Origin of the sequence: Caballeronia sp. LZ043 (assembly GCF_031451075.1) — a bacterium.
Classification (GTDB): domain Bacteria; phylum Pseudomonadota; class Gammaproteobacteria; order Burkholderiales; family Burkholderiaceae; genus Caballeronia.
On sequence record NZ_JARUXT010000001.1, the window covers coordinates 1,685,535 to 1,800,877 of the forward strand.

Sequence of the window (115,343 nt, forward strand, 5' to 3'; positions counted from 1 at the left end):
TCCCGAGCCCGCGGCCAGCACCTGGCCGAGAATGACTTCGCTCACCTGATCCGGCTTCACGCCTGCGCGTTCGAGCACGGCCTTGATGACCGTTGCGCCGAGTTCCGGCGCCGCGATCTTCGCGAGCGAGCCGCCGAATTTGCCCACCGCCGTACGCGCGGCCGATACGATCACTACGTCAGTCATTTCAGTTTCCTTTGGCATCGATTGTTAATGCATTGGCCCGGGCATGATCCGCGCGCCCATGAGCGCCACGGCGCGCCACTCAGAACTCACACTCAGGCATCGCGCTCCAGCACGTAGCGGCCCGGGGCGGCCTCGATCACCGGGTACGCCTTCGAACCCTGCGCCGCCGCCGGCTTGACCTGCTCGCCCGCGTTCGCCGCGAGCCAGGCGGACCACGTGGGCCACCAGCTGCCGGGATGCTCCGCCGCGGCGTCGAACCAGGCGTCCGCGGATTCGGGCAGCGCACCGGTGTCGCCGTCGACCATCCAGAAGCTGCGCTTGTTCTTCGACGGCGGATTGATCACGCCCGCAATATGTCCCGACGCGCCCAGCACGAAGGTCCGCGGACCGCTGAGAATGGGCGTCGAAGCATACGCCGACTTCCACGGCACGATGTGATCCTCGCGCGAGCCGTAGATGAACGTGGGCAACGCGAGCCGCGAGAGATCGATCTTCTCGCCGCATACCGTCAACGCATTCGGTTCCTTCAGCGCGTTTTCGAGATACGTGTTGCGCAGGTACCAGACGCACATCGGCCCGGGCAGGTTGGTCGAGTCGCTGTTCCAGAACAGCAGGTCGAACGCCTGGGGCGTGCGTCCTTTGAGATAGTTATCGACGACGTAGTTCCACACCAGATCGTTCGGGCGCAGATACGAGAACGTGTTGGCGAACTCGACGCCGCGCATCAGCCCCGCCGGCGCGCCGTTCTTGCCGCCGATCGCCTGCTCGCGCAAACGCACGTGCGACTCGTCGACGAACACATCCAGCACGCCCGTGTCGGAGAAGTCGAGCATCGAGGTGAGCAGCGTCATCGAGGCTGCAGGCTCCTCGCCACGGGCCGAGGCCACCGCGAGCGCGGTGGCGAGAATGGTCCCGCCGATGCAGAAGCCGAGCGTATTGATCTGTTCCTCGCCGGTGATCGCCTGCACGACGCCGATGGTCTCGAGCACGCCCTGTTCGACATAGTCGTCCCAGGTCTTGTGCGCGATCGACTGGTCCGCGTTGCGCCACGACAGGATGAACACCTGATGGCCTTCATCGAGCGCATAGCGCACGAGCGAGCTTTCGGGCGAGAGATCGAGGATGTAGAACTTGTTGATGCACGGCGGCACGATCAGCAGCGGCCGCGCATAGACCTTCGGGGCGCGCGGCTTGTACTGGATCAGCTGTACGAGTTCGTTCTCGTACACGACCGAGCCTTCGGTCGACGCAATGTTCTTGCCGACCGCGAAACCCGATTCGTCCGATTGCGAGATCTTGCCGCGCTGCATGTCGGCGAGCAGGTTCAGCATGCCCTGGCGCAGGCTCTCGCCCTTGCTCTCGATGAGCGTCTTCTGCGCATCGGGATTCAGCGCGAAATAGTTGCTCGGCGATGCTGCCGCGGCCCATTGCTGCACGGTGAAACGAATTCGCTCGCGGGTCTTCGGGTCGCTCTGCACGGCATCCGCGAGTTCCTGCAGATAGCGCGCGTTCAGCAGGTACCACGCGGCGGTGAACGCATACGCGGGCGTGGTCTGCCACGAGGTATCCGTGAAGCGGCGGTCCTTCAGCGCGCCCGGGTCGATGTGCTGTTCGCCTGCCTGCCGGAGCAGTTCGGACGCATCGCGCGAATAGTTGCTTTGCAGCTGCTGGAGACGCTCGGGTGGAATCGCCGCGGTGGGGATCTTCGGCAGTGTCGGCAAGCCCTGCATCGCGGCGCCGAAGCCCGGCATGCTGCTCGCCAGCTTGGCGAACTCGGCCATGCCGTTCATCTTCGTAAAGTCGGGCATCTGCGGCATCGCGCCCGGCGCCGGAAATGCGCCCTGGAACGCGGCCGGAAAACCTTGTGGGAAGCCACCGGGGAACGCATTGGGAAATGCATTCGGGAATGCATTGGCGAAGGCGCCGAACGCCGCGAACGGCAAGGCCTCCGCAGCGGCTCCCGCCCCGGCCGCATCAGGTGCGGCATTCGTCTGCTGAGTCAGCTTCGCCCACTGCGCGGGATCGGCAACGGTGCGCCAGGCGTTCAGCCATTGATCGAACGCCTGCTGTACGCCAGTCGATTCGGCCGATGCTTGAGCCGAAGTGCTGTCGGCGGTACGGGAGCGGGAAGATGAGGAAGATGTTTTGGAAGCCATACCCGCCATTGACCTGTGAGTCTCGCAAGACTGGATTGCTGATGCAGGCATCGCCGGGCTTTCCTCGACCAGCGCGCAAGTGTTGATGCGCCCTATGCGCGCCGCAAGAAACCGCCTTGCTACGCCGTGCCCGATTGATTGAATTCCGGGAACATTCTTGCTCCAGGCTATCGGGCATGTCAATGCTTCGTCCCGATTTTGCCGCAGTGCGATAAATTTTTAATTATCGTTTTCCCCCATCCGAAATATTGTATTCACAAGGGGTTTCGTCACGCCCGGGAAACGTTCGCGTGGCAGGCTGGGAGACAGGTCTGGCGGGAGTAACAGGCCTCAGTCGTTCAGCCAGATCATCGCCGCCATGCGTCCCGTCACCCGATCCCGCCGATACGAATAAAAGCGCCTCTGCTCCGTCACCGTGCAATGCGTGCCGCCGTCGATGCGCGCGTCATCGACGCCCAGTTCCGCGAGCCGCAGCCGCGCCAGTGCATAGATGTCCGCGAAGTACTTGGCCGGCGCACCGCCCGTGGGCCGGAAGGCGGCCGTGGTGGCGTCGCGCCGGGCGGCCGGCGCCGCGCTGGCGAACGCCTCGAGCACGTCCTCGCCCACCTCGAACGCCGACGGTCCGATCGCCGGCCCGAGATACGCATGCAGCCCGGCAGGCGACACGCCCGCGAGCGTCGCCACGCGTTCAGCCGTCCGTTCGATGACGCCGCCCGCCAGACCACGCCAGCCCGCATGCGCCGCGCCGACCGCGCAGCCCGCGTCGTCGCAGAACAGCACCGGCAGGCAGTCCGCCGTCATCACGACGCACACGACGCCCGCGCGATCCGTCACGCTCGCATCCGCGCGCGAGCGTTCGCCGAACACGAGGCGGTCGACCACCGCATGCGCGTCCTCGACCTGCGCGCCGTGGATCTGCTCGAGCCATGCGGCGTGCCGCGAAGGCGTCAGCGCCAGCGCGCGGCGCCGGTTCTCCGCGACGGCCTCGGGCGCGTCGCCCGTCGAGAAGCCCAGGTTGAGGCCGCCCGCGCCGGAGCCGTCGTCGAACGGCGCGGCGCTCACACCGCCCGCGCGCGTCGTGACGAACGCGCGCACGCGCGGCGACACCTTCCATTGCGGCCACAGACAAGCGCCGTGATCCAGTGCGGCAACGTGATGCTTCATGCTTCGTCGTCCTCGTAATCGTCGTCGTCCCAGTCTTCGTCGTCTTCGCCGATGACATAGACTTGCGCGAACTCCGGATCCTCGTCGGAGTCGATCTCCTCGTCCTCCCCGAAGCCGAGCGCGGCGGAGAGCGTCTCCATGTCCTCGGGCACCTCGGCGCGCCAGTGCACCGGCTTGCCGGTCGCCGGATGAATCAGGCCGAGGCGCCACGCATGCAGCGCCTGACGGGCGAAGCCGTCCGGCAGCGGCGTGACGGAACGCTTGCCGCGCACGTGCCCGTACAGCGGATCGCCCAGCAGCGGATGACCCGCAGCCGCGCAATGCACGCGGATCTGATGCGTGCGGCCGGTTTCGAGATCGCAATGGATCGCGCTCACCGGCTGGTTGTGCCACAGGGTTCGCTGGATGGTCTTGAAGTGCGTGCGCGCCGGCTTGCCCGCGGCGCTCTGCACGACCGCCATGCGCTTGCGTTCGCGCGGGTCGCGGCCGATCGGCGCGTCGATCGTGCCTTCGTCGCGCATGTTGCCCCACACGAAGGCCACGTATCGGCGCTTCACCGTGCGCGCCTGCAACTGACGCACGAGGTCGGTCTGCGCTTCGAGCGTGCGCGCGACCACCATCAGTCCCGAGGTTTCCTTGTCCAGCCGATGCACGATGCCCGCGCGCGGCAAGCCGGCCGCCGCCGCGCCATAGCGATGCAGCAGACCGTTCAGCAGCGTGCCGCTCCAGTTGCCCGCAGCCGGGTGCACGACCATGCCGGCGGGCTTGTTGATGACCACGAGCGACTCGTCTTCGTAGACGACATCGAGCGGCACCGGTTCGGGCGTGAACGCGAGTTGTTCGGGCAGGAGGTCCGGCACGAGCGTGATGGTCGCGCCGAGCGGCACGGGCTGGCGCACTTTCGCACCGGCGCCGTCGACCTGCACGCGCCCTTCTTCGATCCACCCCTGCAGCCGGCCGCGCGAGAATTCCGGAAAGAGTTTCGCGAGCACCTTGTCGAGGCGGTCGCCGGCGAGTTCGTCGGGCACGTGCGCGACGCGCGGCGGTTCTGCGTCCGCGCCCGTCGTGCCTGTCGTGCCCGTTGCGCGGGGTGCGTCAGGGTTTGCATCGGGCCGCGCTGCGTCGTCGCCGGTGGCGCTTGGGCTATAATCTTTGAGTCGGTCTTTGGTACGACGGGTACTTGAGCGGGTCATTTGAACAAGATTCGGCAGGACTTGCCGTAGAAAACCGCGCATGGAAACGCGCGTAAGGATCCACGCAAACGCCGCACGCGAAAACCGCGAGACATTGCGCGAGCGGCGGCGCCGGACACACAGCTGGACACAGCGAGAATCAGCCAGGAACACCAAGCACTGATGCGAGCCTTCAACACCATTCATCAATCGATGCGTCAAACGATCAAGTATCTTGCGCTGGCCGCCAGCGTCGCGATCGTCGCAGCCTGTCACGGCCTGCCGGAGAAGACCGACGAAACCGCGCTGTGGAACAACAACAAATTATATACGGAGGCCCAGGACGCGCTTTCCGGCAGCGACTGGGGCAAGTGCGCGAAGTACTTCGAGGCGCTCGAAGGCCGTGACCCGTTCGGCCACTTCGCGCAGCAGGCGCAGATCAACGTCGCGTACTGCAACTGGAAGGACGGCGAAACCGCCAACGCCGACCAAGCCATCGACCGCTTCATCAAGCTGCATCCGGATCATCCCGATATCTCGTACGCCTACTACCTGAAGGGCATGATCCACTTCAACGACGACCTGGGCCTGTTCGGCCGCTTCTCGGGTCAGGACATGAGCGAGCGCGATCCGAAGTCGCTGCGCGAGTCCTATGACGCGTTCAAGGTGGTCGTCGACAAGTACCCGCAAAGCAAGTACGCGCCGGACGCCGCGCAGCGCATGCGCTATATCGTCAACGCGCTGGCGTCGCACGAGGTGCATGCGGCGGACTATTACTATCGGCGCGGCGCGTACGTCGCGGCCATCAACCGCGCGCAGCTCGCCATTCGCGAGTACAAGAACGCACCGGCCACCGAAGACGCGCTGCACATCATGATGCTGTCCTACGGCAAGCTCGATCAGCCGCAACTCGCCGACGACACCAAGCGCGTGCTCGCCGCTACGTTCCCGGACAGCCCGTACGTGACCGGCAAGCGTCGTCAGGGCACGGACGACAAGCCGTGGTACCAGATCTGGTAAGCGGCGCATGAAAGCAGGACATCGGTCCTGCACGCTTCCCGGAAACGGCGCGCGATCGATGATCGCGCGCCGTTTTGTTTATGCGCCGGCCGCTGGCTAACTTACGAAGTTCCACATGAGGCGGCCACTGCGCGAACGCAGCCAGACGTCATAGCGGGAGACGAAGTCCTTGTAACTGGCGGGACAGGTTTCGGACAACCGCAGCAGCCAGACGGCATACGAGAAGTTATCTGCGTTGGCTATCTTGTCCACGGGCGGCAGACGCGCGAGGTCGGCGACGTCCATGCCGATTGGTCCAGGGACCATCGCTGCGTACTTCTGGTCCGTCGACGTATGCGCCATCGCATGACGCCACTCGTGCGTGAAGACCTGCGACATCCGTGACTTCAGGCTCGACGGCGGAACAGATTCGGCCAGCGTCTTGATGCCCTCGTCATAAACGGTGAGCTGGACGTCCTCCGGCGCATCATCCACCTGTGCGATCCCCCCGGCCGCGCGCGCACGCGTATGCGTCGTCATGACCGTCGAGGGACTGGTCGCGCCGTCCGCCTTGGTCAGTACGCTCCTGAAGTCGAGGTGGGAATAGTTCAATCGTGCCGGGTACTGTTGCGTGCGCTCGACCAGCTTGAGGAAGTTCTGCCTGTCCGCGGTCCGCGTGCGGCCCCAGAAGATCTGCAGCACCTTGTCGACCCTCGCCAGATCGCTCGCTGTGGTGCTCTTCACCATTCTCCGGGCCACCGCGAGACTCGCTTCGGCGCAGTCCGCGCCGTCGAACAGCAGCACTCGCAGTTCGCGAGCCCTTGCAATCGGCATCCCGTGGACGCGGTCAAGCGGAATCGACGCTCCCCGATAGCGCCTCCACAGGTTTCTGAAGCCGGTGCCGTGCCGTCCGCCCGAAGCGAACACCAGTGACCAGCGGGAATCGACCCATTGCACGGGCGCACCGTACGACACCAGATTGCCCGCGGTCGGATTCGCGAGCCGGTAACTGCCGTAGTTCGCATCCCAGTCGACCTGATAGACCGCTTCGACGTCCTGGAAAGCGGCAGCGGCATGGTGATAGCGGTTGAAAAGACTCTCGGCGATTCGCGTTGCCATTCTGGGAACGACTTCACGCGTGACCGCTGAAAAATCGAAGTGATCGTTCCGTTGAAGCGCTTCTTCCAATTCTTCCGGACATGCTTCTTCCGTTTCGCTTTCCTCGGTCTCTTCGGTGTCGAAAGTCGCGTCGTGCAACGCTCTCTCCCAGGCCGGATCTACCGGGCCATGGGTCGAGGAATTCGTTGCAGAAGGATGAGCCTGATTGCCGCGAGGACGGCGCAATCTCAGTTCGCTTTCCGAAGCAAATGGCATTGACCGACTCTCCCGGGAATCTGATCCCGCAGACAATGCCTTGGCCAACGAGGTCTGGCAGGAACAGAAAATCGGTCGTCTAAACGGCGAATCGAAGGATCGGAAATGCGTGTTCCGCAAAACAAACGCAGCAAGAAATGGAGATCTTCAGAGGCAGCATTCTCCGGCGTGAGTGCAATGACGGGATAGCTGCCGTTCAAAACACTACTCGGCCAGCTCCGTCTTCCACTTTGCCGCATCGCTGAAAAATTCACGCACCACGTCCAGTTCACGCGTGCGCTTGAACGGCGGCAGGCTTTGCCAGATGCGCCGGCCATACGGTTTCTCGACGAGACGCGTATCGCAGATCATCAGCACGCCGCGATCGGTCTCCGCGCGAATCAGCCGCCCCGCGCCCTGCTTGAGCGTGATGACCGCCTGCGGCAGCTGATGCACCGCGAACGGACTCAAACCCTTCTTCGAGAGCGCGTCCAGCCGGGCCGCGAGCACGGGATCGTCGGGCGGCGCGAACGGCAGCTTGTCGATGACCACCAGCGACAGCGCATCGCCGCGCACGTCCACGCCTTCCCAGAAGCTCTGGCTGCCGACCAGGATCGCATTGCCGTAGGCGCGGAAGCGGTCGAGCAACTCGGTCCGGCTGGCATCGCCCTGTACGAGCAGCGGATTGTCCCAGCCACGGCGCTCGATCACCTCGCGCAGCCGCGTGGCAATGCGGTCGACCGCGCGCAGCGTCGTACACAGCACGAACGCGCCGCCGCCCGCCGCCTCGATCACCGGCAGCGCGGCTTCGAACACGGCATCGGTGAACTGCGGCGACGACGGCTGCGGCAGATTGCGCGGCACGTACAACAAGCCTTGCGACGGATAGTCGAACGGGCTCGGCAGGGTCATCGAGCGGCGCGAGTTGAGGCCCATCTGCGCCGCGTAATGCGTGAAGTCGCCGCGCACCGAGAGCGTCGCCGACGTGAAGATCCACGCGCGCGGCACGCCCGCGCGCTGCTTGGCGAAAATCGGCGCGACCGACAACGGCGTCTCGTGCAGCTGCACCGTGTGCGAGAACACTTCGATCCAGCGCACCATCTCGTTCGGCTCTTCCTTCGCGGCTGCGACGGCGGTCTGTTCGTCCGCGACGACCGCGCGTTCGAGCGAGGTCGGCGGCGTGGTCCAGCCGGCCAGCAGGTCCTGCAGTTCGCGCGCGCGGCGCACCAGCGCCTGCAGCGATTCGGCGCGCTCCGCATGCGACGACAATGCCGCCGCCAACGCCGCAAGATGCGTTTCGAGCGTGTCGAGCGCCTCGAACAGCGGATGACCGTCGGGCAACTGGCCGAGCGACAGGCGCACCGAATCTTCCTTGAACACCAGCCGCAAGTCGCGCGCTGCGCGTTCGAGCGCGGCGCCGAGCTTGGTCCAGTCGGCGGCGTCGCGGGCGTGCGAGAGACCTTCGGCGACCGTATCGCGGGCGAGTTCGAGCAGCTGCGTGGTGGACAGCGTGTCGCCGAAGAACAGCGTGGCCGTTTCCGGCAACTGATGCGCCTCGTCGAAGATGATGGTGTTGGCCATCGGCAGGAGTTCGGCCATGCCGGTGTCGCGCAGCATCACGTCCGCGAAGAACAGATGATGATTCACCACGACGATGTCCGCCTGCTGCGCTTCCTTGCGCGCCTGCATGACGAAGCATTCCTTGTAGTGCGGACAATCCTGGCCGAGACAGTTGTCGCGCGTGGAGGTGACCATCGGCCAGACCGGCGAATTCTCCGGCACGCTCGCGAGTTCGGCCTTGTCGCCGGTGCGCGTGATCTTCGCGAACCGCACGATCTCCTGCAAATGCGACGTGTCCTGACGCGTTGGCAGACGGCCGTTGTCGGCCGTGCGCTCGAGATAGTAGTGACACAGGTAGTTTGCGCGGCCCTTCAGCATTGCCACCGACACCGGCACCGCCAGCGCGTCGCGCACGGTGGGGATATCGCGCTGGAACAGCTGGTCCTGCAGATGTTTCGTGCCGGTCGAGACGATCACCTTGCCGCCCCACAGCATGGCCGGCACGAGATACGCATAGGTCTTGCCCGTGCCCGTCCCGGCTTCGACGATCAGCGTGTTCTCGCCGCCGTCGATGGCCGTCTTCGCCGTTGCGATGCCCAGGTCTTCCGCCGGGGGCGCGTCGGGGTCATGCGGCTTGTCCGACGGTCCGAGCTTGCGCGCGGGGCGGCGCTGCGCCTCGAACATCGCGGGCTCGGGCATCGCGCGGCCGGAGGCCTCCATGGCGGCGGCGACCGAGCGCGCCATTTCGATCTGCGAGGCACGCGGCCGATAACCGTCGATGGCGCGCGCAAGCAGTCCCTGCGCCGCGAAGATGGCGTCGAGTTCGACGGCGCGCTTGTCCGTGAGCGCGTGCGGCGCGGGGACGTCGTCGCGAGAGGGTGTGGGTGCGTTCAAGGCGTGCTCAATCCTGCGGGGTTCCGGCGGCGGGTGCGGGGGGCGCCGCCGCCGGCATGCATGGGCATGCGCCGCCGGCGGCGCGCGGCGTCAGTGCGCGTCCGGGTCCAGCTGCAATTGCAGCAGGAGAATGGTGTCCTTCACCTTGAGCTTGCGCTTCTTCAAGCGTCTCAACTCGAGGTCTTCGATGCCCGACATCTTGTCGATCAGGATGTCCAGGCTGTGATGCTCTTCCTGCAACTGCGCGATGCGATCGCGCAGCAATGCGGCATCCATGGTGGGTTGTCGGGGTGCGTTCAAGCGCTGCTGCATGCTCGCCTCCTTTCATCCGCTCTTGCATCCGCTTCTTGATCTGCTTCGCGCGTGCCCGCAACGCGGACACGCATGCGCTACTTGCCCTGCTGCTGCTGTTGTTGCTGCTGTTGTTGCTGGCGCTGCTGGTCTTCAGCGGCCTGCTGCGCCTTTTCCTGCTGCTTCCTTGCTGCTTCCTTCTGACGCGCCTCGACTTCGGCGCGATGCTGCGCGGCTTCCTGCTGCTTCTGTTCGTAACGCTGCGCCTTCAGATCCCGGTCCTGCGCGTCCTGCACGCCGCGTGCGCGCGCATCGTCGAGTTGCTTCTGGTAGTCCGCCTGCTTGCGATCGTACGCCGCCTGATTGGCCGCGCGCTGCGGCGCCTCGGCCTGGCGCTGGGCGGCTGCCAGCGCGTTCTGGCGCTGCTTCTCATCGAACGATTGCTGGCTCGCACGTTCGTTGGCCGCGCGCTGCGGCGCTTGAGCGTCGTACTGCGCCTGCTTGATCGCGGTCTGCTGGTCGCGCTGGCGGGCGCGCTCGGTGCGCTGTTCGTCGTCTAGCGCGAGCTGGTCCTGACGGATCTCCTGGCGCGTCTCGCGCATCTCGTTGCGCGCATTGTCGAGGCAATGGTTGACGAAGAAATTGCTGTAGCAGTCGTGCCGCTTCACGCCAAAGCGATAGTCGTTTTCCTCGGTGCGCTTGTTCAACGCTTGCTGCCGTTGCGTGAATTGGGCCTTGAGCACGGCGTCGGGGTCTTGCGTGTCGCTGGAATTGCTGGAGGATGAGTCGTCGAGTGGACGGGTGCTGACGGCGGTATCGGGAGAAATGGGCTTCGGCGTCTGCGCACGCGCATGATCCGGCACGAAGGCGGCAAACAGCATGACTGCCGTGGCGAACCTGACCACCGTCATGGTCGAGGCAGTCGACGCGGCGCGTGCGCCTTCAGCTGCGCCGGCGTGGCCTGCAGCCGAGCCGGAATGGGCGGCGCGAAAAAAGCGTAATGTGGGCAAAGGAATGAACGGCAACGTGATCAGGAATCAGATGCGAAGCGGCTTGGGCGATGCCCAAATTCTATCACCGCGCGCCGGAGGGCTCTGCCATTTATGGCAAAATGCCCCGCTCCAGCAACCCGGTCCGAACCGGCTCGTCACGCGGTCACGTGCCCGCCGCGCCTCGCTCACAGCAGGCTCGTGCGTGCGGCGCGATGCCTGCCGGCGAGCCCGAGAACAGCGCAGACACATGACGGAAACCGTAGCACTCAAGATCGTACAGCGCATCGCCACCGAACTCACCGTGCAGCCGCGCCAGGTCGCCGCCGCCGTGCAGCTTCTCGACGAAGGCTCGACTGTCCCGTTCATCGCCCGGTATCGCAAGGAAGTCACCGGCAATCTCGACGATACGCAACTGCGCACGCTCGAAGAGCGCCTGATCTACCTGCGCGAACTCGAAGAGCGCCGCGCCACGATCCTGTCGAGCATCGACGAGCAAGGCAAGCTCAGCGACGAATTGCGCGGCGCCATCGAAGGCGCGGACAGCAAGCAGGTGCTCGAAGATCTCTACCTGCCCTACAAGCCGAAGCGCCGCACGCGCGCGCAGATCGCCCGCGAAGCCGGTCTCGAACCGCTCGCACAGGCGCTGCTCGCTGATCCGACACTCGACCCGCAAGCCGAAGCCGCAAAATTCGTCGATGCCGAAAAAGGCGTCGCCGACACCAAGGCCGCCCTCGACGGCGCACGCGACATTCTCTCGGAACAGTTCGGCGAGACGGCCGGCATCCTCGGCAAGCTGCGCGACCATCTGTTCAATCAGGGGCTCGTGATGTCGAGCGTGGTCGACGGCAAGCAGAACGAGGAAGGCGAGAAGTTCCGCGATTACTACGACTACAGCGAGACGGTCCGCACCGTGCCCTCGCACCGCGCGCTCGCGCTGTTTCGCGGCCGCAATGCGGGCGTGCTGAGCGTCAAGCTCGGCCTCGGCGAGGAGCTCGACGCGCAGGTTCCGCATCCTTGCGAGGCGATGATCGCGCAGCAGGTGGGCATCGCCAACCGCGGCCGCTCCGCCGACAAATGGCTGTCGGACGTCTGCCGCTGGTGCTGGCGCGTGAAGGTGCAGCCGCACATCGAAACCGAGCTGCTCACGCAACTGCGCGAGCAGGCCGAGCACGAAGCCATCCGCGTGTTTGCGCGCAACCTGAAGGATCTGCTGCTGGCCGCGCCGGCGGGCCCGAAGGCCGTGATCGGACTCGATCCGGGCCTGCGCACGGGCGTGAAGGTCGCGGTCGTCGATCGCACCGGCAAGCTGCTCGCAACAGACACCATTTATCCGCACGAGCCGCGCCGCGACTGGGATGGCTCGCTCGCGAAACTCGCCCGCATCGCGCAAGCGACGCAGGCCGAACTGGTGTCGATCGGCAACGGCACGGCCTCGCGCGAAACCGACAAGCTCGCGAGCGAACTGATCGCGAAGCATCCGGAATTCAAGTTGCAGAAGATCGTGGTGTCGGAAGCGGGGGCGTCGGTGTATTCGGCGTCGGAACTCGCGGCAAAGGAATTCCCGGAACTCGATGTCTCGCTGCGCGGCGCCGTGTCCATCGCGCGCCGTCTGCAGGATCCGCTCGCGGAACTCGTCAAGATCGAGCCGAAGGCGATCGGCGTCGGCCAGTATCAGCACGACGTCAATCAGCGTGAACTGGCGCGCTCGCTCGATGCCGTCGTCGAGGACTGCGTGAATGCCGTCGGCGTCGATGCCAACACGGCGTCCATCGCGCTGCTCGCCCGCGTGTCGGGACTCAATGCAACGCTCGCGCGCAATATCGTCGAGTTTCGCGACGCCAACGGGCCGTTCCCTTCGCGCGAGCATCTGAAGAAGGTGCCGCGCCTCGGCGACAAGACCTTCGAACAGGCCGCGGGCTTCCTGCGCATCAACAATGGCGACAACCCGCTGGACCGGTCGTCGGTGCACCCGGAAGCGTATCCGGTCGTCGAACGCATGCTCGCCAGGATCAAGAAGCAGCTCGGCGACGTGCTCGGCAAGCGCGAGGCGCTGACCGGGCTGTCGCCGGCCGAGTTCGTCGATGAGCGCTTCGGCCTGCCCACCGTGCGCGACATCCTCGCGGAACTCGAGAAGCCCGGCCGCGATCCGCGCCCCGAGTTCAAGACGGCGACCTTCAAGGACGGCATCGAGAAAATCTCCGATCTCGTGCCGGGCATGATCCTCGAAGGCGTCGTGACGAACGTGGCCGCGTTTGGCGCGTTCGTCGATATCGGCGTGCATCAGGATGGCCTCGTGCACGTGTCGTCGATGTCCACGAAGTTCATCAAGGATCCGCACGAGGTCGTGAAGGCCGGTCAGGTCGTCAAGGTGAAGGTGCTGGAGACGGATGTGAAACGCCAGCGCATTTCACTGACGATGCGTCTCGATGATGATTTCCCGTCTGCGTCCGCCGGCAGCGGTTCGGGTGCGCAGTCGCGCGGCGGACAGGATCGTCAGGACCGACGCTCGGGCCAGCGTCCGCAGCAGCGTCGCGAGCCGGAGGCGGCAGGCGCGATGGCCGCGGCGTTCGCGAAGCTGAAGCGCTGAGGGCTTCGGCGCCAAACGAAAACCCCACGTTCGCACGTGGGGTTTTTGCTTTCTTACGCGAAAAGAATCCGCGTCAAATTTCGATTTTGGTACCCAACTCCACCACCCGGTTCGCCGGAATGCTGAAGAAATCCGTAGGCTTCGCGGCGTTCTGATGCATCCACGCGAACACCCGCTCGCGCCACACCGACATGCCCGGCAGTTCCGTCGGCACCACGGTTTCGCGCGCCATGAAAAACGACGTGTCCATCAGCTCGAAAATCATCGCATGCGTGCGCGTGATCTGTTCGAGCACCGCCTTCACATCGGGCGTTTCGTTGAAGCCATAGGCCGCCTTCACGAGAAACAGTCCGCCGCCGATGTCCTTCACTTCGAGCCGGTGCGCGTCGTCCACATAGGGAATGTCGCGCGTCTGGAAGTTCATGAAGAGCGTGCGCTCGTGCAGCACCTTGTTGTGCTTCAGATTGTGCAGCAGGCTCACAGGCACCAGCGAGTCGCTGCCGGTGAGATAGATGGCCGTGCCCGACACGCGATGCGGCGGATGCGCAAGCAGCCCCTGGAGGAAAGGCATCAGCGGGATACCGTCGGCGGCCGTGCGGTCCTTGACGATCATGCGGCCCTTGTACCAGGTCATCAGCAGGAAGAACAGCGCGCCGCCGATGCACAGCGGCAGCCAGCCGCCCTGCTCGATCTTCAGCAGGCTCGCGCCGAAGAATCCGATGTCGATGGCGAGGAACACCGCGATCATCGCACCGACGAGCCAGCGGCTCCAGCCCCACAGGTTCACCATCACGACCGACACGAGGATGGTGGTGGTCAGCATGGTCGCGGTGACGGCGAGGCCGTAGGCCGCCGCCAGGTTCTCCGAGCTCTTGAAGCCGACCACGATGCACAGGATGATGAACAGCAGCATCCAGTTCACGAGCGGGATATAGATCTGCCCGATCGCCAGTTCGGACGTATGCAGGATCTTCATGCGCGGCACGTAGCCCAGCTGGATGGCCTGGCTCGTCAGCGAATACGCGCCCGAGATGACCGCCTGCGAAGCGATCACGGTGGCAACAGTGGAGAGGATCACGAGCGGCAGCAGCGCCCAGTCGGGTGCGAGCAGGAAGAACGGGCTTTCGATGGCCTTCGGGTCGTGCATCAGCAACGCGCCCTGGCCGAAGTAGTTGAGCAGCAGCGACGGCATCACCAGCATGTACCAGCCGCAGCGGATCGGCTTGGCGCCGAAGTGGCCCATGTCGGCATACAGCGCTTCCGCGCCGGTCAGCACGAGCACGACCGAGCCGAGGACGATATAGGCCTGCAGCACGTGCTGCGCCATGAAGGAGAACGCGTAATAGGGATTCAGCGCGGCGATGATGCGCGGTTCCTTTACGATATGCGCCGCGCCGAGCACGGCGAGCGTGACGAACCACACAAGCATGATCGGGCCGAACAGCCTGCCGACCACCGCCGTGCCGTGCCGCTGGATCCAGAACAGCGCGATCAGGATGGCGATGGTGATGGGCAGCACATAGGGCGACAGCTTGGGCGCGGCGATCTCGAGGCCTTCGACCGCGGAGATCACCGACATGGCCGGCGTGATGACGGCGTCGCCATAGAACATGCACGCGCCGAAGATGCCGAGCATCATCAGCACGCCCGAGATCTTGCCGGATTCCTTCACGCTGCGCAGCGCGAGCGTGGTCATGGCGAACACGCCGCCTTCGCCGTTGTTGTCGGCGCGCATGACGAACAGCACGTATTTGACGGCCACCACCATGATGATGGCCCAGAACAGCAGGGAGATGACGCCGAGAATGGAGGCCTCGGACAAGCCGATGCCATGCGACGGGCTGAACGCCTCTTTCAGTGAATACAGCGGGCTGGTGCCGATGTCGCCGAAGACGATGCCAATGGCCGCGACCGTAAGCGAGGGCAATGACTGTTTATGCTCGTGCGCGTGAGTCGTTGTGGTCATAAAAGCGGGATATCCGTCCAGGGCGGAAAAAACGAACGCCATTCTATCGAACGCGGCATGCCGGAACATCTTGGCTGACCGCGCTGGGCGCGCCGGCGCAGACGCGAGTGAGAGTTTAGCATCGTGCCCCGTGCGCGTTGGCGCGGGCGCGCGTGACCTTTCGTGACGCCTGCGGCCCAGCGCGCATGCCAAAACGCCGTTGCATCCCGGCATCGAGCCCGGACGAACGGCGTTGTTTCATGCATGCGCGGCAATCAGGCACTGAATGCAGCGCGGAGCGTCATTCGCGCCCGTTCTGCAGGCCGCGCTTGATCCACGCACCCAGATTGTGCGGACGCACCGTGTCCCACTCCTCGAACGGCTGATGAATCCACGGGTTCGTTTCGAGAAACTGCACGTGATAGTCGGGCTTCACCTTCGAGCACGCCTTGTACCACAGCACCGCCGAGCGCACCGCCGTGATGTCCGGATAGCGCTCCTTAAGATGCTCCTGCACGCGCGCCAGCGTGACGCCCGAATCGACCAGGTCGTCGACCAGCAGCACATTGCCGGAGAGGTCGCCGCGCGTCATCGTGATGTATTGCGCGATGTCGAGCGCGCCCTGCTCCGTGCCGGCGGCTTCGCGATACGAACTCGTCGCGAGAATGGCGAGCGGCAGGTCATAGATGCGCGAGAGCTGGTCGCCGACGCGCAAGCCGCCGCGCGCGAGGCACAGGATCTTGTCGAACTTCCAGCCCGACTCGTGCACCTTCAGCGCGAGCAGTTCGATCAGCCGGTGGTATTCGTCCCAGCCGACCCAGAGGTTCTTGTCGTCGTTGCGCGGATCCGTCATCGCGATCATGGTGAGGCTCTTCAAATTCAAGTGTTATATGCAAAATGTGGCCGCAGAGGCGGCCACATTCTTTACAGCGTCCGTTCAGGGAAGCCTAAGCTCGCGTGGAGCTCAGACCTTGAACGGGTGACGCAGCAGGATGGTTTCGTCGCGGTCCGGACCGGTCGAGACCATGTCGATCGGCACACCCGCCACTTCCTGCACGCGCGTCAGGTACTTGCGCGCGTTTTCCGGCAGGCTGTCCCATTGCGTGATGCCGATCGTGCTTTCCTCCCAGCCGCCGAAGGTTTCGTACACCGGCTCGCAACGCGCCACTTCCGACGCGCCGCGCGGCAGGATGTCGACCTGCTTGCCGTCGAGCGTATAGCCCGTGCAGAGCTTCACTTCGTCGAGTCCGTCCAGCACGTCGAGCTTGGTGATGCACAGGCCCGAAATGCCGTTGATCTGGATGGAGCGGCGCAACGCGGCCGCGTCCAGCCAGCCGGTGCGGCGCGGACGGCCCGTGACGGAGCCGAATTCCTTGCCGACGGTGGCGAGCGTCAGACCGACCTGTTCCTGGCGCGCGGCGTTGTCGGCATCGTACAGTTCGCTCGGGAACGGGCCCGAACCGACGCGCGTGCAATACGCCTTCGTGATGCCCAGGATGTAGTTCAGGCGCTGCGGCCCGATGCCCGCGCCCGCCGTGGCCGCGCCCGCAACGCAGTTGCTCGACGTGACATACGGATAAGTGCCGTGGTCGATGTCGAGCAGCGTGCCTTGCGCGCCTTCGAACAACAGGTTGCGGCCGGCGTGGTTCTCGTCGTAGAGACGGCGGGAGACGTCGGTGACCATCGGCGCGAGACGGTCGGCGTAGCCGAGCATGGTCTCGAGGGTTTCCTGGAAGTCGACGGCCTTCGCGCCGAGATACTGCGTCAGCACGAAGTTGTGGAAGTCGAGTGCTTCACGCAGGCGCTCTTCGAACACGGTGCGGTCGAACAGGTCCTGCACGCGCAGGCCGCGGCGCGCGACCTTGTCTTCGTAGGCCGGGCCGATGCCGCGACCGGTCGTGCCGATCTTGCCGGCGCCGCGCTTGGCTTCGCGCGCCTGGTCGATGGCGACGTGATACGGGAGGACGAGCGTGGCGGCTTCGGAAATGAACAGACGCTTCGACACGTCGATGCCGGCGACTTCCAGTTCGTCGATTTCCTTGAACAGCGCTTCCGGCGACAACACGACGCCATTGCCGATGTAGCAGGCCGTGCCCGCGCGCATGATGCCCGAAGGAATGAGGCGCAAGATGGTTTTCTTGCCGCCGATGATGAGCGTGTGGCCGGCGTTATGACCGCCCTGGAAACGGACGACGCCCTGGGCGTGGTCCGTCAGCCAGTCGACGATCTTGCCCTTGCCCTCATCACCCCACTGGGTGCCCACCACGACGACGTTGCGCCCCGGGTTCACATTCACTGCACTGGCAGACATGTTGATTCGTTAGCTGGTTAAAAACGCATTTTACCTATGTTCGCGAAAGGTTCCGAGTTTTTCGGGATGCGATTCGCGATTCCTTCACGCACGCGCCATTGGAATGTGCTACCAAAAACCCTTGCCGATCAAGCGATTGTATTCGTCGCCGGTTCCGGACAAACGTTCAGGACCGCGCTTCCACCGTCCACGCGCCGTCGCGCTCGACCAGCACGCGATCGAAGGCGAATTCGTCCAGATCGTGTTCATGGCCGGGCAGCGCCTGGATCACCACCTCGCCCGCGTCGCGCAGCGCGGCAATGGCTACGCGCAGCGGTTCGTCGTGCTTCCACGGCGCCAGGATCGCACTGCCGCGGGCATCGACGGGAGAAATGCGCGCCACTTCCCGCAGGTCGAGCGAGAAACCCGTCGCGGGCCGCGCACGGCCATACGCGAGACCCACGTCGTCGTACCGGCCGCCGCGCGCGACCGCGTTCGGCACGCCATCCACGTACGCCGAGAACATCACGCCGCTGTGGTACGCGTAGCCGCGCAGGTCGGCGAGATCGATCATCAGTTCCGCGCCTTCCACCTGGCTCGCGAGGAACGCGAGGTCGTCGAGGGCGCGGGAGATCACCGGCAGGTTCGGCAGGCGGCCCCGCGCAATCTGCAGCACCGACGCATCGCCGTACAGCGAAGGCAGCGCCCGCAAAGCGTCGCGCGGCACCGGGCCGAGATGCGCGGTGAGCTCGTTCAGGCGCGGCACGTCCTTGGCGGCCAGCGCGTCATAGAGCGCCTCGCCGAGCGATACCGCTGCCGGCTCCAGTTCGAGCAGCGCCGCCAGCACGCCCGCGTGGCACAGGTCCAGCCGCACCTTGCGCAGTCCGGCCAGATGCAGCGAATCGAGCATCAGTTGCTGGATTTCGAGATCCGCTTCCAGTCCGGCGTGGCCGTAGATCTCCGCGCCGATCTGGATCTGCTCGCGGGTCGCGTGCAGGCCGCGCGGACGCGTGTGCAGCACGACGCCCGCATAGCAGAGACGCGTGACGCCCTGCCGGTTCAGCAGATGCGCGTCGATGCGCGACACCTGCGGCGTGATGTCGGCGCGCAGGCCGAGCGTGCGCCCGGACAATTGATCGACGAGCTTGAAGGTGCGCAGATTCAGGTCGCTGCCGCCGCTCGTCAGCAGCGATTCGAGGTATTCGAGCATCGGCGGCATGACGAGCTCGTAACCGTACGAGCGGAACCGGTCGAGCAGGCGGCGGCGCAGCTCTTCGATCTTGCGGGCTTCCGACGGCAGGACGTCGGCAATATTCTCGGGAAGCAACCAGGTGGACATCGATACGTTTCCTACGGGACGCAAGGTATTGCGCTCAGTGCGCGGGCTTGCGGACAACAACGGTCAGGGACGGAAGATCAAGGACAAGACAGGTCAAAAGCCGGCGTGGCGCCGCGTGCTTCACGTGGCGATCAGCAGCAGGATGAGCCCGAGCACCATCGCGATCAGCCCGCCGATGCGGATGTGGTTCACCGGCCGCTCCGCGATGCGGCGAAACGTGTCGCGCCAGGCGGTCGGAAACACGAAGGGAAACATGCCTTCGATGATGAGCATCAGCGCAACAGCGAGCAGTAACGTCTCGGCCATGTCCAGGAAATCGAAGATGCAGCGCGACCGCGGATAACCGGTCGCGCCGCGCGGGCAGGATCAGCGCTTCGCCGTGGCGGGCGCGGACGTGTCCGGAAGGCCGCCGGTCGGGCTCTTCATGAAGCGGAAGAAGTCGCTGTTCGGATCGACGATCATCACGTCGCCCGGCTTGAACGTCTTCTTATACGCTTCGAGGCTCTGATAGAACTGGTAGAACTGCGGATCGCGCCCGTAGGCGTCGGCCGCTATGCCCGCCGCCTTGCTGTCTCCTTCGCCCTTGATCGACTGCGCCTGGCTATAGGCATCGGCGAGAATCTGCTGCTGTTCGCGCTCCGCGTCCGCCTTGATCTTGTCAGCATCCGCCGTGCCCTTCGCACGCTCGTTCGCCGCCGCCTGCTGGCGCGCCGCGATCATGCGCTTGTAGACCGAATCCGCCACCGCCGACGGAAAGTCGATGCGCGTCATCTGCAGATCCACGAGCTGCACGCCGAACGCCGCAGCCGCGGCTTCCACGCTCTTCTGGGCATCGCTGGCCAGGGTTTGCTGGTTGCCCAGCGCGTCGGTGAGCGAGCGCTTCGCGAAGCCGCTCGCGAGCGCCGTGCGCGCCAGCGCCGTGATGCGCTCCTGCGCCGTCTGCGTGTTCTTCTCGTTGCTTTCGAACAGCTTGAGCGGATCGGCGACACGGTACTTGATCACCGTGTTGACCATCACTTCGTTCTTGTCGGCGGTGGTGAAGCGGTCGGCGCCGGATTCGTCGATGGTGAGCGTGCGCGTGTCGATCAGCGTGAGCGTCTGGAACGGCGGCGGCAGCTTGAAGTGCAGGCCCGGGCCCGCGACGCGCGGATTGCCTTCGCCATGCGCGGCCACGACGCCGGCATGCCGTTCGTCGACGGTAAAGATCATCGACGAGCCGATGAACAGCACGATGACGACCGCGACCACGAGCGCAATGATTCGGTTCATGTTCGCGCTCCTTACTGCAGGTCTTCGGAACGGCTGCGCGAGCGGAACGCATCGCGCGAGCGCAGCGGGTCGCTCGCGCTTGCGCTTGCGCCGCTGGCCGCACTGGCCACGCTCCCGGGCGCGGCAGCGGCCGGCGCCGATGCGGGCGATGGGCTCTGCGCGCGCGCCTGCTGTCCATCGGCGGCAGCGTTGGCCGCAGCCGGGGCGCTGGCGCCGTCGGCCGCGTCCTTCGCCTGCTGGCGATTCGCTTCAACGAGCTTGTCGAGCGGCAGATACACCACGTTGTTGCCTGCCTTGCTGTCTACGAAAACCTTCGTGGTGCGCGAATAGATCTGCTGCATCGTGTCCAGGTACATGCGTTGGCGGATGACCGCGGGCGCCTTCGAATATTCGGCGTAGACCTCCTTGAAGCGCTCGGCGTCGCCCTGGGCCTGCGTGACTTCGCGATTGCTGTAGGCGGTGGCTTCGTCGACCATCTTCGCCGCGTCGGCCTTCGCGCGCGGCAGGAGTTGATCGGCGTAGGCTTGCGCGGTGTCGCGCGCGCGTTCGTTGTCCTGGCGCACGCGCGACGCTTCCTCGAACGCCGACTGCACCTGCTGCGGCACCTGCACGCTCTGCACCGCGACGCCGGTGACCTGCAGGCCGGTGCGGTAGGCGTCGAGCGAACGCTGGATGGCGTCCATCAGCCGCGTGCGCAAGGCCTCGCGATCCTTGTAGAGCATGTCGTCGGTGCTGAGGCCGCCGGCAATCTCGCGGATCGCCGCCTGTGCGGCCTGCACGACGCTCTGGTCGGGATCGAGATTGCGGTAGAGGAAGTCGGTGGCCGAGCGGATCTGGTACTGCACGGCAAAGCGCACGTCGACGATGTCCGCGTCGCGGGTCAGCAGCGAGGCATCGCGCACGTTGCCCTGCGACAGCGCGGTGCCGCGGCCCACTTCCACCGAGCGGATCTGCGAGGTATCGACGATTTCGTTCGACTGGAACGGATACGGCAGGCGCCAGTGAATGCCCTGCTGAACCGTCTGGCGATACTGGCCGAACTGCGACACGACGCCGACATGACCGTCCTGCACGACGAACACGCCGCTGCCGAGATAGATGGCGATCAGCACGCCGATGACGATACCCAGCCCGATCTTGCTGCCGCGGCCGTTATCGCGCGGCGCGCCGCCGTTGCCGGGCTTGCGGCCGAACAGGCCGGCCAGGCGCCGGTTGAAGTCGCGCCACATTTCGTCGAGGTCGGGCGGACCGTCGTCCTTGCCGTTCGGACGCTTGCCGTCCTGCGGACGCTTCGTGTCGTTCTTCACGCCATTGCCGTCGCCCCGCCCCCAGCGCGGATCGTTGATCGAAAAGACGGCAGGGTTGGCTTGCCGGTTAGTCCGCTCGTTGTAGTCGTTCACTCAGTGATTCACCATTAGACAGCCGGGTCGATTCCGGGCCGGTTCCATTCCGATGCGGATCACTGTCCGTGTTCGGGAACCGTGTGGTCGTCACGTTGATCGGCAGGCCGCTGGTCGCCGGGCTGCGCGTTCGTGTCGTGTGTGGCGTTTGACCCGGACTGCGTGGATTGCGTTGCTTCGGACTTTGCTGCGGACCTGGCTTCAGACGCCGCCTTGAAGTTCGCACCGGATTCCGCTTCGGATTCTTCCTGCGCGTCCGGGAATTCCGCGAGCACACTGGGAAGGCCCGCTTCCGTTTCCCCGGTCTCCGCGGCGGCAATTTCCGCGATTGCGGCGCGCAGTGCATCGAGTCCCTGACCCGTGCGCGCACTCAAGAAAACGCGCGAAATATTACCATACTCGTCCCTTTCGACCGCCTCGCCGCGGGCCGCAAGCTCCGGCACGGCGTCGATCTTGTTGAAGACGAGAATCTGGCGGATTTCGTCCGCGCCGATGCCGCGCAGCACTTCGTTGACCTGGTCGATCTGATCGAGCCGCACCGCGCTCGAGGCATCGACGACATGCAGCAGCAAGTCTGCGTGAATGGTTTCCTCGAGCGTCGCGCGGAACGCCGCGACCAGTTGGTGAGGCAACTCGCGGATGAAGCCGACCGTGTCCGACACGACCACGTGCCCCGCTTCCTCGCCGAGATACACGCGGCGCGACGTGGTGTCGAGCGTGGCGAAGAGCTGGTCGGCGGCGTAGGCCTGGGCCTTCGTGAGCGCGTTGAAGAGCGTGGACTTGCCCGCGTTGGTATAGCCGACGAGCGACACCGACATGGTCCGGTTGCGCACGCGCTGGCGACGCTGCGTGCCGTGCTGGCGACGCAGTTTCTCGAGCCGCGCCTTGAGCGCCTTGATGCGCTCGCCGATCAGGCGGCGGTCGGTTTCGAGCTGGGTTTCGCCGGGGCCGCGCAGGCCGATACCGCCTTTCTGGCGCTCGAGGTGAGTCCAGGCGCGAATCAGGCGCGTGGACAAATACTGGAGTTGCGCGAGTTCGACCTGCAGCTTGCCTTCATGGCTGCGGGCGCGTTGCGCGAAGATATCGAGAATGAGGCTGGTACGGTCCACCACGCGGCGGTTCAGCGCGACTTCGAGATTGCGTTGCTGCGCGGGCGCGAGGGCGTGATTGAGAATGACGAGTTCGACGTCGTTCGCTTCGCACTGCAGACGCAGTTCCTCGACCTTGCCGCTGCCGATGAACATCTTGGCATCGGGACTCGAACGGCGGCCGGTGAGCGTGACGGCGGGATGAGCGCCCGCACTTTGTGCGAGCAGGCTGAGTTCTTCAAGACTGGCTTCGAAATCGATTTTGCCGAAGTCGATGCCGACAAGCGCTGCGTTGATCAAATTGATATGTTTAATTTTTGAAGCGACCGGCGAGTTGCTTAATATTGCTATTCAAATGGCATTAAGCGCCGGTCGCAACATGGTTTAGGACGTTTCGGCGTCCGGGTGGAAATTCACCGGGCGGGCCGGCACGACCGTGGAAATGGCGTGCTTGTAGACCATCTGGGTGACCGTATTTCGGAGCAACACGACATACTGGTCGAAGGATTCGATGTTGCCTTGGAGCTTGATGCCGTTCACCAGATAGATGGAAACCGGCACATGCTCTTTACGCAGTGCGTTCAAAAACGGGTCTTGTAACAATTGCCCTTTGTTGCTCATAGCAAACTCCGTATATTTTTTTGCAGGTTGGAAGTATTGTGGACGAAGAAAAAGAGATCCGCCGACAATCGCTACACTATAGCTGATTTTCACTGATTGACGTTTCGGCGCCAGTCGGCCAAAAGGCCAGCAGCGCACCGCGCAGCGGGCCTTTCAACGGGGTTCGCGGCGGCCCCAACAGCAGCCTGGAAGCCCCTTCGCCGACGCCGGAACGCCGGACTTTCACGCGGTTCTCACTCCTTGTCCGCGTAAGGGTTTCGACTTGATCGAAACTCTATGCGAAGTGGAGTGCCCACCAGCCCGAAAGTTTCCCGGAAGCGCCCTTCCAGATAACGTTTATAGGTATCCGTGATCGCGTCGAGCGCGTTGCCGTGCACGACGATGATCGGCGGATTCTGTCCGCCCTGATGCGCATAGCGCAGCTTAGGACGGACCGGGCCGCGCCGGCGCGGTTGCTGGAATTCCACTGCGTCGATAAGGGCGCGCGTGAGCTTCGGTGTCGGCAGCTTCGCCATTGCCGCGGCATAGGCTTCGTCGACCGATTTCAGCAGCCCGCCGATGCCGGTTTTCTCCAGCGCCGAAACGTAATGGAATTTAGCAAAGTCCAGAAACTTGAGCTTGCGCGTCAGGTCGGCCTTGGTGCGCTCGCGCACATGTGAATCCAGCCCGTCCCACTTGTTCACGCCCACCACCAGCGCGCGGCCCTGCTCCACCACGAAGCCCGCGATGTGCGCGTCCTGCTCGGAGATATCCTGCTGCGCATCGAGCAGCAGGATCACGACGTTCGCATCCGAGATGGATTGCAAGGTCTTCACGACCGAGAACTTCTCGATGGCCTCGAACACCTTGCCGCGCCGGCGCAGGCCTGCCGTGTCGATCAGCGTGTACTTGCGGCCCTGGCGCTCGAAATCGACGTAGATCGAATCGCGCGTCGTGCCGGGCATGTCGAAGGCAATGACGCGCTCCTCGCCGATCAGCGTATTCACGAGCGTCGACTTGCCGACGTTCGGACGCCCGACGATCGCAATCTTGACGCCGTGCTGCGCCTTCTCCGCTTCGGTTTCTTCCGGCTGGTCGGCATAGGCGATGTCGAGCGCGTCGTTGATCATCTCGGTCACGCCGTCGCCGTGCGCCGCCGAAATCGCGCGCGGGTCGCCGAGGCCCAGTTCGTAGAAATCAGCCGCGACCGCCGAGTACTTCATGCCCTCGGCCTTGTTCACGACCAGGAAGAGCGGCCGGCCGGTCTTGCGCAGATAATCGGCGATGGCCTTGTCCTGCGGCGCGAGCCCGTTGCGCCCGTCGACGATGAACACCACGATGTCCGCTTCCTCGACCGCCTGGCGCGTCTGGCGCGCCATCTCGTGCAGGATGCCGTCCTTCGCGACGGGCTCGAAGCCGCCGGTATCGACCACGAGGTACGGGCGCTCGCCGCCCACGCGGCCCTCGCCGTAGTGGCGGTCGCGCGTCAGGCCCGGCAGGTCGGCGACGAGTGCGTCGCGCGAGCGCGTGAGCCGGTTGAAGAGAGTCGATTTCCCCACATTGGGGCGCCCGACGAGGGCAATCACGGGTTTCATCTGATGTTGTTCAAGGTTGAACGCTAGGCGGACACGGTACGCGCGGCAAAAAGATGTCGTGCGTGCTTCTGTGCCCCTGCGTTGCTACGCCGCGCAGTGGCTGCGCCTGTCGAAAATTAGCATGGTTTCGGCTTGCCGCACGCACGTCGCGCCGGCCGTTCCGAACTCCGGCGTTCATAAATGCCGGTCGCCTCCCGGGAGGCTTTCTCCGTCGCTGCTGGACGCGCGGCGGGTGCGCGCGCCTCGTTGCAGTCGTCCCGCTCTTGCGTGCGGGTTGTATCGCGGTGCGCGCATGGCGCACCGCTTGTTTCTCGTGCGGCCCGTCGTGGCGGGCCTGCCGCGCCGCGTGAGCGGCGCGCGTACAGCGTGTTGGCCGGAACGAAGTCTCGCGCTTAGTTGCTCGGACGGAAACCGTAGATGTCGCCGTCGTGCGTCTGCACCACGAGCGTTTCGCCGGCCAGCACGGGCGCCGCGGTGATCGCGCTGCCGTCGGTCGACGCGCGGCCGATCATCGTGCCATCGTCCGTGTTCAGGAAGTGCACGAAGCCCTTGTAGTCCCCCACCACGACCGCGCGGCCCAGGATGTACGGCACGCTGACGCTGCGGTTCCTAAGGACGTCGGACTTCCACAGTTGCGAGCCGTCCGACGCGCGGAAGGCGTTGACCACCGACCAGTCGTCGCCCGCCGCGACCACCTGCTCGCTCTGCGCGAGGCCGCTGTCGCTCGAGAAGTTCTTCTCCCACACCGGCTGGCCCGAGTTGGCATCGAAACAGCCGATACGGCCCTGGAAGGTCACCGCGCAGGTTTGCGCACCGACCAGTCCCGGCGCGCCGGTCACGTCGTTGATGCGCTCGACTTCGGTCACGCCCTTCGGGTAGGACACGGGCGCCTGCCAGTAGGCGTCGCCCGTCTGCAGGTTGATGGCCGCGAAGGTGCCGCCCGGAAAGCCCGCCAGCACCGCCTGGTTGCCCGCGAAGGTCATGCCGGCCGCGACGCGCAGGTTGAGCGGCACGGCGCGCAGCTGGAAGACCCACTTCTGCTCGCCGGTTTGCGCGTTGAAGGCGATCACCTTGCCGTCGATCGTGCGCACGATCACGAGATCATTGCCGACCAGCGGCGGCGACACGATTTCGCCCGGCGCCGTGGCGGTCCACAGCTGCTTGCCGTCGGGACCGAGCACGTCGACCTGGCCTTTCAGGCCGCCGACCGCCGTCAGGTTGCCGTCGCTGCCCACACCCGCCGACAAGTCGTCCTTGAGCTTGATGCGCCAGACGTCCTGACCGGTCTTCGCATCGATCTTCGCGACCGAACCGTTGGCGCCCGCCGCGTACACGTAGTCGCCCACCGCGACCGGCGAGAACAGATAGCGGCCCGCCTTGCCGACGCTCGCCTTCCACGCCTGGTTGACGGTCAGCACCGGCTTGAAGTCCGCGAGCGGCACCGGTTCGCGGCGTTCATCCTTGGTCGACGAACAAGCGGTCAACAAGACAGTCATCGCGCAGGCGAGCGGTACGGCGTAGCGTTTCAAAAGAGTCATCAGTGGACGCAATGTGGAAAGTTGAACGGGTTGGTCGGTGTGCGCGCCGCGCCGCGCGTGCGGCGTTCGGACGCGGCGGCCTGCACACGCGGCCGATGCTTGAGGAACGAACCGGCGCGAACCTTAGCCGCCCAGCGCATCGAGCTTGAACTGGACCAGCTGACGCGCGGACGTGTCGTTCGCGGGCAGCGCGTCGAGCGCGACCTTGTAGGACGCGCGCGCATCGTCGCGCTTGCCCTGGGCCGCCAGCAGGTCGCCGCGGCGATCCGCGATGACGCCCTTGAACGCGTCGAGCGGAGCGTCCGCGAGCAGCTTCAGGCCGGCGTCGTAGTTCTTCTCGTCGAGCAGCACGAGCGCCAGGCGCAGCTTCGCGATCTGCTTGTACTCGTCGTCCTTCGCGTGGTCGATGACCCATTGCAGCTGGGTCTTCGCGCCGGCCGCATTGCCCGCCGCGTACAGCGACTTCGCCGCCGCGAGCGCGCCCATTTGCGCGTAGGCCGTGCCGCCGAACTTGTCTTCCATGTCCGACGCCATCCGTGCGACCAGCGCCTGGTCGGGGCCGTTCACGGCCTGCTGCAGATGGTCGTACAGCACGGAGGCCTCGGCTGCCTGGCGGCGCTGCCAGAAATTCCAGCCGTTGTAGCCGGCGGCCACGATGAGCACCGCAAGCACGATCCAGGTCGTGGCGTTACCCCATTTGGCCCACCAGGCTTTTACGCTTTCAATCGATTCTTGTTCGTCGTGATAGCTCATCGTCCAGCTGATCCTTACTGCGTTTCATGACCCGCAACGAGTGCCGCGCGCGATGCCGGCGCGGCGCGCCCCGGCGGATGCGTACGGCTGACTGACTCCAAACTTTGCCTAAAATTTAGGCAGCGTCGTCATCGGCGGTTGCAACCATCGCATTGATTAGGTATTCGGTCAAGTCTTCGGCCGGCACGTTGACCTGCGCGTTCTTTTGACCGTCGGCGCTCTCCGCGCCCGAGCGGCGCAGCGGCTTCACGCCGATCAGACCCTGCGCCAGTTCGTCCTCGCCGAGCACCACGGCAAACGCCGCGCCGCTCGCATCGGCCTTCTTCATCTGCGACTTGAAGCTCGCGGACGCGCCGTCCGGGCTGCAGTGAAGGATCACGTCGAGGCCCGTGTCGCGCAGACGTTCGGCGACGATGAACGCCTGCTCCGCCGCCTGTTCGCCCTGATGCACGACGTACACGTCCGTGCCGTCGTCTTCCGGCACGAGCTGCTCTTCCTTCAGCAATTCGAGGATGCGCTCGACGCCCATTGCCCAGCCGCACGCGGCCGTCGGCTTGCCGCCGAGCTGCTCGATCAGCGGGTCATAGCGGCCGCCGCCCGCGACGGTGCCCTGTGCGCCAAGCTTGTCGGTGACCCATTCGAACACGGTCAGGTTGTAGTAATCGAGACCGCGCACGAGACGCGGATTGACCGTGAACGGAATGTTGTTCGCCTTGAGCAGACGCTGCACGCCGTCGAAATGCTTGCGCGATTCCTCGCCGAGGAAATCGACGAGCTTCGGCGCGTTCTGCGCAATCTCCTGCAACGCCGGATTCTTCGTGTCGAGCACGCGCAGCGGGTTCGTGTAGAGACGGCGCTTCGCTTCCTCGTCGAGGACGTCGACGTGCTGTTCGAGATAGGCGATCAGTTCCTTGCGATGCGCCGCGCGCTCGTCCGCCTGGCCGAGCGAGTTGAGCTCGAGGCGGATGCCGGTCAGCCCGAGGTCGTCCCACAGGCGCTGGCACATCATGATGATTTCGGCGTCCGTGTCCGGACCCGCGAAGCCGAGCGCTTCCACGCCGACCTGATGGAACTGCCGATAACGCCCGCGCTGCGGACGCTCGTGACGGAACATCGGGCCGATGTACCACAGGCGCTTCGGGCCGTCGTACAGCAGGTTGTGCTCGATGGACGCGCGCACGACCGCGGCGGTGTTTTCCGGGCGCATCGTCAGATGCTCGCCGTTGAGGGCGTCGGTGAAGCTGTACATCTCCTTCTCGACGATGTCCGTCACCTCGCCGATACCGCGCGTGAACAACTGCGTATGCTCGATGATCGGCGTGCGGATGTTCTGATAGCCGTATGCGCGCAGCATCGACTTGACGGTGGTTTCGAAGAAATCCCACAGCGCGGCATCCTGCGGGAGGATGTCGTTCATGCCCTTCACGCCCGTCAGTTTCTCGAGCCGCTTCTTCTGTTCAGTCATCTGTCTTTAGAGTGATGCCGTGGACGTCTCTTCGCGCGCGCCGGCCTTCTGGCCATACGTGCGCTCGACGTAGTCGCTGACGATTTGCTGGAATTCCTCGGCGATGCGCTCGCCGCGCAGCGTCTTCACCTTCACGCCGTCGACGAAGACGGGCGCCGCCGGATTCTCGCCCGAGCCCGGCAGGCTGATGCCGATGTTCGCGTGCTTCGATTCGCCCGGCCCGTTGACGATGCAGCCCATCACCGCGACGTGCATCTTCTCGACGCCGGCGTATTTCTCGCGCCAGTCGGGCATCGAGCGGCGCAGGTAGTTCTGGATCTGCGACGCGAGTTCCTGGAACAGCGTGCTGGTGGTGCGTCCGCAGCCGGGGCAGGCGATGACCATCGGCGTGAAGGAACGCAGGCCCATGGTCTGGAGGATTTCCTGGCCGACGACGACTTCGCCCGTGCGCGCGCCGCCCGGCTCGGGCGTCAGCGAAATGCGGATGGTGTCGCCGATGCCTTCCTGCAGCAGCACCGACAGCGCCGCCGTCGACGCGACGATGCCCTTCGAGCCCATGCCCGCCTCGGTCAGCCCGAGGTGCAGCGCGAAGCTGCAGCGCTGCGCGAGTTCACGATACACGGCGATCAGGTCCTGCACGCCGCTCACCTTGCACGACAGGATGATCTTGTCGCGGCCGAGGCCCAGTTCGACGGCGCGTTCCGCCGAGCCGATGGCCGACTGGATCAGCGCTTCGTACATCACGCTCTGGAGTTCCCAGGGCGTGGTGCGCGCGGCGTTCTCGTCCATCATGCGCGCGAGCAGGTCCTGGTCGAGGCTGCCCCAGTTCACGCCGATGCGCACCGGCTTGTCGTACTGGATCGCGGCTTCGATCATCTGTGCGAACTGCGTGTCGCGCTTGGCGCCCTGGCCGACGTTGCCCGGATTGATCCGGTATTTCGACAACGCTTCCGCGCACGCGGGATGATCGCGCAGCAGCAGATGGCCGTTGTAATGAAAGTCGCCGACGAGCGGCACGCTGACGCCCATCCGGTCCAGCTGGTCGCGCACGTGGGGCACGGCCGCGGCGGCTTCGGGCGTATTGACCGTGATGCGGACCAGCTCCGAACCCGCCTGCGCGAGTTCCTTGATCTGGATCGCGGTGCCGATGGCGTCGGCGGTGTCGGTATTGGTCATCGACTGCACGCGCACCGGCGAATCGCCGCCGATGGTGACCAGTTGGCCGCCCCAGCGCACGTCGACCGCGTGCGACGCGCGGCGCCGCAACGGACCGCCGAACACGGGTTCGGCCGAACAGATCTTGCTGCTGATCAGGGATTGAGCTTCGGATTGCATCGCATGACCCTTTGGAAACCTTGCCGCCCGTTGCGGCATCCGGTTACGTCTGTGGAACCTTGAACGGGCGGCGCGGCTTGCGTCGCGACACCCCTCTGTTTCATTTGTTGCTTGCGCTTGTTGCCTGCTTTTGTTGCGTGTGCGTGCTCAGGGCAATGAAAGACGCGCGACGTTGCCGCGTGCGGCGCTGTAGCGCTTGGCGTCGACGGGCTCGTCGTCCACCGACAGCGACTCCACGCCCTTCACGTTGCCGACGGTCACCTTGAACGGCGGCTCGCCCTGCACCCGCTGCGTGTTGCCGGCGCGCACGAGTCCGGAGTACAGCTCCTTCCCGTCCTTGCCGCGCACGCTGAACCAGCTGTCTTCCTTGACCTTCAGTTCGACCGCGCCCGAGCCGCTGCCGGCCACCGCCGGTGCGGAACTGGCCACGGCCGCCACGGGAGCTGCCGTCTTCGGCGCCGACGCAGCCTGATTGGCCTGGCCCTGCACCGCCGACAGCGCCGACGACGACGCCGGCAACGCGTTCGTGCCGAGCGGACGCGGCATCGGCTGCTCGCCGGGCGCGGCGGCGACTTCCGGCAGCGAGGCTTCGCCCGTGTTGGCGGCGGCGGCTTCGTCCGGCGTGGCTGCCGACGACGATGCCGCATGGTCCGCCGAATCCGCGCCCGCCGAGGCGCCGACGCCCGTGGCCGACTTGAGGCGCGCGAGCCAGTTGCTCGACTCGCCGCCGGTATGCCAGGTGACCAGCGCGGCGAGCACGACGAGGACGGCCAGGATGCCCCACATCCAGGAGCGCTTGCGGCCTGTCGAATTGCCGAGCGGCACCGAAACGCGGCCGCGCGGCATGTCCGCGCCCGCCGAGACCGGCACTTTCAGATTTTGCCCGACCACGCCGGCGTCGCGCCGGAAAGCCTGTGTGAACGGCGCGGGATCGGCGCCGAGGATTTTCGCGTAGCTGCGCACGATGCCCGCCGCGAAGGTGCGGTCGGGCAAGTGGCTGATGTCGCCGGCTTCGAGCGCGAGCAGTTTCGGTGTCGAGACCTTGAGGCGCGCGGACACGTCGTCGATCGACCAGCCCTTCGCCTGCCTGAGCTGCGCGAGACGCGCGCCGACTGCCGGAATGGAGTCCAGCGCCCCCGCCTGGCCCGCATTCGATGCCGCGCCTTCCGCTCCGGGTTGTCCGTCGCGCGGATCATTGCGCTGCACGTCGGACGAACTGCCGGAATGGCTGCTGAAAGGCGTCGGATGTTGCGGCTCACTCATGCCAAATTCCTCGCATCGATTCTTTTATATAGCGCCGCGGTGATGTGCGTTTCGAAATACGTGAACGATACAACCCGGGCGTCATGGCAGACCGCTTTATAACAAAATGTTCGGCTTCGCGTGGTCCGGCGTCCGGTTTCGGCGCGCCGGCTTCGCGCCGCATCGGACACATCAGACAGCCCGTACCTCGATGACCTTGCCCTGCGCCCGGCCCGTGCGCTCCGCCAGCCGCGTCCGGTCCTGCACCGCGCCCGCGAGCTGGCCGCATGCCGCGTCGATGTCGTCGCCGCGCGTCTTGCGCACCGTCGTCACCACGCCGGCATCCATCAGGACCTGCGCGAAGCGCTTGATCTGCTCGTTCTTCGAACGCGTCAGACCCGACTCCGGGAATGGATTGAAGGGGATCAGGTTGAACTTGCACGGCACGTCGCGCGTGACGGCGAGCAGTTCACGGGCATGCGCTTCGGTGTCGTTGACGCCGTCGAGCATGCAGTATTCGAACGTGATGAAATCGCGCGGCGCCACCTTCAGATAACGCTGGCACGCGGCCATCAATTCGCGCAGCGGGTACTTCTTGTTCAGCGGGACCAGCATGTCGCGCAGCGGATCGTTCGGCGCATGCAGCGACACCGCGAGCGCCACCGGCAGGTCGGCCGCGAGCCGGTCCATCATCGGCACGACGCCCGAGGTGGACAGCGTCACGCGACGGCGCGACAGGCCGTAGGCGTTGTCGTCGAGCATCAGGCGCATGGCCGGCACGACGGCGTCGTAGTTCAGCATCGGCTCGCCCATACCCATCATCACGACGTTCGTGACGACGCGCTCGCCCTTGCCCGGGCCGCCCACGTCACGGCCGAGCGACTTGCGCAGCGCGAATTCCGCCATGCGCAGCTGGCCGATGATTTCGCCGGTGGTGAGATTGCGGGAAAAGCCCTGCTTGCCGGTGGAACAGAAACGGCAGTTGACCGCGCAGCCCGCCTGCGACGACACGCACAGCGTGCCGCGCGTTTCTTCGGGAATGAACACGGTTTCGACCGCGTTGCCATTGCCGACGTCGATCAGCCACTTGCGGGTGCCGTCGGCGGAAACGTGGTCTTGAATGATGTCGGGCATCGCCATGTTGGCGCGGCCCTTGAGTTTTTCGCGCAGCGATTTGGCCAGGTCCGTCATGCCGTCGAAGTCGTCGGCACCGTATTGATGGATCCAGCGCTGCAATTGCTTGGCGCGAAACGGCTTCTCGCCCAGGCTGTCGCAGTAGGCGACGAGTCCGGCGGCGTCGAGATCGAGAAGGTTGACGGTGTTGCTCGTCATGTCGAGATATGCCATTTCAGATTGCGAAGCCCGGGCGGCTTCTTCGAAGTTTGGCCCGGGACCGTTCGCGCCAGTTCCTGCGGTATTACGACTTCAGTGCGTCGCGGCGCGATGCCGCGCCCCTTGACCGGCGCGGCGACGTACGCAGCGATTAACGCGAGTAGACGTTCACTTCCGGGAAGAAGAAGGCGATTTCCTGACGCGCGGTTTCAGCGGCGTCCGAACCGTGCACGGCGTTCGCGTCGATGCTGTCGGCGAAGTCAGCGCGGATCGTGCCCTTGTCGGCCTTCTTCGGGTCCGTTGCGCCCATCAGGTCGCGGTTCTTGGCGATGGCGTTTTCGCCTTCGAGCGCCTGGATCATGACCGGGCCCGAAACCATGAACTCGACCAGATCCTTGAAGAACGGACGTGCAGCGTGCACGGCGTAGAACTTTTCCGCGTCGGCGCGCGACAGATGAACCATGCGCGACGCAATGATCTTGAGGCCCGCGTTTTCGAAACGGCTGTAGATCTGGCCGATAACGTTCTTTGCCACTGCGTCCGGCTTGATAATCGACAGGGTGCGCTCGATCGCCATGAAAAACTCCAAAAAATGAACGGTTTACGAATTAAAACGAATCGACAATTGTAGCACGAAGCAAGGTATGATTGCGATTGAAACCTTACGGCGCCGTAAGCATCAAACCCCGGACGGCCTGAACGGCGGCATTGCCCCGCCTTGGCCATCCGGGCTATTGAAATCGTTGCGCTGCGGGGCCATATTGGAGCGAAGCGCCGCATTGCAACAGGGGCATGGCAACCTCTGCCCCACGCCCGCAGCGCCGCGTCCTAATGCAGGTTTAAGTCCGCGCACCTTATCATTGGTGTGTGACGGATGTGGCGGGAAACCGAATCACAGACAATTGGAGCAAGGAGAAACCATGAACGAATCCCCCTACGGCTTCGGCCGCAACGGCAGCATCACTTCGGTTGAGACGCGCAACCGGGTGCTGCGCAACACGTACTGGCTGCTCGCGCTCTCCATGGTGCCGACCGTGCTGGGCGCCTGGGTCGGCGTCGCAACGGGCTTCTCGCTGTTCGCGGCGTCCAGCCCGGCCATGAGCTTCATCGCGTTCCTGGCCATCGCTTTCGGTTTCATGTTCGCCATCGAGAAGACGAAGAACAGCGGCGTGGGCGTCGCGGTGCTGCTCGGGTTCACGTTCTTCATGGGTCTGATGCTCTCGCGCCTGCTGAGCTTCATCCTCGGTTTCTCGAACGGCCCCCAGCTGATCATGATGGCCTTCGGCGGCACCGGCGTGATCTTCGCCGCCATGGCGACCATCGCCACGGTCAGCAAGCGCGACTTCTCGGGCCTCGGCAAATTCCTGTTCATGGGCGTGATCGTCATCCTGCTGGCGGCCTTCGCGAACGTGTTCCTGCAATTGCCCGCGCTGATGATGACCATCTCGGTGCTCGCCATCGTGATCTTCTCGGCGTACATGCTGTTCGACGTGCAGCGCGTGGTGAACGGCGGCGAGACCAACTACATCAGCGCCACGCTCGCGATCTATCTCGATCTGTACAACGTGTTCACGAACCTGCTGGCGCTGCTCGGCATCTTCGGCGGCAACCGCAACTGATCGGCTAGCGGCGATACAAGGAAAAACGGCCTGCGATTCAAATTCGCAGGCCGTTTTTTTACGTCTGAGCGAATCGCTCAATCAGTCCCGCTCGAACAACGCGATCGATTCGACGTGCGACGTATGCGGGAACATGTTCACCACCCCGGCGCCCTTCATCCGGTAGCCGCCTTCGTGCACGAGCAGGCCGGCATCGCGCGCGAGTGTCGCCGGATTGCACGACACATAAACAATGCGCTTGGGCAACGGCCCGTCGCCGCTCTGCGCGATGTCCGCGAGCGCCTTCGACACCGCCAGGGCACCTTCACGCGGCGGATCGATCAGGAATTTGTCGAAGTGGCCGAGCGCGCGCAGGTCCTCGGCGGTGACTTCGAACAGGTTGCGGCACGCGAACGAAGTATGGCCGTCGACGCCATTCGCCTTCGCGTTCTCGAGCGCGCGCGTGGTCAGCGCCTCGCTGCCTTCGATGCCCACCACTTCCCGCGACACCCGCGCCAGCGGCAGCGTGAAATTGCCGATGCCGCAGAACAGGTCGAGCACCCGGTCCGAGCGCTCCGGCGCCAGCAGCGACAGCGCCCGCGCCACCAGCACGCGATTGATCTGGTGATTCACCTGCGTGAAGTCGGTCGGCTTGAACGGCATGCGGATCGCGAACTCCGGCAGCGTGTACGCCAGTTCCTGATCGAGCGGATAGAACGGCACCACCGTGTCCGGGCCTTTGGGCTGGAGCCACCACTGGACGCCGTGCTCGTCGGCGAAGGTGCGCAGCAGCACTTCGTCGGCCTCGGTCAGCGGCTCGAGAATGCGCAGCACCAGCGCCGTGACATCCGTGCCCACCGCCAGCTCGATCTGCGGCATGCGATCGCGGATCGACAGCGACGCCACCAGGTGACGCAGCGGCACGAGCATCGCGGAGACGTGCGGCGGCAGCACTTCGCAGCTCGTCATGTCGGCGACATAGCTGCTCTTGCGTTCATGGAAACCGACCAGCACGCCGCCCTTCTTCTCGACGTGCCGCACGGTCAGGCGCGCGCGATAGCGATAACCCCACGACGGTCCGTGGATCGGCCGGAACATGGTTTCCGCGCGCAGTTTCGACAGGTGTTCGAGATTGTCCTCGAGGACGCGCTGCTTGACGGCGATCTGCGCGCGCACATCGAGATGCTGCATCGAGCAGCCGCCGCAGATGCCGAAGAACGTGCATTTCGGCCGCGTGCGGATCACGCTTTCGCGCAACACCTTGATCACCTGCGCCTGCTCGAAGCTGGGCTTCTTGCGGTAGCTCGAATAGCTCACCCGTTCGCCCGGCAGCGCGCCTTCGACAAAGATCACCTTGCCCGGCTCGCCGTCCTCGGTCACGGTGCGGCCGACGCCGCGCGCTTCCGCGTCGAGCGAAACGATCTCGATCTCGGGCGCGACGAAGTTCGGATCGGGGGTGACGGATTTCGCCGGCGCGGCGCGGCGGCGATGCGAAGTTTTTCGAGCGGTTTCAGACACCTGCGTACTTCCTGACTGAACGAGTGAGCAAAGGCGGGATTGTAGACGAACGCCGCGCGCTCACTTCGCAAACGCCGCCAGATATTCCTGCCAGTGCGGCGACGTCTCCTTCGCGAGCGCGGCTTTCACGAGGCCGATTTCGTCCGCATACTCGTCCGCCGTCAGGCCGCCGCGCATCAGCTGGAAGCGGCAGTACATCAGGTAGGTATTGACGACGTCGGTCTCGCAGTAGTTGCGGATGTCCTCGATCTGCCCGTCACAGTACGCATCCCACACCTTGCCGCCGTCCATGCCAAGCTTGCCGGGGAAACCACACAGCTTCGCGAGCGCGTCGAGCGGCGCGTTGGCGCGCGCCTGATACATCGCGAGCACGTCCATCAGGTCGGTGTGCCGTGCGTGATAGCGGCTGATGTAGTTGTTGAACTTGAATTCCCGGTCGTCCTGGCCCAGGTCCCAGTAACGCGGCGCCGCGATGCCATGCACCAGCGCCCGGTAATGGAGCACCGGCAGGTCGAAACCGCCGCCGTTCCACGACACGAGCTGCGGCGTGTACTTCTCGATCACGCGATAGAACGACTGGATCAGCGCGGCCTCGCCGTCGTCGGTCGTGCCGAGCGAGCGCACGCGAAAGCCGTGGTCGTCGCGAAACACGCAGGAGATGGCGGCCACGCGCTGCAGATGATGCGGCAGGAAGTCGTTGCCGACGCGCTCGCGACGCGCTTCGAACGCATGTTCGGCGACTTCGCGGTCGGACAGGTCGTCGGGCAGGTCTTCGAGGCGGCGAATGCCGTCGACATCGGGGATCGTCTCGATGTCGAATACGAGAATCGGTGTCATTGAATCCTGGAACGCGGCGCCCCTTGGACGCCGCCTTGAGCGTTAAAGCACGGCGTCCTTGCGAACGCCGTTGGAAGCGAAAAAGCGCTTGAGCCGCACGAGCGCCTCTTGCTGGATCTGGCGCACGCGTTCGCGCGTCAGGCCCATTTCGTCGGCGAGCTCTTCGAGCGTCGCGGGCTCGATATGGTTGAGCCCGAAGCGCCTTTCTATCACATGACGATGCTTGTCGGACAGCCGCGACAGCCATAGCCGCGTCAGCGATTCGAGTTCGCGGTGCTGCACTTCGGCATCCGGCGACTGGCTCTGGTCGTCCGACAGCAAGTCCAGCAGGCTGCTGCCCGGATCGAGGTCGAGCGGTGCGTCGAGCGACGCGGTGTGTTCGTTGAGCGCGAGGATATCGGTGACTTCCTCGGGCGTCTTGCCGGTGAGGTAGGCGATGTCGTCGATGCTCGCGTCGCGGCGTTCCGGCGCGACCGCATCGTTCGAATTGGCCGAATTCCTCTCCAGATGACGTTTCGCGCGCAGCACCTGGTTCAGTTCGCGGATCACGTGCACCGGCAGACGCACCGTGCGCGCCTGATTCATGATCGCGCGTTCGATACTCTGGCGGATCCACCAGGTGGCATAGGTCGAAAAGCGAAAACCGCGTGTCGGGTCGAATTTCTCGATGGCGTGCATCAAACCCAGATTGCCTTCCTCGATCAGATCGAGCAGCGGCACGCCGCGATTCAGATAACCCTTTGCAATACTCACGACGAGCCGCAAGTTGCGCTCGATCATGACTTGCCGCGCGTCGAATTCACCGGCCTTGGCGAGACGCGAATAGCGCTGCTCTTCTTCCACGGTGAGCAGCGGCTTCACGCTGATGCGATTCAGATAATGCTGAATGGTGTCGGCCGTGAGTTCGGCCTGCATCAGCGAGCGGAAGTCGTCGGGGTCGGGCGCGGAATCGTTTGCGCCCTCGGCCGCTTCTTCGCCGCGCTTGCCGCGGCTCGAGCCTTCTTCCTCGGAATCGGATTCTGAGTCGACTTCGACGTCGACATTGTCGGCGTCGTCGTCAGTATTCGAAGCACCGTCTTCCACCGACACTTGCAAAGGTCGGCTGATCGTCTCAGTCTCGGCTTGCGGCAGGCGGCGCTTCGTTTTTGGCATGATGATTTCGCTCTATTGCGGCGGCAAATACTTCAGTGGGTCAACAGGTTTACCCTGCCGGCGAACTTCGAAATGCAACATCACGCGATCCGAATCGCTGTTCCCCATCTCAGCGATTTTCTGCCCTTTAGTGACCGCGTCTCCCTCTTTTACCATCAAAGCGCGGTTATGTGCATACGCGGTGAGAAAAGTTGCATCGTGCTTGATGATAATGAGGTTGCCGTAGCCGCGCAGCCCATTTCCGGAATACACCACCCGGCCATCCGCCGACGCATTGACCGGATCGCCCGCCGCGCCGCCGATGTTCAAGCCCTTGTTGCTCGCCTCGCTGAACGTGTTGAGGATCGGGCCCCGCGCCGGCCAGATGAAGGCCGGCTGACCCGCCGGCGCCGTCGCGCCCGCATCGGCGCCCGGAACGCCCGGCGTCGAGCCTGCCAGCGCACCTGCGGCCGTACCTGCTGCCGTTCCCGCTGCCGCTCCCGGCGCCGCGCCCATGCCCGAATTCGGACCGTAGTACGGCGGCTGCGCCGTGGCACCCGGCTGGGGCGTCGTGGCATAGCTGTTGGCGCCGTTGAGCGGCTGGGCCTGCACGCCGCCGCCGGTGATCGGCGCGGTCGCTACACCCGGCGTCGCGGCGGCGAGATTCGCGCCCGGCGGCGCCACGCGTACCAGCTGGCCGACTTCGATCTGGTTCGGGTTGGTCAGGTTGTTCCACGTCGCGATGTCGTGATAATTCTGACCGTTTTCGAGTGCGATCCGATATAGGGTGTCGCCCGGCTTCACACGGTAGAAGCCCGGCGGCGGCGGACCGTTGTCCGGCGTCTGCGCCGCCGTCGTGCTGAGGGGCGCGCCCGTTTTGTCGACGACCGGCGCCATGTCCATGCGTGTCGAACACGCCGCCAGCACGGACAACGCCAGCACGCATACGCCGCGCTGCGCCGCGCTCACGCGTTGGTCTGCCGTTCCTTCTCGCAAAGCACGCAAGATACTCATCGGTGTCAAATCACTCCGGATTTTAAGGGTACAAAGAAAACGCGATCGAGCTGCTCTTCTCGCCATTGTGTGGCCGAGACGCGGGTGACGAGCGTCAGCACCTGCGACTGCGCGGCCTGCGATCCGACCGGCGCGACGAGCCTGCCGCCCACCGCCAGTTGATCGAGCAAGGCCTGGGGCACATCGAGGCCCGCGCAGGCGATCACGATGGCGTCGAACGGCGCGGCGGCGGCGAGTCCCAGCCGGCCGTCGCCGTAATGCAGCCGGATGTTCGGCACGCGCAGCGGCCGCAGATTGAGCTTGGCACGCTCGGACAGCGGACGCACGCGCTCGATCGAATACACCTCCGCCGCCACCTGCGACAGCACCGCCGCCTGATAGCCGCAGCCCGTGCCGATTTCCAGCACCTTGCTCAGGCTGCGTCCGGTCGCGACGAGTTCGATCATGCGCGCGACGACCGACGGCTTCGAAATAGTCTGGTGATGACCGATGGGCAGCGCGGCGTCTTCATACGCCTGCGCGGCAAGGCCGGGATCGACGAACATGTGGCGCGGCACCACGGCCATCGCGTTGAGCACGCGCGGGTCGGTCACGCCGTTCGCGCGCAGCCGTTCGACCATGCGCGCCCGCACCCGTTCCGACGTGAGCGTCTGCGTGCTGGCCAGCGCGACGTTGGGCGCGCCTTTCTTCGTGCCCGGCGACGCGGCGTTCAGGTCGCGGCCGGATGCGCGCGGCGCGTGTGCTCCATGTGCCGCGTGGGCCGCGTGGTGCGTGTGTGCCGCCGGATGCGTCTTCGCCGCGCTCCGCCCCGCGCCCGTTGCAGACGGCGCACCGCCACGCGCGGGAAACACCGACGTGGCCGGCTTCGCGGACGCTGCTGCCGTCGCGGGGTTTTTCATCGTCGCGTTCGCGGTGCGCGCGGGCGCCGGCTTCGGCTGTGCGGCGGGCTTGAGCGTGGCCGGCTTGGGCGTGGCGGCGGGTTTCGCACGCGCATCGGCGGCGCGGCTCGCGGGCTTGCGCGGCTCGCGAACCAGATCCGCGAGCGCCAGCGGAAAGCGCTTGGCGCGCTCGTCGCTCATGTGCGGCCGCTCCCGGCACGCGCCCATTCGCGCGTCTCGGCCAGGAGTTTCGTATGCGTGAGATCGAGTTGCAGCGGCGTGATGGACACGAAGCCATTCGCCACCGCGTGGAAATCGGTGCCTTCACTGGCGTCGAGCGCGTCGCCCGACGGACCGATCCAGTAGATCGGATTGCCGCGCGGATCTTCCTGGCGGATGACCGGCTGCGACGGATGGCGCTTGCCGAGCCGAGTGACCTTCCATTCGCCGAGCTGATCGTACGGCAGGCTCGGGATGTTCACGTTGAGCAGTGGATGGCCAGGCATCGGATGCTCGAGAAAATGCGCGACAATCTCCGCCGCCACGCGCGCCGCGTCTTCGAGATGCAGCCAGTCGCGGCCGACCAGCGAGAACGCAATGGCCGGAATGCCGAACATGAAGCCTTCGGTGGCGGCCGCGACCGTGCCGGAATACAGCGTGTCCTCGCCGACGTTCTGCCCGTTGTTGATGCCCGACACCACCAGGTCCGGCTGCTGCTCGAGCATGCCGGTCAGCGCGATATGCACCGAATCAGTGGGCGTGCCGTTGACGAAATTGAAACCGTTGGGCGCCTGATGGATGCTCAGGGGCCGCGACAGCGTCAGCGAGTTGGACGAGCCGCTGCAGTTCTGCTCCGGCGCCATCACGGTGACTTCGCCGAGCGGCTGCAACACGTCGTGCAGAACGTTGATGCCGCGCGCCAGATAACCGTCGTCGTTGCTGAGTAGGATTCGCATCCGGCGATTGTAACCGAGGAACCTTGGCGCGACGACGCCCTCCGGACTCGCTCCGGGCGCCGTCCCTGCCCTACACTGAAGCCTCTTCAACGAGGAGATGCCATGCGCGCCGTACGCTGCAACGAACACGGATTGCCCGCCACGCTCGCCATCGAGACGCTGCCTGACCTGCATCCGGAAGCAGGCGAACTCGTCATCGACGTGAAAGCCGCCAGCGTGAACTTCCCCGACGTGCTCATCATCCAGAACAAGTACCAGTTCAAGCCGCCGCTGCCCTTTACGCCGGGCGCCGAGTTTGCGGGCGTCGTGCGTGCAGTGGGCGCCGGTGTCGCCGGCTTCGCGCCGGGCATGCGGGTGGCCGCCTACACGGCGCATGGCGCGTTCGCCGAACAGGCGCGCGTCAACGCGGCGGACGTGATCGCGCTTCCCGACAATCTCGATTTTTCCGCCGCCGCCGCGTTCATGCTTGCCTACGGCACGTCATATCACGCGCTGGTCGATCGCGGCGCATTGCAGCCCGGCGACACGCTGCTCGTCCTCGGCGCGGCGGGCGGCGTCGGGCTCGCGGCGATCCAGATCGGCAAGCTGGTCGGCGCGCGGGTGATCGCGGCGGCGTCGAGCGTCGAGAAACTCGCGTTCTGCCGAGAGCACGGCGCCGACGAGGTCATCGACTATGCGCACGAAGACTTGCGTGAACGCATCAAGACACTCACCGGCGGCAACGGTCCGGATGTGATCTTCGACCCCGTCGGCGGCGCGTATGCCGAACCGGCGTTTCGCAGCATCGGCTGGCGCGGGCGTTATCTCGTCGTGGGCTTCGCCAACGGCGAGATTCCGAAGCTGCCGCTCAACCTTGCATTGCTGAAGGGCGCGAGCGTGGTCGGCGTGTTCTGGGGCCATCACATGAAGCATGAGCACGCACTCGCCGAACAAGAGTTCGCCGCATTGATCGAGTGGATCAAGACCGGCAAGCTGCGTCCGGTCATCACGAAGCGCTACACGCTCGACCAGACGCCGCAGGCGCTCGACGACATGATGAACCGTCGCGTGACGGGGAAGATCGTGATCGAGATGTGAGCGTGGTGGAACGAAGACGCTAAGCGTCCGGGAGGATGCGCGCGTGGGCGCGGTCGACGTCACGCCGCATGTAAAGCGGGTAATCGGCGGGACGCAGATGAGCGCCCTGCAGATCGCTGAAGGCCGACATCACGCGATGCACCGTCAGCAACTGTTTCCACAAGCGTTCCTTCAGGGCCGCGAACGGTACCACCGAGGGCGGCAGCACCACCGCGCCCGGTCCCCAGCCGGGCCGCCAGGAGCGCGCGAGGCCGCGCCGCATGAACAACGTGAGCGTCGGCACGCCGATGGCCGACGCAAGATGCCCGAGTCCGGAATCGTTGCCGATGAACCAGCCCGATTCGGCGATCCACGTGGCGACATCGCCCAGGCGCGTGAGCGCGTTGAGTTCGTGGCCTTCGCGCGGAAGGTCGTCCCAGCCGGCAAGCTCGGCGGGCGCGACCAAGAAGCTCGGCAGCAACTGACGGCGAGAGAGCGCGCGTGACAACGCCAGGAATTTGTGACGCGTCCACATCTTTTCTGGATGACTGCCGGTGGGATGGATGACCACGCGATGCGCGACCCGTCCGCGCACGACGCCGGGCGGCACGACGAGCCCGTTGGAGCGCGTGACGTCGCGCAGCTGCAGCACGTTGACGCCGATATCGACGACGCGGTCCACCATGTGCTTCGAGCCGCCGTACTCGGGCAGCTCGGACAGGCACAGTGTGCGTCCGGTGCGGCTCAACGCGGAACCGTAGCTGGTAGGCCGCAGCTCGATGACCGTATCGAATGCGCCGAGATGCACAGCGGGACAGGCCTCGGCCTGCGTCCCTGCCCGTCCGACCTTTACATGAGGCAGCCAGTCCGCGAGTTGCTCTGCGACCCAGCCGAACACCACCGGACGATAGCCATTGCGGACGAGATTATTGACGAGAACGAGCCCGATCAGGCTGTCTCCGATCGGCTGTGGCAAGGCCACGGCAACCGTGATGTCGGCTGGCAATCTCATGCTGGACGGGCGCAAACACGTGAGTGAACGCCGCGCCAGCGGATGACACGCTGCGCTCAGGAATGCGGCAGGCGTGGGTCGCTTCATGGCGCGGTAAGTGAGCCGAACCTTGCAGCGATGCGCCGGACGTATGCAGCCTCGCCGCCGATTCAGTCTCCCTCAACGACCATAACCGAATTGCGCCAGGCAAACTGACATGTTTTGTCGCGCCCGTCGGCAGATAGGGCGACCGCGGCAACATCGCGGCCGCTATCTGACCATCCCAATGTGACACGCGGCATCACGGCCTAGAGTTTTTCCGTGTCGCCGCTCTTGGGCTGCCACTTCATGAGGCGCCGCTCGGCCAGCGCGACGAGGCCGTCAAGCACGAGCGCGAACGCCGTCAGCACGAGGATGCCGGCGAACACCGTGTTGATGTCGAAGGTGCCTTCAGCCTGCAGGATCAGATAGCCGACGCCGCGCGCCGAGCCGAGATACTCGCCGACCACCGAGCCGACGAACGCCAGCCCCACCGAGGTATGCAGGCTGGAGAACACCCAGCTCGTCGCGCTCGGCAGATAGACGTGCCGCAACAGCTGCTTGCGGTTCGCGCCGAGCATGCGGGCGTTGGCGAGCACGACCGGGCTCACTTCCTTCACGCCCTGATAGACGTTGAAGAAGACGATGAAGAACACCAGCGTGACGCCGAGCGCCACTTTCGACCAGATGCCCAGGCCGAACCACACCGCGAAGATGGGCGCGAGAATCACGCGCGGCATCGAGTTGGCGGCCTTGATGTAGGGATCGAGGAGCGCGCTGGTCAGCGGCGCGAGCGCGAGCCACAAGCCGACGCCGAGACCGGACACCGTGCCGATCACGAACGCCAGCACGGTCTCGATCAGCGTCACCCACAGGTGCACGTAGATTTCGCCGCTGGTGAACCACTCCCAGATGCGCACCAGCACCTTCTGCGGCTCGCCGAAGAAGAACGCGGCCTTGGAGGCGTCGTCGAAATAGAAAGGCGGCAGGAGCGTCGGGCTCGTCAGCACGTACCAGAGCACGAAGCAGGCAAGCAGCAACAGCCACTGCCACACGATGAGATTCCCGCGATTCGGGCGCAGCTTGTTCCACATGGTCGTTTGGTCTTATTCGGCGGCGGCGGGCTTCAGCTGCTGCTGGTAGCCCTTCAACACTTCCTCGCGCAGCACGCCCCAGATCTGCGCGTGCAGTTCGACGAAGCGCGGATGCGAGCGGATCTCGGCGACATCGCGCGGACGCGGCAGGTCGATCCTGAACTCGCCGATCGGATGCGTCCCCGGCCCCGCCGCCAGCACGACGACGCGGTCCGACATCGAGATCGCTTCGTCGAGATCGTGCGTGATGAACAGCACGGCCTTGCGCTTGGCGGCCCACAGGTCGAGCAACTCGTTCTCCATCAGCTGGCGCGTCTGGATGTCCAGCGCGGAGAACGGTTCGTCCATCAGGATGATGTCGGGATCGAGGATCAGCGTCTGCGCCATCGCGACGCGCTTGCGCATGCCGCCCGACAGCTGATGCGGATAACGGTCGCCGAAACCGCCCAAGCCGACGCGCTTGAGCCATTCCTCGCCGCGCGCGTCGGCGTCGCGCTTCGACATGCCGCGGAACACGAGGCCCGCCGTCACGTTGTCGAGCGCGGAGCGCCACGGCATCAGGCCGTCGGCCTGGAACATGTAGCCCGCGCGCCGGTTGATGCCGTCGAGCGGCTCGCCGAACACCTTCACGGCGCCCGTCGAAGGCGCGAGCAGTCCCGCCGACACGTTCAGCAAGGTCGACTTGCCGCAGCCGGTCGGCCCGACGACGGAAACGAATTCGCCCGGCGCGATCGCGAGGCTGGTATCGCGGACCGCGGTATAGCGGTCCTTGCGGTTCGCGCGCGACACGAACGTGCAGGTGACGTCGGCCAGTTCGAGCGCGGGTGTGGAAGACGAGGACATCGGTCAGGCCTTGACGTTGGCAAGCGCCTTCTTGACGAAGTCGTTGGTCCAGGTCTTCGAGAGATCGATCGGCTTGCCCTTCACGGTTTCGTCGAAGGCCTGCAGGGTCTTGAGCGAGGTCGCGGGGCCGTCGGCGGGCATCAGCCCGTCCGGCGAAAGCGCTTCCTTCACGTGCTGCCACGAATCGAGATAGAGCGCACGATCGCCGAGCAGATAGCTTTCCGGCACCGTCGCGATCAGGTCCTTGCCCGATGCGCTCTGCAGCCACTTGAGCGCGCGCACCATCGCGTTGGTCAGGGCCTGCGTGGTGTTCGGATTCTTCGTGATGAAGCTCTGCGACGCATACAGGCAGCCGGCCGGCATGTTGCCGCCGAACACCTTGACCGTGTCCGCGAGCGTGCGCGTGTCCGAGACGATGCGGATCTCGCCCGCGCGTTCGAGCTTGGTCATGACCGGATCGAGGTTGGCGATGGCGTCGATCTGCCCCGACTCCAGCGCGGCGATCGCGCCCGCGCCCGCGCCGACGCCGATGAACGCGACGTCGCTGGCCTTGAGGCCGGCCTGCGCGAGCACGAAGCTCGCCATGATCGAGGTGGACGAACCCGGCGCCGTCACGCCGATCTTCTTGCCCTTCAGGTCCGCGACCGATTTGTAGTTCGGCATCGTCTTCTTCGAGACGGCGAGCACGATCTGCGGCGCGCGTCCTTGCAGCACGAATTCGCGGAAATACTGGTTCTTGGCCTGCAGCAACAGCGTGTGTTCGAACGCGCCGGACACGACGTCCGCGCTGCCGCCGACCGCCGCCTGCAATGCCTTCGCGCCGCCGGCGAAGTCGGAGATTTCGACTTCGAGCCCTTCGTCCTTGAAGTAGTTGCGACGCTCGGCGATGGTGAGCGGCAGGTAGTAGAACAGGTTCTTGCCGCCGACGGCGATCGACACCTTGCTCTGTTCGGGTTTGGCCTGGGCGAAGGCGAGCGGCATGTTCGAGAGTGCGCCACCCGCGAGCATCGCGCCGCTCGCGAGGAAGGTTCTGCGTTTCATCGTTCTAGTCTCCTGGACTTTGTTGTTGTCTCTCGCGTGCGAGAACGCGTTGAGGCCGGGTTCAGATCACCTTGGCCGCGCGCAGCCGCGCAATATCGTCGGCATGATACCCGAGCGTATGCAGGACTTCATCCGTATGTTCGCCGAGCTGCGGTCCGAGCCAGCGGGTTTCGCCCGGCGTCTCGGAGAGCTTCGGCGTGACGTTCGGCAGCGTGATCTCGCGGCCGTCCTGCCACGGAAAGCGTTGCAGCATCTGGCGCGCAATGTACTGCGGATCGGTGAACATGTCGGCGACGCTGTAGATGCGGCCCGCCGGCACCTCGGCCGCGTTGAGCACGGCGAGCGCCTCGTCGATGCTGCGCGTCGAGAGCCATGCGGCAATCGCCGCGTCGATTTCCTGCGTGCGCGGCACGCGGCCGTCGTTCGAGGCGAGCGTCGGGTCGTCGGCGAGATCGGCGCGCTCGATGGCGTTCATCAGGCGCTTGAAGATCGGGTCGCTGTTGCCGCCGATCACGATGCTGCCGTCGCGGCACGGATACGTATTCGACGGCACGATGCCCGGCAGCGACGCGCCGGTGCGCTCGCGCACCATGCCGTACACGCCGTATTCCGGCACCACGCTTTCCATCATGTTGAAGACGGCCTCGTACAGCGCGACATCGACGACCTGTCCCTTGCCGCCGTTCACCTGCTTGTGATGCAGCGCCATCAGCGCGCCGATCACGCCGTGCAGCGCCGCGATCGAATCGCCGATCGAAATGCCGATGCGCGGCGGCGGCAGATCCGGATAGCCGGTGATGTGGCGCAGACCGCCCATGGATTCGGCGATCGCGCCGAAGCCCGGCCGGTCGCGATACGGGCCGGTCTGGCCGTAGCCCGAAAGCCGCACCATCACGAGCCCGGGGTTCTCGGCCGAGAGCGTCTCGTAGCCGAGCCCGAGCTTTTCCAGCAGGCCGGGACGGAAGTTCTCGATGACGACGTCGGCTTCCTTCGCGAGCCGCCGCACGATCTCCTTGCCCTCTTCGGCCTTGAGATTCACCGTGACGGATTTCTTGTTGCGCGCCTGCACCGCCCACCACAGCGACGTGCCGCCGACTTCCGGATAGAGCTTGCGCCATTTGCGCAAGGGATCGCCGCCGTTCGGGTCTTCGATCTTGATGACCTCGGCGCCGAACTCGCCCATGAAGCGCGCGGCGAACGGGCCGGCGATCAGCGTGCCGAGTTCCAGCACTTTGACGCCGGCAAGCGGTCCGGACGTGGTGCTCATGACGTGTCTCCTTCGATTGTTCTTGTGCGGGCTCAGAGCGGCATGTCGAGCGGCTTGAAGCGCGGGGTGCCGTCGGCGAGGGTTTCGTTGAACATCGCCGCGGGGCGCACCCACAGGCCGCGTTCATGCGGCCACAGATGCTCGTAGACGATCATCGCTTCCTCGGTTTCCGAGTGCCGCGCGACGCCGATCACGCGATACAGCCCGCCCTTGTAATGCCGATGGGTGGCGAGCGCGAGGGCTTCGGTTTCAGTCATCGGATCAGGTCCTTCATACGGAGCGCCGATCGAGCATCGCACGCGCGATGGTGCCCGCATCGACATATTCGAGTTCGCCGCCCACCGGCACGCCGCGGGCGAGGCGCGTCACTTTCAGGCCGCGCGCCTTGAGCGTCTGCGCGAGATAGTGCGCGGTGGCCTCGCCTTCGTTCGTGAAGTTGGTCGCGAGCACGACTTCCTGCACGATGCCGTCGAGCGCGCGGCCGATCAGACGTTCAAAGTGGATTTCCTTCGGTCCGATGCCGTCGAGCGGACTCAGCCGTCCCATCAGCACGAAATACAGGCCCTTATAAGTGAGGGTCTGCTCGAGCATGATCTGGTCGGCGGGCGTTTCGACCACGCACAGGAACGTGGAGTCGCGCTCTTCGTCGCTGCAGACTTCGCAGATCTCGGCTTCGGTGAAGGTGTTGCACTTCGCGCAGTGCTTGAGATGCTCGGTCGCGAACAGCAACGACGCGCCGAGTTTCTCGGCGCCGGCGCGGTCATGCTGCATCAGGTGATACGCCATGCGCTGCGCCGATTTCGGGCCGACGCCGGGCAGCGCGCGCAGCGCCTCGACCAGCGCCGCCAGGGCGGAAGGTTGTTTCATGTGTCCTCGTGACGCGCCGGCCAGACGTCCGGCGCGCGGGTTCAGAACGGCAGCTTGAAGCCGGGCGGCATGGGCATGCCGGCCGTCATGCCGCTCATCTTTTCCTGCGTGGTGGCCTCGGCCTTGCGCACGGCGTCGTTGAACGCGGCGGCGACCAGGTCTTCGAGCATGTCCTTGTCGTCGGCGAGCAGGCTCGGGTCGATCGAGACGCGCTTGACGTCGTTCTTGCAGGTCATCGTCACCTTGACGAGACCGGCGCCCGACTGGCCCTCGACCTCGATCAGCGCGAGCTGGTCCTGCATCTTCTTCATGTTTTCCTGCATCTGCTGGGCCTGTTTCATCAGCCCGGCGAGTTGATTCTTCATCATGGTTCGGCTCCTTCCTGGAAAACGTGTGGCGGACGGGTGCGCGCGCGATCACGGCGCCCGGTATTCAATGCGGCTGCACGGCATGCTCCGTCAAGACGGATTCGCGCCCGTCGCGGCGATCGGCTTGATCGATCCCTGCACGATGCTCGCGCCAAAATCGCGGATCAGCGACTGCACGAACGGATCCTGCGTGATTTCCTGCTCGGCTTCCTGCTGGCGCCGGGCGCGCGCGGCGGCATCGAGCGCGGCGGCGGTGCGGCGTGCGGGCCCGACGTTGACGTTGACTTCGAACGCACGGCCGAGTTTCTCGGCGAGCGCGGCCTTGAGCTTCGCGACGTGCGCGGCGTCGGTGTACATCTGCACCGGCACCGCGAGCGTGAGCGATGAGGCGTCGCAGGCGGTGAGTTCGCTGTTGAACGCGAGCTGGTACGCCACGCCCTTCAGCGGCAGATCGACGGCGAGCGCGGCCCACTCGAGCGTCAGGCCGAGCGCATCGAGCGGGACGGCGGGCGGCAGCGGCGTCGTGTCGATCTTCGGTTGCGGCGCCGACCGCACGGACGGCTCGCCGCCGAAGTGCAGGTCGTCGGGACCGCTGTCGAACGCGGGCACGAAGCCGTCGTCGGGCGCCATGAAGTATTCGTCTTCCGAGCCCGGCGGCGGGTAGTCGTCGGACGGCATGTCTTCCCACGGCGGGACGACTTTCGACTTGCCGGCGGGGGCGGCTTCTGGCTTGGCTTCGGGCTGCGCGGGCTGCCCGGTTGCTGCGACAGCATCGCGGCGCGCGGCGGGAGCCGGCACGGGCACGGCGGGCTTGGGTGCGGCCTTCGGCGCAGGCTTCGGCGTGTTTTCCGCCGCAGCGGCCCCACGCGTACCGCGATCCGATGAAAGGCGCATGCCCGCGCTGCGCAGCACTTCGAGCGCCGCGCTCGCACCGCCCGCCGCACGCGGCGCGGCGGGTTCGGCGCGCGAGGCGCGAGCGGCAGCAGGCGCCGCTTCCTCAATGGCTTGCCGCGCCGCTTCGGGCACGGGCTTGTTGGCGACGGGCACCGCTTCGGGTTCAGGTTCAGTCGCAACCGGCACCACTTCGCGTGCTTCAGCGGCTTCCGGCTGTACTGTCGGCGCCTTGGCCGGCGCGGCTACCTTCGGTTCAACCGCCGGTTGCCGGGACTCCACAACAGGCGCCTCGGCTTCGGCAACCGGCGCCGCCGCCTTTGTCTCGACAGACACCGCAGGCTTCGGAACCGGCGCCGGGCTGACCGCGCGCTCGGCCATCGCGCCGGCCAGCGCCGCGCCGCGAACCGGCCTGGCAGGCGCGGGCGCGCTCACCGCGACACCGCCGCCGCCTGGACCGCCGGCGGGCTCGAACGCGAGCATGCGCAGCAGCGTCATCGTGAAGCCGGCGTATTCGTCCGGCGCGAGACCGAGTTCGCCGCGGCCTACCGTTGCGATCTGATAGAAGAGCTGCACCTGTTCGGCGGACAGCATCTCGGCGAAGCGGCGGATGTCGGCGGCTTCCGGCCATTCGTCCAGCACCGACGACGGCGCGAACTGCGCCCACGCCACGCGATGCAGCAGGCTCGCCAGATCCTGCAGCGCGGTGGAGAACGACAGGCTGCGCAGCGCCATTTCGTCGGCGATGTCGAGCACGAGCGCGCCGTCGCCGGCGGCGAGCGCGTCGAGCAGACGGATCAGATAGCTCTGATCCAGTGCGCCGAGCATGCCGCGCACGGCTTCTTCCGTCACCTGGTTGGCCGAATAGGCGATGGCCTGATCGGTCAGCGAGAGTGCATCGCGCATGCTGCCGTCCGCCGCGCGCGACAACAGCCGCAGCGCCTGCTGCTCGAACGCGATGCCCTCTTCCTTGAGGATGTTCTCCAGATGCCCGACGATATGCCCGGCTGGCATCTGCTTCAGGTTGAACTGAAGACAGCGCGACAGCACTGTGACCGGAATCTTCTGCGGATCGGTGGTGGCGAGGATGAACTTGACGTGCGGAGGCGGTTCTTCCAGCGTCTTCAACATGGCGTTGAAGGCGTGGTTCGTGAGCATGTGCACTTCGTCGATCATGTAGACCTTGAAGCGGGCATCGACGGGAGCGTACACGGCGCGTTCGAGCAGCGCCGCCATCTCATCGACGCCGCGATTGCTCGCCGCATCCATTTCCACATAATCGACGAAGCGCCCTTCGTCGATTTCCCGGCACGCGCGGCACACGCCGCACGGCTTCGAGGTCACGCCGGTTTCGCAGTTGAGCGCCTTCGCGAAGATCCGCGAGAGCGTCGTCTTGCCGACGCCGCGCGTGCCCGTGAAGAGATAGGCGTGATGCAGGCGGCCGCCGTCGAGCGCGTGCGTGAGCGCACGGACGACGTGCTCCTGGCCGACGAGCGACTCGAACGATTTCGGCCGCCATTTGCGTGCGAGAACTTGATAGGTCATGCGCGAAATTGTATCAGCAACGACCTGGCGCAACGCCCGTTCCGACAGGGCCCGCGCGGGCGCAAGCATGCCGCTCGCAGACGCGACAATGCCGCATTCGTTGCCGCACGAGCAAGAGCCTGAAAACGCGAGGGGATGAGAAAACGAGGGGAGATAAAGCGGAAGGTGACGAGCCTGACCCTCGGCACTGGTGGAAAGCGGCTGTGGCTGCTTCGTTCCCGACCTGACCAGGTTGACCACGCCACCATGCGAGGAGGCCCGTCACGTCGAATTGTATCATGCAACGTCGAGCGCCCGGAAGGCTTGACGCGAAACGCATGCATCCGACGCAATGTTCAGAACGCCTCTTGTACTCGGGGATTTCACCCTCAGATCATCGCTATCGGCACCCGGCAACGGATAGCAAAGTAGGCTAAGATGATGAGTGAATCATCCACAGGCGGCACGCATTGGTGCATCGCGGCCCTCTGATGGAACATTTGCCGCCGTTCGCCCTTGGTTTCGGCGCACGGCGAGCCGGTTTAGTCGCGCTCAGCGGCGACGTGGTCTCCTTAAGTTTTGATCTATCGTGGCGAGCATTCAAACGCGGGCCTCGAATCAATAGAGGTATTCAGACAATGAGCGAATCAATCAAGCACATCAGCGACGCTTCTTTCGAACAGGATGTCGTCAAGTCCGATAAACCTGTCCTGCTCGATTTCTGGGCCGAGTGGTGCGGTCCGTGCAAGATGATTGCCCCGATCCTCGACGAAGTCGCGAAGGATTACGGCGATCGCCTGCAGATCGCGAAGATCAATGTGGACGAACATCAGTCGACGCCGGTCAAGTTCGGCGTGCGTGGCATCCCCACGCTGATCCTGTTCAAGAACGGCGCAGTCGCCGCGCAAAAGGTCGGCGCATTGTCGAAGTCGCAACTTACCGCGTTCCTCGACAGCAACCTGTAACAGCGTCATCGGCGGGCCCGGTCTGACACAGCGCCCGCCGTGCCACCCGCGCCTTTACCAGCGCGCGCTCGTGGCAAAGCCGATGTTGTCGCACGACAACATCGGCCGAAAAGCCCCGCCCAACGCCCACCCGAGGCTCAAGCGGCGTGTGCTATGCTAGAATCACAAGAGTTCAAGAAGTATTAAGTCTCGAGCGGTTCCGCTCACCTCTTCTCCCAAATCTTTCGTCGCACCTCTTCTCCCTGGCGGGAAATCCGTATGCATTTATCCGAGCTCAAGTCTCAGCACGTATCGGCACTGATCGAGATGGCCAATGGCCTCGAGATCGAAAATGCGAACCGCCTGCGCAAGCAGGAATTGATGTTCGCAATTCTTAAAAAGCGCGCCAAGGGCGGCGACACGATTTTCGGCGACGGCACGCTCGAAGTGCTGCCCGACGGCTTCGGCTTCCTGCGTTCGCCCGAGACTTCTTATCTTGCGAGCACGGACGATATTTATATCAGCCCGTCGCAAATCCGCCGTTTCAATCTGCACACCGGCGACACGATCGAAGGGGAAGTGCGCACGCCGAAGGACGGCGAGCGGTATTTCGCGCTGGTGAAGGTCGACAAAGTCAACGGGCAGCCGCCCGAGGCCTCGAAGCATAAGATCATGTTCGAGAACCTCACGCCGCTGCACCCGAACAAGCCGCTGCCGCTCGAACGCGAAATGCGCGGCGAGGAAAACGTCACGGGCCGGATCATCGACATGATCTCGCCGATCGGCAAGGGCCAGCGCGGCCTGCTGGTCGCATCGCCGAAGTCGGGCAAGACCGTGATGCTCCAGCACATCGCGCACGCCATCAAGCAGAACCATCCGGACATCGTGCTGTTCGTGCTGCTCATCGACGAACGTCCTGAAGAAGTCACGGAAATGCAGCGCTCGGTGAAGGGCGAAGTGATCGCCTCCACCTTCGACGAACCCGCCGCGCGTCACGTGCAGGTCGCCGAAATGGTCATCGAGAAAGCCAAGCGCCTGGTCGAGATGAAGCACGACGTCGTGATCCTGCTCGACTCCATCACGCGTCTCGCGCGCGCCTACAACACCGTCGTGCCGGCTTCGGGCAAGGTGCTGACGGGCGGTGTCGACGCCAACGCGCTGCAACGGCCGAAGCGCTTTTTCGGTGCGGCGCGCAATATCGAGGAAGGCGGTTCGCTGACCATCATCGGCACGGCGCTGATCGAGACCGGCAGCCGCATGGACGACGTCATCTACGAAGAGTTCAAGGGCACCGGCAACATGGAAGTGCACCTCGAGCGCCGTCTCGCGGAAAAGCGCGTCTATCCGTCGATCAACCTGAACAAGTCGGGCACGCGTCGCGAAGAACTGCTCATCAAGCCGGACCTGCTGCAGAAGGTCTGGGTGCTGCGCAAGTTCATCCACGACATGGACGAAGTCGAAGCCATGGAATTCCTGCTCGACAAGATTCGCCAGACGAAGAACAACGCCGAGTTCTTCGACATGATGCGCCGCGGCGGCAGTTGATCCACCGCGCTGCGCACTTCAGAGAAAACCGCCTGCCCGCCAGGCGGTTTTTTTACGCCCGACGCCGGCCGGCCTCCGTACACTCCGTACAATCCGGTCTGTCGAAGCCAACCGCTCATCCGATGGCCAACCTCCTTTCCCGCTGGTTCGGCGCGCAACGCCGCGAGCGCGCGCTGCGCAAGTACGCGATCGACGACACCCTGTGGCAACGCACGCTCGACACCTATCCGTGCTTCGGCCATCTGGACGACGCGGATCTCGGCCGCCTGCGTGAAACCGCGAGCCTGTTCATCGCGCAGAAGGAATTCTCCACCGCGCACGATCTCGAACTGACCGACGCGATGATCGTCTCCATCGCCGCGCAGGCCTGCCTGCCGGTGCTGAATCTCGATCTCGACCTGTATCGCGGCTGGGTGGGCGTGATCGTGTATCCGGGCGAGTTCGTCATCCGCAAGACGGTGGAGGATCAGGACGGCGTGGTCCATGAGATCGAGCACGATGCGAGCGGCGAGGCCTGGGAAGGCGGTCCGGTCGTGCTGTCATGGGAAGACGCGCAGATGGTCGATGGCTCGGACGCCTACAACGTGGTGATCCACGAGTTCGCGCACAAGCTCGACATGGTGACGGGCGAAGCCGACGGCCATCCGCCGCTGTTCCGCCGCTGGCATGCGCCGCTCGACACCGCCGCCTTCGCCGATATCTTCGACAACGCCTACGACCAGTTCTGCGCGCGCGTGGACGCGGTGCCGGAGCGGCGCTGGAGCCGCTTCGAGCGCGAATCGCTGATCGACCCTTACGCGGCGGACCATCCGTCCGAATTTTTCGCGGTATGCAGCGAGGCGCTGTTCGTCACGCCGCGGGCCTTCGAGGCGGAGTATCCCGAGCTCTACCGGCTGCTGGCGCGCTATTACCGGCAGGACCCGGCGGGCACGGGCGCGCTTGACTCCGCCCGCGCATGACGAAAAACCTCGCGAAGAAGTGTCAACCAACTGATTTTCTGGCATAATCGCCGTTTTTCGACCCTAGGCAAGTGACTCGCGCCGGACGCTTCAGGGCGTTTTCAGACAAGCGCAGCGGGTTGGCTACCGCCAGATACCAGGAAAGACCATGAAAGAAGGCATTCACCCGAATTACCGCGAAGTCCTGTTCATCGACATGTCGAACGACTTCAAGTTTGTGACCCGTTCGACCATCCAGACGCGCGAAACCGCCGAATTCGAAGGCAAGACCTACCCGCTCGCGAAGATCGAAGTGTCGTCGGAATCGCATCCGTTCTACACCGGCCAGCAGAAGATCATGGACACGGCCGGCCGCGTCGAAAAGTTCAACAACAAGTTCGCACGCTTCTCCACCAAGAAGTAAGTCGGGCTTCACGGACTCAGCAAAAAGGGCAGCTCTCGCTGCCCTTTTTTGTCGCCGGACGCTTTGTGTTCCGGCCTGCATCGGCACTGCGCGCGGCATCGTCCTTGCTCGGACAGCACGATTGCATCACCCCGTTACGGCAAATTCCATCGACGCGCCGGTAATGCCGCCGCGCGACTACAATGCCGGTTGCTCGAGCCCCGCTGCACCTGCGGCCGAAGCCAGCGCCGCCACCGGGACCGTTTTCCATACAGCCTATCGCATGCGATCCGTCGTTCGTCTGACTGCCTCCGCCACCAGCGCCCTGCCGCGCTGGCTCTTGCTTGCCATCTGCATCGTCTATGCATCGTTCGGGCTGTTCGGGCGCGATCCGTGGAAGAACGAGGACGCGGCCGGCTTCGGCGTGATGTGGACCATGGCCAACGGCGATGCCCGCGACTGGCTGCTGCCGAATCTCGTCGGCAAGGCGCCCACCGCCGATGGCCCGCTGATGTACTGGCTCGGCGCGTCCGCCATCCGCCTGCTGAGCCCGTGGGTCGATGCGAGCAACGCCTCGCGCGTGGTCACCGGCCTGCTCTTCTGTCTCGCCTGCGCCTTCGTGTGGTACTCGGCCTATCTGCTCGGCCGCCGCGACGAAGCCCAGCCGTTCAAATACGCGTTCGGCGGCGAACCCGAGCCGCGCGACTACGGCCGCACGCTCGCCGACGGCGCCCTCCTGATCCTGCTCGCCTGCTTCGGTCTCGCCGAGCGCGGCCACGAAACCACCGCACAGCTCGCGCAGTTCGCCGGCACCGCGATGCTGCTCTACGGCCTCGTGCGCAGCCTCGACAAGCCTGTTCAAGGCGGCCTCGTATGGGGCGCGGCGCTGGGCGTGGTGGCGCTGTCGAGTTCGCCGGTACTGGTGTTCGCGCTGCTGCTCTGCACCCTCGCGATGACGATCATCGTCAAGCAGGTGCGCGCCCGGCCGCTGATCGTCTACGGCCTGCCGGTCGCGGTGCTGCTGATCGCTGCCTGGGTGCTCCCCGCCCTGCACTTCTACCCCGACGACGGCGAATGGTGGCTGCGCCAGTGGTGGCGCAACAGCTTCTCCTTCTTCTCCGGCACGCCCGGTTCCATCTTCGGCTACGCGATCAAGAACCTGCCGCTCTTCACCTGGCCGGCCTGGCCGCTCGCGCTGTGGGCCTTCGTCAGCTGGGGCGGCATGCGGCGCTCGCCGCACGTGGGCGTACCGCTTTCGATCATCGGACCGTTGCTCGTGCTGGTCGTGCTGCAGGCGCATGAAACCAACCGCCTTTTCATGCTGCTGCTGCCGCCGCTCTCGGTGCTCGCGACCTTCGCGCTGCCTACGCTTAAGCGCGGCGCGATCAATGCCATCGACTGGTTCGCGATGTTGAGCTTCACCGTCATCGGCACGCTGGTCTGGCTCGTGTGGACGGCCGGCATTTTCGGCTTCCCGGCGTCGATGGCCCGCAATCTCGCGCGTCTCGTGCCCGGCTTCCATCCCGAGTTCAAGCTCCTTTCCTTCGTCTGCGCCGTGGCCGTGACGGTCTGCTGGTTCCTGCTCGCCCGCTGGCGTCTCGCGCGGCATCCGAAGGTGTTGTGGCGCAGTGTCGTGCTGTCCAGTGCAGGCACCACGCTGATGTGGGTATTGCTCATGACTTTGTGGTTGCCCGTGGTCAACTACAGTCGGACGTATCGCGATGTCGCGGAGCAGATCGCGGATCATCTGCCGCCGGATTACACGTGTATCTCGCCGGTGCGTCTCGGCGACGCGCAGATCGCGACCTTCGCCTATTTCGGCGGCATGCATTTCGCGTTCGACGAGGATTGCGACGTGATCCTGCGCCAGGACCGCGCGGATTACGGCGAACCGTCGTCGCTGTCGGCATTCGAGTGGAAGCTGGTGTGGGAAGGCCGGCGCGTCGCCGACCGGGACGAGCGCTTCCGCCTGTACGTGCGCATCGAGCGTCCGACGCCGCCGCCGCCAAAGCCGCTGCGTCCGAGAAGCCTGCGCCGGAAGCAGTGACGCGATGCCCCTGCTGACGCCCCCGGCCAGCACGACCGGCATGCTGAGCGACGTGCGCAGGATCGCCGCGCTGGCGTGGCCGGTGCTGATCGGCCAGCTGGCCATCATCGCGTTCGGCGTGATCGACACCGCGATGGTCGGCCGCTTCTCCGCCACCGATCTCGCCGCGCTCGGCCTCGGCGGCTCGATCTATATCTCCGTGTATATCGGCCTGACGGGCATCCTGGTGGCCTTGCAGCCGATCGCCGGCCAGCTCTTCGGCGCGGGCCGCGAGAGTGAGATCGGCGAGGAGACGCGTCAGGCGCTGTGGCTTGCCGCCGCGCTCGCCGTGATCGGCTTCGTGCTGCTCTATCACCCCGAACCGCTGCTCTCGCTCGCGAAAGCGCCGCCCGCGCTGCACGACCGCACGGTCGACTATCTGCGCATCCTGTCGTTCGGCCTGCCCGCGAGCCTGGCGTTTCGCGTCTACAGCTCGCTCACCAATGCCGTCGGCAAGCCGCGCCTCGTGATGTTCCTGCAAGTTGGCGGGCTGCTGCTCAAGTTTCCGCTCAACAGCTGGTTCATCTTCGGCGGTGCGGGCGTGCCGGCGCTCGGCGGTCCCGGCTGCGCGCTCGCGAGCACGTTCATCAACTGGGCGCTGGCGATCGTCGGCATGACGGTGCTCGTGCGCTTCGAGTTCTTCCGCCCGTTCGGCATCTTCTCGCAGTTCTGCTGGCCGGTCTGGCGGCGTCAGCTCGCGCTGCTGCGCCTCGGCATTCCGATGGGTCTCTCCTATCTCATCGAGGTGACCTCGTACACCTTCATGGCGCTGTTCATCTCACGCTTCGGCACGACCACGCTCGCCGGCCATCAGATCGCGGGCAATCTCGGCGCGGTGCTGTACATGACGCCGCTGTCGATCGGCATTGCGTCGTCGACGCTCGTATCGCAGGCGCTCGGCGCCGGCCGCTATGACGACGCGCGCTCGATCTCGCGCCACGGCATCGGCGTGGCGTGCGTGCTGGCGCTGGTCTATGGCGTGATTCTGGTCGCGGCGCGCCCGCTGATCATCGCCGCCTACACGCCGGATGCGCACGTCATCGCGGCCGCCATGCCGCTCGTGCTGATCATCTTCTTCTATCACCTGTGCGACGCGCTCCAGGTCACGACCGCGTTCGTCCTGCGTGCCTACAAGGTGACGCTCGTGCCGACGCTGATCTATGCGGTCGCGCTGTGGGGCATCGGGCTGGGCGGCGGCTACCTGCTCGGCTTCGACATCGGCGGCGGCGTGCCGGAGTGGCTGCAGGGCGCGCGCGGCTTCTGGATCGCCAACTCGGCGAGCCTGGGCGTCGCGGGCATCGGCCTGTTTCTCTACTGGCGGCGCGTCAGCCTGCGGCGCGTCGCGCGAGTCGATGCGGACTGACGCAGCCGGAGCGTCATAAAACACAACCGGGATCGATTGGTAGAAAGAATGACGTAAGCGTCCAGTAGAATTTCGCGTCGAGAGCATCTCGGAGCGAGTGGATGAGCCGCATAACAACGTCACAAAAAAAGTGGATTCTGGCTGCAACCGGGTTGATCGCCGCGCTCGGTTTCGGCGCGTCGATGCATCGGGCCGATGCCGCGCGCATCGCGAGCGTGTCGCCGCAGGGCAAGGTCGCGCAGGTGCGCCAGGTCGTCGCGAAGTTCGATGAACCGATGATCGCCTTCGGCAATGCAGCCGCCGCCGCACCGGGCAAGCTGGTATGCAGCGGCGCGGCCACGGCCGGCTCGGGCCGCTGGATCGACGCCCGCACCTGGGCCTTCGACTTCGAGAACGACCTGCCGCCGGGCGTGCGCTGCACGCTCGATCTCGCCGACACCCTCAAGTCCGTCGCGGGCAATGCGCTGTCCGGCCCGCGCCACTTCGCCTTCCAGACCGGTGGTCCGTTCGTCACGCGGGTCTTGCCGGGATATGGCGACATCGAAGAGAACCAGGCTTTCGTGCTGCGCCTGAACGGCCCGGCCACGCCGGCTTCGGTACGCGAACACGTGTGGTGCGAATCCAGTGCGCTCGGCAACCGCATTCCAGTGCGCCTGCTCGACGATGCCACCCGCACCGCCCTGCTCAAGCATTTCCGGCTGGAGAAGGAAGCCGGCAACGTGCTGACGCTCGCCTGCCAGCAAACCCTGCCCTCGGCAGCCAAGATGCAACTGGTCTACGGCGCGGGCGTGACCGGTCCGAGCGGCATGGCCAACGAAGTCGAGAAGCGCTTCGACTTCACCGTGCGCGAGCCCTTCACCGCGAGCTTTTCGTGCGAGCGCGAAAACGCGCAGGCGCCCTGCACGCCGCTGCGGCCGCTGCGTCTGAACTTCAGCGCGCCGATATCGCGTGCGGACGCGCAGAAGTTCGTGCTGCGCGGGCCGAAGGAAACGGCTGCGCCTCATTTCGACGACACCGACAAGGACGCGGAAGTGAGCGCCGTCGAGTTCACGGCGCCTTTGCCCGAGCACGCCGATCTCACCATCGACGCCCCCGCGAATCTCAAGGACGTCAGCGGCCGCGCGCTCGCCAACGCCGACCTGTTCCCGCTCAAGACCGCGACCGCGCCGATGCCGCCGCTCGCCAAGTTTTCGTCGGGCGCGTTCGGCATCATCGAGCGCTTTGCCGAGCCCGGCATGCCCGCGATGCTGCCCGTCACGCTGCGGCACGTCGAAGCAGATCTGCATGTGCAGGGCCTGAATTCCGGCACCGCGCAGATCACGAAGCTCAAGCTCGATGCCGACCGCGACATCCGCCAATGGATGCGCGCCGTCGATCAGTTCGACGGCATCTCCATGCCGCGTTCGATGATCGAGGAACGCATGCCGGAGATGCTTCGCAACGGCATCCGTCCGGTCGTGATTCCGAACAGCGACGGCACGGTGTCGAAGGATCCGCAGATCGACGTGCGTTCGCTGTCGATGCTTGCCGGCCGCGCGGGCGTCGAGACCTTGACGCTGCCCGCCGCCGATCCCAAGGCGCTGCGGCCCTTCGAGGTAGTCGGCATTCCGCTCACCAAACCGGGCTTCTATGTCGTCGAACTGCATTCGCCGGCATTGGGCGCGTCGCTGCTCGGCAAGCCGCAGCCGATGTACGTGCGCACCTCGGTGCTCGTCACCAATCTCGGCGTGCACTTCAAGCAGGGCCGCGAGAACAGCCTGGTGTGGGTGACGTCGCTGGATCACGGCAAGCCCGTCGCCAATGCCGATGTGCGCGTGACCGACTGCAACGGCGATGAAATCGCCACCGCGAAGACGGACGCGCAAGGCATCGCTAAGATCGATAAGACGCTGGCCGCCGCGCGTGAATGCAACGAGAACAGTCTCGCGTGGAGCGGCTTTTTCGTCTCGGCGCGCGTGAACGACCCGGTCACGGGACCGGACATGGCGTTCGTGCTGTCCGACTGGAATCGCGGCATCGAGTCATGGCGCTTCAACGTGCCGACCGACATGAGCACCACGCGCAGCGTGCGCGCGCATACCGTGTTCGACCGCACGCTGCTGCGCGCCGGCGAGACGGTGTCGATGAAGCATCTGCTGCGCGTCGAGACGCTCAACGGCTTTGCGTTTGCGCCCGACAATCCGGGCCGCGTGACGATCCGGCACACCGGCAGCGGCCAGACCTGGCACATGCCGCTCACATGGGCGGCGGACCACAGCGCCGATTCCACCTTCACCGTGCCGGTCGCGGCCAAGCTCGGCGAATACACGGTGACGCTGGACAACGGCGCCATCGCCGCGCCCGGACAAAAGAACGGAGACGACAACGACGCCGACGACAGCGGCGTCACGCAGTCGTATGAATCGGGCAGTTTCCGGGTGGAGGAATTCCGCCTGCCGGTCTTCAAAGGCTCGATCACCGCCGGCGACGGCGCATCGCCCGGACTGGTCGCCACGCAGGACGCACCGGTCGCGGTGCGGATGGCATACGTGCAGGGCGGACCGGCATCGAATCTGCCGGTGCAGGTGTCGGCGCTGGTGCGCGACGTCGCGCCGCCGTTCGCCGCGCAGTACGACGCGTACAGCTTCGCGCCGTGGCGCAAGCCGTCCGGCGACGGCGCGAGCGCCCCCGCCGAGGACGAAGACAGCGAGCAGCAAGCCGACGCCACAACGAAGCTCATCGCCGACAAGCTGCGCGTGACGCTCGATCGCGACGGCGCCGGCAAGCTCACCATCAAGCCGCTGCCCGCGGTGGAAGCGCCGAAACGCCTCGCGCTCGAAGCGAGCTTCGCCGATCCGAACGGCGAGATCCAGACCATCAGCGGCGGCACGACGCTGTGGCCCGCCGCCGTGGCGGTCGGCGTGAAGGCGGGCCATTGGGTGTCGGTCGGCGGCAAGCTGCCGGTGCAGGCGCTGGCGCTCGATCTGCAAGGCAAGCCGCGCGCGGCCGTCGCCGTGGAAATCAAGGCCGTGGCGCGCATCATGTCGAGTTCGCGCAAGCGCATGGTCGGCGGCTTCTATGCGTATGACAACCACACCGAAATCAAGGATCTCGGCGCGCTGTGCAACGGCAAGAGCGACGATCACGGCATCGTCTCGTGCAACGTCGCCATCAAGGAGCCCGGCAATGTCGATCTGATCGCCATCGCGAAAGACAGCGACGGCCGCGCGGCCAACGCCAGCACCTCCGTGTGGGTCACGCGCGCGGACGAACTGTGGTTTGGCGGCGAGAACACGGACCGCATCGACGTCCTGCCCGAGAAAACCAGCTACGAGCCCGGCGAGACGGCGCGCTTCCAGGTGCGCATGCCGTTCCGCTCGGCCACGGCGCTCGTCGCGGTGGAACGCGAGGGCATCGTCGAGACACGGGTGGTCGAACTGAACGGCCGCGACCCGACGGTCGAACTGAAGGTCGGGGAATCGTGGGGGCCGAACGTGTACGTGTCGGTGCTCGCGATTCGCGGACGCATCCGCGACGTGCCGTGGTACTCGTTCTTCACGTGGGGCTGGAAAGCGCCGCTCGACTGGGCCCGCGCGTTCTGGTACGAAGGCCGCCAGTATCAGGCGCCGACGCCGCTCGTCGATCTGTCGAAGCCCGCGTTCCGCTACGGACTCGCGTCGATCAAGGTCGGCACGGCGTCGCACCGGCTCGCGGTCAGCGTGACGCCCGACGCGAAGTCCTACACGGTGCGCGGCAAGGCGCACGTGCAGGTCAAGGTGGCGCTGCCCGACGGCAAGCCCGCGCCCGCGGGCACGCAGATCGCCGTCGCAGCCGTGGACGAAGCGCTGCTGGAACTGATGCCGAATCACAGCTGGGACGTGCTCGACGCGATGCTCCAGCAACGCGCATACGGCGTCGAAACGGCGACGGCGCAGATGGAAATCATCGGGCGGCGTCACTTCGGACGCAAGGCGGTGCCGGCGGGCGGCGGCGGCGGTCATGCCGCCACGCGCGAGCTGTTCGACACGCTGCTGCTGTGGAACCCGCGCGTCACGCTCGATGCGCAAGGCGAAGCCACGGTCGACGTGCCGCTCAACGATGCGCTGACGCGCTTTCGCATCGTCGCGGTCGCGGCGGTGGGCGCGGGGCGCTTCGGCACCGGCAGCGCGTCGATCCAGAGCACGCAGGATCTGCGGCTCATCTCGGGATTGCCGCCGCTGATTCGCGTCGGCGATGCGTTCCGCGCGCAGTTCACGCTGCGCAACACCACGCCGCGCGCGATGCGGGTTGTCGTCACGCCGCACGCCGGAGCGCTGGCGCTCGACGCGCGCACCGTGGAACTCGCCGCGAACGCGTCGCAGGACGTGGCGTGGGACGTCACGATGCCCGACGTGCCGGGCGTCGCGCCATCCGCGAGTCTCGCGTGGGAGGTCAGCGCGGCGGAACAGGCCGGCCCCAAGGCAAGCGACGCCGTGAAGATCACGCAGCGTGTCGTCCCGGCCGTTCCTGTCACCGTGCAGCAGGCGACCCTCGCGCAAGTGGAAGGCTCGCTCACGCTGCCGGTCGCGCCGCCCGCCGATGCCATCCTCTCGGGCGACGGTGCGGTACGCGGCGGCATCGCGGTGTCCTTGCAGCCGAAGCTCGCCGACGGCCTGCCGGGCGTGCGCCGCTGGTTCGAGCGCTATCCGTACAACTGCCTGGAGCAGCAGACCTCGCGCGCGCTCGGTCTGATGGACGCGGCGCAGTGGCAGGCGGTGCTCGCGAAGATGCCGACCTATCTGGACCGCGACGGCCTCGCGAACTACTTCCCGCCCGCCGATGACGAGCGTCCCACCGGCAGTCCCGCGCTCACCGCGTACCTGCTGGCCGTGTCGGACGAGGCGGCGCGGCTGGACAGCCGCTTCGCCCTGCCCGCCGACCTGCGCGGACAGATGGCCGCGGGCCTGGCGAATTTCGTCGAAGGCAGGATCACGCGCACGTTCTGGGCGCCGCGCAACGATCTCGACTACGAGAAACTCGCGGCCATCGAAGCGCTTTCGCGCTACGGACTGGCGCAGCCGCGCATGCTCGGCTCCATCACGGTCGCGCCGGATCAATGGCCGACCTCCGCCGTGCTCGACTACTACGCGATCCTGTCGCGCGTCGACGGCATCCCCGAGCGCGACGCGAAACGCGCGCAAGCCGAGCAGATCATCCGCGCACGGCTCACGTATCAGGGCACGCGCGTCGGCTTTTCGACCGAGCGCGACGACGATCTCTGGTGGCTCATGACCGGCACCGAAACCAATGCCGCGCGTACGGCGCTGCTCTTCGCCGACGCGCCGGGCTGGAAGGAGGAGATGCCGCGCATCGTCGCGGGGCTGCTCGCGCTGCAGAAGAACGGCGCGTGGCAGACCACCACTTCGAACCTGTGGGGCACGCTGGCCGTGAGCCGGTTCTCGCAGTTGTTCGAGAGCACGCCCGTCACCGGACACACGTCGATCAAGCTGGGCACGGCCGCGCAGGACATCGGGTGGAACGGCCCGGTCAAGCCCGAGAAGGCGCGCAGCGTGCTGCTGCCGTGGACCACCAGCTCGCTCGCGCTGACGCAGGACGGGACCGGCAAACCCTGGGCAACCGTCGAAAGCCTGGCGGCGGTCGCGTTGAAAGCGCCGTTCGCAGCGGGCTACCGCATCTCGAAGACGCTGACGCCCGTTGATCCCGCAGTGGAAGGCAAGCTCTCGCGCGGGGACATTGTGCGTGTGCATCTCGACATCGACGCGCAAAGCGACATGACCTGGGTCGTCGTCAACGATCCGGTGCCCGCCGGCGCGACGATTCTCGGCTCCGGGCTCGGCCGCGATTCGGCTGCCGCGACCTCGGGCGAGAAAACGGCGGGCGGCGCGTGGCCGACGTTCGTCGAGCGCGGCTTCGAGGGCTATCGCGTGTATTACGACTATCTGCCTAAGGGGAAGATCCAGGTTGAATACACGATGCGGCTGAACAATCCCGGCACCTTCGGCATGCCGCCGACGCGCGTCGAAGCGCTCTACGCGCCCTCGGCGTTCGGCGCGCTGCCGAATGCGCCGATGGTGGTCGAGCCGCTCGCCGCGAAGTAGACGCATGAGACGCGCCGCGCTCCTTGCCCTCTTCACGCTGCTGAGCGCAGCGGCGCATTCGGCGCCGCGCTTCGACGAAGTGCGCGCGGCATGGCGCAGTTCCGACTGGGTCCTGCTCGCCCGCGACGGCACGCCGCTGCAGCGCACGCGCATCGACTCGCGCGCGCGGCGCGGCGACTGGGTCGCGCTCGCGGATGTGTCGCCGGCCCTGCGCGAGGCGATCGTGGTATCGGAGGACAAGCGCTTCTACGAACACACCGGCGTCGACTGGCGCGGCGCGGCGGCAGCGGCGTGGGGCAATCTCTGGAACACGCGCACGCGCGGCGCATCGACGGTGACGATGCAGCTCACCGGCCTCATCGACGACAACGGCAAGCCGGCCGGACGGCGCTCCATCGGCGAGAAGGCCGAGCAGACCATCGGCGCGCTGTGGCTCGAACGCAGCTGGCGCAAGGACCAGATTCTCGAGGCCTATCTCAACCTCGTGCCGTTTCGTGGCGAGATCGTCGGCCTGGCGGCGCTGTCGCAGACGCTGTTCGGCAAGGCGCCCTCGGGGCTCGACGAGCGCGAGTCCGCCCTCACCGCCGCGCTGATCCGCGCGCCCAATGCGTCCTACGTGAAGGTCGCGGCGCGCACTTGCGTGATCCTGCGCGACATGCAGGCGCTGCACGGCGCAGGCAAAACCGCTTCCGCCGATCCGTGCATCAATCTCCCGGCCTACGTGCAGCTGGCGCTGAGCCGCACGGCCTCCGCGCCCGCATTCGCACAGGGCGACGATGCCCTCGCGCCGCATCTCGCGCGGCGCATCGCGAGCGAAACGCATCCGGCGGCAGGGGCGCGCGTGCGCTCGACGCTCGATGCGCGCCTGCAGCGCTTTACCCGCGCCACGCTTCAGCGCACGCTCGCCGAGCTGAATGCGCGCGCGCGTCCGCGCAACGTGCATGACGCGGCGGCGGTCGTGATCGACAACCAGTCGGGCGACGTGCTGGCGTGGGTCGGATCGGCGGGCGCGCTGTCGAACGCACCCGAAGTCGATGCGGCGCTGGCCGCGCGTCAGGCCGGCTCCACGCTGAAGCCGTTTCTCTATGCGCAGGCGATCGACGAGAAGCGGGTCACCGCCGCGACGCTGCTCGACGATGCCCCGCTCGATCTCGCCACCGGGGGCGGCCTGTATATCCCGCAGAACTACGATCACGACTTCAAGGGATGGGTGAGCGTGCGCACGGCGCTCGGTTCGTCGCTGAACGTGCCGGCGGTCCGCACGCTCGTGATGGTGACGCCGCACCGGTTCGCGAAGACGCTGGTCGCACTCGGCCTGCCGCTCACGCAGGCCGGCGACTACTACGGCTTCAGTCTCGCGCTCGGCAGCGCGGACGTGACGCTGGCTTCGCTCGTCAACGCGTATCGCACGCTGGCGAACGGCGGCGTCGCGCGGCCTTTCTTCGATGTCGCCGACCACGCGCCCGCGCCTGCCGGCACGCGCGTGTTCAGCGCGGATGCGAGCTACATCGTCACCGACATCCTCGCCGACAACAACGCGCGCACCCGCACCTTCGGCTTCGACAGCGTGCTCGCGACACGAAGCTTCAGCGCGGTGAAGACCGGCACGAGCAAGGACATGCGCGACAACTGGACGGTGGGCTTCACATCGCGCTACACCGTGGGCGTGTGGGTCGGCAATGCCGACGGCCAGCCGATGTGGGACGTGTCGGGCGTGACCGGCGCGGCGCCGATCTGGAACGGGATCGTCAATTATCTGAACCGGCGTTCCGCGAGCCGTGCGCCACAGGCTCCGGCGGGCGTGGTGCGGACTACGGTCAGCTATCAGGACGATGTCGAACCGACGCGTGGCGAATGGTTCGTGCGCGGCACGCAGATGAGCAGCATCGCGCTCTCGGCTAGTGCGCTGCAAAGCGGGCAAGGCACGGGTAGCGGCGTGGATGCGCAGGCCGCACGCATCGGCGCGCCGACCAACGGCACCATTTTTGCGCTCGATCCGGACATTCCGCCCGCGCGCCAGCGCGTCTGGTTCGAACGGAGCGCGAGCAGCGCACGGCTCGCGTGGCGTCTCGACGGCAAGCCGTATGGCCAGGGCGCGCGCGCGGCGTGGCTGCCGTGGCCCGGACGGCACGTGCTGGAACTCGTGGATGGGCATGGACAGCCGGTCGACACGGTCGCCTTCGAAGTGCGCGGCGCGTTCGCGCGGGCGCAGGAACCGCCGCGTCATCCGTCGGGCAGCGCGCCGCGTTAAGGCACATGCGGGAACGTGCGGCAGGACGTGGGCCGTGCGAGCCGTCATCGTTCGGGACGGATTTGCCCTATTCTTAACGGCATCGTCTTCTCCGGCCCGGACCTATCGATTCGTCATCTGTTTCTCTCAAGCCTGGAGTGCCGTCATGCTGAAAAAGCTGCTGATGTTGTGCTTTGCGTTCATGCTGTCGATCGGAGCGGCCTTCGCCGCAGTCGACGTCAATACCGCCGATCAGGCCGCGCTGGAATCGGTGAAAGGACTCGGGCCGGTGAAGTCGAAGGCGATCGTCGATGAACGCACGAAGAACGGTCCCTTCAAGGACGCCGACGATCTCGCGACGCGCGTCAAGGGGCTCGGCACCAAGTCGGTGGCCAATCTCGAGCAGAATGGCCTGACGATCGGCGGATCCTCGCTTCCGCCGTCCGGCAAGACTGCCAGGCCGACCACGACCCAGGGCGGCAGCGCCGCGCCGAACTCGACGGTGAAGTCCTCGACGGCCGCCACCGCCGCAACGTCGCCCGCCGCGACCACCGCGCAGACGCCGGCCGCCGCGCCGGCATCGGGCACGAAGGCATCGAAGAAGTCGAAGAAGGACAGCGCAGCGGCGGCAGCGGCGGCATCGGGTCCGGCCATGGCGGCCAGCGAAGCGAAACCCGCCAAAGCGAAACGCAGCAAGAAGGACAAGGCCGCCAGCGCCGCGGCTGCCAGTCAGTAAGAGTAAGGTCGTGCCGGGAACCTTGGCGAAGGCAGTCTGCCTCTGTCCATGTAGCCCGGGTGATCGTCGTCGCGCGGCCCGGAAGGACAGGGGCCGCCGCCCGCGCCGCCGCGGACCCGTTTCTTTCGGGACACGGCGGCACGGTCGAATCCCTCCCTCAACCCCTTCAGTGAGACCGTCATGAGCCTGTTCGATATCCTCGCCTCCTCCCTCGGCAATTCAGCGCAACCGAACGGTCAACCCGGCCAACCTGGCCAACCCGGCCAGACGGGACAAGCCGCGCTGATCGCGGCGGCCCTCGAATTCGTCAACAGCCAGCCGGGCGGCATCATGGGGCTGATTCAGCGCTTCCACGAGCACGGTGCGGGCGATATCGTCCAGTCGTGGATCGGCACCGGCGAAAATCAGCCGATCAGCCCCGACACGCTCAACAACGTGCTGGGCCACGACAATGTCGGCGCGCTGGCGCAGAAGGCCGGCGTGTCCGGCGATCAGCTCTCGGGCATGCTGGCGGCCGTGCTGCCGCATGTCGTCGATCGCGCGACGCCGAACGGCGAAGTGCCTCCCGAAGGCAAGCTGGACCTGACCGGCGTGCTCGGCTCGCTCGGCGGGCTGGCAGGCCTGTTCGGCAAGAGCGAAGAACCGAAGCAAGGCTGAAGCGGGCCTGCTTCGCGCCGTCCGCGCATGGCTTCAGCGCGCGGACAGCCTGCGCGTCATGTCCGCGATGATCGTATGGCGGATCACGCGCAGACAGGTCAATTCTCCGCCGAGCGTCGCGGCCAGCGCTGGCCGTTCGGCCAGCAGCCCCGCGTTTTCCTGCTCGACGCGCGCGTACAGCCCAGCGGCGGCGCTGGTTATGGCGTTCGTCAGCGCGTCCAGCAAGCGCTGGGCGGTCTTGCCCGCGATGCCCAACACCTCGCCCGCCCGCAACAGCAGCGCGCGATCGAAATCCTCGTAGTGACGCGCGCCGAGTATGTCCCAGGCAAACGTGGCGCGCTTCGGCCAGTCGGTCTTCTGATAGGACGGCGTGGCATACGCCGCGACGCTCAGCAAGTCGTAGAACGGCGCAAGCTGGATGCCCTCGCTCGACACGAGGAAGCTCAGGTTCTTCAAATGCGCGTCCGAATTGCCGACCAGCACGTTGAACACCAGCCATGAAAACAAGCGGGTCCGCGCCGCCGCCTGGTTGCGGCAACGCGCGGCGAGCGTCGCGAGCTGCTCGACGCTGCCCTGCTCGTACTTGAAGGTGCGCGCGAGATCGAGCAACTGGCACGCGTCGATGCTATGCAGCCGGCGCCACGCGCCCGCGCGTGACTCGCGGTCGAAGCGGTCGATCAGATACACGGGCGACGGCACATAGCGCCGGTGGACCTTCGGTACGCCGAGCCGAAGCATGTCGGCGAGCGTCATCACGAACCATTCGTTGATGACCGAATGGGGATAATCATCGGCATCCTGATGATTCGGCTTCAGGATGTGTGTCGACGGCGTGCTTCCGGCGGGTTCATGCAGCGCGCCGTCGCGCAGCATGACGGCCAGCTTGTGCTGCGCACCCGCGAGCGACATGCGCTTGATGGCGCCATGCGTGAGCGGCACGCGCGGCAAGGCGTCGATGCGGGCCTGAAGGGCTGCGTCGGGCAGCGGGCGCGCCGTTGCCTCGCTCGTCTCGCGCGCGCCCGGAGGCATGAGCGTGACCGACCCCGCCGATTCCGCGCCATAGTGCGCAAGCAGTGCGAACGCGTCGGCTTCGTTGCGGATCGAGGCGTCGCGTGCCAGCAGCGTACGCTGACCTTCCTCCGGCAGCAGATTGTCAAAGTACCACTGCACCGCGCGGCGCGTGCTGCCGTCGCGCAGCGTCTTGGCCTGCAACGGCAGCGCCGGACTCAACGGATAACTCTCCGCATGGTCGCGCCATGAAGGCAGATAGGTGAACGACCAGATGTCGTCGTCGGCATTGAGCAGGCCGACTTCCATGTCATTGATGCTCGCGATCAGGCTGCGGCGGGTTTCGGACGGCGCGTTATCCGGCGCTTCGGCTTCAGGACTCATCGTTGTCCTCGCGCGCGCGCCGCCGTTGTTCACGTCCATGGCGTTTGATCGCTTCGCCGGCAAACAGCGCGCCGGCTTCGTCGGGGATATCGACCGTCAGGCGCACGCCCAAGCCTTCCAGCACCTGGAACAGCTTGCCCCATTGCACGCTTTCGGCGCCGCTCTCGATCTTGCCGAGAAAGCTCTCGCTCACGCCGATGCTGCCGGCAGCGTCATCCTGACGCAGCCGCTGGGCCTTGCGGGCCGACCGCACCGCCACGCCGATGTCATGTGGATTTCGGATCTCGATCTTCATAAAAATCCTTTCGATCGACGAGATTATACTGGCAAACGCCTGGTCTTCTCGAAAATCCAGTCAATCGACGAGATTTCATGATTTTCGCATGCCCTATCGCTAAAATCCTTTCGATCACATGGATTTCAGCCGAAATAAAAAAAGGCAACGAACTGATCGTTGCCTTTTCTTCGTTTCGCAGGGACCGTCCCGCAAGACGGTCCCGCCTGTCTTCAGTGAATCACGCGGTCGAACACGAACTTGCCCTCGCGCACATCCACCGGAATGACGTCCTTCGGACCGAAACGTCCGGCGAGGATAAGCTTGGCGACCGGATTCTCGATCTCCTGCTGGATGGCGCGCTTCAACGGCCGTGCGCCGAACAGCGGGTCGTAGCCCACCTTGCCGATCTGCTCGAGCGCCACATCGGACACTTCCAGCTGCATGTCCAGCTTCGCAAGACGCTCCTGCAAGCGCTGCAACTGAATCTTCGCAATCGATTCGATGTTGCTGCGATCGAGCGCATGGAACACGACGACGTCGTCGATCCGGTTCAGGAATTCCGGCCGGAAGTGCAGCTTCACTTCTTCCCAGACGGCGTCCTTCACCTTCTCCTGCGGCTCGCCGACCATGCCCTGGATGACTTGTGAACCGAGGTTCGAGGTCATCACGATCACCGTGTTCTTGAAGTCGACGGTGCGGCCCTGGCCGTCGGTCATGCGGCCATCGTCGAGCACCTGGAGCAGCACGTTGAAGACGTCCGGGTGCGCCTTCTCGATTTCATCGAGCAGGATCACGCTGTACGGCTTGCGACGCACGGCTTCGGTCAGGTAACCGCCTTCTTCGTAACCGACGTATCCCGGCGGCGCGCCGATCAGCCGCGCGACGCTGTGCTTCTCCATGAACTCGCTCATGTCGATGCGGATCAGATGGTCTTCCGAATCGAACAGGAACGACGCGAGCGCCTTGCACAGTTCAGTCTTGCCGACGCCCGTCGGCCCGAGGAACAGGAACGACCCATACGGCCGGTTCGGATCCGAGAGCCCCGCGCGCGAGCGGCGAATGGCGTCCGCCACCGCGCCGATGGCCTCGTCCTGGCCGATCACGCGTTCATGCAGCTTGGACTCGATCTGCAAGAGCTTCTCGCGTTCGCCCTGCATCATGCGCGCCACCGGAATGCCGGTGGAACGCGACACGACTTCCGCGATTTCCTCCGCGCCGACCTGCGTGCGCAGCAGGCGCGGCCGGGTCGGATTGTTCTGCTCCTGCGACTCGGCTTGCGTCACCTGCTTGAGCCGCGCCTCGAGTTCCGGCAGCTTGCCGTATTGCAGCTCGGCGACTTTCTCCAGCTTGCCTTCGCGCTGCAGACGGGTGATGTCGGCGCGCACCTTCTCGATCTCTTCCTTCAGTTGCGCGCTGCCCTGCACCGCGGCCTTTTCCGCCGTCCAGATTTCCTCGAGGTCCGAATACTCGCGGTTGAGCCGCTCGATTTCTTCCTCGATCAGTTGCAGGCGCTTCTGTGACGCTTCGTCCTTCTCCTTCTTCACCGCTTCACGTTCGATCTTCAACTGGATGAGACGACGGTCCAGCTTGTCCATCTCTTCGGGCTTCGAATCGATTTCCATCTTGATGCGGGACGCAGCCTCGTCGATCAGGTCGATGGCCTTGTCCGGCAGGAAGCGGTCAGTGATATAGCGATGCGACAGCTCCGCCGCCGCGACGATGGCCGGGTCGGTGATTTCCACGCCGTGATGCAGTTCGTACTTCTCCTGCAGCCCGCGCAGGATGGCGATGGTCGCCTCCACCGACGGTTCGTCGACGAGCACCTTCTGGAAACGACGCTCCAGCGCCGCGTCCTTCTCGATGTACTTGCGGTATTCGTCGAGCGTCGTGGCGCCGATGCAATGCAGTTCGCCGCGCGACAAGGCCGGCTTCAGCATGTTGCCCGCATCCATGGCGCCTTCGGCCTTGCCGGCGCCGACCATGGTGTGGATTTCATCGATGAAGACGATGGTCTGGCCTTCGTCTTTCGCGATGTCGTTGAGCACGGACTTGAGGCGTTCCTCGAACTCGCCGCGATACTTCGCGCCGGCGAGCAGCGCCGCCATGTCGAGCGACAGCACGCGCTTGCCCTTGAGCGTCTCCGGCACTTCGCCATTGACGATGCGCTGCGCCAGCCCTTCCACGATGGCCGTCTTGCCGACGCCCGGCTCGCCGATCAGCACCGGGTTGTTCTTGGTGCGGCGCTGGAGAATCTGGATGGAGCGGCGGATTTCGTCGTCGCGGCCGATGACCGGATCCAGCTTGCCCGCACGGGCGCGTTCCGTCAGGTCGACGGTGTATTTCTTGAGCGCCTCGCGCTGGCTTTCGGCGTCCTGGCTGTCGACCTGCGCGCCGCCGCGCACCGCGTTGATCGCCGCTTCGAGCGCCCGGCGCGTGAGGCCGTGCTGTTTCGCGAGGCGGCCCGCTTCGCCACGGTCGTCCGCGACGGCGATCAGGAACATCTCGCTCGCGATATACGTGTCGTTGAGCTTCTGCGCTTCCTTGTCGGCGGTGTTGAGCAGGCCGGCCAGGTCGCGGCTCACTTGCACGTTGCCGTCGGTGCCCTGCACCTGCGGAAGGCGCGTAATGGCGTCATTGAGGGCGGTCTGCAGCGCTTGCACCTGCACGCCCGCGTGCGACAGCAACGAACGCGCGGAACCGTCCTGCTGCGCGAGCAATGCCGACAGCAGATGAACCGGCTCGATGTACTGGTTGTCGTGTCCGACCGCCAGGCTTTGCGCGTCCGAGAGCGCTTCCTGGAATTTGGTGGTGAGTTTGTCGATTCTCATTGGATTGAAGCTCCGATTCTGAATACTTCCAAAATGAGGCGCTTCGGGCCGGTTTCAAGCACGAATTCGCTCGTTGACGGCGTTTTTTTGTGTTTTTTACGATCGACGGCGGGCCCGCTTGCAATGAGAGAAGACTGCGGCGTTCAGGTTTCGTTCAGCGAAGAATCGCGAATCGGAATGAATTCACCCGCCGGCAAGGGCGCCAGATTCGGAATGTTCAGCAGCCGCGCGAGTTCGTTGGACGGATGGGCCAGTTCGCCGATCGTGTGCTTGTCCAGTTCGGCGAGGAAAGCGTCGCGAGCGGCCGCGAATACACCCTGCAAACGACAGTGCGACTGGATCACGCAGCCCTTATGACCCGTCTGGCCTTCGTCCGCCGGTCCGAAGCAGCCGACGATCGCAAAGTCATTCTCCGTCTTGCGCACGATCTCGCCCACCGTCAGCGCGCCCGAGTGTTCCGCCAGCCGCAGCCCGCCGTTGCGGCCTCGTACCGTTTCCACCCAGCCCAGTTCGCCCAGTTGCTGGACGATCTTCATCAGATGGTTTTTAGAGATGCCGTAGGCGTCGGAGATTTCCTGGATCGTCGAGAGACCGGCGGGACGGACGGACAGATACAGCAGGACTCGCAATGCATAATCGGTGTAATCGGTCAGTCGCATGTTCGCGCGAAGTGGGTGGCGCCCAAGGGCGCGTCGGTTGTTCGAGGCCACGCTTGGCCGGAAGTCCGCATGAGGACAAGGGCGATGCCTTGCAGCAAGGTTTTGGGCCTTAATATCGGCACGCGGCGCCCAGATGGGCCGAGCCTGGCAAGAGTGACGCAAAAGCACGCCAAACAAACACCAGGCATGCAATTCGGACACTTTCGGATGCACGAAACCGTCAAGACGAAAGCGTCATTCTGCTTCATCTTGAAATAGTTCGTCAGAAAATTCTCTTTACCGAACCAATCGACCCATCCCACGATGGAACCGCTGCCCACATCACCAATGACCGATTTCCCGACTCCCGCACAAACCGTCCCGCGCGAACGCGAGCCCAGTGCAGACAATGTGCGCGCCCTCGTGGAGGCGTTTTATCGCCGCGTCGACGACGATCCGCTGCTCGGCCCGATCTTCTCGAACGCGCTCGAAGGCCGCTGGGACGAACATCTCAGCAAGATGACGAGTTTCTGGTCGAGCCTCGTGCTCGGCACGAAGGACTATCGCGGCAACGTGCAGGAGGCGCACCGGCCGCTCGACGGCATCGAGCCGCGTCATTTCGCGCGCTGGCTGTCGCTCTTCCTGAACACGGTCGAGGCGCGCTACGAACCCGGCGCCGCCGTGCAGTTCATGGAACCGGCGCTGCGCATCGCGCAGAGCCTGCAATTGAGCAAGTTCGGCTGGGACTATCAGGTTCCTGCCGAGCAGCAGGATTTGCTCGCGGCGCTCAAACGGCGACGCAGCGGCGACCAACCGGAGCCGCGTTTCCCCGAGCGTCCCGGCGCCGAGGCGTTTCCGGCGCGCTTCGTCGGCAAGCCCGTGGACCGCTCCTGACGCCCCTCGGTCCGCTCAGGTCTGCCAGCGGGTGAGCGCGCGATCGTCGGACTCGCGTGCATCCACCCAGCGCTCGCCGGCTTCAGTCTTTTCCTTCTTCCAGAACGGCGCTTGCGTCTTCAGATAGTCCATCACGAACGCGCACGATTCGAACGCGTCCGCCCGATGCATCGCGGTGGTCGCGACGAGCACGATCTGATCGAGCGGCTTCAGCTTTCCCACGCGGTGCACGATCAGCACGTCCGAACCCTGCCAGCGCTCGCGCGCCTGGGCCGCGATGGCTTCCAGCGACTTCTCCGTCATGCCGGGATAGTGTTCGAGCTCCATGGTTTCGACGACGCTGCCTTCGTTCAGGTCGCGCACCGTGCCGACGAAGCAGGCGACCGCGCCCACCTTGGGATTGTCGGCACGCAGGGCGGCCACTTCGGCGCTGATGTCGAAATCGCCTTCCTGTATGCGGATTCGAGAGGTGCTCGTCATGTCAGCCGCCCGTGACCGGGGGAAAGAACGCCACCTCGCAGCCTTCGGTGATGCGCTGCGACGGATCCGTCATCACGTGATTGCATGCCATGCGCAACGCGCGGCCCTCGGCCAGCGTGTCCGCCCACGCGCCGCCGCGCAAACGCAGCCAGGTGCGCACGTCGCCGACATTGACCACGGATTCCGGCACCGTCACCGTTTCGTTGGCGACGCCCAGCGCCTCGCGCACACTCGCAAAAAATCTCAGTTCGACTTTCATGTCCAGCCTGATCCTTACCGCATGAGTTCTGAAAACGGGATGAAGCGCACGCTCTCGCCGGCGCGGATGGCGTGGTCCGGCGGGTTGTCGATGAGGCCGTCGCCCCAGACGGTCGAGGTCAGCACGGCCGAGCTCTGATTGGGAAAGAGATCGAGGCCGCCCGCTTCGTTCACGCGCGCGCGCAAAAATTCGTTACGGCGATCGCCCTTCTTCTGGCTGAAGTCGGCGCGCATCGAATAGACCCGCGGCGCGACGTCGGTCACCCCCGCGAGCCGCAGCAGGAACGGACGCACGAACAGCAGGAAGGTGCAGAAACTCGACACCGGATTGCCCGGCAAACCGATAAAAAACGCTTCGCCGCCGCGCTCCGCCGCGGCGCCTTCGCGCCGCACCGCGCCGAAGGCGAGCGGCTTGCCCGGCTTCATGGCGATCTGCCACATCGAGATATGGCCTTCAGCCTCGACCGCGGGTTTCACGTGATCCTCCTCGCCGACCGACACGCCGCCGCACGTCAGGATGAGATCGTGACCGGCGGCCGCGCGCCGCAGCGTCTCGCGCGTGGTGTCGAGCTGGTCCGCGACGATGCCGAAATCGGTCACTTCGCAGCCCAGCCGGCCGAGCAGCGCGCGCAGCGTGAAGCGATTCGAGTTGTAGATCGCGCCGGGTTCGAGCGGTTCGCCGGGCATGCGCAGTTCGTCGCCGGTGAAGAAGATCGCGACACGCACCGGCCGCACCACGTCCAGTTGCGCGCAGCCCACCGACGCAGCCAGACCGAGCGCCTGCGGCGTCAGGCGCGTGCCCGCCCGCAGGATGACCGAGCCGCGCTCGATATCGGCGCCCTGCCGCGTGATCCATTCGCCCGCCTTCGGCGTCTGCGTGAAAGTGGCGCGGCTGCCGGTTCCGGTCTGCGTCGCCTGCACCATCTCCTGCATCACGATGGCGTCCGCGCCGGGCGGCACCGTCGCGCCCGTGAAAATGCGCGCCGCGGTGCCCGCCGCGAGCGGCTCGGCGGCCTGTCCCGCCGGAAGGCGCTGCGAGACCTCGAGCGTCACGGGCGCGCCGTCGGCCGCGCGGGCGAGGTCGGCGGCGCGGACCGCGTAGCCGTCCATCGAACTGGTGTGCATCGGCGGGACGTCGAGCGGCGAGATCACATCGGCCGCGAGCACGCGATGGGCGGCGTCGAGCGTATCGATCCGTTCATGGCCGTCCACGCGGCGCGCGGCATCGAGCAGGCGGCCGAGTGCGGCGGCGGTGGCGAGCATCGGAGGACGGGATGAAGCGGCAGGCGTGGATGACATGGAGATCGCTCCGGGCGCGCGACGCCCGCGTGAAGGTCGGGCGGCCGGCGCCCGCATGGATGAATGGATGAGTGGAAGCACTGATTCTGGTCAACTATTGTAACGACAAGCCCGGCCACCCGGCAGGCGCAAGCGCTTCCGCATCAAGCCTGCCGGGCCGATGCCGCACTCGCGCGCCGCCGCGACCCGTGCCTTGAACGCCCCGGTGCGGTGATACACTCGCACCACACTTTCCACCGCCATTTCCATGAAATTCTGCTCCGTCTGCGGCCACGAAGTCGGCCTCGCCATTCCGCCCGGCGACAACCGCGAGCGTTACGTCTGCGAGCACTGCGGCACGATTCACTATCAGAACCCGCGCAACGTCGTGGGCACGGTGCCGGTGTGGGACGACAAGGTGCTGCTGTGCCGCCGCGCGATCGAACCGCGCTACGGTTACTGGACGCTGCCGGCCGGCTTCATGGAGATGGAAGAAACGACGAGCGAAGGCGCGTCGCGCGAAACGCTGGAGGAAGCCGGCGCGCGCGTCGAGATCCAGAGCCTGTTCTCGCTGCTCAACGTGCCGCACGTGCATCAGGTGCATCTGTTCTATCTCGCGCGCCTGCTCGACCTGGACCTCGACCCCGGCGAAGAAAGCCTGGAAGTGAAACTGTTCGCGGAGAGCGAGATTCCCTGGGACGAGATCGCTTTTCCGACTGTCGGCCAGACGCTGCGTTTCTTCTTCACCGACCGCGCCGCCGGCAATTTCACGCTGCATACCGGCGACATCTTCCGCACGCTGCGCGACGGCTGATCTTCACTTCATAGCGACCTCGCTCCCGCCCGCCGCCTCCTTTCGAGAACATGGTTCCCTGGCTCGTTGACGACGATCCCTTTCCGCCTGTCGAACGTGCGCTCGGCGCGTCGAGCGGCGCGCCCGGCTTGCTTGCCGCAAGCGCGGACCTGCTGCCGTCGCGGCTGATCGATGCCTATGGACGCGGTATCTTCCCGTGGTATTCGGATGGCCAGCCGGTGCTGTGGTGGAGCCCCGATCCGCGCATGGTGCTGTATCCGGCGGAGTTCAAGGTGTCGGATTCGCTGCGCAAGACGCTCAAGCGCGTGCTCCGCGATCCGCTCTGGGAAGTGCGCGTGGACCACGATTTCGCCGCGGTGATGCGCGCCTGCGCCGACACGCCCCGCGACGGCCAGCGCGGCACCTGGATCACCAGCGATATCGTGGACGCCTACACGACGCTGCACCGCGCGGGCAACGCGCACAGCATCGAAACCTGGCACGACGGCGTGCGCGTGGGCGGGCTTTACGGGGTGTCGTTCGGGCGCATGTTCTTCGGCGAATCAATGTTCGCGCACCGTACCGATGCCTCGAAAATCGCGCTTGCGGCACTCGTCGGACACTTGCGTCGTCACCAGATTGTGATGATAGACTGCCAGCAGAACACGTCGCATCTGGCGTCGCTCGGGGGCCGTGAGATTGCCCGCCGTGCGTTCGTCACGCATCTGAGGCGCGCGGCGGCGGAACCGGCCATCGGCTGGCGCTTCGACAAATCCGTCTTGCTCGAAGTGCTGGCACGCTGAATGCCTCCAGCGTGATGACCCGGTCATGCCTGGGTTTTTCCTTGAGCAATCACCGAACCGCAATCACCGAAACGCCGTCACCGCACGCGCGCCGCAGCGCGCGTAACGGCTGGCCAAGACGAGACGACGCCTGCGAGAGCCGCTAACGTGACACATCCGAACGAGCTGCCGCTGTCACCGCTTTCCGCGCTGCAATTCTATGCAACAGCGCCTTACCCGTGCAGTTATCTGGACGGGCGCGTCGCACGCTCGCAGGTCGCCACGCCGAGCCATCTCATCAACTCCGACGTCTACACCGAACTCGTCAAGGCCGGCTTCCGGCGCTCCGGCGTGTTCACCTATCGTCCTTATTGCGACGGCTGCCGCGCCTGCGTGCCGGTGCGCGTGCCGGTCGCGCGCTTCGTGCCGAACCGGGCGCAGAAACGCGTATGGAAGCTGCACGGCAACCTGATTGCGAGCGTCGCGCCACTGCACTACGACGAGGAACATTACGCGCTCTACATGCGCTATCAATCGGCTCGGCATGCCGGCGGCGGCATGGACCGCGACAGCCGTGACCAGTACGAGCAGTTCCTGCTGCAAAGCCGGATCAATTCGCGCCTAGTCGAATTCCGCGAGCCGGCGCATCCGGGCCATCCCGACGAACCCGGCGAGCTGCGCATGATCAGCATGATCGACATCCTCGGCGACGGGCTCTCGTCCGTGTACACCTTCTTCGAGCCGGACCAGCCGAAGACCAGCTACGGCACCTTCAACATCCTGTGGCAGATCGAGCAGGCGCGCAGCCTCGACCTGCCGCACGTCTATCTCGGCTACTGGATCCGCGAAAGCGAGAAGATGGCCTACAAGGCCAATTTCCGCCCGCTCGAAGGCCTGATCGACGGCGCCTGGAGCCTGCTCGATCCGCTCAACACGCAGTCCGCCGGCACCTTGCCGATGCCCGGACGCATCCACGCTCCGGGACAGCCCCGCTAGGCGTTGAAAAAAAACCACCGGAAGAAGCCGCTAAAATAGCGGCCTCAAACAATAATTCGCCCTCGCCGGCGTTCCTTTCGTGTTCAGTTCCCTTTATCCGCTCGCGCGTTCGCATCTGTTCAAGATGGACGCGGAAGACGCACATCACCTGACCCTGCGCATGCTGGGCGCGGCCGGCCGCACCGGCCTCGCCAGCGTACTCGCCACCCGTGGCGCCGATTCGCCCCGCACCGTCATGGGCATCACGTTCCGCAATCCGGTCGGGCTCGCGGCCGGCCTCGACAAGGACGGCGCCTGCATCGACGGGCTCGCCGCGCTCGGCTTCGGCTTCATCGAAGTGGGCACCGTGACGCCGCGCGCGCAGCCCGGCAATCCGCGTCCGCGCATCTTCCGCCTGCCGGAAGCCGGTGCGCTCATCAACCGGATGGGCTTCAACAACGGCGGCGTCGACCAGTTCGTCGCCAACGTGCAGGCCGCGCGCTATCGCGGCGTGCTGGGTCTCAACATCGGCAAGAACGCCGATACGCCCATCGAGCGCGCCGCCGACGACTATCTCTACTGCCTCGAACGCGTGTATCCGTTCGCGAGCTACGTGACCATCAACATTTCCTCGCCGAACACAAAGAACCTGCGTCAGCTGCAAGGCGCGGGCGAACTCGATGCCCTGCTCGGCGCGCTCAAGGACAAGCAGCAGCGCCTGTCCGACCTGCACGGCAAGCTGGTGCCGCTCGCGCTGAAGATCGCGCCCGATCTCGACGACGAACAGATCCAGTCGATCGCGGGCACGTTGCTGGCTCACAGGATCGACGGCGTGATCGCCACCAACACCACGCTGTCGCGCACCGCCGTCACCGGCATGCCCAACGGCGAAGAAGCCGGCGGCCTGTCCGGACGGCCGGTTTTCGACGCATCCAACGAAGTGATCCGCAAGCTGCGTGCGGAAGTCGGCACGGAGGTGCCGATCATCGGCGTAGGCGGGATTTTCTCGGGCGCGGATGCACGCGCCAAACTCGCCGCGGGCGCGTCGCTCGTGCAGGTCTATACCGGGCTCATCTATCGCGGCCCGGCGCTCGTCAAGGAATGCGTCGAAGCCCTCGCGTGAGGAATATAGAAATGAACAAACGATCTGACACGGCGATTGCATTTTCACTATGATCGCCGCACTTGTCGTTGCATGAAGGGAGGGGCTCGACGCCCTCGCCCTGGCCACCAGAGGAGAACAACACAATGAAACTGTCCACGCTCAGGAAACTCGTTGCCGCCAGCCTGATCGGCGCGGCCTTCACCGCCGTCACCAGCGCCGCGCACGCGGAAGACCTGCTCGATCAGGTCAAGCAGCACGGCACGCTGCGCATCGGCCTGGAAGGCACCTTCCCGCCGTTCAACTCGAAGGCGACCAACGGCGAACTGGTCGGTTACGACGTCGACATCGCCAAGGCCGTCGCCGCCAAGCTCGGCGTCAAGCCGGAATTCGTCACGACCGAATGGAGCGGCATCATCGCCGGCCTGCAGGCGGGCAAGTTCGACGTGATCGTGAACCAGGTTGGCATCACCGATGCGCGCAAGCAGACGCTCGATTTCTCGCCGGCCTACACGTATTCGAACGCGCAGCTGATCCAGCGCAACGACGACAAGCGCGAGTTCAAGTCGCTCGATGAACTGAAGGGCAAGAAGCTCGGCGTCGGTCTCGGCACGAACTACATGGACATGGCGAAGTCGGTGCCGGGCATCGACGTGAAGACCTATCCGGGCGCGCCCGAGTATCTGCGCGACCTCGCCGCCGGCCGCCTCGACGCCGCGCTGAACGACCGCCTGATGCTTGCCTACCTGCTGAAGAACTCGCAGTTGCCGCTGCGCACCGGCGCGAATGTGGGCCCGGGCAATCCGTCGGGCATTCCGTTCAAGAAGGGCAATCCGAAGTTCGCCAAGGCGATCGACGACGCGATGACCCAGCTCGAAGCCGACGGCACCTTCACGAAGATCTCGGACAAGTGGTTCGGCATCGACGTGACGAAACCGGCCAAGTAAGCCGCATTTTGCAGGGGCGCTTGAGGGCGGCATCGGCGACGGTGCCGCCCTTGCCTTTTGCCGCGACGGTTTAAGATGGGCCCTTCGTGCGCGCCGCCAAGGCCGGTTGCGCTCGAATGCGATTCCAGTTGCACCCTTTCCTCACTGCATTCCCGTTCATGTCCACGACTTCCCTGCTCGTCCAATCGGCGCCCGTCCTGGCGCAAGGCGCGGTACTGACGATCAAGTTCGCGCTCTACTCGATGTTCTTCGGCCTCATCGCGGCCGTCGTGCTGGCGTTGATGGGCATCAGCACCAACCGCACGCTGGTCGCGCTCGGGCGATGCTATGTGAGCGTCATGCGCGGCACGCCGCTGCTCGTGCAGATCTTCGTGATCTATTACGGCCTGCCGAGCCTCGGCATCTCGCTCGAGCCGACGCCCGCCGGCGTGATCGCGCTGTCGGCGAACGTGGCCGCGTATCTGTCGGAAAGCATGCGCGGCGCGATCCTTGGCATCAACAGCGGCCAGTGGCTGGCCGCTTATAGCCTCGGCTTGTCGCGCACGCAGACGCTGCGCTTCGTGATCGGGCCGCAGGCGCTGCGCATCGCGGTGCCGAGCCTGTCGAACAGCCTGATCAGCCTCATCAAGGACACGTCGCTGGTGTCGGTCATCACCGTGACCGAACTCCTGCGCAGCGCCCAGGAAGTGATCGCGGCGACCTACCAGCCGCTGCCGCTCTATCTCGCGGCCGCCTTCGTCTACTGGGTGCTGTGCAGCGTGCTGGAATTCGTGCAGCGGCGCTTCGAGCGGCGTCTCGCGCTGCCCGGGCGTCATTGAACGCGCACGCCGCCGGTTTCAGTCGGTTTCGAAGGGAAAGCGCAGGTTCAGGTCGCGCCGCGCGGCATCGATGATGGCGATCATGCGCATCGAGGTCGCGTGGGACATGATCGGGCTTTCCGTTGCGCCTGCGCGCAGCAGCTCGCAGAAATGGGCGGTTTCGTAGTTGAGGCCGCCACCGCTGAAGGGCTCGTCCAGCTCGACCTTGCGGCCATCCGTGTAGGCGATGGTCGCGCGCACCGGATTCCACCAGTTTTCATGGATGGTCACGGTGCCGCGCGTGCCGCCGATCAGCGCATCGCCGCGGCCTTGCAGATCCAGACCGCAGAACAGCTGCGCGATGCCGCGCTCGTGGCGCACGTTCAGGCTCGCGAAGACATCGACGCCCGTCTCCCCCAGCCGGCCGATGGTCTGCACGTCGAGTGCCTCGCCGAGCCAGTCGACCGCGAGAAATGCCTCGTAGACGCCGATATCCAGCAGCGCGCCGCCGCCTGCCTCGAGCGAGAACGACGGATGATCGGACGGCACGTTGGCGATCGAGCAGCCCGCGCGCACCAGCCCGATCTCGCCGATGCCGTCCGCCTGCAAGTGCGCGCGCAGGCGCTGATAGAGCGGATAGAACGGCGGCTTCATCGCTTCCATGAAGAGCAGCTTCGCGGCGCGGGCCGCGTCGATCATCTGCTGCAGCGCGCGCGCATTCACGGCAGCGGGCTTCTCGCACAGCACCGGCTTGCCCGCCGCGAAGGCGCGCAACGCATAGTGCGGATGGCTGTCCTGCAGCGTCGCGATGTAGAGCGCGTCGATGTTGTCGAGCAGCGCGTCGAAGCTTTCGCGGGCCTGTGCGCCGCAGCGGCCGGCGAGCGCACGCGCCGGCTCCTCGCGGCGCGACCAGACGCCCGCGAGACGCGCGCCCGGCACGTGCGCGAGACTGTCGGCGAAGCGCTGCGCAATGCGTCCTGCGCCGACGATGCCCCAGCGCACCTCGCGCGTGCCGCTGTCGATAGTGATCTCCGGCAAAACTCCCTCCTTGTGCGATGTTCGTCGTGCGACGCAGTGTGCCTGATTGCATGGCATGGCGATTTCACGAAAGGCGCAGACGACAAAAAGCCGGGACGTGTCCCGGCTCTCTGCTCGGCGAGCGCTTTGCTCAGGCGCTGTCTATCGACCCTTCACGCCGCCCCGGCCGACGCATTCACGTTCGGCGTGGCGGGCGCGGGCTGGCTGTTGACGCGCTCCAGCGAGAACGCACGGCCCACTTCCTCGGCCGCCAGGTCCACCAGCGCTCGCGTCGCGGCCTCGGCGGCGCCCGGATCCTTCGCCTCGATCGCCTCGACCACGCTGCGCTGCGCGGCGAGCGTCGCTTCGCGCACGGACTCGATACCGTCGACGATCGGGTTCACCGTCACGAGCGCGCCGCGCACGATGGCCGTCATCTGGCGGAAGAACTGGTTGCCGCTCGCGGCCACGATGCGCGTGTGCAGCACCTCGTCGGCCGCCTGGTACTCAGGCGCGCCGACCTGCATGCCCGACAGCGCATCGAAGGCATCGCGGATGCCCGCGATCTCGTCGGGCGTCGCGCGCGCCGCCGCCAGCGCCGCTGCGCGCGGCTCGATCAGCATCCGGAATTCGATTACATCGCGCAGAAAGGTTTGATCCGGCTTCGCGCGAAAGCGCCAGCTGACCACGTCCTCATCGATCAGGCGCCAGTCGCTCATTGGACGGATGCGCGTGCCCGTCTTGGGCCGCACATCCAGCATATGCCGCGCCAGCAGCATCGAGAGCGCCTCTCGCATGACGGTGCGGCTGACGTCGAACTCTTTCGAGAGGATGTCTTGCGGCGGCAATATCGCGCCGTATTTCTGCTCGACGATCCCGGAGACGAGTCCGTCCATCACCTTTGCCACCAGCGATCGCTCTTTGTTTTCATCCATCTCGCTTCTCCCCTTCTCGCCTGATCCGTAGCCGTGTGTGTGGGCGCATCACTTTCGCTTTCCCCGGACTGCGAAAGGCACGACGAACGACCCTCAGTCAATTCGTCATGCTTGATACGTTGCGTCTTCGTTGCTTCGAATGCCAGTTAGGAAATTCCTGACAGGGTAATCCCTTTGGCTTCGACGTCGACGCTGGTGTGTCGTTCTTACCGCTTCACGCCGCCGTGGCACGTGTCCGTCCTGCGCTTGCGCCGCGCGCGCGCCGGCATTCGTCAGGGAAACTGAAGAATGGCGGCGTCGCAGCGCGGCGCAAGCGGTCGATCTGGCGGCCCGGACGACGGTCGGACCGTTCATGCACTCATTTGAGCAAGCATCTCGTAGGCTTTCTGTGCGAACGCGAACGCTCCTCTGTTGGCATGTGTCTTTTGTATGATCCGCCGCTTGCGCCAGGCGGATGTTCAGCCGGTGTTTTGTGCCGCTTTTGCCGATTCGCCGGGTTTCCGCTCATACGGCGCCATCGGGTGCGCGAGCGCGGCGCGCGTCCATCGCGCCCTGGCGGCGGCGCAGCGATTCGCGCTCAGCGAGCGTGTGCTGATAGATCGCCATGTATTCGCCGCTCACCCGTTCCACCGAAAGCTGCTGCAGGTTTTGCCGCGCGCGCGCCGCGTACTGGCCGCGCGCCTGGCCGTCGATCAGCAGCCAGTGCAGCTTCGCCGCCGCCTGTGCGGGCTCGCCCGGCGGCACCAGCACGCCCGCGGTGCCGCCGTCCAGCATTTCCGGAATGCCGCCCACGCGGGTCGCGACGATCGCGCAGCCGGCCTCGCGCGCCTCGGCGATCACCAGCGGCGACGGATCCTGATGCGACAGCAGCGCGAACACGTCGGCGCTGGCGAGATACGGCCGCGCATCGGCGACGAAGCCCGTGAAATGCACCGCTTCCGCGATGCCGAGCTCGGCCGCGAGCGCTTCCATGGAGCCGCGATCGGGACCGTCGCCGACGAGGTAGAGATGCGGCTCCGGCAGGAATTCGGTCTGGCCGGCGGCCTGCTCACGCACGTGCGCGAATGCCTGCAGCAGATCCGCGATGCCCTTGCGCCGATACATCCCGGCCACGCACACGATGTTCGGGTGCCGCAACCTCACCGGCCGGGCGGCGGGCCGCAGGACGAGGCGCGGCGCGCCGACCGCGCCGTTGAGGACGATCGACAGGCGTCCGGCGCCGATGCCGCGCGCCTCGAGATCGTCCGCCACGGCCTGGCTGACGGCGACCATGCGATCGCCGGCACGGACCAGCGCTGCGCTCTTCTGCAACTCGTGATGCACCGTGGTGACGAGCGCGAAGCGCCGCCGCATGCTGCCGAAGCGCGAGATGAGCGCGCCGGTCATCATGTGCGCGTGCACGATGTCCGGATCGAAGCGGTCGATGAGGCGATTGAAGCCCGCGATCATCGACGGCACGCGCCAGGGCTGGCGCGACTGCTGCAAGGGAATGTGCGTGATGCCGTGGCGCCGCAACAGCGGCTCGAATCCGCCTCCCGACGATGCCACCACGACCTCCTGGCCCATGCGCGCCTGCACGCAGGCAAGGTCGACCATCATGTTGACGGTGCCGTTGCCTATCGTCTGCGCATGGTTGGCGAGATGGACTATTCGCATGAAAGTGTCGTTTGCACGCGCGCCGGCTTGCGCCGGCGGCGTTGTTCTTATTGTGGTCGAGGCGTGTTTCGGAGCGGCGCTTGCCGCCCTGTGTGGTTGTTCTTGCCTCGATGCCCGACAGGCTCTCGCCCGTGATGCCGCCGGTGTTTCGGCCATGCCGTGCGCTTGCCCGGCGGCCGCTGCCCTTACTTACCTATGTTGCTGAACCTTTCCTTGCGGACTGCTACAGCAATTCGAACGTGCTCGTGTAGTCGACGGGCCCCGCGAACTGCACGCGGGACGGGCTCGCCGTTTCGCGCGACTGCCGGCTCTTGCGCGTGAGACCGATGAACGGCATGCCGTGTTCGAGGAACGGTCCTTCGGTCTTGCGAAAGCCGAAGGCTTCATAGAAGCCGCGCAGACTCACCGGCGCCGTCAGGCGCACGCCGCGGCCCGGCCAGCGTTCGGCGGCCACGGCCAGCACGCGCTCGATCAGCGCATGCGCGGTGCCGTCGCCGCGGCGCAGCGGGCTCGTCAGGATCTTGTCGACCACGACTTCAGGTTCTTCCGCATCGCCTCCGTGAATGCGCGCATAGGCGAGCACCGGCATCGAGCGGCTCATGTCTTCCGCCGCGAACACATGCAGGCCGGTTTCATCGCGTCCATCGGGATCAAGATGCACATGCGACTGTTCGACGACGAACACCGCACTGCGCGCGCGCAAAATCAAATAAAGCTCACGCGCAGTGAGTTGTTCGAAATCCAGCGTTTTCCAGTTCATTGATTATCTCCAGGCGAGACCGGGATTAACCGGCGTTGCGACGATTCAACCTTACGTCCCGGCCCCTCGTGGCACAGTGCGCCATCGCACCGACCCGAAACGCCGCGCCGCTTCAAATAGGGCCGACCACACGCAAAAGAGGCGTCCGGGGAAACAAAGACGCCAGCTCGACCAACATGGCCTCACGCGACTGTCCTTCATCGGTCAGCCGCGTGCGCGCGCATGCGTCGATAGCACTCGCGTCATCCGGCACCTTCATGGGAAAATCAAAATGCATACCGCCATCGAACGCGACAAAGACGCACAACCACAAGCCCGCCCGCTTTGCGCGCCCGCGGTATCGGACGCCGGTTTTCCCGGTCCGAGGTAACGGCATGAGCGCGTTCCATACGAGCGGTGTGACGGGTTCGAACGCGGGACGTTCCCGCGTCGTGTCACTCGACCCTCTGCGCCTGCGTGCACGGCGTCATCATGCGCATGCGCTGCATCGCGGTGAGCGCATCTGGCGTGAAGGCATGGCGCCCGTGGACCTGTGGATCGAACTGCTGCACGGCAACGGCTTCGAACCGCGCGCGGCGCTCGCATTCAGCGTCACTCAGGACTTCGAAGACGACCAGTTCACACTCGGCAAACTTCCTCCCGACGATATCGAAAAGCTCTATGGCCTGCAGGTGCAGGAACTCGCGGTATTCGACTCGCTCGAAGAACGCGCGCTCGTGCAGACACGCCGCGCCAACATCGTCCTGCTCGAGACGGATGCCTTCTTTCTGCCCGATACCCGTGCCGATGCCTATCATCGCGAACATGCGCGCACGACCATCGGCATCGATGTGATCGATCCCGGTGCGCGCCGCCTCGGCTACTTTCATCACACCGGTTATCACCTGCTCGACGGCGCCGACTATGACGGCATTCTGCGCCCCGCCGCGACATCCGCGGCGCTGTTTCCCCATGTCGAATTCGTCAAACATGTGAGAGATGCACTGACGGGCACACCACTCGCGGAGACCTCGGCCGACCTGCTGTGCATGCATCTGCTGCGCCGCCCGCTGCATAACCCGATCTCGCGCTGGCGCCAGGCGTTTCCCGCACATGTCGAAACCATGCTCGAACGCGGCGAAGCGTATGCGCGTCACTATGCGTTCAACGTGATGCAGCAGCTTGGCGCGAACTTCGAATTGCTGGCGCACTACCTGCAATGGATGCGCGAGCAGGGCTTCGACATTCCGTTGTCCGCGCATGCGGGCGCACGCAAGATCGCCAGCGAGACGATGGTGTTGCAATGCCGTCTTGCACGTGCGTTGTCGCGTGGCCGAGAGGACCTCTGCGATGCTTCGTTCGACCTCATCGAAGAGTCCTACGCACGAGTCGTTCCTCCACTTGCCGATATCGTCTGTTGATCATTCAAAACGCATTCGACAAGGCAATCGGACTCGAGATGAGTCGTGTTTTGCAGCATTCGCTTTAAAACACGTTTGAGCCTATGTTTCAAGGGCTTTTTCAATCGCTTACCTGATACGGCTCAAGCGTGAAAACATGACGCCGTGATGTCGGCCAGGCATCTTTTGCGCTTGTCGAATGACACAGCGCCAGCATTGTCCTCGATGAAACATTTCGATGCAGCGGAGCGATGTGCGTTCATGCTCGCCGCATGGCTTTGATCCGACGATCGCAGAGCAAACGTTTTACGATCGCCAAGGCAATCCGTGTTGCGTTCGTGCCTTCATGCAAGCGGCGTGTGGGCCGTCATTCAACTGCGGAACCGTCGAATGCATGCCCTGGTCGAGTTCTGCTTCCCGACACTTTTCATCACGTGCAACGCACGCAACGTTTCCGCGCGATGCGCATTTTCATGGCTGCTTTCCTGGTGCGAGCGCAAAGCCTTACCCATCAACGACTCCACAGGAATCAACAGGCGCCTTTCGTACAACGTGATCGCTGCCCCACTCAAGCCATGGAACACGGATGAATCATTTTTCTTTGACCCTACGAAAGAAGGAGTGATGTTCAGGCTCTGTCGAGTGACGATGCTTGTTGCGTGGTCCTCTGGCCTGTCATTCCCTCCTTCGGAAGGGATTGGACTGATGAAACGAATCGGGGCGCACACGGATTCCTAAGACCACCCATGTTCAATACTGAAACAAAAACGGTGCGCTGCGGTGCATCAAGAAATTGTCCCGTGCAACGAGGCCCCGCCAGCATTGCGATTGCCCACACTGGCACAGTCCTCGCTATAAAGCTCTCGCGGTCCGAAAGGCGGCCAGAACAAAAACAGAACACCGTCGACGGATTGCTACGGGGCTGGGATGAAGCGTTTTCGATCAAGGCCGCACGAGCGATCGATTCAGAGAACGGTCACACCAGTAAATAAAAATGTGAAGCGCAACGCGCGAAGTTACGAGAGAACCAATCATGCTGACCCTCCAGTCCGACCTGCACGGCAATCACCTGCTTGGCGCACTTCCGGCCCACGAATGGCAGGCACTGACTCCGCATCTCGAACTCGTCCAGCTGCGCACCGAACAACTGCTGTGCGATTCTGGCCAACGCATCCACCACGTCTATTTCCCGACCACGGCGATCATCTCGCTGCTCCATACGATGGAAGACGGTGGCTCGGTCGAGATCGCCGCGGTGGGCCGCGAGGGCATGACGGGCGTGCCGGTGCTGACGGGCGGTGAAACCATGCCGACGCGCGTTCAAGTGCAGTGCCCCGGTTTCGCGTATCGCATGAGCGCGCAAGCGCTGCGCGAGCAGTTCGGCCGTTCCGACTTCCTGCGCCGCCTGATGCTGCTCTACATGCAGGCGCTGCTGACCCAGGTCGCGCAGACTGCTGCATGCAACCGTCACCACTCGCTCAACAAGCAGCTGTGCCGCTGGCTGCTGATCGAGATCGACCGCACCGCGTCGAACGAACTCCAGGTGACGCAGCAACTGATCGCCGACATGCTCGGCGTACGTCGCGAAGGCGTGACCGAAGCGGCCGGCAAACTGCATGACGCGGGCCTGATCCATCACAGCCGCGGCTGCATCAAGGTCGTCGATCGCGAAGGCCTCGAAGCCCGCGCCTGCGAGTGCTACGGCCTCGTGAAGCGTGAATTCGACCGGCTGCTGCCGCGTCTCCGTGCCACCGAGGCAGCATCGGCCTCCAGCGTTTAATGGTTCAATGATGCAAGCTAAAAATCAAAACATGTTTGCGTGGTCGGCACGCTGCCTGGACGTATCGCTGATCGTGGCCGGCGGCCTGATCGCGCATTCGATGCGCTTCGCCACCCTCGACATCAGCGACATCGAACGGCTGCTGACTGCTTTCAACTGCGTTCTCGCGCTGCTGCTGTTCCCCGCGTTCGGCGTGTACGACACCTGGCGCGGCAAGCCCCTGCCGGTCATGCTGGCGCGCGTGACGCTCGCCTGGATGGCCGTGGTGGCCGCGGGCCTGCTGCTGGCCTTCACGCTGCACCGGATGGATTCGGTATCGCGGCTTTGGTTCGCCTATTCGACGGTCATTACCGGCGCATTGATCATCGGCATCAAGTGCGCGGTGTACAGCAGCCTGCGTGCGATGCGCGGACGCGGCCTGAATCAGCGCAGCGTCGCCATTGTCGGCGCGCAGGGTTTCGCCCGCACGTTGCTCGCGCATCTGAGCAGCACGCCGGAACAGGGCTTCACGCCGGTCTGCCTGCTCGACACCACCGGCGACGAGGAACTGCACGCCACCGGCGTCAGGCATGCGCCGACGAGTGCGATCGGCACAGGCGGTTCGCGCCTGCCGGTGCTGAACGACTTCGACGAACTCGTCGCCAAGGTGCGCGCCGAGGAAATCAACGAAGTGTGGCTCGCGTTGCCGCTCTCGCAGGAACATACGATCTATCGCTTCGTGCACGCGTTGCGGCATGACTTCGTGAACCTGCGGCTGATTCCCGATACGCGCAGCATCTCGCTGTTCAACCATTCGATGACGGATGTCGCGGGCCTGGCGACCATCAACCTGACGACCTCGCCGGTCAGCACGCTGCGCATGTGGCCGAAGCTCCTGTTCGACAGGCTGTTCGCGGCGACCGCCCTGCTCGCGCTCTCGCCTCTGCTGATCGGGATCGCGATTGCGGTGAAGTCGACCTCGAAGGGACCGGTGTTCTTCACGCAGAAGCGTAAAGGCGCGGACGGACGGCCCTTCCCGATCTACAAGTTCCGCTCGATGGCGGTGCACAAGGAAACCACCGGACACGTCACGCAGGCGACGCGCAACGATCCGCGCGTGACCAAGGTCGGCGCGTTCCTGCGGCGCACGAGTCTCGACGAGCTGCCGCAGTTCCTCAACGTGCTGTTCGGCCATATGTCCGTCGTGGGTCCGCGTCCGCATGCGCTCGAACATGACGACCTGTACAAGGATCTCGTGTACGGCTACATGTTCCGCTATCGCATCAAGCCGGGCATTACGGGCTGGGCGCAGGTGAACGGCTATCGCGGCGCGACCGAGAAGGTCGAGAAGATGCAGAGCCGGGTGAAGTTCGACCTGTTCTACATCCACAACTGGTCGTTCTGGTTCGACGTGAAGATCGTCGCAATGACGATGTTCAAGGGCTTCATCGGACGCAACGCTTACTGATCCGGTCTCTCCAGAAGAAAGAAGGCCCGGCGCTGCGAAGCGCCGGGCCTTTGTTTTTGTGCTGCGTTGCTGCGTGGCGGAGGTTACGCGTAGTCGATGCGCTCGACGCCCGACTCGGCGCCGAGCAGGCAGAGATCCGCGCCGCGCGCCGCGAACAGCCCGACCGTCACGACGCCCGGCCATGCGTTGATGCTGGCTTCGAGGGCGCGGGGATCGTCGATGGAGAGGCCTTTCACGTCGATGATCTCGTTGCCGTTGTCGGTAATGAACGGCGCGCCGTCCTTTGCCACGCGCAGCACGGGCACGCCGCCGAGCGCCGCGAGCCGGCGGCCGATCGCGGTGCGCGCCATCGGCACGACTTCGACCGGCAGCGGGAACGTGCCCAGGACGGCCACGCGCTTGCTCGCGTCGGCGATGCACACGAACACGTCCGCGACCGACGCGACGATCTTCTCGCGCGTGAGCGCCCCGCCGCCGCCCTTGATCATGGCGCCGCTGGCGTCGATTTCATCGGCGCCGTCCACGTAGACCGGCAGCGACTCGATCTCGTTCAGGTCGAACACCTTGAAGCCGTGGCCTTCGAGCCGCGCGGTGGTGGCGAGCGAGCTCGACACGGCGCCGCGATAGCGCGCCTTCGAGCGGGCGAGCGCGTCGATGAAGCAGTTGGCCGTGGAGCCGGTGCCGACACCGATGATCGCGCCTTCCGGCACGTTCGCGTTCACGTAGTCGGCGGCGGCCTGGCCGACCCGTTGCTTGAGTTCGTCTTGAGTCATGGGAGGGTGCTGCGCGAGAGGAGAAACTGGAATTTTATCGGAGTGCGTGCGGGACGCACGCCGATCATACCCAGGCGCGCAGGAAGCCGAGCGGATCGTGGCTGTGCGCCACCGATGCGATGTATGCGAACACCACGATGGCCAGCACCCCGTAGACGGCGCGCGCGCCTTTGGTGCGGCCGCGTTTCAGGGCCAGCGTGCCGAGCACGACGTAGACGGCGAGTCCCGCGATCTTCGCGCCGAGCCAGGCGGCGTTCGCGAAGAAGCCGATGATCGCGACCAGGCCGATTGCGCTCAGCAGCAGCAGCGTGTCGATGATGTGCGGCAGGACTTTGGCCGGGCGCGTGTGGAGCAGGCGTGAGCCGGTGAGCATCCAGATCCAGCGCAGCACGAAGCCGGCGATGGCGAGGCCTGCGCAGGTCATGTGGAGCGTGCGCAGCGTGAGGAAGGTGTCGCCCATGGCGGTTAGTGGGTTAGTGGGTTAATGGTTGAAGTACTTGTCGAGCAGCGCCTGGGCGATGGCGTCGCTTTCGGCATCCGCGTTGCCCGCATAGTCGGACGGCCGGAAATGCATCTGGAACGCGCTGAAGACGCGGCGCGTCCTGTCGTCGAGCACGCCGTCGGTGGCGACGTCGTAGCCGTAGCGCTTCAGCTTCTCCTGCAGCGGCTGCACGTCGGAAGGCGCTTTCGGATCGCGGCCCGCGAGATGCGCGGCGACGGCGTCGGCATCGGGCCATGCGCCCACGCCGGCATCGTACAGCGTGCGCCAGGGAAAAAGCGGCCCCGGATCGATCTTGCGCTGCGGCGCGATGTCGCTATGGCCGACGACACGGGTCGGCGGGATGTGATAACGCGCAACGATGTCGCGGGAGAGTTGGATGAGAGCGTCGACCTGCGCGGGCGGATAGGGTTGCCACTTGCCTTCGCTGAGCGGACCGGTCGGACCGATAGGACCAAGGTTCACGTTCTCGATGCCGATCGAGGACGCGTTCAGTTCGGTCGCGCCTTGCCATGAACTGACGCCCGCATGCCAGGCGCGCTTGTCCTCCGGAACCAGCTGGTAGACGACCGGCTCACCATGCTCGATGCGCGGCGCATCCGGCACGACGTAATGGACGCTCACCTGATCGCCCGTGAGCACCGCGAGCGAGCCGGCTTCGTCGATCTCGGTGTAGTGCATCACGAGGAAACGGATGCGGGAGTCGGCGTTCTTTGCGGGGTGGGTCAGGTCGGCGATGTAGGTGCCCCGGTCGAGGTGGGTGGGGGTACAGGCGGTGAGGAGGCTGATCGAAAACAAGGCAGCCAGCGCGATCGCTTTTCCCAGAGTCATCACGACAGAACTTCCCGAATCGAACACACGTTCAACCAATGACTATGGAGTGCCTCAGAACTCGGTTGATCTTGCGCGTCTTTCGGCAGACGAAGTCGATGACCAGCGAGGGAGGCATATTCTGTTCCTTCCAATTCCGGCGCGATCAACACTTTGTGAGTTGCTGGATCGATCGCGATCAGCTTGCGGTCGTAGAGCGTATGCAAGTCCGCGCGTAACAGAAGCCCATTCCGTACGTCATTGGTCTCTTTGCCCAAGTACCCGCAGATATGCGCCGCTTCAAGGACTTCTTCGACCGAACAATTTGTAAGGGCGCAACGGCGTTCGTACGCATCAAGCAACTGCCTGCGGAATGTAGCTTGGCCCTGCCGTACGACGATGGAGGCATCGATCCATCTTCGAGCGTCTTGGAGGTTCGACGGATCGAAAGCTGCGACCGTGTGCATAGCGAGTTCCACCTGCTCTATGCCCGGTGCATCATTGCTGGGTTCGCCCGAAGCGAAGCTCCGCAACTCGAAATAACCATCCTTCCAATCGTGAACGGACGCCAGCCCTAAAATTTTGTAGCGAGGCTGCGGCTTGGCCTTTACCTGCCGCAGCACGCCAACGGGGATGCCATCCGCTTTGCAGGCCAGCAAAGCGCGATTCGTGAATTGACTGTCGCGCTTTTCGGGATCGAGTTGCTCTTGAAAGTATCGATACGACCACGAGCCATCTGGGCGCGTGTCTAGTTCATGATCAGCATAGGGACTTTGAAGCGACTGCCGAACACTAACGGCGTAGTCCATCCCCTTCGGCTTATGAATGCCTTTTGCCTTGTTCACGATGAACGTTCCGTCCGGCAATGGCTTCGGCCAAGAGACTTCTTGACCTTCGAAATCTTTGAACCATTGCAAGGCGGCGCGATGACTTGGCGATAACCGTTCGAGTATTGAATTCAACGATGCCATGGAGACTCGCAATTCCTCTCTAATTGTTTTTTGCGAAGCTAGCCTACTTCTTCCCCTGTCTCTGCCTCACCGCCTCAAACAAACACACCCCGCTCGCCACCGACACATTCAGACTTTCAACCGTCCCCGCCATCGGGATATTCATGATCTCGTCGCAGGTTTCGCGCGTGAGCCGGCGCATCCCCTCGCCTTCCGCGCCCACCACGATCGCCACCGGGCCGTCCAGCTTTGTTTCGTACAGCGACGCCGTCGCCTCCCCCGCCGTGCCGATCACCCACACGCCCGCGTCCTTCAGTTCGCGCAGCGCCCGCGCAAGATTCGTCACCGTGATGTACGGCACGCTCTCGGCCGCGCCGCTCGCCACCTTCGCCGCCGTCGCGTTCAAGCCCGCCGACCGGTCGCGCGGCGCGATCACCGCATGCGCGCCCGCCGCATCCGCGACGCGCAGGCACGCGCCGAGATTGTGCGGATCGGTCACGCCGTCCAGCACCAGCAGCAGCGGCGTGCCCGAAATGCCGTCGAGCAGTTCGGCCAGATTCTGCGCGAGCGGCAGGTCATTCGCGCGCGCCACCACGCCCTGATGCTGGATGTTGCCCGCCAGCCCCCAGAGACGCGACTCGTCCGCCGCGATCAGCCGCACGCCAGCTTCCTTCGCGGTCCGCAGAAAGTCCTGCATGCGCCGATCCTTGCGCGACGGGTCGTACAGCACCTCCTCGATCGACGATGCATCCGCCCGCAAACGTGCGGTGACTGCGTGAAATCCGTAGAGAACCTTGAGACGTGACATGACTGATTCGAACCTTCGCTGAAAACTATAAAAACACGACGCGGCCCGAAGCACGAAGCATCGGACCGCGCGTAACGGCTCGCGGCGCGGACTGCACGCCGCTCGATAAACGCTTCAGCGCTTCTTGCGCGCCGGCCGCCCCTGCGACGCCGACTTCGACGCCGCGCCACGCTTCTTCGCCGCACCGCCGCGCGCACCGGCCGCCAGCGTCGCACCCTTGTTCGTGCCGCCACGGGTACGCGTGCCGGGCACGGCGTCGTCGTCGACCAGCGAGTCGGACAACGGCCGCACGCGCGCACTTGAGCCACCACCGCCCGCCGCGTCGCTTACCGCCGCTGCAACACGCGCCGGCGGCTTGACCGGCACGTCGCGCACGAGACGGAAGTCGATCTTGCGTGCATCGAGATCGACACGGCTCACCTGCACGCGCACACGATCCGACATCCGATAGCGAATGCCCGTGCGCTCGCCGCGCAGCTCGTTCTTGATTTCGTCGTACTGGAAGTAATCCGAGCCGAGCTCGGTCACATGCACGAGCCCTTCGATGAACAGCGAATCCAGCTGCACGAAGATGCCGAACGACGTCACGCCGTTCACCATGCCGCCATATTCCTCGCCGAGCTTGTCGCGCATGAAGTAGCACTTGAGCCAGGCTTCGACGTCGCGCGAGGCTTCGTCGGCGCGGCGCTCATTCGACGAGCAATGCAGCCCCAGCTCTTCCCAGATCGCGACGCTGTTGCGCGCACGACCGCGCGCCGTGTCGTCGGCCTTCTGCATCTCCCGCGCGGCCTTCGTGAGACCCGTGCTCAGGAACACCTCGTGGCCGATCTCCGGCAGATACTTCTTGCCCTGCAGGATGGCGTAGATGGCGCGATGCGTGAGCAGGTCGGGATAACGGCGAATCGGGCTCGTGAAGTGCGCATACGCCTCGTACGCCAGACCGAAGTGACCGATGTTGTCCGGGCTGTACACGGCTTGCTGCATCGAACGCAGCACCATCGACTGGAGCATCTGCGCGTCGGGCCGGTCGCGGATCTGCGCGATCAGCGCGGCGTAGTCGCTCGCGTGCGGCTTGGCGCCGCCGGTCAGCGTCAGTCCGACGCCGCGCAGGAAGGTGCGCAGGTTCTCCAGCTTCTCTTCGGTCGGCCCTGCGTGCACGCGATACAGGCCCGGATGCTTGTTGCGCTTCAGAAAATCCGCCGCGCAGACGTTCGCCGCCAGCATGCATTCCTCGATCAGCCGGTGCGCGTCATTGCGATGACGCGGCACGATCTGCTCGATCTTGCCCTGCGAGTTCACGACGATATACGTCTCCGTCGTATCGAAGTCGATTGCGCCGCGCTTCTGCCGCGCCGCGTGCAGCGACTTGTAGACGCCATGCAGGTTCTGCAGCTGCGGCAGGATGTCGGCGCGCTTCGCGGCTTCCGGTCCCTTGGTGTTGGTGAGCACCGCCGCGACTTCGGTATAGGTGAGCCGCGCCGCCGAATGCATCACGCCCGGATAGAACTGATAGGCCTTGATCTCGCCGCGCGCGGTGATGACCATGTCGCACACGAGCACGCAGCGGTCGACCTGCGGATTCAGCGAACACAATCCGTTCGACAGCTTCTCCGGCAGCATCGGAATCACGCGGCGCGGGAAATACACCGACGTGCTGCGGTCGAGCGCATCGACGTCCAGCGCCTCGTTCGGGCGCACGTAATGCGAGACATCGGCGATGGCCACCAGCAGGCGGAAACCCTGCCCGCGTCCGACCGTGACCGGCTCGCAATACACGGCGTCGTCGAAGTCGCGCGCGTCTTCGCCGTCGATCGTGACGAGCGGCACGTCGCGCAGATCCACACGATGGCGGATGTCCACCGGCCGCACTTCGTCCGGCAGCTTGGCCGCCAGCGCGAGCGCGGCGTCGCTGAACTCGTGCGGCACGCCATACTTGCGCACGGCAATCTCGATCTCCATGCCGGGATCGTCGATATCGCCGATCACCTCGACCACCCGTCCCAGCGGCTGCGAATGCCGGCTCGGGAAATCCGTCAGGTCGACGGACACGACCTGCCCGACCTTCGCCTTCTTCGGGTTCTGCGTGATGAGGATGTCGTGGCCGATACGCTTGTCTTCGGGCACGAGAATCAGCGCGCCGTTCTCGTTGATGAGCCGCCCGATGATGCGCTTGTTGGCCCGATCCGTGACCTCGACGATATGCCCTTCCGGCCGCCCGCGACGGTCATAGCCGACGATGCGCGCCAGCACGCGGTCGTTGTGCATGACCTTCTGCATTTCGCCGTTGGGCAGGAAGAGGTCGTCCTGGCCGTCGTCGCGAATCAGGAAGCCGAAGCCATCGCGATGGCCCTGCACGCGGCCCGCAACGAAGTTCGATGGATGAGTGAGTTGATAGTGGCCACGTTTGTCGAGCCGGATTTGCCCGTCTCGTTCCATGGCCGCCAGGCGCTTGAAAAATCCTTCACGCTCCTGGCGTTTGATCGACAGCGCCTCGGCGATGTCGTTCGCGGCATGCGGAGTCTCGCTCGTGCGCAGCACGCCGAGAATCTCTTCGCGGCTGGGAATCGGATACGGATATTTGCTCAAGGGCTTGATCGTGTTGTTCTCGTTGGGCTGGAAAGTCGGCCGTCGTGTGTTGCCGTTCGCACCTGCTTCCGCGTTTGCCTCGTTCGCTGGCATCGTGCGCTTGATTCGGATTGATTCTAACACCCGCCATTCAGACGCCACGGACCTCACCGCCCGCTCCACGGCGCCCGGCAAGGCTGCGGACGTCTCCGGTGGAAACGCTTGACAGACTCGATACGGTCGATATAATTGCGTTCTCTGCTGTTGAGCAACCCGCCAAAAACGGTCTGCACCAACGAATTGAAGAAATTGAAGCAGAGCACACCCTTGCCCAGGTGGCGGAATTGGTAGACGCACTAGGTTCAGGTCCTAGCGGTGGCAACACCGTGGAGGTTCGAGTCCTCTCTTGGGCACCAGATGTTTGAAAAAGCCACCTTCGGGTGGCTTTTTCTTTTTATGCAGGGATCGTGTTTCCGGACGGCTTCAGGTGGTGCTTTAGGTGGGTGCTTCAGGTGGGTTTTTGAACATCTCCAGTCGTCAGACTTTTCAGTTGACACGGTTTCGGTTCCCGCTACAATAGCGGGCTCGCTGTACCCCTTGGCCCAGGTGGCGGAATTGGTAGACGCACTAGGTTCAGGTCCTAGCGGTGGCAACACCGTGGAGGTTCGAGTCCTCTCCTGGGCACCAAGGTCCTCTTTCGCGAGACGCTGATCGAAGCGCATCGCACGCAAGAACCCCACGCACTGACGTGGGGTTTTTCGTTTCCGGCCGTGTTTTTTTTCGCGGCTCGGATCTGAGCACGTCACATCAAATCATTCCGCCACCTGCGCGACTTCCTTCGCGTTGATCGCTCACGTCGAGGCATGCTCCACCCCTATGCGCAGCGCTGGCTGGAATTCGAGCCGTGGCGCGCTACCCTTCTTCCCTGTTTCAGTCGGAATTTAATTCACGATTTTCTTCGTGACAATAATGGTGCAACGGTTCCGTTTTTTAATTCAGTTCACCCGATTATCCACAGCATCTGATTTAGAAGATTTCATCGATTGACACCGAAAACCGCTTTTAACAGAATCCAGCTTCAGAATGCTGACCGTTATAAGTCATTACGAAAAATCTTCCGTCAATCGCCACTCTGCGGATGCATGGAACGAATTTCGATCATGAGTGTTATTGCATGACGCTCGAAATAATGAATTCGACGTTCGCATTCGGCGAACGATATTGAAACATAAAAGCTGCGTCAGCCGATAATCGACGGCGCGCTCAATTAAAAATGAAAATCAGGAGACGTAGAATGGCGCTCCGCCATTTTAAGAACCGGTTCGCCTGCGTTGCCGCTCTCGCCACTTTGGCGTCGTGCAGCGACGGGAATGTCAGCCAACCCGCCGCCATCAACGTGCCGCAGTGTTCGGGATCGGCGTGCGGAGCGCAGGGACAGCCCGTTTCCGCACCAACGAGCAGCGCACAGCTTTGCCCGGCGGATCAGGCCATATCCGGCAGCACCTATTTGGGCGGGACTGGAAGCGGCGAGGTGGTGAGTCTCCATCTCGACGCGACAGCGATGACCTACACGCTGAAGTGGCTGGAGTCGTCGGTGCCGCTGGCTGCGGGTACGCTGACGCCCACTCGGAAGGGCGTGACGATTTCCGGCAATCTGACCCATCCGCCCGCGGGCACGCTTCCGACCGCTCAACAAACCCGCTGCGCATTCGTGCTGATGCCTGGCAGCAGTGACTCCGGCTATTCCACGTCGAATGACTTCAATCAAGCCAATCCACCGACGATTCTCCTGGGCTTCGGCATCGCGGGGGGCGGCATTCCCGGCGCGACGATGGAATTCGACGGATATTCGGCCATGGCGACAGTCGCGCAGAATCCCGGCTTACAGCAGTTTTTGAGTATTTTGGCGAATGCGAATGATTTGCAAACCGCCAGCGCGTTTCTGAATAATGTGATCGCGCCGCCCTTCAGTTTCGCGGGAATCGGCTGGGCGTTTATCCGAGGAGGCTTTGGTGCGGTTGGCATTACTCCGGATCAACTGAACATGGTGCAGCAGGTCCTGATCGCGCTGCAAACACCGGCTTTACAGCAAACCTTGGCCGAGGTTAAAAGTACCCTGAATACGAATCCCCAAAGTCTGAATCCGCTATTGAGCATCTTGAAAGTTCCTTCCATGGTTGGTGCGGTTCCGAACCGGCACGTCGATTTTTATCCGTTCGTCGGTTTCTCCAGTGTCTCGATGAATCCGGCAGACGTTCAGGGAACGTATAACGGGCTGCTATACCATGTCGTGCCGTCGGGTGGCTATGCAACCAGCGGCACAATCACCCACGAATCATTTGACAAAGACGGACATTGCACGAGCACGAATGCCGCCAATCGAATTACACGTCCAGTGCCACCGGCTGTCTGACCACCGGCGGCGACTGGGCTATCAACCCGGCGGGGTACTTCGACAGCGCAGCGGCACCTCAGATCGGCACGCAATTCAGTGCGCTTTTCAGCCCGTCCCAGATCCAGTCCGTCGTTGCGACGATCAACGGCATAGCCGGCGCCTTGAGCAATCAAGGCCTCCTCGGCACTGTGGGACTCGTGGACCCGGCCATCGTGCCTGTCCTGCAGCAGACGGCCCAGGCCCTCAGCGGCACGATCCCCCTGCTCTCCGCGATGACGCTGCCGAAGGCCGGCCTCATTGCATCGGCGCATATGGTTCTGGGCCAGTTGAACGGCGCAACCATTCCGGTGATCGTGCGAACCGGCCTCATGATTCCCGGCACCGCGCCTTACTTCACCAACGCACAGGTCGACGACGAATCCGGCATCGCCGTCCTGAGCCACGCAACCGCACTGAAGAGCGGCGCGATCGACGGCACTTATGCTGGGGCCGACTCCAACTTCAAGTACGCGGGAACGGTCATCAACGGCGCCACCGGATCGTTCATCGACCCGACATCCCAGCAGCCTGAAACCGCATTCACGCTCGACTATGGGCAGTCGACGCCCGGCGTCATTCACCTCGCAGAGAGCGGCAATGCGCCGTACCAGGGCGACTTGATTGCGGCTGGCGGCCTGTACGCGGCCTTGATTCAAGGCTCGGCGAACGGCGGCCTCGCGTCGACCTCGTCCGGAATCGGGATGGGCGCCGCCATCACACCGGCTGCGGCCTCGCCCTACTTCAGCGTAGGCGCGCTTTCCGGCGCGGCCGCCCAGCCTGGCAATCCATAAGAAGACAGGCGCTTCCAAACGGAAGCGCTGCGGAGGAGATCCATGAAGAACACCATCAGAACGACGATGGCGGGCGCCGCGCTTTTGCTCTCGGCGTGCGGAGGGGCGACCGACAACACGGCGCCGCTGGTCCAGGCGCCGCTGTGTCCGTCGTCGCTCGACTACGGGACGGTCTTCACGGGCGGGGCCGGCGACGGCGAACTGGTCAGGATCCAGCTCGACACCACCCGGCTCACCTGGCAGGTCACCTATGTGGCGTCGCCGATCCCGCAAACGCCGGGCACCGTGGTGCCGACGCGCGCAGGCACGCTCGATAGCGGCACGCTCACCCCGGAAACGCAGCTCGCGACGCAAAGCCTCAACCGCTGCGCGTACCGGCTGAATGGCGCGAGCCTCGACCCTGCACGGCCGGCGCGCGTGTTCGTCGGCGACGGCGTGATCGGCGGCACCATTCCGGGCAAGGAGCTGGCGTACGCGGGCAACGGCGGCCAGGGCGCCATCCCTGACACGACCTTTCCCTACTTCCCGTTCATCGGGTTTGCGACGCTCGATACGGATCTGGCCGACATCACCGGAACGTACAACCAGATCGGCTACGCCCAGGTGCCCTCGCAGAACTTTGCGCCGACGACCATCAACGCCAGCGTGACGATCAATCCGGACGGCAGCTGGTCGCGCTGCGACACGACAGGCCTCTATGCCGGCACATGCAGACAGCCGGGCACGAACCTGACGGCCTCCTCGAACGGCAGCGGCGCGTTCGAGACGGATCACTACCAGGGGCAGATCCAGCCGACGCTGGCGCCGGTGGCGCAGGCGAAGGGCTACCTGATCGTCGGCACATTGCGAGGCCAGCGGGTGCCGATCATGATCCGCACCGGTGCGGCGAACCCGGGCACGCAGCCTGACGCGAACGGCGTCCCGCCCCTGACCGCCGACGACGAATCGGGCATTGCCATCCTGGCGCCGCAGACGAAGCTTGCGTCGGGATCCCAGAACGGCGAGTACATCGGCGCCGACAGCCGGTTCGACTACCGCGCGACCGCGCTCGCCGACACCCGGGCCACGCTGTTCGATCCGTTCAACGCGTCCCAGGCCTCGTTGGCGACCGTCCTGACGCTCGACTACACGCAGACGCTGCCGGGCGCGATCAGTACCACGCACGCGGATGCGGCCAGCGCAACGCCCACCGGCACGTTTCTTTTCACAGGAGGCGTGTTTGGCTTCCTCGACATGTCCACCCCCGCGTCGCCCTATTTCCTGATCGGCGCGTTCGTGCAGTGAAGGGAACCCGGAGCCTTCGATGAAACGAATCTTTCATGCCGTGGCGTGTGCGGCGTTCCTGCTGCCCTGCATCGCGTCGGCACAAAGCGCGGGCAGCAACGTCGTGTCGCTGGGATGGCTGCATGCGTTTCCGCAAGACAGCAGCAGCTCGCTGACCACGTATGTCGCACCCACGCCCATGAACGGCGCGCTGGGCCTGCCGCCGTCGTTCAATTCCCCGGGAACCGGGCTGAGCGTCGGGCAGGCCGACACGCTCGGCATCACCTTCTCCCACTTTCTGACGGATCAGTTTGCCGTCACCGCATTGGCCGGCGTGCCGCCGAAGTTCCAGGTGTACGGAAGCGGCACGATTACCCCACCCGGCCCGGCAGGCACGCTGGGCACCCAGAACATCGGCCTCGGGGCGGTCAATCCCGTCGTGAAGTCCGCGCGGCTGTGGAGCCCGGCTGTCATCCTGCAGTATTACATCGGACAGCCAACTTCCCGATTCCGGCCCTTCCTCGGCGTCGGCGTCTCGTACAACTGGTTCAGCGACGTCCAGCTTGGCAACAACTTCATCGCGCAGACGCGTAACACGCTGGGTCAGGTTCTGGCGGCGGGCGCAGGAAAACCCGGTCCGACGCAGGTGTCGGGCGATGCGTCGTCGTCATGGCAGCCGGTATTCAACGCGGGCTTCCTGTTCAACATCACGGAGCACTGGGGATTGCTTGCATCGCTGTCCTATATCCCGTTGAAAACCACCTCTTCGGTGACGATCAAGGCCGCCGACGGCACGACACTCGCGGTGTCCAAGTCCGACCTGAAAGCGGATCCCCTGATCACGTTTCTCGCCGTGTCCTACAAATTCTGAACAATCGGGAAATCGCGATGGCAAGCCGAATTCAATCCCTTCGCCAGACCGGGCTGCTGGCATTGGTGTCATTGCTGCTGGCCGGGTGCGGCGGCGGTTCGGGTTCGACCGGCTCGACCGGCTCGTCTTCGAGCCCCTCGACCGATACCGGGACCCCTGGAAACAATCCCGCCGCAGTCGCGCCCAGTGCGCCTCCGCCCGTCATCAAGGTGCTGTCCGGGCGCGCGGATCTGGTGAGCGGCGGCAACGCCCTGATTGAACTGGATCTGCCGCAAGGCGCGAACGCGCAGAACATCTATGTATCGCTGAACGGCATCGACGAGCGCAAGGCGTTCGCCTATGACGCTTCCGGTAGCTACATCGGGCTCGTGACCGGCCTGTCGCCGGGGTCAAACACCTTATCGGTATCCGGACCGGGTTTGACGACGGCGCAACAGACCCTCATCGATCACCCCCTGGGGGGGCCGATATTCTCCGGGCCCCAGATTCAGCCTTGGCCCTGCCAGCCGGGAGCGACCGACGCCCAGTGCAACCAGGCGCCCATCTATAGCTGGCTATATCTGTCGACCAATCCGTCACTGCAAGGGCTTCAGCCCTATGACCCGGGCCGGCCACCCCACGATGTCGCCACCGTCACGACCGAGCAGGGCGTGACGGTGCCGTTCATCGTCCGGGTGGAAACGGGCTATCAGGACCGCAGCCAGTATCAGATCGCGACGCTTTACCAACCGGCGCTGGCGTGGACCGCGATCAGCCCCCAGCCGCAATTCAATCGCACGCTGTATATCACGCACGGCAGTCTATGCGGGATCTTCTTCGGTGAGTCTGCCAATCCGTCGGTCGTCACTGACGGCTCTTCCGCCGCCAATGACACTGTGCTTTACGCGCTGGGGAAAGGATTCGCCGTGCTGAGCACCGCACTGGCCAATAGCGCCGTCGATTGCAATGTCGCCATTCAGGCTGAATCTCTCATCATGGCCAAGGAATATTTCATCAAGAACTATGGCCGCTTGCGCTACACCATCGGGATGGGCGTGTCTGGCGGCTCGCTGGCCGAGCAATGGGTTCAAAATGCCTATCCCGGCGTGTATCAGGCGTTGCTGGCGTCCGCCGCCTTCCCTGATGCCTGGGGATCCGCCGCGCAAATGGCGGATAACCACCTGTTGCTGAGCTACTTCGGCCAGTACGGCGTCAGCGCCGGCGGGATTGCCTGGAGCCCGCAGGCCCAGCAGGCCGTCTACGGGGATATCGGCAGCCCGTGGGGCGCGCAGGGCATCGCAGCGGCAGCCTCCGCACTGAGCGGTGTGCCGACAGCGCTCCCTTCTACGCTGCTCGGCTTGATCGGAAGCAACCTGATTCCTGCGAACGTCGATCAGAATATCTACTTGACGGATCTTGCGTTTTTCTCTGCCGTCTATCCAAATGGCGCCTCTGCTTCGCCAACCGCCGTCGGTTCATGCCCGGGGATCAAAAACCCTGCCATCATCTTCAACGCGGACACCAACCCCAGCGGCGTTCGATGCGGCATCACCGATTGGGCCGTCAACATCTTCGGCCTGCGTGCGCAAGGCGTCTGGTCGGCAACCGAACAAGCGCTGGGTCACGGTTTCGCGGGCCGTCCGTACGACAACGTCGGGGTGCAATACGGATTGAACGCGCTTCAGAACGGGGCGATATCGCTGGCGCAGTTTCTCGATCTCAACCAGAACGTCGGCGCCCTGGACATCAATGGCGTTCCCACTGCGACGCGCGTGATGGCGGACGAGCCTGCGCTCCAGAATGTCTATCGGGCCGGCATGATCAACGAAGCCAATCACCTCGACGCCACGCCGATCGTGGATTGCCTCGGCCCCAACCCGGCTGGGCACGACACCTCGCGCACGTTCGCGCTTCGAGCGCGCCTGGATCACGCGTTCGGCAATCACGTCAATCATGTGATCTTCGGCGGCCCCGCCTATATGTCGGGCGACACGACCTGCTTCCTGAAAGCGTTCAAGACGCTGGAAACCTGGCTGAACAACATCGAGGCCGACGCCAGTGCGCTATCGCTCGCGCAGAAAGTGTCGGCGGACAAGCCCGCGAACGCTGTAGACAGTTGCTTCGATTCAAGCGGCAACCTTCAGCCCGGGCTGTGCAGCAACAGCGTCATACCGGTCTATCAGACGCCGCGCATCGTGGCGGGGCAGTCCGTTGCGATGGATGTCAACAAGTGCGAGCGCAAACCGCTGAACCGGTCGGACAATTACGGTCCGATTCCATTCAGCGATCAGCAGTGGGCCCAGATGCAGGCGATATTCCCTGCCGGAGTCTGCGATTTCTCTCAGCCCGGCGTCGATCAGACCGGGGCCGTTCCGTGGATGACGTACCAGAACCCGGACGGATCGGTGATCTACGGCGGCCAGGCAATGCCTCCCGCTGCACGGAACTGGAGCGTCGGCTGGGCCAGCCCGGCATTCGCTCAGTCTCTGTATCAATAATGAATTCTGCCGGTATGCAAACCGGCGTCACATTTGGAGACTCTCCAGAACCTTGCAATCTCTCGAGATGTCTTCTTTCATTAATGATTCACCTGTTCACCGTGATTAACAGATTTGAATGACTCGTGTATTAATTGATTCGGATTCACTGCCAGCCTTTTCCGAACGAGAGCAGTTTGATCAAGCATGAGTTGGCCGGCCGCCGTAGACTCGCGGTTGCGCGGGGCCGCTGAGCCGTCGCGCCTGCGGGCGGCGCATTTATTGCTGCGTCGCTCCCTGTTGATCTGCCAATTCGAATCAAACAATTCCAACGGAGCACGTGGCAATGAACTGGACGCGCGAACAGAGAAACGTAACGATCGCCGCTTATCTGGGCTGGACACTCGACGCATTCGATTTCTTCCTGATGGTTTTCGTATTGAAAGACATCGCCGCCGAATTCAATACGAAAATCCCCGACGTCGCATTCGCCATTACGTTGACGCTGGCCATGCGCCCGCTCGGCGCGCTGATATTCGGACGCCTCGCCGACAAGTTCGGCCGCCGTCCAACGCTGATGATCAATATCGCAATCTATTCGATGCTGGAGCTTCTCTCCGGCCTCTCCCCCAACCTGATGACGCTGCTGATCCTGCGCGCGCTGTTCGGCATCGCGATGGGCGGCGAATGGGGCGTCGGTTCCGCGCTGACGATGGAAACCGTGCCGCCTTCCGCGCGCGGCTTCGTGTCCGGCCTGCTGCAGGCGGGCTATCCCAGCGGCTACCTGCTGGCCTCGATTGTTTTCGGGGTGCTGTATCAGTTTGTCGGCTGGCGCGGCATGTTCTTCGTCGGCGTGATTCCCGCCCTGCTCGTGCTTTACATCCGCGCGCATGTTCCCGAGTCCCCCGCGTGGCGCGCGATGGAGAAGCGCCCGCGCCCGAGCCTCATTGCCACGCTCAAGCGGAACTGGACATTGTCGCTCTATGCAATCGTGCTGATGACCGCGTTCAACTTCTTCTCGCACGGCACGCAGGATCTCTATCCGACCTTCCTGCGCGAACAACATCATTTCGATCCGCACACCGTGTCGGTCATCACCATCGTGCTCAACATCGGCGCGATTGTCGGCGGGTTGTTCTTCGGGTCGCTGTCCGAGAAGATCGGGCGGCGTCTGGCGATCTTCATCGCCGCGCTGATCGCGTTGCCGGTGCTGTACCTCTGGGCGTTCTCGACGACACCGGTCATGCTGGCGATCGGCGCGTTCCTCATGCAGATCTCCGTGCAGGGCGCGTGGGGCGTGATTCCCGTGCATTTGAACGAAATCTCCCCCGACGAGATTCGCGCAACCTTCCCCGGACTCGTCTACCAGCTCGGCAACCTGCTGGCCGCCGTCAATGCGACGATGCAGGCTGAGATCGCGACATCGCACGGCAACAACTACGGCATGGCCATGGCGATTGTCGCGGGCGTGGTCGCGGTGGTGATCGCGGGGCTCATCTTCTTCAGCCGTGAACGCAGGGGTATCGACATGACGCGATCAGCGGAGAGCGCGGGCGCCGGCAGCTAGACGCTGTGCGCAACGCGCGACCGTAAAGGCGCGCGGACCGCATCCGCGCACCGCGCCCGCCCTCCCACCACTGCTATGCCTTGATCTCGCCCTTGAGCGCGAGCATCCGCAGGCTCTCGAACGCGCTGGCGTCCGGCGGATGGCCGGCGCATGCCTCCCGCTCGCGTCGCAGGCGATTCAGGATGCGCTCGGGCACGCCGAGTTCGTGGCAGATCGCAGCCGGCGGGATGGCCTGCTCCAGACAGACCAGACCGATGAACCTCCCGACGGACGTCAGGCGTCCGCCAGGATCCCGATACAACGAGAAGCCGCTGTCGCAGCCGGCGGCCTGGATTGTCGCGATCAGCGATTCGTCCAGCGGCACGCGCAGGTAGCGGCATGCACCGTTCATCCCGAAGAAAATATAGAGCACATAGCCCTGCATGCAGGCCCAGTCCGGAAACGTGGCTTCAACCGGAACAGCGCCTATGTTTAGCCTCTCCAAGTGATCCAGATTATTCGAGTTCAACTATGCTCCTCCAACCACGTGCACGTGCAGGTGGTCGCAACTAGAAGCACTCCGAGTTGTGACTGGCTGTGGTGAACTCCGGCAAGATGAACCCACAGCGCCCTTTTGATCCCCGCTCCGCGCGGGGATCGATATCGACCGGTGGCACACCGGCCTTCCAGACCATGCGCAGGACCGAACCCACCCGCCCATTCTTGCTCGCCCGGTCCCAACTCGAAACGCGAAATTTCCCCATTTTGAGTTTTTCAGAGTTATCGCAGCTGGAGCGGCATAGCTCCCGATCAAGCCTCTGCCTGACCGCTGGCCTCCAGGCCGTTCATCTGTTTAGAGGCACGCATCAAGACGTACGGCACATGACGTGCTGCGTCAATGACATGGACAGCCTCGCGCTCGAGGCTTCGGGTCTGGGAGGCCGTGATGCTGGCTCTGTACGTCGTCATCTTCCTGCTGCTTGCCGGCGCGCTGGCGTTCTGCCGGGCACCCGCGCTTGCGTGGCTCGCGGCACTCGCACTCTGGGTCGGCGCGGGCCCCTTGACCGGCGTGACGGGAATGGCGGCAGCGGCATTGCTGGCCATCGTCTTCGTGCTGCCCGCAGTGCTGCTGGCGATCCGCCCGCTGCGCCGCGCGTTGCTCAGCCGGCGCGTGTTCGCCCTGTTCCGCCGCATCCTGCCGGAGATGTCCTCGACCGAGCGCGACGCCATCGAAGCCGGCACGGTCTGGTGGGACGCCGAGCTGTTCTCCGGACGCCCGCACTGGGATGCGTTGCTCGCGCACGGCGCGCCGACGCTCACGCCGGAGGAACGCAGCTTCATCGACAACGAATGCGCGCGGCTGTGCGAGCTCGCCAACGACTGGGACACCACAGCGGTCTGGCAGGACCTGTCGCCGCAGGCATGGCGCTACGTGAAGGAGCAAGGCTTCCTCGGCATGATCATTCCGAAGCGCTACGGCGGAAAGGCCTTCTCGGCGTATGCGCATTCGCAGGTCATCATGAAGCTGTCGACGCACTCATCGGCGGCCGCCGTCTCCGTGATGGTCCCGAACTCGCTCGGTCCCGCCGAACTGCTGCTGCACTACGGCACCGAGGAACAGAAGAACCACTATCTGCCGCGGCTCGCGCGCGGCGAAGAGATTCCTTGCTTCGCGCTGACGAGCCCCTACGCCGGCTCCGATGCAGCCGCGATTCCCGATGTCGGCATCGTGTGCCGCGGGCTGCACGAAGGACGCGAGACGCTCGGTTTCCGCGTCACCTGGAACAAGCGCTACATCACGTTAGGCCCGATCGCCACCGTGCTCGGCCTCGCGTTCCGCGCGCTCGACCCGGAGCATCTGCTCGGTCCCGACGACGCGCCCGGCATCACCTGCGCGCTGATCCCGACGCGTCATCCGGGCGTGCATATCGGCCGGCGCCACTGGCCGTTGAACGCGGTCTTCCAGAACGGCCCGAACTGGGGCACCGACGTCTTCATCCCCCTCGACTGGGTCATCGGCGGCCGCGCGCAAGTGGGCCGCGGCTGGCGCATGTTGATGGAGTGCCTGGCCGCGGGCCGGGCGATCTCGCTGCCGTCGTCGAATGTCGGCATGGCCAAGCTCGCGGTGCGCGGCACCGGCGCGTACGCAGCGGCGCGGCGCCAGTTCCGCACGCCGGTTGGACGCTTCGAGGGCATCCAGGAAGCGCTCGGCCGCATGGGCGGCAATCTCTACGTCATGGACGCCGCGCGCCGCCTGTCGGCGCAGGCGGTGGATCTCGGCGAAAAACCGTCGGTCATCTCCGCGATCGCGAAATTCCACATCACCGAGCGCGCCCGCAAGGTCATCAACGACGGCATGGACGTCGTCGCGGGCAAGGGCATCTGCATGGGGCCGTCGAACTTCCTGGCGCGCGCCTACCAGCAGATGCCGATCTCGATCACCGTCGAAGGCGCGAACATCCTGACGCGCTGCCTGATCATCTTCGGCCAGGGGGCGATCCGCTGCCATCCCTACGTGCTCAAGGAAATGGCCGCGGCGCGCGAGGCCGATCACGCACGTGCGCTGCACGCGTTCGACGACGCCTTCATCGGCCACGCGAGCTTCCTCGCGTCCAACGCGCTGCGCAGTCTGGTGTACGCGTGCGGCGGCGGCGCGCTGATCCGCCGGCCGGCGCGTGCCGATGCGCGTCTCGCGCCGTACTATCGCGCGGCGACCCGGCTGTCGACCGCCTTCGCGTTGTGCGCCGATGTCTCCATGCTCGTGCTGGGCGGCGAACTGAAGCGGCGCGAGCGTCTGTCCGCGCGGCTGGGCGACATCCTGTCGCAACTCTATCTCGTCTCCGCGACGCTCAAGCGTTTCGAGGACGAGGGCCGTCAGGAAAGCGACCTGCCGCTGGTGCGCTGGGGCGTCGAGGACGCGCTGCATCAGGCGTGCATGGCGTTCGACGGCCTGCTCGCCAACACGCCCAACCGCCCGGCTGCCGTGTTGCTGCGTACGCTGGCGTTCCCGTTCGGCCTGCCGCACGGACCCTGCGCCGATGCCCTCGGCAACGAAGTCGCGCGCCTGCTGCAAACGCCGGGCGAGGCGCGCGAGCGGCTGGTCGCGGGTGCGCACGTTTCGCCGAATGAGCACGATCCGATCGCGCGCGGCGAGAAACTGCTGGCGCTGACGCCCGCTGTCGCCGCCCTCGAAACCCGTCTGCGAGATGCCGTGAAAGCCGGCCAGATTGCCTCGCTGCCGCAGAGCCCGGACGCCGTCGAGGAGTGGGCGCGGAACACCGAGGCGCGCGGCCTCATCGATGCGGGCGAGCGGCGTCTGCTGGCCGAATGGGCCGTCCATGCGCGCGAAGCCGTGAAAGTCGATGATTTTTCCGCAGACTTCGGTATCCTCGAAGCATTGCAGAAACGTCGCGAGGCGCTCGAACAGCAGGCGCCCGAGACGATCGCCTGAACTGCGGCCCGTGCCCGTCGATCCTGGAGACCTCCTCCGCGCCGCCCGACGACCGAACGCCAATCGATGAAAGACCGCTACCTCGACTTCGTCAATTCGCCTTTCGGCACGAGCATTGCCCGCTCGCTCGGGCTGCCGCGTCCCTCCATGCTGCGCCGCCTCCGCCCCGGTGAGCCCGAATTCCACGGCCTCGCTGCAATTGGCGCGGGGCCGTCGCCCGCTCTCTTCGACGCCCTGATGAACGTGCTCGCCGCGCTCGGCATGACGGGCGTCGCGCACGCTAGCGCGGCCGGCTGGCTGCCGGTCGCCGCACGCCACGGCGCGATGAGCGGACGCTTCGAGCCGCGCCCAAGCGGCGCGCACGACAATGACCGCGTGCAGGCCCTGATCTTCGACGCGACCGGCATCGAGGACAGCGGTCAGCTTCACGCGCCGTATGCCTTCTTCCACGACGCGCTGCGCTCGCTTGCGAGAAGCGGACGTATCGTCGTGCTGGGGCGGCCGCCCGGGACCTGCGCGAGCGTCGCCGCCGCCACCGCGCAACATGCGCTGGAAGGCCTGGTGCGCTCGCTCGGCAAGGAGGCGCGCAACGGCATCACGTCGAACCTGCTGCGCGTGGCCGAAGGTGCGGACCTCGAAGCCGCGCTGCGCTTCTTTCTCTCGCCGCGCTCTGCTTATGTGTCGGGACAGGTGGTCACGCTCGAGACATCGTCCAACCCTTCCGTCGCACCTGTCGACTGGAGCCAACCGCTTGCGGGCCGGCGCGCGCTGGTGACGGGCGCGGCGCGCGGCATCGGCGCGGCGATCGCGGCGGTGCTGGCCGGACATGGCGCGATCGTCACCGGGCTCGATGTCGAAGCCGCCCGCGACGCGCTCGACCAGACCATGCTGTCGATCGAGGACGCATCGCCCTCGGGCGGCGCCCATGCGGCGCTCATCGAGGACATCGCCGCGCCCGAAGCGCCCGAGGCCATCGCCGCCGCGCTGCGGGCAGCGGGCGGCATCGATATCGTCGTGCACAACGCGGGCATCACGCGCGACAAGACCATTGCGCGCATGAGCGCGGAACTGTGGGACAGCGTGATCGACATCAACCTGCTGGCGCAGGCGCGCATCGACGAGGCGCTGCTCGCCGGGAACGTCCTGCAGCACGGCGGACGCATCGTCGCGGTGTCGTCGATCAGCGGCATCGCGGGCAATCGCGGCCAGACCAACTACGCGACCTCGAAAGCCGGCGTGATCGGCCGCGTGCATGCGCTGGCGCCGCACCTTCGCGCGCGCGGCATCACGATCAACGCCGTGGCGCCGGGCTTCATCGAAACGCACATGACCGCGCGCATGCCGTTCGGCGTGCGCGAGGCGGGCCGGCGGCTCAACTCGATGGGCCAAGGCGGCCTGCCCGTCGATGTCGCCGAGACCGTCGCCTGGCTCGCGAGCCCGGGCAGCGCGGGCATCACGGGCAACGTGGTGCGCGTGTGCGGCCAGAGCCTGATCGGCGCGTGAGGAGCCCGCCCGCCATGCACGCACCGACCCTGCCGCGCGCCCGCACCGTCGTCGTCGAGACTTTGCCGCCGCCCGCCCGGCTCTACGGCCGCGCGCTGCCGGGGTTGTTCCGGCGCGGCCACGCGCCGCAACTGCCCGCCATCCGGCTGGTGCGGCCCGACGTCAAGCTCGACCCCGAGGCCATCGGCCGTTATGCGCGCGTCTGCGGCTTCATTCCCGAGCAGGGCGTGCCGCTCACCTTTCCGCACGTGCTGGCGTTTCCGCTGCATCTGATGATGCTGACCGATCCGTCGTTTCCGTGGTCCGCGCTCGGCGTCGTGCATCTCTCGAATCGCGTGCACCTGCGCCGTCCGCTGATGGCGGGACAGGCGCTGCGCATCGAAGTCGAATGCGGGCCGCTGATGCCGCATCAGAAAGGTCAGGCCTTCACGCTGCACACACGCATTTTCCGGCGCGGCGAAGCCGTCTGGGATGGCGACAGCGTCTACCTGAAGCGCGGCGCGCGTAGCGCGAGCGCCCCTGATGCGCCGGATGCGGTCGCGGCAGTCGCCCGCCCGCTGCTTGCACGCGAGGCGCGCTGGCAACTGCCGCCGCAACTGGGCCGCGACTACGCGAAAGCATCCGGCGACTTCAATCCGATCCATCTGCACATGCTGACGGCGAAGGCGTTCGGCTTTCCGCGCGCGATCGCGCACGGCATGTGGACGCTGGCGCGCACGCTCGCGGCGTTGCATCCGGTCAAGGCGCTGGCGGCCGGCCACGCGCACGGCGATTTCAAGACGCCGCTGTACCTGCCCGGCGAAGCGACGCTGTGGAGCGCGGCGCCCTCGTCCGTCGCACGCGATTTCGAAGTGCGCGATATCGCAGGCGACGTTCCGCACCTGCGCGGCCACTTCGAATGGGAGCTGCCATGAATGCCGTGCGCCGTGTCGCGATCATCGGCAGCAACCGGATTCCGTTTGCGCGCGCGAACACGGCGTATGCGAACGCGTCGAATCAGGACATGCTGAGCTTCGCGCTGCAAGGGCTCGTCGATCGCTTCGACCTGCACGGCATGCGCGCCGGCGAAGTCGCCGCGGGTGCCGTCGTCAAGCATTCGCGCGACTTCAACCTGACGCGCGAGGCAGCGCTCTCGACCACGCTCGCGCGGGAAACGCCCGCCTACGACGTGCAGCAGGCCTGCGGCACCGGCCTCGAAACGGCGATCCTGGTCGCCAACAAGATCGCCCTCGGGCAGATCGAGATGGGCATCGCGGGCGGTGTCGATACGGCCTCCGACGCGCCCATCGCCGTGAACGAACGGATGCGGCGGATCCTGCTCGAAGCGCATCGCGGGCGTTCGGCGGCACAGCGCGTCGGCGCACTCGCGAAGCTTCGGCCCGGCATGTTCTTCAAGCCGCAATTGCCGCGCAACGCGGAGCCGCGCACCGGACTCTCGATGGGCGAGCACTGCGAGCTGATGGCCAAGCGCTGGAAGATTTCGCGCGAGGCCCAGGACGCGCTCGCACTGGAAAGCCACATGAAGCTGGCCGCTGCCTATGCGCGCGGATTCTTCAACGACCTGATGACGCCCTACAAGGGACTCACGCAGGACAACACGCTGCGGCCCGACCTGTCGGCCGACCGGCTCGCGCAACTGAAGCCTGTCTTCGACCGCGACGCCGGCACGCTCACCGCGGGCAATTCGACGCCGCTCACCGACGGCGCCTCGGCGGTGCTGCTCGCGTCCGAGCAATGGGCCGCGGAGCGCGGGCTGCCGGTGCAGGCGTTCCTGAGCTTTTCGGCGACGGCGGCCGTCGATTTCTTCGACCAGCGCGAAGGCCTGCTGATGGCGCCCGCCTACGCAGTGCCGACGATGCTGGCGCGCGCCGGCCTCACGCTGCAGGACTTCGACTTCTACGAGATTCACGAAGCCTTCGCCGCGCAAGTGCTGTCTACGCTCGCCGCATGGGAAGACGACGAATACTGCCGCACCGCGCTGGGCCTGGACGGCCCGCTGGGCGCGCTTCCGCGCGAGCGTCTCAACGTAAACGGCGGCTCGCTTGCGACCGGCCATCCGTTCGCGGCGACGGGCGGACGCATCGTGGGCACGCTCGCGAAGATGCTGGCCCACGCGCCGCCGCGTGCCGATGGCCAGCCGCTGCGCGGCCTGATCTCGATTTGCGCCGCGGGCGGCCAGGGCATCGTGGCGATACTGGAGCGTTGAGCGGCACGCAGCAGAAGCACCAGCAGCAGCAAAAATAAAAGGCGCGGCGGGTCAGGCGCGCCAACGGAGACACGCATGAGCCCGGGACACGCAGGGCCGCGCGCGGCGTTCGAGCCGCACGCGACGGACGGCATCTGGTACGCGTCGTATCCGCCGGACGTGGCGCGCGAGATCGATTCCGAACGCTATCGCTCGCTCGCGCATTTCTTCGACGACTGCGTCGCGCGCTTTCGCGATCACATCGCCTTCGTGAGCCTCGGCTCCGAGATGAGCTTCGCGACCCTCGGCGCGCACGCGCATGCGTTCGCGTCGTATCTGCAAGGCATCGGCGTGAAGCCCGGCGATCGCGTCGCGCTGATGATGCCCAATACCCTCGCCTATCCCGTCACGCTCTTCGGCACGCTGCTCGCGGGCGCAATCGTCGTCAACGTCAATCCGCTCTATACCGTGCGCGAGCTCGGTCATCAACTGAAGGACAGCGGCGCGCAAACGGTCGTCGTGTTCGAGAACTTCGCGAAGACCGTGCAGGACGCGCAGCCGGGGACGCGCGTGCGCAATGTCGTCGTGACCGGCATCGGCGATCTGCTCGGCGGCGGCCTCAATCTCAAGGGCCGCGTGCTCGATCTCATCCTCCGGCATGTCAGGAAACAGGTGCCCGCCTACGTCCTGCCCGATGCCGTGCGCCTGCCGCAGGCGCTCGCGCGCGGCACGCGGCGCCGCTTCGAACCCGTGCGCGTGGGTCTCGGCGACATCGCGTTCATCCAGTACACGGGCGGCACCACCGGCACCGCGAAGGGCGCGATGCTCACGCATCGCAACGTGATCGCCAACCTGCTGCAGGCACTTGGCTGGGCGCGCAGCCGGCTCGTCGACGGGAGCGAGATCGTCGTCACGCCCTTGCCGCTCTATCACATCTATTCGCTGACGGTGAACGCGCTGACCTTCCTCGCAATCGGCGCGCGCAACGTGCTGATTGTCAATCCGCGCGACCTGCATGCGCTGATGCGCGCGCTGCGGCACGAAGACTTCACGGCCATTACCGCGCTCAATACGCTCTACAGCGCGCTGCTCGACAACGACGAGTTTCGCCGCCGTGACTTCTCCTCGCTCAAGCTCGCGATGGCCGGCGGCATGGCAACGCAGCGCACCGTAGCCACGCGCTTCAAGGAACTGACGGGACAGACGCTCATCGAAGGCTATGGCCTGACCGAATGCGCGCCGCTCGTCTGCGCCACGCCGCTCGATGCGCACGGCAGTCATGCATTCGACGGCACCATCGGGCTGCCGGTGGCCTCCACGCTCGTGCGTCTGCGCCGCGAGGATGGCGCGTGGGCCGCAGTCGACGAACCGGGCGAGCTCTGCGTGCATGGCCCGCAGGTGATGAAAGGCTACTGGAACCGGCCGGAAGACACCGCGAAAGTCGTCGACGCCGACGGCTGGCTCGCCACCGGCGATATCGGCGTGATGGATGCGCGCGGCTTCATCCGTCTCATCGACCGCAAGAAGGACATGATGATCGTGTCGGGCTTCAACGTGTATCCGAACGAGATCGAGGACGTGCTCGCCGCGCATCCGAAGGTGCGCGCGGTGGCGGCGGTCGGCGTGCCGGACCCGGTGACCGGCGAACGCGTGAAGGTGTTCGTCGTGAAGCGCGATGCATCGCTGACGATGGAAGAACTGGTGAAGTTCGCCCGTTTACACCTGACCGGCTACAAGGTGCCCGCCTTCGTCGAGTTCCGCGACGCGCTGCCGCAGACGACCATCGGCAAGGTGTTGCGGCGCGAATTGCGCGAAAGCAACGCACCGACGAACCCGCCGGACTGATCATCGGAGAGAAGCTGATGCCGCACACGCGACGCCGTGGCGCTTCGACCTTGCGAAACGCCTGCGCCGCGCTTCAGGCGTGTGCGATTTTCGCGGGCGCAACCGTGCCCTCGCTTGCCTATGCCCAACTGCCTGAGGCGCCGCCAGTTGCGTCCGCCGCGCTGCCCGCGAATCTCGACGCAGCCGCGCAAGCACAGTGGCTCGCGCAGGCGGCATCGACCGGCGCACTCGCGAGGCTCAACGATGCCCAGCTCGTCGCGTTGTTCCGCGCGCTCGATCCGGGCGCGCTGCCGCGCTATCTGGAGCAAGACTTGAGCGCCTTCGCGTCCTACGAGTTCACGATGGTGCGGCGCGAGCGCATCAAGGGCGTGTGGCCGAAGCGCGCCGATCACATGCTCGTGCGGGTGACGCGCGAACCGTTGCGCATCTACGCGCGCTGGCTGCCCGACGGCGCGCACGCGGGCCAGGAAATCATCTATGACGACTCGAAACGTCCCGACCAGCTCTACGGCCATCTGGGCGGCTTCCTGGGCGTGCTGCCGATCTGGACTTCGGTGAACGGCGCGCTCGCGCGTTCGCAGTCGAACCATTCGATCCGCGAACTGGGCGTCGAGGCGATCACCCGGCGTTTCATCGACGAGGGGCAGCGCTTTGCGGAAGCGGGCATCACGCAGCCGGCGGATATCGAAGTGAAGACCGTGCGCGGCGTGCGCGTGGTGGCGCTCACCTACGAAACGCCGA

At 65.2% G+C, this 115,343-nt stretch carries 91 protein-coding genes, 2 tRNA genes, 1 other RNA gene and 3 pseudogenes (1 of these 97 only partly in view); 38 read left to right on the plus strand and 59 right to left on the minus strand.

Annotated elements, in window-relative coordinates:
* From QCE64_RS07615 to QCE64_RS07630, 4 genes and pseudogenes are all read right to left on the minus strand, one after another.
* Positions 1-186: pseudogene (locus QCE64_RS07615) on the minus strand (acetyl-CoA C-acetyltransferase); the annotation flags it as partial.
* Between the two features lie 92 nt (positions 187-278).
* Positions 279-2,342 carry a class I poly(R)-hydroxyalkanoic acid synthase gene (gene phaC / locus QCE64_RS07620; RefSeq protein ID WP_310003295.1) on the minus strand — a complete coding sequence of 688 codons (2,064 nt, stop codon included), beginning with the start codon at positions 2,340-2,342 and terminating at the stop codon, positions 279-281.
* A 330-nt stretch (positions 2,343-2,672) separates the two neighbouring features.
* Entirely contained in the window at positions 2,673-3,506 is an 834-nt protein-coding gene (pgeF, locus tag QCE64_RS07625; RefSeq protein WP_310003297.1) for a peptidoglycan editing factor PgeF, read from the minus strand.
* Entirely contained in the window at positions 3,503-4,699 is a 1,197-nt protein-coding gene (locus tag QCE64_RS07630) for an RluA family pseudouridine synthase (RefSeq protein WP_310003300.1), read from the minus strand. The genes pgeF and QCE64_RS07630 overlap by 4 nt, the downstream gene beginning before the upstream one ends.
* Positions 4,700-4,861: 162 nt before the next feature.
* Here QCE64_RS07630 and QCE64_RS07635 point away from each other — a divergent pair, with 162 nt between their 5' ends.
* The gene (locus QCE64_RS07635) at positions 4,862-5,698 is read left to right on the plus strand and encodes an outer membrane protein assembly factor BamD (protein ID WP_309916531.1); all 837 of its coding nucleotides are present in this window, start codon (positions 4,862-4,864) and stop codon (positions 5,696-5,698) included.
* Positions 5,699-5,794: 96 nt separating this feature from the next.
* Here the strand turns inward: QCE64_RS07635 and QCE64_RS07640 are convergent, their stop codons facing one another.
* The 4 genes from QCE64_RS07640 to QCE64_RS07655 form a co-directional block, all read right to left on the minus strand.
* Positions 5,795-7,051, minus strand: coding sequence for a hypothetical protein (locus QCE64_RS07640; protein ID WP_310003302.1), 1,257 nt, complete (start codon positions 7,049-7,051; stop codon positions 5,795-5,797).
* Positions 7,052-7,255: 204 nt separating this feature from the next.
* Positions 7,256-9,484, minus strand: a complete 2,229-nt coding sequence (locus QCE64_RS07645; protein ID WP_310003304.1) for an ATP-dependent DNA helicase — start codon at positions 9,482-9,484, stop codon at positions 7,256-7,258.
* A gap of 90 nt (positions 9,485-9,574) precedes the next feature.
* On the minus strand, positions 9,575-9,760 hold the full coding sequence (locus QCE64_RS07650) for a DUF465 domain-containing protein (protein WP_309811527.1): 186 nt from the start codon (positions 9,758-9,760) through the stop codon (positions 9,575-9,577).
* A gap of 113 nt (positions 9,761-9,873) precedes the next feature.
* Positions 9,874-10,686 (minus strand): colicin transporter, encoded by an 813-nt coding sequence (locus QCE64_RS07655; RefSeq protein WP_309930209.1) that lies wholly within the window; start codon positions 10,684-10,686, stop codon positions 9,874-9,876.
* Positions 10,687-11,014: 328 nt separating this feature from the next.
* On the opposite strand from QCE64_RS07655, the gene QCE64_RS07660 reads away from it, so the two are divergent.
* Positions 11,015-13,354, plus strand: coding sequence for a Tex family protein (locus QCE64_RS07660; protein ID WP_310003306.1), 2,340 nt, complete (start codon positions 11,015-11,017; stop codon positions 13,352-13,354).
* A 73-nt stretch (positions 13,355-13,427) separates the two neighbouring features.
* Here the strand turns inward: QCE64_RS07660 and QCE64_RS07665 are convergent, their stop codons facing one another.
* The 17 genes from QCE64_RS07665 to ndk form a co-directional block, all read right to left on the minus strand.
* Entirely contained in the window at positions 13,428-15,320 is a 1,893-nt protein-coding gene (locus QCE64_RS07665) for a potassium transporter Kup (RefSeq protein WP_309916548.1), read from the minus strand.
* A 280-nt stretch (positions 15,321-15,600) separates the two neighbouring features.
* Positions 15,601-16,161 (minus strand): phosphoribosyltransferase, encoded by a 561-nt coding sequence (locus tag QCE64_RS07670; RefSeq protein WP_309916550.1) that lies wholly within the window; start codon positions 16,159-16,161, stop codon positions 15,601-15,603.
* A 102-nt stretch (positions 16,162-16,263) separates the two neighbouring features.
* Positions 16,264-17,610, minus strand: a complete 1,347-nt coding sequence (locus QCE64_RS07675) for an adenylosuccinate synthase (protein WP_310003308.1) — start codon at positions 17,608-17,610, stop codon at positions 16,264-16,266.
* 166 nt (positions 17,611-17,776) lie between these two features.
* The gene (locus tag QCE64_RS07680; protein WP_310003309.1) at positions 17,777-18,928 is read right to left on the minus strand and encodes an ATP phosphoribosyltransferase regulatory subunit; all 1,152 of its coding nucleotides are present in this window, start codon (positions 18,926-18,928) and stop codon (positions 17,777-17,779) included.
* A 120-nt stretch (positions 18,929-19,048) separates the two neighbouring features.
* Positions 19,049-19,240 carry a DUF2065 domain-containing protein gene (locus QCE64_RS07685; RefSeq protein WP_309811530.1) on the minus strand — a complete coding sequence of 64 codons (192 nt, stop codon included), beginning with the start codon at positions 19,238-19,240 and terminating at the stop codon, positions 19,049-19,051.
* Positions 19,241-19,294: 54 nt separating this feature from the next.
* A complete protein-coding gene (gene hflC / locus QCE64_RS07690) occupies positions 19,295-20,197 on the minus strand; it encodes a protease modulator HflC (RefSeq protein WP_309916561.1) in 903 nt (300 codons plus the stop codon).
* A gap of 11 nt (positions 20,198-20,208) precedes the next feature.
* A complete protein-coding gene (hflK, locus tag QCE64_RS07695) occupies positions 20,209-21,597 on the minus strand; it encodes an FtsH protease activity modulator HflK (protein ID WP_310003312.1) in 1,389 nt (462 codons plus the stop codon).
* A 59-nt stretch (positions 21,598-21,656) separates the two neighbouring features.
* On the minus strand, positions 21,657-22,985 hold the full coding sequence (gene hflX, locus QCE64_RS07700) for a GTPase HflX (RefSeq protein ID WP_310003315.1): 1,329 nt from the start codon (positions 22,983-22,985) through the stop codon (positions 21,657-21,659).
* A gap of 84 nt (positions 22,986-23,069) precedes the next feature.
* Complete coding sequence (hfq, locus tag QCE64_RS07705; protein ID WP_035930711.1) at positions 23,070-23,306, minus strand: RNA chaperone Hfq; 237 nt, start codon at positions 23,304-23,306, stop codon at positions 23,070-23,072.
* Positions 23,307-23,539: 233 nt separating this feature from the next.
* Positions 23,540-24,880 (minus strand): ribosome biogenesis GTPase Der, encoded by a 1,341-nt coding sequence (der, locus tag QCE64_RS07710; RefSeq protein WP_309916570.1) that lies wholly within the window; start codon positions 24,878-24,880, stop codon positions 23,540-23,542.
* Between the two features lie 392 nt (positions 24,881-25,272).
* Complete coding sequence (gene bamB / locus QCE64_RS07715) at positions 25,273-26,418, minus strand: outer membrane protein assembly factor BamB (RefSeq protein ID WP_310003317.1); 1,146 nt, start codon at positions 26,416-26,418, stop codon at positions 25,273-25,275.
* Between the two features lie 123 nt (positions 26,419-26,541).
* Entirely contained in the window at positions 26,542-27,171 is a 630-nt protein-coding gene (locus QCE64_RS07720) for a tetratricopeptide repeat protein (protein ID WP_309930220.1), read from the minus strand.
* 115 nt (positions 27,172-27,286) lie between these two features.
* Entirely contained in the window at positions 27,287-28,636 is a 1,350-nt protein-coding gene (gene hisS / locus QCE64_RS07725) for a histidine--tRNA ligase (RefSeq protein WP_309808494.1), read from the minus strand.
* Between the two features lie 6 nt (positions 28,637-28,642).
* The gene (gene ispG / locus QCE64_RS07730) at positions 28,643-29,971 is read right to left on the minus strand and encodes a flavodoxin-dependent (E)-4-hydroxy-3-methylbut-2-enyl-diphosphate synthase (RefSeq protein ID WP_309916578.1); all 1,329 of its coding nucleotides are present in this window, start codon (positions 29,969-29,971) and stop codon (positions 28,643-28,645) included.
* A 147-nt stretch (positions 29,972-30,118) separates the two neighbouring features.
* The gene (locus QCE64_RS07735) at positions 30,119-31,234 is read right to left on the minus strand and encodes a RodZ domain-containing protein (protein WP_310003321.1); all 1,116 of its coding nucleotides are present in this window, start codon (positions 31,232-31,234) and stop codon (positions 30,119-30,121) included.
* Between the two features lie 171 nt (positions 31,235-31,405).
* A complete protein-coding gene (rlmN, locus tag QCE64_RS07740; protein ID WP_310004182.1) occupies positions 31,406-32,545 on the minus strand; it encodes a 23S rRNA (adenine(2503)-C(2))-methyltransferase RlmN in 1,140 nt (379 codons plus the stop codon).
* 151 nt (positions 32,546-32,696) lie between these two features.
* Complete coding sequence (gene ndk / locus QCE64_RS07745; protein ID WP_309808499.1) at positions 32,697-33,122, minus strand: nucleoside-diphosphate kinase; 426 nt, start codon at positions 33,120-33,122, stop codon at positions 32,697-32,699.
* 343 nt (positions 33,123-33,465) lie between these two features.
* On the opposite strand from ndk, the gene QCE64_RS07750 reads away from it, so the two are divergent.
* Positions 33,466-34,164 carry a Bax inhibitor-1/YccA family protein gene (locus QCE64_RS07750; RefSeq protein WP_309808500.1) on the plus strand — a complete coding sequence of 233 codons (699 nt, stop codon included), beginning with the start codon at positions 33,466-33,468 and terminating at the stop codon, positions 34,162-34,164.
* Between the two features lie 81 nt (positions 34,165-34,245).
* Here the strand turns inward: QCE64_RS07750 and rlmD are convergent, their stop codons facing one another.
* Genes rlmD through surE form a run of 6 tightly spaced genes read right to left on the minus strand, consistent with a single transcriptional unit; the run spans position 34,246 to position 40,477 of the window.
* Positions 34,246-35,661 carry a 23S rRNA (uracil(1939)-C(5))-methyltransferase RlmD gene (gene rlmD / locus QCE64_RS07755; protein ID WP_310003323.1) on the minus strand — a complete coding sequence of 472 codons (1,416 nt, stop codon included), beginning with the start codon at positions 35,659-35,661 and terminating at the stop codon, positions 34,246-34,248.
* 60 nt (positions 35,662-35,721) lie between these two features.
* Positions 35,722-36,498: a 3'-5' exonuclease gene (locus QCE64_RS07760; RefSeq protein ID WP_309916586.1), complete on the minus strand. Its 777-nt coding sequence runs from the start codon at positions 36,496-36,498 to the stop codon at positions 35,722-35,724.
* Positions 36,499-36,540: 42 nt separating this feature from the next.
* Positions 36,541-37,650, minus strand: a complete 1,110-nt coding sequence (rpoS, locus tag QCE64_RS07765; RefSeq protein WP_309916589.1) for an RNA polymerase sigma factor RpoS — start codon at positions 37,648-37,650, stop codon at positions 36,541-36,543.
* A 12-nt stretch (positions 37,651-37,662) separates the two neighbouring features.
* Complete coding sequence (locus tag QCE64_RS07770; RefSeq protein WP_310004184.1) at positions 37,663-38,643, minus strand: peptidoglycan DD-metalloendopeptidase family protein; 981 nt, start codon at positions 38,641-38,643, stop codon at positions 37,663-37,665.
* A 5-nt stretch (positions 38,644-38,648) separates the two neighbouring features.
* Positions 38,649-39,749, minus strand: coding sequence for a protein-L-isoaspartate(D-aspartate) O-methyltransferase (locus QCE64_RS07775; RefSeq protein ID WP_404987308.1), 1,101 nt, complete (start codon positions 39,747-39,749; stop codon positions 38,649-38,651).
* Positions 39,719-40,477 (minus strand): 5'/3'-nucleotidase SurE, encoded by a 759-nt coding sequence (gene surE / locus QCE64_RS07780; RefSeq protein ID WP_309916596.1) that lies wholly within the window; start codon positions 40,475-40,477, stop codon positions 39,719-39,721. The genes QCE64_RS07775 and surE overlap by 31 nt, the downstream gene beginning before the upstream one ends.
* Before the next feature lie 102 nt (positions 40,478-40,579).
* Between surE and QCE64_RS07785 the strand changes: the two genes are divergently transcribed.
* Positions 40,580-41,554: an NADPH:quinone oxidoreductase family protein gene (locus QCE64_RS07785; RefSeq protein WP_310003325.1), complete on the plus strand. Its 975-nt coding sequence runs from the start codon at positions 40,580-40,582 to the stop codon at positions 41,552-41,554.
* A gap of 19 nt (positions 41,555-41,573) precedes the next feature.
* Here the strand turns inward: QCE64_RS07785 and QCE64_RS07790 are convergent, their stop codons facing one another.
* From QCE64_RS07790 to ffs, 10 genes are all read right to left on the minus strand, one after another.
* Positions 41,574-42,545: a glycosyltransferase family 9 protein gene (locus QCE64_RS07790; protein WP_309930230.1), complete on the minus strand. Its 972-nt coding sequence runs from the start codon at positions 42,543-42,545 to the stop codon at positions 41,574-41,576.
* Positions 42,546-42,832: 287 nt separating this feature from the next.
* Positions 42,833-43,657, minus strand: a complete 825-nt coding sequence (locus tag QCE64_RS07795; protein ID WP_309808509.1) for an ABC transporter permease — start codon at positions 43,655-43,657, stop codon at positions 42,833-42,835.
* 12 nt (positions 43,658-43,669) lie between these two features.
* Complete coding sequence (locus QCE64_RS07800) at positions 43,670-44,500, minus strand: ABC transporter ATP-binding protein (RefSeq protein ID WP_310003327.1); 831 nt, start codon at positions 44,498-44,500, stop codon at positions 43,670-43,672.
* Between the two features lie 3 nt (positions 44,501-44,503).
* Positions 44,504-45,541 carry an ABC transporter substrate-binding protein gene (locus QCE64_RS07805; protein ID WP_309930232.1) on the minus strand — a complete coding sequence of 346 codons (1,038 nt, stop codon included), beginning with the start codon at positions 45,539-45,541 and terminating at the stop codon, positions 44,504-44,506.
* Between the two features lie 61 nt (positions 45,542-45,602).
* On the minus strand, positions 45,603-46,808 hold the full coding sequence (locus QCE64_RS07810; RefSeq protein WP_309916611.1) for a CaiB/BaiF CoA-transferase family protein: 1,206 nt from the start codon (positions 46,806-46,808) through the stop codon (positions 45,603-45,605).
* Between the two features lie 32 nt (positions 46,809-46,840).
* The gene (locus tag QCE64_RS07815; RefSeq protein ID WP_309808513.1) at positions 46,841-47,065 is read right to left on the minus strand and encodes a DUF1653 domain-containing protein; all 225 of its coding nucleotides are present in this window, start codon (positions 47,063-47,065) and stop codon (positions 46,841-46,843) included.
* Between the two features lie 13 nt (positions 47,066-47,078).
* A complete protein-coding gene (gene recR, locus QCE64_RS07820; RefSeq protein ID WP_309916617.1) occupies positions 47,079-47,675 on the minus strand; it encodes a recombination mediator RecR in 597 nt (198 codons plus the stop codon).
* Between the two features lie 41 nt (positions 47,676-47,716).
* On the minus strand, positions 47,717-48,043 hold the full coding sequence (locus QCE64_RS07825; protein ID WP_014191628.1) for a YbaB/EbfC family nucleoid-associated protein: 327 nt from the start codon (positions 48,041-48,043) through the stop codon (positions 47,717-47,719).
* Positions 48,044-48,133: 90 nt separating this feature from the next.
* Positions 48,134-50,479 (minus strand): DNA polymerase III subunit gamma/tau, encoded by a 2,346-nt coding sequence (gene dnaX / locus QCE64_RS07830; protein ID WP_310003329.1) that lies wholly within the window; start codon positions 50,477-50,479, stop codon positions 48,134-48,136.
* A 164-nt stretch (positions 50,480-50,643) separates the two neighbouring features.
* Positions 50,644-50,742, minus strand: an RNA gene (gene ffs / locus QCE64_RS07835) — signal recognition particle sRNA small type.
* Between the two features lie 354 nt (positions 50,743-51,096).
* On the opposite strand from ffs, the gene trxA reads away from it, so the two are divergent.
* From trxA to QCE64_RS07885, 10 genes are all read left to right on the plus strand, one after another.
* Positions 51,097-51,423 carry a thioredoxin TrxA gene (gene trxA / locus QCE64_RS07840; RefSeq protein WP_008349330.1) on the plus strand — a complete coding sequence of 109 codons (327 nt, stop codon included), beginning with the start codon at positions 51,097-51,099 and terminating at the stop codon, positions 51,421-51,423.
* A gap of 258 nt (positions 51,424-51,681) precedes the next feature.
* Positions 51,682-52,947, plus strand: coding sequence for a transcription termination factor Rho (gene rho, locus QCE64_RS07845; protein ID WP_309808516.1), 1,266 nt, complete (start codon positions 51,682-51,684; stop codon positions 52,945-52,947).
* 122 nt (positions 52,948-53,069) lie between these two features.
* On the plus strand, positions 53,070-53,906 hold the full coding sequence (locus QCE64_RS07850; protein ID WP_310003331.1) for a zinc-dependent peptidase: 837 nt from the start codon (positions 53,070-53,072) through the stop codon (positions 53,904-53,906).
* A 148-nt stretch (positions 53,907-54,054) separates the two neighbouring features.
* Positions 54,055-54,309, plus strand: a complete 255-nt coding sequence (locus QCE64_RS07855) for a type B 50S ribosomal protein L31 (RefSeq protein WP_050452857.1) — start codon at positions 54,055-54,057, stop codon at positions 54,307-54,309.
* A gap of 262 nt (positions 54,310-54,571) precedes the next feature.
* A complete protein-coding gene (locus QCE64_RS07860; RefSeq protein WP_309916625.1) occupies positions 54,572-56,335 on the plus strand; it encodes a glycosyltransferase family 39 protein in 1,764 nt (587 codons plus the stop codon).
* Positions 56,336-56,375: 40 nt separating this feature from the next.
* Complete coding sequence (locus tag QCE64_RS07865; RefSeq protein ID WP_309919733.1) at positions 56,376-57,737, plus strand: MATE family efflux transporter; 1,362 nt, start codon at positions 56,376-56,378, stop codon at positions 57,735-57,737.
* Between the two features lie 101 nt (positions 57,738-57,838).
* A complete protein-coding gene (locus QCE64_RS07870) occupies positions 57,839-63,814 on the plus strand; it encodes an MG2 domain-containing protein (RefSeq protein WP_310003333.1) in 5,976 nt (1,991 codons plus the stop codon).
* Positions 63,777-66,065, plus strand: coding sequence for a penicillin-binding protein 1C (gene pbpC / locus QCE64_RS07875; protein ID WP_404987309.1), 2,289 nt, complete (start codon positions 63,777-63,779; stop codon positions 66,063-66,065). The genes QCE64_RS07870 and pbpC overlap by 38 nt, the downstream gene beginning before the upstream one ends.
* Positions 66,066-66,210: 145 nt before the next feature.
* Positions 66,211-66,780, plus strand: a complete 570-nt coding sequence (locus QCE64_RS07880; protein WP_309916632.1) for a helix-hairpin-helix domain-containing protein — start codon at positions 66,211-66,213, stop codon at positions 66,778-66,780.
* Positions 66,781-66,960: 180 nt separating this feature from the next.
* Positions 66,961-67,437: a YidB family protein gene (locus QCE64_RS07885; RefSeq protein ID WP_309916635.1), complete on the plus strand. Its 477-nt coding sequence runs from the start codon at positions 66,961-66,963 to the stop codon at positions 67,435-67,437.
* 33 nt (positions 67,438-67,470) lie between these two features.
* Here QCE64_RS07885 and QCE64_RS07890 read toward each other — a convergent pair whose 3' ends face one another.
* The 4 genes from QCE64_RS07890 to QCE64_RS07905 form a co-directional block, all read right to left on the minus strand.
* Positions 67,471-68,829 (minus strand): HipA domain-containing protein, encoded by a 1,359-nt coding sequence (locus QCE64_RS07890; protein ID WP_310003338.1) that lies wholly within the window; start codon positions 68,827-68,829, stop codon positions 67,471-67,473.
* A complete protein-coding gene (locus tag QCE64_RS07895; protein WP_309916641.1) occupies positions 68,819-69,124 on the minus strand; it encodes a helix-turn-helix domain-containing protein in 306 nt (101 codons plus the stop codon). Before QCE64_RS07895 ends, QCE64_RS07890 begins: the two co-directional genes overlap by 11 nt.
* Positions 69,125-69,336: 212 nt before the next feature.
* Positions 69,337-71,934 (minus strand): ATP-dependent chaperone ClpB, encoded by a 2,598-nt coding sequence (gene clpB, locus QCE64_RS07900; protein WP_309916643.1) that lies wholly within the window; start codon positions 71,932-71,934, stop codon positions 69,337-69,339.
* 143 nt (positions 71,935-72,077) lie between these two features.
* The gene (locus QCE64_RS07905) at positions 72,078-72,593 is read right to left on the minus strand and encodes an Rrf2 family transcriptional regulator (RefSeq protein WP_309916646.1); all 516 of its coding nucleotides are present in this window, start codon (positions 72,591-72,593) and stop codon (positions 72,078-72,080) included.
* A gap of 303 nt (positions 72,594-72,896) precedes the next feature.
* On the opposite strand from QCE64_RS07905, the gene QCE64_RS07910 reads away from it, so the two are divergent.
* Positions 72,897-73,466: a group III truncated hemoglobin gene (locus QCE64_RS07910; protein WP_309916648.1), complete on the plus strand. Its 570-nt coding sequence runs from the start codon at positions 72,897-72,899 to the stop codon at positions 73,464-73,466.
* A gap of 15 nt (positions 73,467-73,481) precedes the next feature.
* On the opposite strand, the gene moaE is transcribed toward QCE64_RS07910, so the two are convergent.
* Genes moaE through glp form a run of 3 tightly spaced genes read right to left on the minus strand, consistent with a single transcriptional unit; the run spans position 73,482 to position 75,467 of the window.
* Entirely contained in the window at positions 73,482-73,946 is a 465-nt protein-coding gene (moaE, locus tag QCE64_RS07915) for a molybdopterin synthase catalytic subunit MoaE (RefSeq protein WP_309916652.1), read from the minus strand.
* 1 nt (position 73,947) lies between these two features.
* A complete protein-coding gene (gene moaD, locus QCE64_RS07920) occupies positions 73,948-74,205 on the minus strand; it encodes a molybdopterin converting factor subunit 1 (protein WP_309808528.1) in 258 nt (85 codons plus the stop codon).
* Between the two features lie 14 nt (positions 74,206-74,219).
* Complete coding sequence (gene glp, locus QCE64_RS07925) at positions 74,220-75,467, minus strand: gephyrin-like molybdotransferase Glp (RefSeq protein ID WP_404987356.1); 1,248 nt, start codon at positions 75,465-75,467, stop codon at positions 74,220-74,222.
* A gap of 283 nt (positions 75,468-75,750) precedes the next feature.
* Here glp and QCE64_RS07930 point away from each other — a divergent pair, with 283 nt between their 5' ends.
* The 6 genes from QCE64_RS07930 (at position 75,751) to QCE64_RS07955 (ending at position 80,899) form a co-directional block, all read left to right on the plus strand.
* Complete coding sequence (locus QCE64_RS07930) at positions 75,751-76,296, plus strand: NUDIX hydrolase (protein ID WP_310003340.1); 546 nt, start codon at positions 75,751-75,753, stop codon at positions 76,294-76,296.
* 50 nt (positions 76,297-76,346) lie between these two features.
* The gene (gene aat, locus QCE64_RS07935) at positions 76,347-77,078 is read left to right on the plus strand and encodes a leucyl/phenylalanyl-tRNA--protein transferase (RefSeq protein WP_309808530.1); all 732 of its coding nucleotides are present in this window, start codon (positions 76,347-76,349) and stop codon (positions 77,076-77,078) included.
* Positions 77,079-77,225: 147 nt separating this feature from the next.
* A complete protein-coding gene (locus QCE64_RS07940; protein ID WP_309808531.1) occupies positions 77,226-78,053 on the plus strand; it encodes an arginyltransferase in 828 nt (275 codons plus the stop codon).
* Between the two features lie 79 nt (positions 78,054-78,132).
* On the plus strand, positions 78,133-79,155 hold the full coding sequence (locus QCE64_RS07945; protein WP_309808532.1) for a quinone-dependent dihydroorotate dehydrogenase: 1,023 nt from the start codon (positions 78,133-78,135) through the stop codon (positions 79,153-79,155).
* A gap of 125 nt (positions 79,156-79,280) precedes the next feature.
* Positions 79,281-80,081: a cystine ABC transporter substrate-binding protein gene (locus QCE64_RS07950; RefSeq protein WP_310003342.1), complete on the plus strand. Its 801-nt coding sequence runs from the start codon at positions 79,281-79,283 to the stop codon at positions 80,079-80,081.
* A 158-nt stretch (positions 80,082-80,239) separates the two neighbouring features.
* Positions 80,240-80,899 (plus strand): amino acid ABC transporter permease, encoded by a 660-nt coding sequence (locus QCE64_RS07955; RefSeq protein WP_309808535.1) that lies wholly within the window; start codon positions 80,240-80,242, stop codon positions 80,897-80,899.
* An 18-nt stretch (positions 80,900-80,917) separates the two neighbouring features.
* On the opposite strand, the gene QCE64_RS07960 is transcribed toward QCE64_RS07955, so the two are convergent.
* The 4 genes from QCE64_RS07960 to QCE64_RS07975 all read right to left on the minus strand — a co-directional run bounded on the left by QCE64_RS07960 (position 80,918) and on the right by QCE64_RS07975 (position 85,246).
* Positions 80,918-81,907, minus strand: coding sequence for a Gfo/Idh/MocA family oxidoreductase (locus tag QCE64_RS07960; RefSeq protein WP_309931599.1), 990 nt, complete (start codon positions 81,905-81,907; stop codon positions 80,918-80,920).
* 161 nt (positions 81,908-82,068) lie between these two features.
* Complete coding sequence (locus tag QCE64_RS07965) at positions 82,069-82,830, minus strand: FCD domain-containing protein (protein WP_310003344.1); 762 nt, start codon at positions 82,828-82,830, stop codon at positions 82,069-82,071.
* A 504-nt stretch (positions 82,831-83,334) separates the two neighbouring features.
* Positions 83,335-84,486 (minus strand): glycosyltransferase family 4 protein, encoded by a 1,152-nt coding sequence (locus QCE64_RS07970; protein ID WP_310003346.1) that lies wholly within the window; start codon positions 84,484-84,486, stop codon positions 83,335-83,337.
* Between the two features lie 223 nt (positions 84,487-84,709).
* Complete coding sequence (locus QCE64_RS07975) at positions 84,710-85,246, minus strand: GNAT family N-acetyltransferase (RefSeq protein ID WP_309808539.1); 537 nt, start codon at positions 85,244-85,246, stop codon at positions 84,710-84,712.
* A 374-nt stretch (positions 85,247-85,620) separates the two neighbouring features.
* Between QCE64_RS07975 and QCE64_RS07980 the strand changes: the two genes are divergently transcribed.
* From QCE64_RS07980 to QCE64_RS07990, 3 genes are all read left to right on the plus strand, one after another.
* On the plus strand, positions 85,621-86,646 hold the full coding sequence (locus QCE64_RS07980) for a DUF1839 family protein (protein WP_310003348.1): 1,026 nt from the start codon (positions 85,621-85,623) through the stop codon (positions 86,644-86,646).
* A gap of 1,012 nt (positions 86,647-87,658) precedes the next feature.
* Positions 87,659-88,405, plus strand: a complete 747-nt coding sequence (locus tag QCE64_RS07985) for a Crp/Fnr family transcriptional regulator (protein WP_014191659.1) — start codon at positions 87,659-87,661, stop codon at positions 88,403-88,405.
* A 31-nt stretch (positions 88,406-88,436) separates the two neighbouring features.
* Positions 88,437-89,852 (plus strand): undecaprenyl-phosphate glucose phosphotransferase, encoded by a 1,416-nt coding sequence (locus QCE64_RS07990; protein WP_309916678.1) that lies wholly within the window; start codon positions 88,437-88,439, stop codon positions 89,850-89,852.
* 83 nt (positions 89,853-89,935) lie between these two features.
* Here QCE64_RS07990 and rpiA read toward each other — a convergent pair whose 3' ends face one another.
* The 6 genes from rpiA to rnr form a co-directional block, all read right to left on the minus strand.
* Positions 89,936-90,625 carry a ribose-5-phosphate isomerase RpiA gene (rpiA, locus tag QCE64_RS07995; protein WP_310003350.1) on the minus strand — a complete coding sequence of 230 codons (690 nt, stop codon included), beginning with the start codon at positions 90,623-90,625 and terminating at the stop codon, positions 89,936-89,938.
* Between the two features lie 64 nt (positions 90,626-90,689).
* Complete coding sequence (locus QCE64_RS08000) at positions 90,690-91,085, minus strand: SirB2 family protein (protein ID WP_310003351.1); 396 nt, start codon at positions 91,083-91,085, stop codon at positions 90,690-90,692.
* A gap of 21 nt (positions 91,086-91,106) precedes the next feature.
* Positions 91,107-91,955 carry an N-acetylmuramoyl-L-alanine amidase gene (locus QCE64_RS08005; RefSeq protein WP_310003353.1) on the minus strand — a complete coding sequence of 283 codons (849 nt, stop codon included), beginning with the start codon at positions 91,953-91,955 and terminating at the stop codon, positions 91,107-91,109.
* Entirely contained in the window at positions 91,955-92,905 is a 951-nt protein-coding gene (locus tag QCE64_RS08010) for an HNH endonuclease signature motif containing protein (protein ID WP_310003355.1), read from the minus strand. Before QCE64_RS08010 ends, QCE64_RS08005 begins: the two co-directional genes overlap by 1 nt.
* A 43-nt stretch (positions 92,906-92,948) precedes the next feature.
* On the minus strand, positions 92,949-93,692 hold the full coding sequence (gene rlmB / locus QCE64_RS08015) for a 23S rRNA (guanosine(2251)-2'-O)-methyltransferase RlmB (RefSeq protein ID WP_310003357.1): 744 nt from the start codon (positions 93,690-93,692) through the stop codon (positions 92,949-92,951).
* A 114-nt stretch (positions 93,693-93,806) separates the two neighbouring features.
* Positions 93,807-96,371, minus strand: coding sequence for a ribonuclease R (gene rnr / locus QCE64_RS08020; protein WP_404987310.1), 2,565 nt, complete (start codon positions 96,369-96,371; stop codon positions 93,807-93,809).
* Positions 96,372-96,586: 215 nt separating this feature from the next.
* Here rnr and QCE64_RS08025 point away from each other — a divergent pair.
* The 8 genes and pseudogenes from QCE64_RS08025 to QCE64_RS08060 all read left to right on the plus strand — a co-directional run bounded on the left by QCE64_RS08025 (position 96,587) and on the right by QCE64_RS08060 (position 105,639).
* Positions 96,587-96,673: transfer RNA gene (locus QCE64_RS08025), tRNA-Leu, on the plus strand.
* Between the two features lie 184 nt (positions 96,674-96,857).
* Positions 96,858-96,944 (plus strand) — tRNA-Leu (locus QCE64_RS08030).
* 607 nt (positions 96,945-97,551) lie between these two features.
* Positions 97,552-98,568: pseudogene (locus QCE64_RS08035) on the plus strand (DUF2957 domain-containing protein); the annotation flags it as partial.
* A 305-nt stretch (positions 98,569-98,873) separates the two neighbouring features.
* A pseudogene (locus QCE64_RS08040) lies at positions 98,874-99,482 on the plus strand (DUF2957 domain-containing protein); the annotation flags it as partial.
* A gap of 42 nt (positions 99,483-99,524) precedes the next feature.
* Positions 99,525-100,766, plus strand: a complete 1,242-nt coding sequence (locus QCE64_RS08045) for a DUF2957 domain-containing protein (RefSeq protein WP_309916692.1) — start codon at positions 99,525-99,527, stop codon at positions 100,764-100,766.
* Between the two features lie 19 nt (positions 100,767-100,785).
* On the plus strand, positions 100,786-101,616 hold the full coding sequence (locus tag QCE64_RS08050; RefSeq protein ID WP_309808547.1) for an OmpW family outer membrane protein: 831 nt from the start codon (positions 100,786-100,788) through the stop codon (positions 101,614-101,616).
* A gap of 17 nt (positions 101,617-101,633) precedes the next feature.
* On the plus strand, positions 101,634-104,093 hold the full coding sequence (locus QCE64_RS08055) for a DUF6351 family protein (protein ID WP_310003359.1): 2,460 nt from the start codon (positions 101,634-101,636) through the stop codon (positions 104,091-104,093).
* Between the two features lie 319 nt (positions 104,094-104,412).
* A complete protein-coding gene (locus tag QCE64_RS08060; protein ID WP_309916702.1) occupies positions 104,413-105,639 on the plus strand; it encodes an MFS transporter in 1,227 nt (408 codons plus the stop codon).
* A gap of 73 nt (positions 105,640-105,712) precedes the next feature.
* Here QCE64_RS08060 and QCE64_RS08065 read toward each other — a convergent pair whose 3' ends face one another.
* Positions 105,713-106,063 carry a hypothetical protein gene (locus tag QCE64_RS08065; protein WP_309916705.1) on the minus strand — a complete coding sequence of 117 codons (351 nt, stop codon included), beginning with the start codon at positions 106,061-106,063 and terminating at the stop codon, positions 105,713-105,715.
* 501 nt (positions 106,064-106,564) lie between these two features.
* On the opposite strand from QCE64_RS08065, the gene QCE64_RS08070 reads away from it, so the two are divergent.
* From QCE64_RS08070 to QCE64_RS08095, 6 genes are all read left to right on the plus strand, one after another.
* The gene (locus tag QCE64_RS08070) at positions 106,565-109,069 is read left to right on the plus strand and encodes an acyl-CoA dehydrogenase (protein WP_404987311.1); all 2,505 of its coding nucleotides are present in this window, start codon (positions 106,565-106,567) and stop codon (positions 109,067-109,069) included.
* Between the two features lie 66 nt (positions 109,070-109,135).
* Positions 109,136-110,572 carry a 3-oxoacyl-ACP reductase gene (locus QCE64_RS08075; protein ID WP_310003361.1) on the plus strand — a complete coding sequence of 479 codons (1,437 nt, stop codon included), beginning with the start codon at positions 109,136-109,138 and terminating at the stop codon, positions 110,570-110,572.
* 14 nt (positions 110,573-110,586) lie between these two features.
* Positions 110,587-111,486 carry a MaoC/PaaZ C-terminal domain-containing protein gene (locus QCE64_RS08080; RefSeq protein WP_310003364.1) on the plus strand — a complete coding sequence of 300 codons (900 nt, stop codon included), beginning with the start codon at positions 110,587-110,589 and terminating at the stop codon, positions 111,484-111,486.
* Positions 111,483-112,778, plus strand: coding sequence for an acetyl-CoA C-acetyltransferase (locus QCE64_RS08085; protein WP_310003367.1), 1,296 nt, complete (start codon positions 111,483-111,485; stop codon positions 112,776-112,778). Before QCE64_RS08080 ends, QCE64_RS08085 begins: the two co-directional genes overlap by 4 nt.
* Positions 112,779-112,853: 75 nt before the next feature.
* Positions 112,854-114,602, plus strand: a complete 1,749-nt coding sequence (locus QCE64_RS08090; protein WP_310003369.1) for an AMP-binding protein — start codon at positions 112,854-112,856, stop codon at positions 114,600-114,602.
* Between the two features lie 17 nt (positions 114,603-114,619).
* A protein-coding gene (locus QCE64_RS08095; protein WP_310003371.1) for a DUF1571 domain-containing protein crosses the window boundary here: on the plus strand, positions 114,620-115,343 show its 5' portion. The gene runs 188 nt beyond the window's last position; the window shows 724 of its 912 coding nt (coding positions 1-724); its start codon is at positions 114,620-114,622; its stop codon lies off the right edge, out of view.

Coding starts and splice junctions, on each gene's coding strand:
- ndk (WP_309808499.1), bottom strand. CDS start 33,122: ATGGCGATCGAGCGCACCCTGTCGATTATCAAGCCGGACGCAGTGGCA.
- QCE64_RS07680 (WP_310003309.1), bottom strand. CDS start 18,928: ATGTCCACCTGGTTGCTTCCCGAGAATATTGCCGACGTCCTGCCGTCG.
- QCE64_RS08010 (WP_310003355.1), bottom strand. CDS start 92,905: ATGGCATCGTTGAATTCAATACTCGAACGGTTATCGCCAAGTCATCGC.
- rlmN (WP_310004182.1), bottom strand. CDS start 32,545: ATGACGAGCAACACCGTCAACCTTCTCGATCTCGACGCCGCCGGACTC.
- QCE64_RS07630 (WP_310003300.1), bottom strand. CDS start 4,699: ATGACCCGCTCAAGTACCCGTCGTACCAAAGACCGACTCAAAGATTAT.
- QCE64_RS07675 (WP_310003308.1), bottom strand. CDS start 17,610: ATGTCTGCCAGTGCAGTGAATGTGAACCCGGGGCGCAACGTCGTCGTG.
- QCE64_RS07990 (WP_309916678.1), top strand. CDS start 88,437: ATGTTTGCGTGGTCGGCACGCTGCCTGGACGTATCGCTGATCGTGGCC.
- pbpC (WP_404987309.1), top strand. CDS start 63,777: ATGCGCCGATGGTGGTCGAGCCGCTCGCCGCGAAGTAGACGCATGAGA.
- QCE64_RS07635 (WP_309916531.1), top strand. CDS start 4,862: ATGCGAGCCTTCAACACCATTCATCAATCGATGCGTCAAACGATCAAG.
- QCE64_RS07980 (WP_310003348.1), top strand. CDS start 85,621: ATGAGCGCGTTCCATACGAGCGGTGTGACGGGTTCGAACGCGGGACGT.
- QCE64_RS08005 (WP_310003353.1), bottom strand. CDS start 91,955: ATGACTCTGGGAAAAGCGATCGCGCTGGCTGCCTTGTTTTCGATCAGC.
- ispG (WP_309916578.1), bottom strand. CDS start 29,971: ATGCAATCCGAAGCTCAATCCCTGATCAGCAGCAAGATCTGTTCGGCC.
- QCE64_RS07850 (WP_310003331.1), top strand. CDS start 53,070: ATGGCCAACCTCCTTTCCCGCTGGTTCGGCGCGCAACGCCGCGAGCGC.
- aat (WP_309808530.1), top strand. CDS start 76,347: ATGGTTCCCTGGCTCGTTGACGACGATCCCTTTCCGCCTGTCGAACGT.
- QCE64_RS07965 (WP_310003344.1), bottom strand. CDS start 82,830: ATGGATGAAAACAAAGAGCGATCGCTGGTGGCAAAGGTGATGGACGGA.
- dnaX (WP_310003329.1), bottom strand. CDS start 50,479: ATGACCTATCAAGTTCTCGCACGCAAATGGCGGCCGAAATCGTTCGAG.
- rlmB (WP_310003357.1), bottom strand. CDS start 93,692: ATGTCACGTCTCAAGGTTCTCTACGGATTTCACGCAGTCACCGCACGT.
- QCE64_RS07870 (WP_310003333.1), top strand. CDS start 57,839: ATGAGCCGCATAACAACGTCACAAAAAAAGTGGATTCTGGCTGCAACC.
- QCE64_RS07910 (WP_309916648.1), top strand. CDS start 72,897: ATGGAACCGCTGCCCACATCACCAATGACCGATTTCCCGACTCCCGCA.
- QCE64_RS07670 (WP_309916550.1), bottom strand. CDS start 16,161: ATGATCGCGATGACGGATCCGCGCAACGACGACAAGAACCTCTGGGTC.
- QCE64_RS07895 (WP_309916641.1), bottom strand. CDS start 69,124: ATGAAGATCGAGATCCGAAATCCACATGACATCGGCGTGGCGGTGCGG.
- QCE64_RS07775 (WP_404987308.1), bottom strand. CDS start 39,749: ATGGGCGCGTGCCGGGAGCGGCCGCACATGAGCGACGAGCGCGCCAAG.
- QCE64_RS07890 (WP_310003338.1), bottom strand. CDS start 68,829: ATGAGTCCTGAAGCCGAAGCGCCGGATAACGCGCCGTCCGAAACCCGC.
- QCE64_RS07950 (WP_310003342.1), top strand. CDS start 79,281: ATGAAACTGTCCACGCTCAGGAAACTCGTTGCCGCCAGCCTGATCGGC.
- QCE64_RS07815 (WP_309808513.1), bottom strand. CDS start 47,065: ATGACTGAAACCGAAGCCCTCGCGCTCGCCACCCATCGGCATTACAAG.
- QCE64_RS07640 (WP_310003302.1), bottom strand. CDS start 7,051: ATGCCATTTGCTTCGGAAAGCGAACTGAGATTGCGCCGTCCTCGCGGC.
- QCE64_RS08070 (WP_404987311.1), top strand. CDS start 106,565: ATGCTGGCTCTGTACGTCGTCATCTTCCTGCTGCTTGCCGGCGCGCTG.
- QCE64_RS07885 (WP_309916635.1), top strand. CDS start 66,961: ATGAGCCTGTTCGATATCCTCGCCTCCTCCCTCGGCAATTCAGCGCAA.
- QCE64_RS08000 (WP_310003351.1), bottom strand. CDS start 91,085: ATGGGCGACACCTTCCTCACGCTGCGCACGCTCCACATGACCTGCGCA.
- QCE64_RS07770 (WP_310004184.1), bottom strand. CDS start 38,643: ATGAGTATCTTGCGTGCTTTGCGAGAAGGAACGGCAGACCAACGCGTG.
- QCE64_RS07720 (WP_309930220.1), bottom strand. CDS start 27,171: ATGAGCTATCACGACGAACAAGAATCGATTGAAAGCGTAAAAGCCTGG.
- moaE (WP_309916652.1), bottom strand. CDS start 73,946: ATGACGAGCACCTCTCGAATCCGCATACAGGAAGGCGATTTCGACATC.
- der (WP_309916570.1), bottom strand. CDS start 24,880: ATGAAACCCGTGATTGCCCTCGTCGGGCGCCCCAATGTGGGGAAATCG.
- QCE64_RS07790 (WP_309930230.1), bottom strand. CDS start 42,545: ATGAGATTGCCAGCCGACATCACGGTTGCCGTGGCCTTGCCACAGCCG.
- QCE64_RS07805 (WP_309930232.1), bottom strand. CDS start 45,541: ATGAAACGCAGAACCTTCCTCGCGAGCGGCGCGATGCTCGCGGGTGGC.
- QCE64_RS07905 (WP_309916646.1), bottom strand. CDS start 72,593: ATGCGACTGACCGATTACACCGATTATGCATTGCGAGTCCTGCTGTAT.
- QCE64_RS07930 (WP_310003340.1), top strand. CDS start 75,751: ATGAAATTCTGCTCCGTCTGCGGCCACGAAGTCGGCCTCGCCATTCCG.
- moaD (WP_309808528.1), bottom strand. CDS start 74,205: ATGAAAGTCGAACTGAGATTTTTTGCGAGTGTGCGCGAGGCGCTGGGC.
- QCE64_RS07785 (WP_310003325.1), top strand. CDS start 40,580: ATGCGCGCCGTACGCTGCAACGAACACGGATTGCCCGCCACGCTCGCC.
- QCE64_RS07735 (WP_310003321.1), bottom strand. CDS start 31,234: ATGAGTGAGCCGCAACATCCGACGCCTTTCAGCAGCCATTCCGGCAGT.
- QCE64_RS08075 (WP_310003361.1), top strand. CDS start 109,136: ATGAAAGACCGCTACCTCGACTTCGTCAATTCGCCTTTCGGCACGAGC.
- QCE64_RS07655 (WP_309930209.1), bottom strand. CDS start 10,686: ATGACGGTGGTCAGGTTCGCCACGGCAGTCATGCTGTTTGCCGCCTTC.
- QCE64_RS07800 (WP_310003327.1), bottom strand. CDS start 44,500: ATGTCCTCGTCTTCCACACCCGCGCTCGAACTGGCCGACGTCACCTGC.
- rpoS (WP_309916589.1), bottom strand. CDS start 37,650: ATGCCAAAAACGAAGCGCCGCCTGCCGCAAGCCGAGACTGAGACGATC.
- QCE64_RS07955 (WP_309808535.1), top strand. CDS start 80,240: ATGTCCACGACTTCCCTGCTCGTCCAATCGGCGCCCGTCCTGGCGCAA.
- recR (WP_309916617.1), bottom strand. CDS start 47,675: ATGAAACAACCTTCCGCCCTGGCGGCGCTGGTCGAGGCGCTGCGCGCG.
- QCE64_RS08045 (WP_309916692.1), top strand. CDS start 99,525: ATGAAGAACACCATCAGAACGACGATGGCGGGCGCCGCGCTTTTGCTC.
- QCE64_RS08050 (WP_309808547.1), top strand. CDS start 100,786: ATGAAACGAATCTTTCATGCCGTGGCGTGTGCGGCGTTCCTGCTGCCC.
- rpiA (WP_310003350.1), bottom strand. CDS start 90,625: ATGACTCAAGACGAACTCAAGCAACGGGTCGGCCAGGCCGCCGCCGAC.
- bamB (WP_310003317.1), bottom strand. CDS start 26,418: ATGACTCTTTTGAAACGCTACGCCGTACCGCTCGCCTGCGCGATGACT.
- QCE64_RS07865 (WP_309919733.1), top strand. CDS start 56,376: ATGCTGAGCGACGTGCGCAGGATCGCCGCGCTGGCGTGGCCGGTGCTG.
- trxA (WP_008349330.1), top strand. CDS start 51,097: ATGAGCGAATCAATCAAGCACATCAGCGACGCTTCTTTCGAACAGGAT.
- QCE64_RS07860 (WP_309916625.1), top strand. CDS start 54,572: ATGCGATCCGTCGTTCGTCTGACTGCCTCCGCCACCAGCGCCCTGCCG.
- QCE64_RS07665 (WP_309916548.1), bottom strand. CDS start 15,320: ATGACCACAACGACTCACGCGCACGAGCATAAACAGTCATTGCCCTCG.
- QCE64_RS07855 (WP_050452857.1), top strand. CDS start 54,055: ATGAAAGAAGGCATTCACCCGAATTACCGCGAAGTCCTGTTCATCGAC.
- QCE64_RS07985 (WP_014191659.1), top strand. CDS start 87,659: ATGCTGACCCTCCAGTCCGACCTGCACGGCAATCACCTGCTTGGCGCA.
- QCE64_RS08055 (WP_310003359.1), top strand. CDS start 101,634: ATGGCAAGCCGAATTCAATCCCTTCGCCAGACCGGGCTGCTGGCATTG.
- rho (WP_309808516.1), top strand. CDS start 51,682: ATGCATTTATCCGAGCTCAAGTCTCAGCACGTATCGGCACTGATCGAG.
- hflC (WP_309916561.1), bottom strand. CDS start 20,197: ATGAACCGAATCATTGCGCTCGTGGTCGCGGTCGTCATCGTGCTGTTC.
- surE (WP_309916596.1), bottom strand. CDS start 40,477: ATGCGAATCCTACTCAGCAACGACGACGGTTATCTGGCGCGCGGCATC.
- QCE64_RS07660 (WP_310003306.1), top strand. CDS start 11,015: ATGACGGAAACCGTAGCACTCAAGATCGTACAGCGCATCGCCACCGAA.
- QCE64_RS07880 (WP_309916632.1), top strand. CDS start 66,211: ATGCTGAAAAAGCTGCTGATGTTGTGCTTTGCGTTCATGCTGTCGATC.
- QCE64_RS07975 (WP_309808539.1), bottom strand. CDS start 85,246: ATGAACTGGAAAACGCTGGATTTCGAACAACTCACTGCGCGTGAGCTT.
- phaC (WP_310003295.1), bottom strand. CDS start 2,342: ATGGCTTCCAAAACATCTTCCTCATCTTCCCGCTCCCGTACCGCCGAC.
- clpB (WP_309916643.1), bottom strand. CDS start 71,934: ATGAGAATCGACAAACTCACCACCAAATTCCAGGAAGCGCTCTCGGAC.
- pgeF (WP_310003297.1), bottom strand. CDS start 3,506: ATGAAGCATCACGTTGCCGCACTGGATCACGGCGCTTGTCTGTGGCCG.
- hisS (WP_309808494.1), bottom strand. CDS start 28,636: ATGACTGAACAGAAGAAGCGGCTCGAGAAACTGACGGGCGTGAAGGGC.
- QCE64_RS07760 (WP_309916586.1), bottom strand. CDS start 36,498: ATGACACCGATTCTCGTATTCGACATCGAGACGATCCCCGATGTCGAC.
- QCE64_RS07970 (WP_310003346.1), bottom strand. CDS start 84,486: ATGCGAATAGTCCATCTCGCCAACCATGCGCAGACGATAGGCAACGGC.
- QCE64_RS08090 (WP_310003369.1), top strand. CDS start 112,854: ATGAGCCCGGGACACGCAGGGCCGCGCGCGGCGTTCGAGCCGCACGCG.
- QCE64_RS07650 (WP_309811527.1), bottom strand. CDS start 9,760: ATGGATGCCGCATTGCTGCGCGATCGCATCGCGCAGTTGCAGGAAGAG.
- rnr (WP_404987310.1), bottom strand. CDS start 96,371: ATGCCAGCGAACGAGGCAAACGCGGAAGCAGGTGCGAACGGCAACACA.
- QCE64_RS07825 (WP_014191628.1), bottom strand. CDS start 48,043: ATGATGAAGAATCAACTCGCCGGGCTGATGAAACAGGCCCAGCAGATG.
- QCE64_RS07810 (WP_309916611.1), bottom strand. CDS start 46,808: ATGAGCACCACGTCCGGACCGCTTGCCGGCGTCAAAGTGCTGGAACTC.
- QCE64_RS08085 (WP_310003367.1), top strand. CDS start 111,483: ATGAATGCCGTGCGCCGTGTCGCGATCATCGGCAGCAACCGGATTCCG.
- QCE64_RS07795 (WP_309808509.1), bottom strand. CDS start 43,657: ATGTGGAACAAGCTGCGCCCGAATCGCGGGAATCTCATCGTGTGGCAG.
- QCE64_RS07750 (WP_309808500.1), top strand. CDS start 33,466: ATGAACGAATCCCCCTACGGCTTCGGCCGCAACGGCAGCATCACTTCG.
- QCE64_RS08080 (WP_310003364.1), top strand. CDS start 110,587: ATGCACGCACCGACCCTGCCGCGCGCCCGCACCGTCGTCGTCGAGACT.
- glp (WP_404987356.1), bottom strand. CDS start 75,467: ATGCTCGCCACCGCCGCCGCACTCGGCCGCCTGCTCGATGCCGCGCGC.
- hfq (WP_035930711.1), bottom strand. CDS start 23,306: ATGAGCAACAAAGGGCAATTGTTACAAGACCCGTTTTTGAACGCACTG.
- QCE64_RS08065 (WP_309916705.1), bottom strand. CDS start 106,063: ATGCAGGGCTATGTGCTCTATATTTTCTTCGGGATGAACGGTGCATGC.